Genomic DNA, 115,343 nt, shown 5'->3' on the forward strand with positions numbered 1-115,343 from the left:
TCGCCCTCAGCGGTGGGGAGCGTTAAGTTCGAGCTGAGCGGGGCCCAGAGCAAGACCTTCACCGACAGCAAGGCCCCCTACGCCCTGCACGGCGATAACGGCAGGGGCAACTACCACTACGGCAACTGGAACCCGCCGGCCACCGGCGCCTACACCCTCAAGGCCACCCCCTACACCGGCAGCAAGGCCACCGGAACGGCCGGAACGCCCCTGACCATCAACTTCACTTTCACTTCAACTTCATCAGGCTTAACTGCAGGATCTGTGCGCTCCTTACATGAACTTGAGTCTCGAGATAAGGAAGAGTTAGTGGTGTATCCTAACCCTTTCTCAGATAAAGCTACAATTAGCTTTATGCTGCTGGAGAATGGTGCTTATACAGTCAGCCTGTATGATGCGAAAGGAGCCATGGTGGAAGTTTTGAAGCAGGGAAAAGGTGTAGTAGGTGATCAAAACACAATACAAGTTGATGGTACAAAACTTTCGAAAGGGCTATACTTGGTTAGGCTACAAACGAATGGAAAAGTCTCCTCTACCAAGCTTATAGTTGACAGATGATACAGCATCCGGGCTGGTATGAAACCACATCTGACCGGGTGATTAAATCACTCGATATTATTTAAATGACATTGAAATCAAATGAATAAAAATATGAAACTACTCCTGATAATTATGTTCGTCGCCCTCCCTTACATTTCTTTTTCGCAAGCGTTTGTTATAAAGGCCCCAAGTCCCGTCTCTTCAAATGGTAAAGTTCCAGAACACGTCACTTTCAGAGTTGAACAACCCATTAGTCCAACAGACAGAGTCCCTGTACATGTAAACATGCCGGTTAAAGTCACAAAGCTAACCATCCGGAAAGAAAGGAAAGATTCCGTTCCTATGACCTATACATTGCAGGTAGGAGAGGAGGAACAAAGTTTTTTAGGAGATGGGGCAGACCATGAGGTAGAGTTTTCTCACGATATAAGAGGTTTGGTCGTCTCCATACTGGACGAAAAGCGAGCGGTACAAGTAAAGTCCTTCATATTGAAAAAGAGTAAATAACTGTTGCGTTTACATGCATTCACACCTAGTCTCCGCAAAGAGCAAGGGCAGAACAAATAAATGTACTGCTCTTGCTGCTGATTCTGAATTAGAGAATCAAATGTTAGATATTGAATCTAGTTTGTTGATGTACTTAAGCTTAACTGAGTTGAACAAAATGAATGGAAAAGTATTATAATCTCGCAAGCCCGAAACTGGTTGGGAAACCTTCTTTGGTTAATGTTACAACCGAACCTAGCGCTTCATGTTTGAATCGTTGCCGCTTATCCTGGTGGTGTTTAACACTCATACGCTCACTTCTATTCCTGTTCTGCTACATAAGTATATTGAGTGTGTCTGCACAGAATGCCATTGTGACGGAAAATGCTAAGACAGGTAATCCCTCTTCAGAATGGCAAATCAGTGGGGCTGGCGATTTGTCTATACAAGGTTTTGCAACGGACATAAGCTACAATAAAGGAGAGACAGCCCGATTCAAAATCAAGACCAGCGCAAGAGCCTTCATAATCAGGGTTTATCGCTTAGGGTTTTATCAAGGCAATGGCGCCAGGTTCCAGGGGGACGCCACGGTTACTGCTGCATTACCACAGAGTCAGCCAAACTGCCTCACCAACTCTTCAACAGGCCTTCTTGATTGCGGCAACTGGGCCGAATCTGCAAGTTGGCTAATCCCCAGTACTGCAGTGTCTGGTATATACATTGCAAAACTGACCCGCACTGATAATGGTGGCTCCAGCCACATCACATTCATTGTTCGCGATGATGCCAGTACTTCGGATTTGTTTTTCCAGACTTCAGATGCTACCTGGCAGGCATACAATGTGTATGGCGACAACAACAATGGCAAAAGCCTCTATACCGGCTCGGGCGGAAAAGCAGCGAAAGTCAGCTATAACAGACCCTTTATCACCCGCAATGGCGGAGGTGGCGGTGGAGCGGAAGAAGACTGGCTGTTCAATGCGGAATATCCCATGATTAGGTGGATTGAGGCCAACGGCTATGATGTGACCTACACAACGAACGTTGACGGTGACCGCCGAGGCAACCTCATCAAAAACCACAGAGTTTTCCTGTCAGTGGGACACGACGAGTACTGGTCAGGCACTCACCGCGCACATGTGACTGCTGCCCGTGACGCAGGTACGAGCCTGGCATTTTTCAGTGGCAATGAAGTATATTGGAAAACTCGCTGGGAGAACAGTATCGATGGTAGTGGCAAATCCCACCGAACCTTGGTATGCTATAAAGAAGGGGGAGATGGTGAAAACACCTGTAGTGGCAAATGCGACCCGAGTTCAGAATGGACAGGCCTGTGGCGCAGTGGTTGTGAATATACCACCGGAAATGTATTGGTTGACGGTTGTAATCCAGAGAACGAACTGACTGGGCAAATCAGTTGGGAACTTTCTGACGCATCCTTACAGGTGCCCAGCACTTACGGTAACCTTCGTTTTTGGCGTAACACGAGCGTATCCTCCCTTAGTAGTGGCCAGACCGCCTCGTTCACGTACGGTACTATTGGCTATGAATGGAACTCCGAACAGGAGCAATACAGGTCCACTTATCCTAATGGGAGAATCATACTCTCCAGTACTGTAATAAATGGAAAGACACACCATTTGTCTCTCTACAAGCATAGCAGTGGGGCACTTGTATTCGGCGCGGGTACGGTGCAGTATTCCTGGGGCTTGGATAGCAACCATGACCGGGGGAATGCTGCTCCAAGCTTGGCTATGCAACAAGCTACAGTCAATCTTTTCGCAGATATGGGGGTACAACCCGGAAGCTTACGCTCGGGGTTAGTGCCAGCCTCTGCATCCACAGACACACAAGCTCCTTCTACGACCATTGCTTCTCCTGCAGAAGGGGAAAGCCTACCACTAGGATCTGCCGTCACTATAAGCGGTACGGCCACAGATGCCAATGTCGTTGCCGGCGTGGAGGTGTCTACAGACGGTGGCAATACCTGGCGCCTGGCTAGCGGCACTACAAACTGGTCCTATACCTGGACACCCACAGCATCAGGAGCAGCTACCATCAGAAGCCGTGCCTTTGATGACTCGGGTAATATGAGTGTTCCAGTCATCAGGAATGTGACGGTAGGAGGTACAGTGAGTGTCAACTGCCCCTGCACAGTTTTCCATTCATCCTCGGCACCCACGGGCAGCCTGCAGAACGACGGGCAGGCCCTGCAGCTGGGCATGAAGTTCCGCTCATCGATCGACGGCTTCGTGACGGGGGTGCGCTTCTACAAGCAGAGCGGCAACACCGGCACCCACACCGGCCAGCTCTACAACAGCGCCGGCGTCCTGCTAGCCTCGGTGGCGTTTAGCAACGAGACAGCCACCGGCTGGCAGGAGGCGGCCTTCGCCTCGCCGGTGGCCGTCTCGGCCGGCACCACCTACGTCATCTCCTACCACTCCAGCGCCGGAAACTACTCCGTCAACGACAACGCCTTCAGCCAGGCCATCGTCAACGGGCCGCTGACTGGACTGCAGAACGGGGTGGACGGGGCTAATGGCGTCTACCGCTATACCTCCTCACCAGCCTTTCCGACCAGCAGCTACGCGGCGAGCAACTATTGGGTAGATGTGGTCTTCAACACATCGACTTCCCCAGGTAATCAGGCGCCTATAGTCTCGATAACCTCGCCAGCAAATAACGCTACTTTCACAGCCCCTGCTTCTATAGCCATTGCCGCCTCCGCTTCGGATGCAGACGGGACCATATCCAAGGTAGAGTTCTTCAACAGTGACACAAAGCTTGGGGAGGACACGGACGGCAGCGACGGCTGGGCCTTTGTTTGGAATAGCGTACCCGGGGGGACCTATGCACTGACAGCAAAAGCTACCGACAATGTGGGGGCTGCGGCTAGCTCGGCAGTCGTGAATATCACAGTGTCATCATCAACCAACCAGGTACCAACCGTGAGCATCACCTCGCCAGCGAACAATGCCACTTTCACGGCGCCTGCTTCTGTCTCTATTGCCGCCACGGCTTCAGATACAGATGGCACAGTGTCGAGAGTGGAATTCTTCAATGGAGACACAAAGCTAGGGGAAGACACATCCAGTCCTTATTCCTATACCTGGGGCAGCGTGGCAGCAGGCAGTTACCAGATAACTGCCAGAGCCACTGACAATGCCGGGGCAGTCGCCACCTCCGCCGTTGTGAACATAACGGTAAACCCTGCTCCGTCAGGTTGTCCCTGCACGGTGTTCCAGCCAAGTGCTGTGCCGGCAAGCGGTGTCAAAAACGACGGAATGGCACTGCAGATAGGAATGAAATTTCAATCAACGGAAAATGGTCTTGTAACGGGCATTCGTTTCTACAAGCACTCAGGTAACACGGGTACCCATACCGGCCAACTCTACAGCAGCAGCGGCATACTACTGGCTTCAGTCACTTTCACCAACGAGACGGCCTCGGGCTGGCAGGAGGCGGCCTTCGCCTCGCCGGTGGCTGTCACGGCCGGCACTACCTACGTGATTTCTTACCACAGCGGCGCCGGAAACTATACCTCAGACTATTCCTATTTTAACCAGGCTGTTTCGAATGGCCCGCTCAAGGCTTTGGCTAACGGAGAGAGTGGTGCGAACGGAGTATATAGGTATACCTCTACGCCAGCTTTCCCAACCAGCGATTATCAAGCCAGCAACTATTGGATAGACGTGGTCTTTAACATGGATGTACCTCCAGCTAACCAGCCCCCAACAGTCTCTTTGACCTCACCGGCTAATAATGCCACTTTCACGGCTCCAGCCTCCGTTGCTATTGCCGCCTCCGCCTCAGATGCAGATGGTACGGTGGCCAAGGTAGAGTTTTTCCAAGGGAACACGAAGTTGGGCGAGGATTTGAGCAGCCCCTATACCTTCGCCTGGAATGGGGTAGCAGCCGGAAGTTACCAACTGACAGCCAGAGCCACTGACAACGGTGGAGCGGCTTCCACGTCTACGGCGGTTGCCATAACAGTTGTTGAACCAGCCAACCTGCCACCTACAGTCTCACTTACGTCCCCAGCCAACAACGCTACTTTCACTGCTCCGGCCAACATTGAGCTAGCAGCCACGGCAGCTGATCAGGACGGGAGCATCACAAGGGTAGAGTTCTACAGTGGAGGAACAAAGATAGGAGAGGATCTGACCAGCCCATACACTTACTCTTGGGGCAATGTGGCAGCCGGCACCTACCAACTGACCGCCAGGGCATTTGACAACTTAGAGGTGGCAACCATATCTACTGTCGTAAACATAACAGTGAATTCTGCCTCTTTAGGCTGCCCCTGCACGGTGTTTCAGCCAAGTGCGGTGCCAGCAAGCGCAATGAAGAACGACCGCCGGGCGCTTCAAGTAGGAATGAAGTTCCAGGCATCGGTTAATGGCTACGTGACGGGCGTTCGTTTCTACAAGCACTCAGGCAACACGGGCACCCACACTGGCCAACTCTACAGCAGCAGTGGTACTTTGCTGGCTTCGGTGGTGTTCAGCAACGAGACAGCCACGGGCTGGCAGGAGCAGGCCTTCGCCTTGCCGGTGGCCGTCACGGCCGGCACCACCTACGTCATCTCCTACCACAGCAGCGCTGGAAACTATACCTCAGACTATCTTTACTTCTCGCAGGCTGTGAGCAACGGTCCTCTGCGGGCGCTGGCCAATGGAGAAAGTAGTGTCAACGGTGTGTACAGGTATACCAGCTCGCCTGCCTTCCCTAGCAATGGCTACCGATCCAGCAACTATTGGGTGGACGTGGTTTTTGATTCAAACTTGGCGGCTACCTCAGTTAGCTCGCTTGAGCAGGCAGATTTGGAAGAAGCCATTATCGTATACCCTAATCCGTTCTCTGGCAAGGCTACAGTAATCCTTTCTCTTCTAAAGACCGGTGAATACACAGTAGAACTGTATGATGTGAAGGGAGCAATGATTGAAACCCTTAAACAGGGAAAGGCAGTAGCAGGCAAGCTCGAGCACATAGAAATTGATGGAAACAAGTTTCCCAAAGGTTGGTATATACTCAAGCTTAAATCACAAGATTATAACCAAAGTACTAAACTTTTAAATATCAAATAATCCATATTTGCACAATCTTCATTTAAAAAGTCCGGTGAGCTACTATCTTAGCCCGCCGGACTTTTTTTATTTGTAAAAAAAGTACTGTAATAAGGCTAAACCCATCTTAAACTAATTAAGAATCAATATTAGTTAGCTACTGCCAAGGTGTTTTTAAGCCATTATCCTATCTTTGTATACATGAAGCTAGTAGCTATCTTCTTTTCCCTGTTCCTGTTCTGGACGGCCTGCCTGCCGTGCACGGATAAGATCATGGACAGCCACGAGCATCATCCGAACCTGACCGACGTCGCCGATACCACCGGCGAATCGCCCTTTCACGAAGACACCTGTCCTGTTTTTTGCAGTTGCGGCTGTTGCGCGACGTTTACTGTCACAGTTGACCCAGAGCACATTATCTTTCGTGTGCCTGTTATCCCTCAATCCAAACCACTTATATACCCGGAGCTGCGCGAAATAAAGATCGCCTCTACCTGGTGGCACCCTCCTCGGCTGGTAGCCTGATTCCATTATCAAAATAAAATGCAGCTTAAAGTAAAACCACAGGCTCTAAAGAGTGCTTGTGGCATTGCTGCATACCTATTCCATTGATTCAAAATCAAGCTTACCATGTTTAATAAAATCATCGATTTTTCGATACATAATAAACTGGTGATCGGGCTGATGGTGCTGGCGTTGATCGTATGGGGGACTTATTCCCTGACGCAACTGCCTGTAGACGCCGTACCCGACATCACTAACAACCAAGTGCAGGTGGTCACCTCTTCACCAACACTGGCCGCGCAAGAAGTAGAGCGCTTTATTACCACACCCATTGAAATGGCACTCGCCAACGTGCCCGACGTAATAGAAATGCGCTCCGTGTCGCGTTTCGGGCTCTCCGTGATCACAGTTGTGTTCAAGGACGAAGTTGATCAGTACCTGGCCAGGCAAATGATCACGGAACGGCTGGGCGATGCGGCCCGACAGATACCCCAGGAGATGGGAACCCCCGAACTGGCACCCGTAACAACCGGCTTGGGCGAGATCTACCAGTATGTGCTGGTGACAGATCCGGAAAGTGATAGTAGATACAACCCTACTGAGTTGCGAACTATTCAGGACTGGATCGTACGGCGTCAGTTGCTGGGCACACCCGGCGTGGCAGATGTGAGCAGCTACGGGGGCTTTCTGAAGGAATATGAAGTGGCTGTGAATCCGGCAAGCCTGCGCAGCATGAACCTGTCTGTGACAGACGTGATTGCGGCGCTGGAGCAAAACAACGAAAATACCGGAGCCGCTTACATCGAGAAAAACCAAAACGCTTTCTTTATCCGTGGTCTCGGGCTGGTTAGCTCGCTGGAGGATATCGAGCAGATCGTCATATCCAACCGAAACGGGATGCCCGTGCTGGTGCGCGATGTGGCCAAGGTACAATATGGCCATCCGGTACGCTACGGCGCCCTCACGCGCAATACAGAGGGTGAGGTAGTGGGCGGCATCGTGCTGATGCTGAAAGGGGCCAACTCTTCTGAAGTGATTAAGAATGTACAGGACAAAGTGGCCAGTATTCAGTCTTCTTTGCCGGAAGGTGTGGTAATCGAGGCGTACCTTGACCGGAGTGACCTGGTGAGTAAAGCGATCAACACGGTGGCTACCAACCTGATCGAGGGTGGCCTGATCGTAATTTTCGTGCTGGTGCTCTTGCTGGGCAATCTGCGGGCAGGACTCGTAGTGGCCTCTGTTATACCTTTGTCTATGCTCTTTGCGCTCGGCATGATGAATGTATTTGGCGTATCAGGTAACCTAATGAGCCTTGGCGCCATTGACTTCGGGCTGATCGTAGACGGAGCCGTGATCATCGTGGAAGGCGTGCTGCACTTTATTGTGGTCAAGAACAAGGACCTGCCACTGCGCCGTTTGACGCAGCACGAAATGGACCTGGAAGTGAAAGACGCGGCCTCCAACATCATGAACTCCGCCGCGTTTGGTATGCTCATCATCCTGATCGTATACCTGCCGATCATGGCCCTGGTAGGTATAGAAGGTAAAATGTTTAAGCCGATGGCACAAACCGTGAGTTTTGCCATTTTGGGTGCTTTTATCCTTTCCCTGACTTATGTGCCGATGGTGTCTACGCTCTTGCTGAGCAAGACCACCAAACACAAACCAAATATTTCGGATAGACTGATGGGCTTCTTAGAGCGGGTATACAGACCAGTTATTACCTTCGCCCTGCGCAGCAAAGCACTCGTCATCGGTGCTGCCCTGATCCTGTTTGCCTTTAGTTTGTTTGTATTCAGCCGCATGGGAGGCGAGTTTTTACCTGATCTGGAGGAAGGTGACTTTGCCATGGACCTGCGACTGGTACCGGGCGCCTCACTCAGCCAGACAATCGAGACTACGACCAAAGCGAGTGAAATTCTGCTGACCCAGTTTCCGGAGGTGACCGAAGTGATCGGCAAGATAGGAACAGCAGAGATTCCAACAGACCCGATGCCAATTGAGGCAGCTGACGTGATGATTCTGCTCAAAGACAAAGACGAATGGACCAGCGCCAACACCCGCCAGGAACTTGCTGCCAAAATGGACGAAGCATTGAAAGTACTGCCTGGGGTGAATTATGGCTTCCAGCAGCCGATCCAACTCCGTTTTAACGAGTTGATGACAGGCGCGCGACAGGATGTGGCGATCAAAATATTCGGGGAGGATCTTGACCAACTTTCCGAGCTGGCGGGTCAGGTTGACAAACTGATTGCTCCGGTGGAAGGGGTGCAGGATATCTATGTAGAGGAAGTGACGGGTCTGCCACAGATTGTGGTCAGTTATAACCGCGCCCGTATGTCGCAGTACGGCCTGCAGGTGGCTGATGTGAATGCGGTGCTGCGCACAGCCTTTGCCGGACAAACAGCGGGAGCCATCTACGAAGGTGACCGTCGTTTTGACCTGGTCGTGCGCATGGAGGGAGGCTCCCGTAACGACCTGAATGATATTGAAGACCTGTTTGTGTCGCTGCCGCAGGGCGGACAAGTCCCCCTACAACAAGTGGCTGACATCAGATTTGAAGAAGGCCCAATGCAGATTTCCCGTGAGGAAGGCAAGCGCCGCATTGTGGTAGGCTTTAACGTGCGCGAGCGCGATGTGGAGTCGATCGTGTCGGAAATCCAGGAGAAACTGAACCGCGAACTGCCGCTTCCGGCTGGATACTTTATTACGTATGGCGGACAGTTTGAGAACCTGGTGCATGCTAAAGAGCGTCTGTCGGTTGCTGTTCCGGCTGCCCTGCTGTTGATCCTGTTGCTCTTATACTTTGCCTTTAAGTCTGTGAAGCAAAGTCTGCTCATTTTCACCGCTATACCTTTGTCAGCCATTGGGGGAATCTTTGCGCTCTGGTTGCGTGATATGCCTTTCAGTATCTCAGCTGGCGTAGGCTTCATTGCCCTGTTTGGTGTTGCGGTGCTGAACGGTATCGTGCTGATCGGCTATTTCAACCAGCTCAAGCGGGAAGGAATGACGGACGTATACGAAAGGGTGTTACTAGGCACCAGTGTACGTCTTCGCCCAGTATTGATGACGGCTTCTGTAGCCGCCCTAGGCTTCCTGCCGATGGCCCTTTCCGGTTCTGCCGGAGCCGAGGTGCAGCGTCCGCTGGCCACGGTAGTAATCGGGGGTTTGTTTACTTCTACCTTGCTAACATTGGTGGTACTACCAGTTCTCTACTATATTTTCTCTTCCAATGAAAAGCCTTCTGAAGAAGGGGTGCACCGCAAGGCAGTACCAGCACACTTAATCACGCTCCTGCTGATCGCATGCGGTGTGTTGTACGCCGGACAAGGTATAGCGCAGTCGGTACAGGGCCCGTTAAATCTGGAGCAGAGCATCAACTATGCCCGGGAGCACAACTTGGGACTGAAGAGCGCTACCTACAGCGTTGAGCGAGAGCAAGCATTGCGCGGCGCAGCGACTGACCTGCCAAAAACAAACCTTTCCTACAGTCGTGGGCAGATCAGTACCATAAACAGGGATGAGTACATCTCTGCCTCCCAACAGTTCGCCTTCCCGACAGTATACCGCGATCAGGCCAAACTGGCAGACGCTACCATCCAACAAGCGGAGGCACAAAAGCAGATAGTAGAGCGGGAACTGGTCCGGGATGTAAAGCAAGCCTGGTACGTGCTACAATACCAAAACGAACGGTTACGCCTGCTCCAGCAGCAGGACAGTCTGTACGGCCGTTTCACAAGGGCCGCAACCATACGCTTCAGGACAGGGGAAACGGGTTACCTGGAACAGGCCACTGCCGAAACCCGAAGTTTGGGTATAAAAACTGAACTACAGCAGGCGATGGCCGATAAGCAAATTGCTGAGCGCCGTTTGCAACAACTGCTACAGGCGCAGGAGCCACTGCAGTTTGCCTATGAACGCCTGAGCAAGCGGGAGTTACTTTTACAGTCCGACAGCACAGCCTTAGCGGCAAATCCCTACCTGGCCTTTTTGAAGAGTACAACTCAGGTAGCCGAGCGGCAAAAGCACCTGGAGCAATCACGTATGTTGCCGGACTTTACAGTAGGATACTTTAACCAAACATTTGTGGGAGAGGCGCCTCGTGACAATCCGAACAGAGTGTATACCTCCGGGGACCGCTTCACGGGATATGAAGTAGGTATAGCTGTACCGCTTTGGTTCGGGGCGCAGCGTTCACGCATTAAGGCGGCCAAAATGAACGAGGAGGCCGTGAAAAGTCAGGCACACTACCAACAGCAACTGCTCTTGACCGAACTTCAGAATTTAATGCAGGAGTTGCAAAAGCATACTAACACCTTGGCTTTCTTTGAGCAAGGCGCACTCAGGCAGGCCGATCAAATGAACAAAGCAGCCGAACTCAGCTTCCAGACCGGAGACATTGACTACGTAGAGTATGTGCAGGCGCTCGATCAGGCCTACCAGCTGCGCAGCAACTACCTCAATGCCCTCCGGGACTACAACCAAACCATTATCAGCTTAGAATTCACCGCAGGAATCGAATAACATGACAGCATATACAATCAGAATCATCACCCTTTGCAGCCTCATCAGTTTAGCGGCGTGCTCCGAAAAGACACCTGCCGAAGAGCCAGAAGCCTTGGCCATAGAAGCATCCGCCAGCGCATCACCCTTTGTTGTAACCTTTTCAGAGGCACAACAAAAAGTAGGTAATATTGAATTAGGCACGATTGAAAATAAGCCGCTTTCGGCACGCATTACAGCTAACGGACAACTTCAGCTGCCCCCGCAGAACAAAGCCAGTATCAATCCCTTAATGGGTGGTGTGGTGCGGAGTATACCTGTAAAAGAAGGCGAGTATGTTAAAAATGGAAAGGTACTGGCCACCATACAGAACCCGGAGCTGATCAAGCTGCAGGAAGAGTACCTGACTACCCGCAACCAACTGCGCTTTGCCGAACAGGACTACGAGCGCCAGCGTACCCTCAACGAAGAGCAAGTGGGTTCCCGCAAACGATTTGAACAGGCTGAGTCGGACGTAAAGGTGCAGCGTGCACGACTCAAGGCACTGGCTACGCACCTTGCAGCCATGGGCATTTCGCCTAAAAACGTAGAAGCAGGGCAAATTACCTCGACTATGGCAATTACAGCGCCTATTAGTGGCTATGTACGCGTGATTGATGTCAACATGGGCTCCTATGCCCAGCCAGGGCAACAGATGTTTGAGATCGTAGACAACCATCACCTGCATTTAGAACTCAGCGTGTTCGAGCGTGATTTCAGCAGGATGAAAGAGGGGCAGAAAGTGCTGTTTACTTTACCGAACGTGGCCGGAGAACCACTGGAAGCAGAGATCTTCGCTTTGGGCAGGGCTTTTGAAGGCGATTCCCGCATGGTGACGGTGCATGCTGAGCTCGAAAATAACAAAAACACCAACCTGCTGCCCGGCATGTACGTGAACGCGCAGATCCTGGCCGGAAAACAGGAGCTGCCGTCGCTGCCCGAAGAGTCGGTGGTACGTTACAAGGGCAAGCACTATGTTTTTGTGAAAGAAGGTCCAACCATATTCCGCATGCAGGAAGTGGAGACAGGTATAGCAGAGGGTGGTTACACAGAGGTGAGTTTAACTAAGGAGCTACCAGCTTCTACACAAATTGTCACTAAAGGGGCTTATTATGTACTGGCCGAAAAAATGAAATCAGAAGTGGCTGAGGACTAACAGGTATAGAAACAGCCTAAACAAATACAGCGCCGGCTCCAATGAAGGGACCGGCGCTGTTATTTTGTGAAAGGATTAATTATTAATTAAACTTTCAACTTTTAGCCATGCTTTTATACGTGCAGGGGTGCATCAATGGTTACATATCATTAAAAATAATTCAAATTATTATTAAAAAGTGCCTTAGGAGGCTCTATTGGCCAACAAAATTGGCTCCAACACAGACCACACATTGTCCGCCAAGATCCGCTGCCCATCTATCGTAGGGTGTATACCATCTCCCTGATTCAATGCCCGGTCACCTGCCACGCCCTCTAGCAGGAAGGGGATAAGTGCTACTTCTTTGTCTTCAGCCAGACGCGTGAACACTTGCTCAAACTCCTGGGTATAGCGCTGGCCCATGCTTGGTGGCATTTGCATACCAGCCAGAATGATCTCCGCATCCGGATTCTGTTCACGCACTTTATCGATGATCGTGCCTAAATTATCATAAGTCGAAGCCGGATCTATACCTCTCAAACCGTCATTGGCACCCAGTTCCAGCACAAACACATCGATCGGCTGTTTCAGCAACCAGTCAATGCGGCTTCTACCACCGGCGGAGGTTTCGCCACTCAAGCCTGCATTCACGGCTTTGTAAGGCAGGCCCAGCGAGTCAATTCGCTCTTGGATGAGGGCAGGAAAGGCTTGGTCAGGTTCCAGTCCGTAACCGGCTGTAAGGCTGTTTCCGAAGAACACGATGGTTTTGATGCGCTCGTTCTTAGGTTTGTCGGTTGTGGCTGTCGTGTCAGTTTGGGCTTGTTGTTCTGTCGCCACCTGCTCCGTAGTGCTTGCCTGTTCACAGCCCGCCAAGGTGAGGAGGAGGGCTAGAAAAAGCGGGATATACTTGCTCTTATTGTTCATGTACCTTATTTTTTCCTAAATTTAGTTTTATCAATCTTAAAACCTATAACGGTCGGTATAAGTTATTAGGTTCGGGAATAGCACCGCGCAAACCTATACCGGTGGCGCTATACCTGCCGTTACATTACATAAAAACACTACCTACGTGTCTACTATACTAGAAATCAACAACCTGAGAAAAACCTACGATAGCGGCGACCGTCATCTGACCGTGCTCGAGGGCATCAACTTTACACTGCAGGCTGGAGATACCTGCGCGATCGTAGGTCCATCCGGAAGCGGCAAAACTACCTTGCTGGGCCTGTGTGCCGGACTTGACCGGGCCAGTAGTGGCTCCGTGATCTTAAACGGTGTGCGACTCGACAACCTGAGCGAAGATGCCCGGGCGCAGGTACGCAACCAGTACGTGGGCTTCATCTTTCAGAACTTTCAGCTTATACCTACGCTCACAGCGCTCGAAAACGTAATGGTGCCACTCGAGCTACGTGGCGAACGCAATGTGCAGCGCGAGGCCATGGATTTGCTGGCCCGTGTAGGACTGGCCGAGCGCCACGACCATTACCCGACCCAGCTGTCAGGAGGGGAGCAACAGCGCGTATCGCTGGCAAGGGCTTTCTCGAACCGGCCTACCATCCTCTTTGCCGATGAACCAACCGGTAATCTGGACGAGGAAACAGGGGATAAGGTGGAAAGACTCCTGTTTGAGCTCAACCGTGAAGCGGGAACTACACTCGTACTCGTAACCCATGACCTGGAACTGGCCGAAAAAACGCAACGCATTATTCGCATTAAGGGCGGGCATGTGGTGTCGGATACAGGGGCTTCTGAAAGAGTTCACCAGTCGGAGGGTTCCAACCTTTCCTGAGGTATAAATACCAATATCATAAAGAGTTACAACACTAAACATCAAGTATATCTTGTCTGACAACAAGCCTAATCCGGATAAACCTAAGCTGAACATACCTTGGCTGCTCAAGATGGCATGGCGCGACACACGTCGCAGCCGGGGCAGGCTGGTTTTGTTCCTTTCGTCCATTGTGCTAGGTATAGCTGCCTTGGTGGCCATTAACTCTTTCCGCGACAGTCTGCAACTAGCCATCGACGAAAAAGCCAGAACCCTGATCGGGGCTGATCTGGTAATGGGCATGAACAAAGAGCCCGATTCGCTTTCCATGGCCATTATCGACTCTGTGAGCACGCTGGGTAAACGATCCAACGAGAATCGCATGATGTCGATGGTATACTTTGTGAAAAGCAACGAAACGCGATTAGTACAGGTACGGGCGCTGGAGGGCGAATTCCCCTATTTTGGGGCCATCGAAACAAAACCAGAAGAGGCGAGTCGAAGTTTTCGGGAGGACAGGCGCGCGCTCGTAGACCATAACCTGATGTTGCAGTACGAAGCCCAGGTCGGTGACTCGATTAGGGTTGGCGCTGTGACATTTGCCATCGAAGGGGCCCTGCACCGCATACCTGGTCAAACAGCCATGACCGCTGCCGTAGCGCCTGTGGTTTATATCCCCAGACAGTATCTCCCTGAAACCGGATTAATCCAGCGTGGCAGCCGGGTCTCTTATTACTATTATTACGACCTCAATGAAGCCGTGCAGCCAGACACGCTGGGCAAAAGACTTGATCCGCGGTTCGAGGAGTATGGCATGTTCTACGACACAGTGGAAACCCGAAAGGCGAGTATGGGCCGTTCTTACGATGAACTAGCCCGATTTCTGGCACTCGTAGGCTTTGTTGCTTTGCTGTTAGGCTGTGTGGGCGTGGCCAGTGCCGTGCACGTGTACATGCGCGACAAGCTAGCGACAATTGGTATCCTGCGCTGTCTGGGCATGAGCGGCAAGCAAGCTTTCCTGGTATACCTGTTTCAGGTGATGGGTATGGGCTTACTGGGAGGCTTGGGCGGCGCTGCTTTGGGCAGTGTTGTGCAATTGGTACTGCCGGAGCTGTTCAAAACTTTCCTACCAGTTACGGTGGACGCATATTTCTCACCAGCCGCCGCTACACAGGGTATACTATTAGGCGTGGTGGTATCGGTGCTTTTTGCACTGTTGCCGCTTCTAAGTATCCGTCAGGTATCGCCGCTTATCACCTTGCGGGCTACTGTCGAGCACCTCACCAATCAGAAAGACCCGCTCCGGTGGGCGGTATACGGCTTGTTGCTTGGCTTTATTGTGGTGTTCTCGCGCTGGCAACTGGGCACCTGGTGGCAGGCGCTGTACTTCACAGGTGGCGTCATCGCGGCTTTCCTGGTACTCGCTTTGCTCGCTAAAAGCCTTTCGTGGACCGTCAAACGCTTCTTCCCGACGCACTGGGGCTATGTCTGGCGGCAGGGCCTGGCCAACCTGTACCGACCCAACAACCAGACCTTGTTGCTGATGGTATCCATCGGTTTGGGCACGGCGCTGATCGGCACGCTCTTCATGGTGCAGCGTACCTTGCTAAGTGAAGTATCGCTGTCCGGCACCGAAAACCAACCTAATCTGGTACTCTTCGACATCCAAAACAGCCAGCGGGATCAAGTTGCTGATTTAACCAAAGAGGAGGGACTGCCAATCCTGTATTTCGACCCAATCGTGACAGTCAGGCTGGAACAGATCAATAACCTCACTTTGGCAGATGTGCGCAAGGACACGACCTTAGAGATCAGACCTAGGAACTTTACTCGGGAATACCGTGTGACCTACCGCGATTATTTAAGTGATTCTGAGAAGACAGAAGCTGGTGAATGGGTCGAAGGGCAGTATAAAACGGGCAAAAGAGTACCTGTGTCGCTGGAAGAAGGGTATGCCGAACGAATCAAGGTAAAAGTAGGTGACTCCCTGGTCTACAATGTACAGGGGGCGACTATACCTGCCCGCGTAGTTCACCTGCGTCGCGTCGACTGGAACCGGGTGCAGACCAACTTCCAAGTGCTGTTCCCAAAAGGAGTATTGGAAGAAGCACCGCAATTCCATGTGCTGATGACCCGCAGCGATAATGAGCAACAGGCCGCACAGTTTCAGCGCCGGGTCGTGGAGGCCTTCCCGAACGTATCGGCCATCGGACTCGACCTGATCCTGCGCACTTTAGAGGAAGTGGTCAGCCAGATCTCTTTTGTGATTCAGTTTATGGCGCTCTTCAGCATTTTCACGGGTTTGCTTGTGCTAGTGGGATCCGTGAATGTGAGTAAATTTCAGCGGGTGCAGGAGAGTGTGCTTTTGCGGACATTGGGCGCTAACAAAAAACAGATTCTAGGTATAACACTGATGGAGTACGCCATGCTCGGTATACTGGCTGCTGCAGTAGGCTGCGTAATTGCCTTCGGAGCCGCATGGGCATTGGCGGTATTCAGCTTTGAAATGGAATTCGTGCCGGTGCTTTGGCCGTTGCTGGTGATTTTCGTGGTTGTTACCCTATTAACTGTAGCCGTGGGCTTACTAAATAGCCGTGGCGTGCTAAATAGGCCTCCTTTGGAGGTACTGAGAAGAGAAGCGTAGGAGTTTAAAAGTTGGGGAGTTTTGAAATTGGAAAGGAGGGGATTTAAAAATCAGGTTAATTGATTCTAAATTCTCGATCCAAGTTGCCAGAAAACAAAAAAGGGATCTCTTGAAAGATCCCTTTTTCTAAAGGTTGCATAGACAACAAATGCCATCTGCAAACTTTGATTATATTGGTTTATACGCCCGACTTTTGGGGAGGTTACAGCACCGGAAAAAATTCTTGAAAAAAATTTAGTAAGTGCTCGAAGCCAGCATAACCAGCGTGCAATGGTGCATGGTTTCTATACCTGCATCTTCAGCCATCTGCTCCAATTCACGGTTTTCTGTGCCCGGATTGAAGATGATGCGCTTCGGCTGCAGCGAAATAATGTAGTCATACCAGGTCGGCTGGTTCTGCGGTCCCACGTAAAGCGTCACCGTATCGATTCCTTCTACCTTTTGTGATTTATCTGTAATGATGGGTTGTCCGCCGACCTCTCCTTTGCGAATGCCCACAGGCACTACTTCATGTCCGTGCTGTTGCAGGCGGTGAATGGCCTTGTAGGCAAAGCGGGACGGATTATCGGTTGCACCCAGTACAAGTGTCTTTTTCATAGTTCAGTTAGTTTGATCCCTTTATTTAACCGCTATACGCACCGAAACGTTACAGCGCAATCAGGTATAAACCGAATACAACACCATCTGCTATACCTGAATCAGCACTTTGGCCGCGATCTTTTCGGCGCAGCGCTCCCCATCCATGGCCGCCGAAACGATACCGCCTGCATAACCAGCACCCTCCGCGCAAGGGTATAGGTTTTTGATCTGCACGTGCTCCAGTGTCTCGCGGTCACGAGGTATACGCACAGGAGAAGAGGTGCGGCTTTCCACCCCGATGATCTGGGCGTCGTTGCTTAAATAGCCGCGCATTTTGTTGCCAAACGCCTTGAAACCCTCCCGCAGACGATAGGCCATGGCAGGTGAGAACAGTTTGTTCATGTCCACAGGCGTCAGGCCCGGCTGGTAGGAAGTTTCGAGCAAGGCGCCACCAGTCTTATGACGGGTGAAGTCAAGGAGGAGCTGGGCAGGGGCTTTCTGGGTACCGCCCGCCATCTCGCAGGCCTTACGCTCCAGTTCTTCCTGCATACGCAATCCGGCCAACGGACCATACTTGTCAAGCTCCATGTCCTCCAGCTCAATTGCCACGACTATACCTGAGTTGGCAAACTTAGAGTCACGACGACTCGGTGACATACCATTCACTACTACCTCACCGGGAGCCGTAGCCGATGGCACAATAAAGCCGCCCGGACACATACAGAACGAAAAAATACCCCGCTGTTTGTTGTCGTATACCGTCTGGTGCACTAGTGCATAAGAAGAAGCCGGTAGCCAGCACCCACGGTCTTCGCACTTATACTGAATGCTGTCGATCAGTCTTTGCTGGTGCTCCACACGTACTCCCATCGCAAAGGGCTTTGCCTCGATGGTAATGCCTTTGCTATGCAGTAATTCAAAAATATCTCGGGCACTGTGGCCAGTCGCCAGAATTACGGCTTCGCCTATGTATTCCTGACCGTCCTGGGTCACGACACCTTTCATCTCGTCTCCCTCCACGATAAAGTCTGTCACTCGCTTGTCAAACAGGACTTCACCACCGGCGGCCTCAATGCTCTCGCGGATGGCGGAGATGATGCGGGGTAGTTTGTTGGTGCCAATATGCGGATGGGCGTCGAACAGTATATCGCGGGTAGCGCCGTGCTGTACGAAGATTTCTAAAATACGCTGCAAATCGCCACGCTTCTTGGAGCGGGTATACAGTTTGCCATCTGAATAAGTACCAGCGCCACCCTCTCCGAAACAATAGTTCGAGTCCGGGTTCACGATATGCTCTTTGTTGATAGCTGCCAGATCACGGCGGCGTGCACGGACATCTTTGCCACGCTCCAGCACGATTGGCTTCAGCCCCAGTTCAATGCAGCGCAAGGCCGCAAACAGACCGGCTGGACCGGCACCTACTATAATGACTTTTTTAGCTTGGTTTACATCCGGATAGCTATACCTGGCCGACAGGATATCGGTTGGAGGGGTGTCCAGGTATAAATCGGCTCGCACACGGAGCAAAACCTGACGACCGCGTGCGTCAATTGAACGCTTTATACGGTGTATGTGCTTGACATTTTCCGGTTTTAGCCCGGCACTTAAAATAAGCTCACGCTCCAACAGTTCGTCGTTGTACGCCACCTCCGGCGACAACACGACTTCAACTTCTTTCTTATTCATTTACAGGCAGTAAGGTAGTTATCCTTAAATTTTTAATTCAATTGCTAAATTGGTGATGGTTAAATTGTTTCTGCTTGAATCAGAGATAAAGCTGGTTGGTATCAACCAACTACTACAGCAAAATTGTCTATACCATCAACGAATTATAGCTTGCTATACCTTAAGCAACAGCAAGTCTAAACAACCCAAACCAACAATTTAACCACCAACAATTCAACAATTTAACAGTTTATAAATCCCCATTCAGCACTTTTTCCACCCAGCCTTTGCCCCAGTTCTCCAGTTCTTCTTCATTCCAGAGTTCTGGGTAGAAGATACGTTTCTGGAACTTGGGAGGCAGGTATTTCTGCCAGTTAGTTCCGCCGGTTGCTGCGATCACTTCCGGGTCGCGTTGCAGGTAGCGTACGGCTGACTTGTAATGCATGAGCGGCCAGTTCACGTTCACGTTGCTGTCGAGCTCGCGCATTTGGCGGATCAAGCGTGGGTTTTGCTGTTCTTCTTCAGACAAACGTTTGTAGGCCGACCAAACGTTCATATGCTCATACTGCCTGGCGAACTGAATCAGTTGCTGGGTATACTTTTCCTCAAAGCGAAGCAGGGTCAGCGTTTTAGATCCTGAAGAAACCTCGGTAGCGCCTTCTTTCCAGTAAATGCAGCCTATTAGCTCTTCGTGTGTGCTCTGCAAGCCCAGTGCTTTGCGTTTCTCTTTGTCTGTGAGGTTGCGAAGCTCTGTAGAGGCAATCTCGATCATGCGGTACTGCACCGACTGAAAACCACTCGCCGGCATCAGTGCCATGCGGAACTGCAGGAACTGTTTCGGATCCATACCATCTACCATCACATCAAACGAGTCGATCAGATTCTCGAAGTAGCGGTTAATGCGCTTCAACCGTTTAAAGAGCACTTCACCCGTAAGCGACTTATCCTCACCTATCTGTCGGTATTCTTCCAGACAGAGTTTAAAGTAAAGCTCTGTGATCTGGTGGTACATAATAAAGATCTTTTCGTCCGGGATGCTTGTGCGCGGATTCTGTAGACTCAACAGGGTGTCGAGGTGAATATAATCCCAGTAATTGAGATAATCCGTGTAGTACAGCCCTTCCAGATAAGCAGCCAGATCCTGCCCAAGCGGCACGTACTTGGCTTCCAGTCTGCGAAGTTGCTCCAGCACTTCCGGCTTAAAAGGTTGTTGCTCCATGGTTTTCAGATGGGGGTTGGTGAAACGCCATTTACATGCAAATAAAGTAAAACAATCGCATAGATTCTGGCAACAGGCCAATAATTATCACACCCTTTCTTCTAAACATTAAACAGCCGAAATTAATCCACAACGTGCAGGCAACCTTTTTACAGTGTCCATCATCCTAGGTACAGTCAGTGGCAAATGTGACAAGAAGTTAGTGGGGCTGGTGGTAACATTGATAGAGCAAAAGCGACAGTTGGTAGAAATCAGCAGAATATAACGACGAAAAAATGTTATAATAGGCCTTAATTATTAAATTTGGGTTTTACGATATTTGCATCATGGCAGAAAAAAGCAGTGTCTTTGATATGATAGGCCCCATCATGATTGGCCCCTCCAGCTCCCATACCGCTGGCGTTGTGCGCATTGCGCGAGCTGCCATCCGTGTATTAGGTACCGCACCGGAGGAGGCGATCATTACTTTCTACAATTCTTTCGCCCAGACTTATGAAGGCCATGGCTCAGACCGTGCCATTGTGGCGGGCTTGCTTGATTTCAAAACAGATGACAAACGCATTAAGGAAGCTTTTGACCATGCCAAAGAGCGCGGACTCAAATATACTTTCCGCTCTGTCGGCAATGCCTCCACCATGCACCCCAACACCATCAAGTTGAACCTGAAGGCCGGAGACCGGCAGGTGGAAGTGATCGGTCAAAGCCGGGGAGGTGGCGTCATTAACATTGTAGAAGTGGACGGGTTCAGCGCTAATTTTTCGGCCAACCTGCACACGCTTATCATAGACGCGGACGATGTGAAAGGCAGTATCGCATTCATCGCTACCGTGATCGCGCACGATGACTGCAACATTGCTACCATGAACGTGTCGCGTAAAGGCAGAAATGAGATGGCGCGTCAGTTCATCGAAATGGATTCCGGCATCAAGCCGATCACGCTGGAGTACTTGAAGCAGCTCAGCTGGGTGAAGCACGTGATCTATATCCCCAATATCGACCTTTAAGAAAAAACCACACTATGAAAAAAATGTCGAACAAAGTGCTGCTACTGGCTCTTGGCTTAACGCTGGGCGGTTTAAACTCCGCAATGGCGCAACAGCAACAAGGAGCAGGCAGCGATGGAATCTGGTCACTGCAGGAGGCAGTAGAGTACGCGAAGGCAAATAACCTGAATGTGCGCCAAAGCAGCCTTAACAGGGAGTTAAGCAGAGCTGATCTTGTCCAATCCAGGAACAACCGCTTGCCAAGTTTAAATGCGAATGGAAGCTATGGGTTTAACACAGGTTCATTCCAGGATCCGGTAAACTTTACGTTGACGACGGATAATGCATGGTCAGCTAATGGTGGGATCAACGCAAGCCTTCCTCTTTTTGCCGGGTTCCAGCAGGTAAATCAAATAAAGCAGCAGGAGCTGAGCTTAGAAGCAAGCGAGCAGGAGTTCCTATCCGCTCAGAATGATATCACCATACAGATCGTAACCGCATACCTGAACATCTTGTTTGCTAATGAGCAAATGGCTGTTTCAGATCTGCAGCGCAATCTAACCAACCAGCAGCTGAGCCGCACTCGTGTGCTTTTTAAAGCAGGCAGTTTAGCCGAAAATTCTGTATTGGACCTGGAGTCACAACTTGCAACTGACGAGCTTAACTATATCACAGCACAGAATCAGCGCGATATTTCCAGGCTGACCCTGATGCAGCTGCTCAATATTCCTACCACAGAGGAGTTCCAGGTAGAGATACCTAACATTCCGGAACCAGATGCAAATCCGGTGATTGTGAACGGAAGTCAGGTATACGACATAGCCTTGCAAACATTGCCGGCAATCAAAGCAGCCGATCTTCGGTTACGCAGCACTGAAAAAGGTGTTGAGGTAGCGCAGGGTGCCTATTATCCCCGCTTAAGTTTATTTGCAGGGGCATCCAGCCGATACCTTAGCACCAGCAGGTTCTTCACAGGTACAGAAACGGTTGACCTGGGGAGTAACCGCCCTCAAATAGTTTACTACGATAATAACCGTACGCGTTCTGAAACGTTATACTTTCCGAATATAGTAACCCAGCGTCTTGATGAGGATTACCCGCTATTCAGGCAGTTCGAAGGCAATTTAGCAACACGGGTTGGTCTGTCACTAGACATTCCTATTTTCAATGGATTCCAGGTACGCACTAACGTGCAGCGGGCCAAGCTGCAACAACAAAACGCCCAGCTCAATGCCGATATCGCCCGCAATAACCTGCGGCAGACGATTGAGCAGGCGCATGTGGATGCCCTTGCGGCCCAGCGTCGCTATGCGGCGGCCCGGCAGCAGGTAAACGCCTCCGAGAAGAACTTTCGCAATGCTGAACTCAGACTGCAGAGTGGTGTTATCAATACCGTAGATTTCAATGTCGTGGCGAACACTTATCGCTCCGCCCAATCCAATCTGGTGCAGGCGAAATACGACTATACCTTTAAACTCAAAGTCTTGGACTTCTACCAAGGAAAAGACCTCTCTTTCTAATTTAAAATCATGGCTGCAAAAAAATCGAATAAGCTTATTTACACCCTGATAGGCGTACTGGTGCTGTTTCTTGTACTGGCTCTTGTTGCTAAAAAAGCAGGTTGGATCGGCAAAGAAGAAGGAACGGAGGTTGTGCTGGCCGATGTAAAGCGCACCGAGATCGTTGAAAAAGTAAGCGCATCGGGTAAAGTACAACCTGAGACGGAAGTTAAAATCAGCCCGGACGTATCCGGTGAAATTATCGAACTGACCGTGCAGGAAGGCGACTCAGTTATAAAAGGACAACTGTTGGTGCGTATTCGCCCTGATAACTACAAGTCGCTGGTAGACATGCAGACGGCAGGCGTTAACCAGGCGCGTGCTAACCTGGCCCAGTCAAAAGCCCGTCTGGCACAATCGCGTGCTAATTTTGTCCAGGTGGAGCAGAATTTCCGGCGTAACAAGGGCCTTTTTGACCAGAAAGTGATCTCTGAAGCGGAATACCAGCAGATAAAGGCCCAGTACGAGGCTGGAAAGCAGGAAATTGAGTCACTGGCGCAGAGTGTTCGTGCTGCGGAGTACGGTATACAAAATGCACAAGCCTCTTTAAACGATGCCCGCGAGAACCTGAATAAGACCACCATCTATGCACCTGTGAGTGGCACGGTGTCAAAACTCAATGTGGAGAGAGGGGAACGCGTGGTTGGTACTTCCCAGATGGCTGGTACGGAGATCATGCGCATTGCCAACCTCAATAACATGGAGGTGCGTGTGAACGTGAACGAAAACGATATCATCCGGGTGGGTATGGGCGACTCTGTAATAGTGGAAGTTGACTCGTATACAAGCCGCGACGAGAAGTTCAAAGGCATAGTAACCTCCATTGCCAACACGGCGAAGGACGCCGCTTCGCTAGAAGCAGTGACTGAGTTTGAGGTGCGCATACGTTTGCTGAACGAATCTTACAGCCACCTGGCAGACAAGAATGCCCGTCCTTTCCGCCCGGGTATGACAGCATCCGTTGACATTATCACAGCGCGCAAAGGCAATGTTTTATCTGTACCTTTGTCGGCAGTGACGACTCGTTCGAACACACCAGCCAAGGCAACAGATGAAAACGGTGAGGAAAAAGACGCTGAAAACAACGAAGCTCCAGCTGCACCTGCAGGTCCGATCGATGAAGTGGTTTTTGTGCTCGGAGCTGACAATACAGTTAAAACCGTAAAGGTAAAAACAGGCATCAGCGATTTCGATAACATCGAAATTCTGAGCGGTCTGGAAGAAGGCCAAAAAATAGTTTCTGGACCTTTCAGAGCGGTGTCCAAAACGCTGAAAGACGGTGCTAAGGTGGCTGTAAAAGACGAGAAGTCACTAAACAAATCAGCTTTGGCTGAAGCGAATGGTGAATAACAAATAGACATCCGGTTTGGAAAAAATTGCAGTTATAGGAGGAGGAAGCTGGGCTTCGGCGCTGGTGAAAATCCTCTCAGAAAATAAATCACAGGTACACTGGTGGATGCGCAACGAAAACGATGTGCAGCACCTGATCAATTACCGGCACAATCCCCGTTACCTGAGTGGCGTAACCTACGACCTGAACTACGTGAAGCCTTCAACGGACCTGCGCAATGTCGTAGCTGTGGCAGACTGGGTGATCCTGGCTGTACCCGCTGCATTTATACAGGAGGCTTTGGGCGGTCTGGAGCAGGATGCCTTGAAAGACAAGGTGCTGATATCCGCCATTAAGGGTATGATCCCAAAGCAGAATATCCTGATCACCGATTACCTGGGTCAGCAATACGGTGTGCCAAACAGCCATCAACTAGTAGTAGCCGGTCCATGCCATGCTGAGGAAGTGGCCATGGAAAAACAATCGTACCTGACCATCGGTTCGTATGATTTGCCTACGGCAGAGCGCTTCTGTGAATTGCTGCGCAACCGTTACGTCAAAGCAAATCCGCTCGAAGACCTGGATGGCGTCGAGTATTGTGCTGTGATCAAGAACATCATTGCGCTGGCCTGTGGTATAGCCCGCGGCCTGAACTATGGTGACAATTTTCAGGCAGTGCTCGTGTCGAATGCCATGCAGGAGATCGAGCGCTTTCTGCATGCCGTCATGCCGATCCACCGCGACCTGAATGGCTCAGCTTACCTGGGTGACTTACTGGTGACAGCTTACTCGCAGTTCAGCCGCAACCGTACGTTTGGTAACATGATCGGACATGGTTATACCGTTAAGTCTGCCCAAATTGAGATGAACATGGTGGCGGAGGGGTACTATGCCGTGCAAAGCATTTACGAACTCAACAAAAAACTAAAGGTAGAAATGCCGATCACAAAGGCGGTATACCTGATTTTATACGAGCGTATCGCACCAGCCGTAGAGTTTGAGATATTAAAGGAAAAGCTTTCCTAATTAGCCATTCCAAAAATTGCGAAAGGCATACCCTGTGGTGTGCCTTTCGCGTTTAAAGCCCTATCCGTTTGACGGGCCTGATCCATGAAACAGCATTTCCAGCAAATTGATATTCTGAAGGGACTGGCCATCATTGCCGTACTTCTGTTGCACTCGCTCTCGCGGGAGCAATTGATTGCAAGTTATGCTGTATTTCATATCTGGCAAGCCGTCCCGATTTTTATGGTGTTGATGGGCTTGAACCTGGGCATGTCCTATAGTAGCAAAACACTGCATTTTGATCAGCTCTATACCCCACATTATTTCCAGAAAAAAGCCCTGCGCATTATTTTCCCGCTCTTGCTTATGTATGTCATCTCCTTGGTGGCGGGCTTTGTTTGGGAACAGGTATACGCACGCGAGGTCTATACCTTAGGCTGGAAAAATCTGATCGGCGTGCTGCCGGTTTCGGGCAAGGGCAATTACTTTATAACCCTTTTGCTGCAGTCCCTGATTGTGCTGCCGCTGATCGGCTATACCTTCAATCGCTGGCCTGTACGCACAAGTCTGGTGTTGGTGTTTGTTGAGATCGTCTTTCAACTCATAGCTTATCAGATTCCATATTTCGAGGAGGACCGCTATCTCTACGATGCCGCGCTGTTCCGTTACTTCTCAGCGATTGCCTTAGGCCTATGGCTTTCCCGTCTGATCACTACATCAGACAAGAGGTATAGCTGGCTATTGCTTATAGCCGGGATTGGCAGTGGGCTATACCTGTACTTTCATCAATCTCAAGGCATTAGTTTGCCCTACATCAGACCCGAATGGCAGGCGCAGTTGTTTCTTACTTTCCCTTATGCTGCTTTGTTGATTTTTGCAGGTATACTGGCTTTCCCACAACAATCAGGATTTGCTGTCCTTCAAACGATAGCTACCATTGGCAAAGCGTCATACCACATCTTTCTGGCACAAGTCCTCTATTTCGGTCTGGTACAGGATGATATGGACATAGCGCTTAATTTAGCGGTGTGCCTCATTGCCGGAGGGGTATTTTACTGGCTTGAATCTTATTTAAGCAAAAAACTATCGTAATAGGGGTATACCTTACGCACCACCTTACTAACTTCAGCTATGATAACTAAAGTCACCTGCGCCCTGATCGAACAATATGGTCGTGTGCTGATCACACAGCGCAGCGAAACCATGCCACAAGCCATGCTCTGGGAATTTCCGGGCGGAAAAGTAGAGGACGGTGAAACAGAAGAAGCCTGCCTAATACGTGAAATAAAAGAAGAACTAAATCTTAGCATAACCCCGAAAAAGCGCCTTACGCCGGTAGTGCAGCGTTATGGTGACAAAACCATCGAACTCATACCTTACCTCTGCCAATACAACGGAGGCACGATCAAACTTGCAGAACACCGTTCTTACCATTGGGTCGTGCCACAGGATTTGGCCAATTACGATTGGTGTCCGGCCGACGTCCCGATCATGCAGGAGTTTGTGGCGCTGGCAGGAGAGCAATTTTCTTCGTAACAAGTAAAGCCAACCTTTTCACGAAAAGGTCAAATTGCCGTACCTTTGGGGATGGAATTACCACAATCATTTGCGCAACGCATGAAGGGGCAGCTTGGTCCTGACTATACCCGATTTGAGGAGGCCTTGCAACGTCCCGCGCCTACCAGTATCCGGTTGAACAGGAAAAAGCTGCCGGGGCAGCCGAACATGCCGCGTATACCCTGGACGGAAACAGGCTATTATTTACCAGAGCGTCCGCAGTTTACGCTGGATCCACGTCTGCATGCCGGGGGCTATTACGTGCAGGAGGCCAGTTCCATGTTTTTAGAACAAGCGCTTCGCCAGCACGCTGATCTTGGTCAGCCGCTCCATGTGTTGGACCTTTGTGGAGCTCCCGGTGGCAAAACCACCCACATCGCCAGTTTGATCTCACCAGACAGTTTGCTGGTAGCCAATGAAGTGATTCGTAGCCGCGCTAGCATCCTGGCCGAGAACGTGACCAAATGGGGAAGCGGCAACGTGGTGGTCACCAACAACGACCCGCGCGACTTTGGCCGCCTGCCGGAGTTTTTTGACGTGATGGTGGTAGACGCTCCCTGCAGCGGGGAAGGTATGTTCCGCAAAGATCCGCAGGCCATGAATGAATGGTCGGATGAAAATGTGAACCTCTGCGCTCAACGCCAGCAGCGCATTTTAATGGATGTCTGGGAAGCCCTGCGGCCGGGTGGCCTCCTGATTTACAGCACCTGCACCTGGAACCTGGCGGAGAACGAACAGAACATCGCCTGGCTGGCCGATCAGGAAAACGCGCAGCCGCTCTCGCTTACACTGGATCCGGCATGGGGCGTGGAAGCAACTTCGCTCAATGGCGTTTCCGGCTACCGTTTCTACCCGCATCAGGTGCAGGGCGAAGGCTTCTTTTTGTCAGTTATCCGCAAGGCGGGAGAGTACGAAGATCCTCAGCAATCATCTAAAAAGAAAAAATATAAGCTGACACTGGCCGGCAAAAAAGAACAAGCCATGGTGAACAACTGGTTAGTGGAACCGGATCGCTTTGCCTGGGTGCAGTACGGGGAAGTGATCTCGGCTATACCTGAGAATCTATTCGAAGAGGTAGACCAGCTCTACCAGAACTTGTATGTAATCTACGCTGGCACCGAAATAGCCGAAGCGAAAGGCAAAAAACTGAAACCGCTACAGGCACTTGCCCTGTCACAGTATATCAACAAGGCAGTTTTCCGTACCGAAGAACTCAATCTGGAATCAGCCCTGCGCTATCTCCGCAAAGAAGACATTGGCATTGGCGGTAACAGCAACAACTGGATCTTGCTTCAGTTCGGAGGCCTGCCCCTTGGCTGGGCCAAGCAAGTTGGCAACCGCCTTAACAACTACTATCCAAAAGAGTGGCGCATCCGAATGGAACTTCCCCAGGTTTTAGAGTTAAAGGGATGGGGAATAAAGAAGTTAGAAAGATAGATAGCTGTAAGGTATAACTGTAGGGACAGGTCGCGACCTGTCCCTACAGTTACTTATTCCACAAACAGCACCAATCCCTTCAGATACTCCCCTTCGGGGTGGAAGATGGAGATTGGGTGGTCGGCAGGCTGAGAGACGTGGTGCATGATCTTGATGTTGCGACCGGCCTCAATGGCGGCTGCCATTACCGTGTTGTTAAACAGGTATTTGTCTACTACCTGTGAGCACGAGAAGGTGAACAGGATACCACCTGGCTTGATGCGCTTCATGGCCTCGGCGTTCAGTCGCTTATAGCCCATCACGGCATTGTGGCGCACTTTCTGGCTCTTGGCGAAGGCAGGTGGATCCAGAATAATCACATCGTAGCGGTCTTCCTTGCCTTTCAAAAACTCGAACGTGTCGACTGCATAAGCTTCGTGCCGGTCTGGTGCCTGACTCAGTTCGCCGTTTTTGATGGTCAGTTCGATTGCTTTCTTAGATACATCCACTGAGTGTACTTCGCTAGCACCTGCGTTAAGGGCGTATACTGAGAAGCCGCCTGTATAGCAAAAGGTGTTCAGCACCGACTTATCTTTCACATAGCGGGCCAGCAATTCCCGGTTTTCGCGCTGGTCAATAAAGAAGCCTGTCTTCTGACCGCTTTCCCAGTCTACAAAAAACTGGTTCTCGTTCTCAGTCACCACCACGCCGCCGCTCGATTCGCCGAAAAGATAGCCATTCTCAGCTTGCACCGGTGACTTGGCAGGCAGTGATTCGGCACTCTTGTCATATACCGCTTTTAAGTGTGTCCCGTAGATTTCCTGAAGGGCTTTGGCTATATGCTCTCGCACTGAGTACATACCCACAGAGTGCGTCTGGATAACGGCTGTGTCCTTGTACATGTCCACGATCAGGCCAGGTACGCCATCACCTTCAGCATAAACTAAACGATACACATCGGTGTGTGGATTGTCAATCAGGCCAAGGCGTTTGCGGTAATCGTAAGCTTGCTGCACCTTGCTTTTCCAGAAAGTATAGTCTGGCTCAACTTGTACAAAGGAAAAAACGCGCACCGCAATAGAGCCCGGTGCCCAATGGCCCATACCGAGAAACTCGCGCTGGTTAGAGTATACCTCCACCGTGTCGCCTTCTTCCGGCTCCGATCCTTCAATTTTTTTAATAGCGCCAGAGAAAACCCATGGGTGAAAACGCTTCAGGGAGTGTTCTTTTCCTTTGGCTAAGTATAATTTAGTAAGTAACATCTAGGTTAATGTGGTAATTAATAATATGCTGAGTTGCGATTGGGGAAATGTGCTAATGGACTTATGATACAGAGTAAGCTGTAAATGAATGATATTGTTCCGTAGCGATTAAATATTTTAAACGTTGCTTTACCTTATCCGTGATAAGATCAGGTAAAGTATCAATCTATAATACGATCACTTTCAGATCTTTTAAGTAGGTATAGAGCTTCTGAACAGGCAGACCCACTACATTAAAATAAGAGCCCTCAATCTTCTCGATCCCGATCTTACCAATCCATTCCTGTATACCGTAAGCACCTGCTTTATCAAAGGGTTGGAAGTGCTCGATATAGTAAAGAATTTCCTCGTTGCTCAACTCCTTAAAATATACTTTGGTTACATCGTGGAAGATGGTCTTGGAGTTCTTTGTCAGGATGCAGACCCCCGTGATCACTTCATGATGTGTTCCTGACAAGGCTCTCAGCATGTCGAAGGCTTCCGAATCATTGCCGGGTTTGTTCAAAATGCGATCACCCAGACAAACTATTGTATCAGCCGTGATCAGAACTTCGTCTTGCAGGTCGGAGGTATAGGCTTCAGCTTTGTGAGAGGCCAGATACTCGGCCACTTGCTCGCGCTTTAGGTGCTCCGGAAAATCTTCGTGCACTTCCTTTACGCGCACCTCGAACTGAAGTCCGAGTCCGGTTAAGAGTTCTTTGCGGCGAGGGGAGTTAGAGGCAAGCAGTATCGGACGAGATAAATTCATTTTCTTTGATTGAGCTGAATAAAAATCCGCAGATCGTTTTCGGGTAGAAGAAGGTAGACTTCTGAGGCATAATGGCGCCACTGTGACATACGCGCTTCACCTGATCCATCGACACGTCGTTGGTGATCAGTGCCAGTCGCGATTTGCCGGAGTCCACCTGACTCACACAGGCGGTAAAGTTGCGGACATAGCTTAGGCCCGGATAATCACGCTGCGCTTCGCGGTCAATTCCTAGCACCTTTTCAAATACAAAATAATGCATTACGGTCAGGTCGAGGTCTTTCACTTCCTGCGGCACGGGCCAGTCGATCAGATGGTGCACTTCCGGTTTGAGGCGCAGCTTATAGGCGTTGCCGGACAAGTATAGCCCGAAGGCCCAGTTCTTGCCTACGATCACTTCGTTGAGTTCGTAAGCGTCCTCCTTAGGCGTCACGACAAAGTAGGAACGCAGGCGCTCCAGAAACTCTTCGTCGGTGAGGTCTATTTTCTCCAGCACACGGTGCGTCGGCAGAATGCGCAGGTCATCGGCTTCGGTATTGGTCAGATACATCAGGTGGTAGTTGTAGGCCTCCGTGCCGGTATGGTTCGGATTAGCAACCATGCGCTTCTTGCGGTACTCCAGAGAGCCCTCGTAGCGGTGGTGCCCGTCAGCCAACAGTACCTGACGTGATTCCAATACTTCTAAAAAATGCTTGATCACCTCACGGTCGTGGATCACGGCCAACACGTCGCGCACGCCCTGGTAGTCTTCCGTCACGTAAAGCGGTGACTGGATGCTCTCGTCCATATAGCGCTCCAATATAAAATTAGGGTCGGTATAAAGCCCATGGGTAGCGCTGGTGTTCATCAGGGTCTTGTCCAACAGATCAATGCGATCGTTCACGGCACTCGGGATCGTGTTTTCGTGACGGAGGAGTACGCCCTCGTTCCAATCGTAGGCTTTGATGTGGCAAATGAATCCTTTGCGGCAATACTCCCGGTCGTTGCCCGGAAGCCTGAAGTACTGGTAGTACACGTAAATGCCAGGCAGCGGATCCTGTATGATGGTACCGGCAGATTTCCATTCCTGCAGCAAGTCCGCCGCTGTGTCAGCGGGTTTGTCTCCTCTGGGCACCGAGAGGTGTATACTGTTGATCGGGTTCTGGTACAGCGCTTCCCGCTGTTTTGCCGACACGACATCGAAAAGGGGAGAGGTCAGTTCTTCAATTGACTGGCTTAGCTCTTCTTTGTAGCGCCATGCTTTAATGGGTAGTATTTCTGCCATCAGGTTTGTTTACAGGTATAGGTATAGAATCAGGGGGCAAGTCTCTTGCGGGACCACTGGTCATCGGCTCGCTCAAACACAATGCGGTCGTGCAAACGGTTCGGTCGGCCCTGCCAGAACTCAATGTACTCGGGTTTCAGCACATAGCCGCCCCAGTGTTGCGGACGGGGAACCATATCCAGACTCGCAAAGTCCTTTTCGTATTTTGCTTCGGCCCGTTCAAGCTCTTCGCGACTGTTTATCTCGCGGCTTTGCGGAGAGGCCCAGGCCCCAATCTGGCTGCCACGCGGGCGGCTGTGAAAATACGTGTCCGATACATCCGCTGCAACCTTCTCAATCGTGCCCTCTATGCGCACCTGCCGCTCCAGTTCCGCCCAAAAAAAAGTGATTGATCCAAGGGGGCGCTCTGCCAGGTCCTGCCCTTTGCGGCTATCATAGTTCGTAAAAAAGACGAAGCCATCCGAAGATACCTCCTTTAAGAGGACTACTCGTGCCGAAGGGCGGCAATCGGCGGAGACAGTAGACAGCACCAGTGCCGTTGGCTCCAGTACTTCTGATAAGATGGCCTCATTCAGCCATCCTTTAAACTGGTCGAGCGGGTTGTTGGAAACGGATTCTTCTGTAAGTGCCTGCCGGGAGTAGTTCTTCCGGATAGAGGCAATGTCATGTTGGAGCGACATAGCGAAAACGATGATTTGCCCAAAATTATAAAATAATCGGCTGAGGCTTAAATTTTAATTTATATTGCAATAATTTAAAAATATTTTATAAAATTAGAAGACTTATTTCCAGTATTAAAGGCTTTGTATAGCCGGGCAATGATTTCAAGCGATGCATCCGATTTACCGGAATTGTACCCTAATGTGTTGTTTGCGTAAGAAGGTATAAATAGCGATTGCCAGGCCTACCAGGCCAGAAGTTTTTGTTAGGTAAAGCAATTAAATCCTGGAAAACAATGGAGGAAGAAAGCGAAATAAAGCCGCAAAACGGCAGCATACTGATATCAGAGCCATACCTGGGCGATCCCAATTTTGAGCGTACCGTGGTTTTGATCTGCAGCCACGTTGAAGGTGAGGGAACATTTGGACTGGTATTGAACCGTTTGTCAAACCTTAAGCTGTCAGACGTGGTTGATGTATATAATGATACCTTTGAAGCTGAATTAGGTATAGGTGGGCCGGTGCAGTATAATACGCTGCACTATGTGCATCAGATAGCAAACCTGCCTCAGGCAGTACAGCTGAACGATAATCTATACTGGGGTGGCGACTTCGAATCGCTGCGCACGCTGATTGGAACAGGCGAGGTAACACCAGCAGATATCAAGTTTTTTCTAGGCTACTCCGGGTGGACACCTGGCCAGCTGCAGGAGGAGATCGACAAAAATGTTTGGATTGTGAATAACAATGCAGCAAATAAATTATTTAATTTGGAAGCAGATACGCTTTGGCGAAACATACTGCGCCAAATGGGCGGAAAATACAAGGTACTTTCAAACTACCCGGTAGACCCCCGCCTGAACTGACAAAACGTGGACTAAAACCTCAAGTCATGACAACTGATAAACAGCACACCGACGCAAACGGAGCTGAGGCCAACAGGCCCCGGCCAGAAGACGAAGCACAAGCCAACGGGCAGCAGGCCTCGTCTCCGATGGACATTGTAGAACAGCGCCTTGCGGAAATCAACGCACAAAAAGAGAGCGCACAAAACAAGCCATCAGAAGCAGGTGTGCCCAAAGAAGACCAGCCCGAAATAAAACCGGAACTGGCTTCTGAAGCAGAGACGACAGAAACAGAAAAAAGAACAGAGGCTTTTGCAGATGCAAACCTACCTGAGGCCGAGGCGGAGCCTAAAGAGGATTCACCAGGTATTGAAGCAACCACAGCAGAAGCATCAATAACAGAGACCACTGCTGATGCTCCTACATCAGCTGACAAGGCCACAAGCAAGGTGCACGAGACTTCTGCTCCAGAACACCACGATGAAGAGGAAGTGGATGAAGAGGACCACACAGACTATAGCGAAATGCCGCTGGAGGAAGTGCGCAATCATCTGACACAACTCCTTAAAGCGCCTGATGCGAAGCGCAAATACAAGAAGATACAGGAAATCCATCGTCAGTACGAGGACAAGTTTCAGGTTGAAAGGGGCCAGGCGCTCGATCGTTTCCGTCAGGAGGGAGGCACCGAAGAAGATTTTGAATATCATGCTCCCGTAGCACACACCGAACTGGAGCAACTCTATGCCGCTTACCGTGAGGCCCGCTATCAGGAACGACAGCACAGCGAAGAACAGCGTGGTCGTAACCTGGAACGCAAACGCGAGCTGCTACAGCAATTGCGTACTTTGGTAGAGTCCGCAGAAACTAAAAACAGCAGCGACGAGCTAAAAAAACTCCAAAATGAGTGGAAGAGCATAGGACCAGTGCCTCCAGGAGAGGCGCAGGAGCTGTGGGACTCTTATCACGCCCTGCTCGACATCTTCTACAACAACCGCAGCATGTTCTTCGAAATGAAGGAGCTGGACAGGCGCCGAAACCTGGATGCCAAAGTGCAGTTAATTGAACGTGCAGAAGCCCTTCAAAATGAGCCTACCATCAACAAGGCCCTCCAGGAGCTGCGCCATTTGCATGAGGAATGGAAGAATATAGGACCGGTGCCGAACGAGCAGCGTGATGCCATATGGGAGCGCTTTATTCAGGCTTCTGAAAAAGTACACGAGCAGCGTCGCTCATACATGGAGGAACGCAAAACGGTCGAGATGGCGAACCTGGAAAAGAAGCGGGGCCTGTTGGCGCGTTTGCAGGAGTTCCAGAACTTCAATACCGATCGCATCAACGAATGGCGTGACAAGACAGATGAGATTCAGAAACTCAAAGAAGAGTGGGACAATGCTGGTCTTGTACCGAAAGAGTATGCTGAAGAAGTAAACAAGAACTTCTGGGGTAATTATAAAGCTTTTTTCCAGCATAAAAACCAGTTCTTTAAAGGCTTGGACGAGCAGAAGATGCAGAACCTACGCCAGAAGACAGAACTGTGTGAGCAGGCTGAAAGTCTGAAAGAAAGCACAGATTGGAATACGACCAAAGAAAAAATGATTCAGCTTCAAAAGAAGTGGAAAACCATTGGCCGTGTTCCGGACAAGCATTCCGACAAGATCTGGCAGCGGTTCAGAGCGGCCTGCAACGAGTTCTTTGACCGTAAGCAGGTGCAGGAACAGCAGAAGGGTGCCGAAATGGAAAAGCTCTCTTCTGAAAAACTGGCTCTCTGCGATCGCCTGACAGACGAACTCGCACAGCCAAACACGACGACATCACTTGATGACTTCAACAGAATCGTAGCGGAGTGGGACACCCTGGATGCCGGTAATAAGCGAGTGAATACGCGGGTAGAGGAGAAGTTCCTTTCCCTGATGGAGCGATACCTGGAGCGTGTGCCAGACCTGCATTACGATGACCGTGCTACCATGCTGGCACAGTTGCAGGTGGACCGCCTGAAAAACAGTCCGGATGCCTCGCAGAAACTGTATCAGAAAGAGCAGACGCTTCGCCGGGAGATCGCACAATTGCAGAACGATATACAAACCCTTCGCACCAACCTTGACTTCTTTGCACGTTCTAAGAATGCCGATAAGCTGCGCGAGGAGTACGAAGGCCGTATAGAAGACACGCAACGACGCATCGATATACTGCAACGGCAGCTGGCTGCTTTCAGAAGATAAAAATTTCTGTTTGATACTCAAAAGCTTATCGAGAAAGGACAAAAAATCCTGTAACGGGTATTTGTATATTAAAAACCTTATTATACCTTTGCAACGCTTTAGAACGATAGGGCAACACAAATAAAGTATCGCCTCCTTAGCTCAGCTGGTAGAGCAACTGACTTGTAATCAGTAGGTCGCTGGTTCGATCCCGGCAGGGGGCTCAACTTTATTTGTTCTTTTACCGCCTCCTTAGCTCAGCTGGTAGAGCAACTGACTTGTAATCAGTAGGTCGCTGGTTCGATCCCGGCAGGGGGCTCTTAAAAGCCTTCAGAGAAATCTGAAGGCTTTTTTGTTTTTATACCTCTCTGCTCAACACTCTTTCTTTCTATCCTACAGCCAGTTACACTTTCATCCCGGAAAGGTATATATGGTTTTTCAAGTTTTATGCCTTATTTTGGGGATTCACCCAAGCACCGAACGAGATCCATGCAACTGATAGAAGTGAACACCCCGGAACTGGCCGCAGAGTTTATAAAAATGCAGGTTAAGCTGTACCGCAAAGACCCTAAATACATTCGGCCCCTTGACAAGGACATCCACCAGGTGTTTGACCCGAAGAAAAACAAATTGCTGCGCGATGGTGAGGCCATCCGTTGGATTTTGCGTGACGGTGAGGGGGAGACCATTGGCCGTGTAGCCGCCTTTATCAACAAAAAGACAGCAAAGTCATTTGAGCAGCCAACCGGTGGCATGGGCTTCTTTGACTGCATTAACGATCAGGAAGCTGCCAACGTGCTGTTTGACGCCTGCCGCAACTGGCTGCAGGAGCGGGGCATGGAGGCGATGGACGGTCCGATCAATTTTGGGGAGCGTGACAAGTGGTGGGGCTTACTGGTAGACGGGTTTCATGAACCTACCTATTGCATGAACTACAATCATGGCTACTACAAAAGGCTGTTCGAAAACTACGGCTTTCAGCTATACTTTAACCAGTATGTGTACTACCGCACTGTTGAAGATCCGCTGATTCCAGAGTACCATGAAAAAGCAAAGCGAGTGCTAAGTGACCCGGATTATTCCTTCCGGCACATCGATAAAAACAACCTAGATAAGTATGCGGAAGATTTCCGGATTATCTACAACAAGGGATGGGTGAAACACGAAGGCGTGCAGGCAATGGGAGAGGCGCAGGCCAAGTCTATCATGAAATCGCTCAAGCCGATACTGGATGAAAAAATCATTTGGTTCGCCTATTACAAAGATCAGCCAGCTGGTTTCTTTATTGCTATACCTGAGTTGAATCAACTGTTCAAGCACGTGAACGGCAAGCTGGATTACTGGGGCAAAATTAAATTCATCTACCACCGCTGGAGAGGCGCCTGCAAGACCATGTATGGCATTGTGTTCGGCATCATACCAGAATGCCAGGGCAAGGGCGTAGAGGCGGCCATGGTGGTTTCTGCAGCCAAACTGGTGCAGGGTAACCCTAATATCCCCTACTATGACCTACAAATGAACTGGATCGGAGACTTCAATCCCAAAATGATCAAGTTGGTGGAGCAGTTGGGTAGCCGGGTATACAAGACCTACACGACCTACCGTTTCCTCTTCGATCGCGAAAAGGAGTTTAAACGCGCTCCGATCATCAAATAGGTATGGATTCACTGACGCAGATCGTATTGGGAGCTGCCGTGGGCGAAGCGGTGGCTGGGCGAAAACTGGGCAACAAGGCACTGCTCTGGGGCGCAATTGCCGGCACTATACCTGATCTAGATGTGCTGGCCAATCCGCTGTTGGACATGGTGGGTCAACTGAGCTTTCACCGCTCCATGACACATTCATTCTTTTTTGCCATAGTCGCCTCCCCACTGCTTGGCTGGGTGCTTTGGCGACTCCACAAAAATGAGCATGCCACCTTCCGGGACTGGACCATGCTGTTCTTCCTGGGCTTCACAACTCACGCCATACTGGACAGTTTCACAACATGGGGCACCCAACTCTTTTGGCCTTTCACCAATTACGGTGTTGCCTTTTACAACATCTTCGTCATCGATCCGTTGTACACGATTCCATTCCTGATTTGTGTGATTGCCGTGCTGTTTTATGATAGGCGCAACCCCAAAAGACGGCTCTGGAATAATGCCGGGCTCATCATCAGTTCGCTTTACATTGCGTTCTCTTTTGGTGCACAGGCCCATGCAAAAAGTGTTTTTAAGGAAAGCCTGAATGCACAAGGTATACCCTACGAATCAGAGATTGTAAAAGCCACCCCGATGAACACCCTGCTCTGGTCTGTAACAGCAGCGTCCGAGGACGGCTTCTATAACGGTTTCTACTCCCTGCTGGATCAGGACCAGAACATCAGATATAGCTTTGAGCCACGCCAGGAAAACCTGCTGGATGAATACCGCGGGCATCCGAAAACGGAGCGTCTGCTTCAGATTACCAAAGGATACCATGCGGTAGAAGAAGTAAAGGAGGGCATACACATCAAAGACCTGCGATTCGGGCAATTCGACGGCTGGCAGGAAGGCAAGGGGCAGTATGTGTTCGTATACCATGTATGGCGTGCAGAAGATGGTTCTCTCCGGTTCGAGGAAATCAACAATCGCCCCGAGATTGACGGCGATTACCTGAAAGCTTATTTGCACCGTATTCTCGGAAATAAAGACTAGACCCATGCGTATGACATCAGCAAGATGGTTGCTTAGCGGCAAAAAGGCCGTTGTAACGGGCGGATCCAAAGGGATAGGCGCCGCGATTGTAGAAGAGTTTATCGGGTTGGGCGCCGAGGTGCTGGCTGTGGCGCGCAAAGAAGACGACCTGCAGCAGTTGCAGGCTAAGTTTCCGGAAGGATTAGAAGTTTTGGTAGCCGATGTAAGCACAACAGAAGGACGACAGGCCTTGCTCGATAAAGTCCATACCTATTGGGGCAAGCTTGACATCCTGGTGAACAACGTAGGAACCAACATCCGCAAACCGGTAACAGATTATACACCGGAAGAATACGATTTTGTAATGAGTACGAACCTGCGTTCCGCTTTTGAGTTGAGTCGTAGCTTGTACCCCCTGCTGAAGGCCTCAGAACAAGGCAATATCATACAGGTGACTTCCGTAGCGGGCCTTACGCACGTGAAAACCGGTGCTATTTACGGCATGACCAAAGCGGCCCTTGTGCAACTTACCAAAAACCTGGCAGGGGAGTGGGCCGCCGATGGAATTCGTGTTAATGCAGTGGCCCCCTGGTACATCAGCACACCACTTGCCCAGACGGTGCTGCAGAACGAACAATACCTGCATGAAGTACTGGTCAGGACACCCATGCGTGTGATTGGAAAGTCAGAGGATGTGGCAGGTGCGGTAGCCTTTCTATGCATGCCGGCAGCAGCCTATATCACCGGTCAGACGCTGGCCGTAGACGGTGGTTTTACAATCAATGGATTTCACCCTGCCTGAGCCACAAAACAGGTATAATTCCGGTATTTCAGGTAGCTAAACTATACCCTGAAACGCTGGTTTATTAATCCAAATTTTACTACTTTTGTATGATTAGGATGCAGGAGCAAAACACCAATTTCGAGCGCTCTTCTTAACCCGATATGCATGGCAAAAATCCGATTGCTTTTACTCTTCAGCACTTCTCTGCTGCTTCTAACTGTTTCATCCTGTAAACCCATGTGTCCGATCACTTCTTGTCAGGTTCGCATGGAACACTTGCATGGCGAACAGGAGTATCGCGGCCAACCCATTTACAAAAAGCAGAACCCTAAAATCGGCGAAAAACTGCCGAATCACAAAGGGGAGGTTCGCAAGCGTACCAACGACAAGAGCCAGCGCAAGAATTAATGAATATTACAGGCTTTTGCCTGATCAGTATATTATCCAACAAAAAACTATTATTTAGACCTTGAACATGAACGAAGGCGAACGAATAATACCGATCAACATTGAAGACGAGATGCGTGGTGCATACATCGATTACTCAATGTCTGTTATCATTTCCAGAGCCTTACCCGATGTGAGAGACGGCCTGAAGCCAGTGCACCGCCGTGTGCTGTACGGTATGTCCGAACTGGGGGTATCTTATAACAAATCCTATAAGAAGTCAGCCCGTATCGTAGGAGAGGTGCTGGGTAAGTACCACCCGCACGGTGATTCCTCGGTATACGAGACCATGGTGCGTATGGCACAGGAGTGGTCGCTGCGCTACCCACTGGTAGACGGCCAGGGTAACTACGGCTCCATAGACGGCGACTCGCCGGCTGCGATGCGTTACACGGAGGCCCGCCTCAAGCGCATTGCTGACGAGATTCTGGCCGACCTGGAGAAAAACACGGTGGACTTTGTGCCTAACTTCGATGACTCCCTGAAAGAGCCGTCTGTGATGCCTGCCAAGTTCCCGAACCTGCTCGTAAACGGCACGTCCGGTATCGCGGTAGGAATGGCGACTAACATGGCGCCGCACAACTTAACGGAAGTGATCAACGGAACGATCGCTTACATCGATAACAAAGAGATCACGGTAGCTGAACTGATGCACTATGTGACGGCCCCTGACTTCCCGACAGGTGGTATCATCCATGGTTATGATGGTGTAAAGGCTGCTTTCGAGACGGGTCGTGGTCGCGTACTGATGCGCGCGCGCGCCAATTTTGAGACAAATTCCGCTGGTAAGGAGCAGATCATCGTAACGGAAATTCCTTACATGGTGAACAAGGCTTCCCTGATCGAGAAGACCGCCGCCCTGATCAACGATAAGAAAATAGAAGGCATATCGGATCTGCGGGACGAGTCGGATCGTGACGGCATGCGCATCGTGTATGACTTGAAGCGCGATGCTATACCTAACGTAGTACTCAACAACTTATACAAGTATACTGCTTTACAATCATCGTTTGGTGTCAACAACGTGGCCCTGGTAAAAGGCCGTCCGATGACGCTGAACCTGAAAGAGCTGATTCATTACTTCGTAGAGCACAGACACGAAGTAGTGATCCGCAGAACACAGTTCGAACTGGACGAAGCGAAGAAGCGCGCCCACATATTAGAAGGTTTGCTGATCGCCCTCGACAATCTGGACGAAGTGATCAACCTGATCCGTTCGTCGCGTGACCCGGAGATAGCCCGCAACGGCTTGATGGAGCGCTTTGCGCTATCAGAGATCCAGGCTCGTGCCATTCTTGATATGCGTCTGCAGCGCCTGACCGGTCTGGAGCGTGACAAGATTCAGGCAGAGTATGCTGAGATCATGAAACTGATCGACTACCTGACTTCTGTATTAAACGACGAAGGCCTGCGCATGCAGATCATCAAAGATGAGTTGAACGAAATAAAAGAGCGCTACGGTGACGGGCGCCGCACCAGCATCGAAGCCTCTACTGGCGATATCTCTTACGAGGACATGATTCCGGAAGAGAGTATGGTGATCACCATTTCGCATGAAGGCTATATCAAGCGCACGTCACTCAGCGAGTACCGTAGTCAGAGCCGTGGTGGCGTTGGGTCGAGAGGTGTAGCCGCATCTAAAGAGAGCGATTTCACAGAGCACCTTTTCGTGGCCAGCACGCACCATCACATGCTGTTCTTCACGGAGTTTGGTCGTGTGTTCTGGATGAAGGTATACGAGATTCCGGAAGGAGGGAAGACCACCAAGGGACGCGCCATTCAGAACCTGATGAACATTGAGAAGGAAGATAAGATTCGTGCCGTAATCAATGTGCGTGACCTCAAGAACCAGGATTTCGTACTGAACCACAACCTGGTATTCTGTACAGAAAAGGGCACGATCAAGAAGACCGTGCTGGAGGCTTATTCAAGACCACGTACCAACGGCATCAACGCGATTACGATTAACGAAGGCGACCGTTTGCTGGATGTTCAGCTTACAACCGGCAATAGCGAGATCATCATCGCACTGGGCTCTGGGCGTGCCATCCGTTTCAACGAGCATCAGGTTAGACCAATGGGTCGTAACGCTGCGGGCGTACGCGCCGTAACGCTGGCCGGACCGGACGACAAGGTTGTTGGTATGGTTTGTGTAGAGAACGAGAGCACGGAACTGCTGGTAGTTTCCGAAAACGGATTCGGTAAGCGTTCATTGCTGGAAGAATACCGTATAACGAACCGCGGCGGAAAAGGTGTGAAAACCCTGAACGTGACGGATAAGACCGGTAAACTGGTGGCTATAAAAGGCGTGGTTGATACTGATGACCTGATGATCATCAACCGTTCAGGAATTACGATTCGTCTTCGCGTAGCTGATATCCGTGTGATTGGCCGTGCCACACAAGGTGTACGACTGATCAAACTGACAGAAGGCGACCAGATTTCGTCTGTAGCGAAAGTAGAGATGGAGAACGAAGAAGAAGTTGCTGAAGCTCTGATGGAGCAGTCAGAATTGAAGCCTGAGGACTCTCTACAGCCTGATACTCAGATAGATCCTGAAGTAGCTGAGGATGAAGTTTAATCCGTAAATGGAATTATATTTTATTTATTAATCGTTTAACAAACAAACAAAAACCAATCTCTGAATAGTATGAAAAAAATACTGATGACAGCCATGGCAGCCGTAAGCGTTCAGGTTGCTGTCGCTCAGAATTCGGCCGTGAACAGCGCCGTGCTCAACCATAAGAACGGCACGCTGGACAAAGCGCTGGCTGACATTAACAAAGCAACTGAGCATAAAAAGACGCAGGATAAAGCGAAGACCTGGTTCTATCACGGTGTAATCAACCAGGACCTGATCGGTCACCCGATCTATGGCAAACTGGCTACTGAGGAAACACCAGAAGTGGCGCTCGCCTCATTCAACAAAACGCTTGAAATTGACGGTGAAAACGGTCAGTTCGGTAAAATGGTGCCTGAGCGTATGGAGTTGCTTTATGGTCAGATCCTGAACCAGGCCGTGGAATTCCACAATAGCCAGGACTGGGACAATGCCATTGCCAAGTATGACATGGCTTCCAAGATTAATCCGAAAGATACAACCGCTGTATTGTATGCAGCTTACGCTTCAACAGCGAAGCAAGACTACGCCTCAGCAGTAAAGTATTATGATCAGTTGATCGGTATTGGTCACACAACAGAGGATGTTTACAAAAACAAAATTCAGCTGCAGCAGGCCATCGAAGCAAGCGACGATGAGGTAATGGCTTCTATCGCTGCTGGCTTGGAGAAGCACCCGAACAGTGTATACCTGATGCAGGAAGAACTGCGTTACTACCTGAAAAACGACCGTGCTGACGAGGCCATGGCGAAGCTGGACAAAGCGATCGAAGCAGATCCTAAGAACGCCAGCCTGTATGCGGTGCGCGGCAACCTGGAAGAGCGTAAAGGAAACATCGACGCTGCTTACACTAACTACAAGAAAGCAGTAGAAGTAGATCCAAATAACTTCGACGGATTCTTCAACCTGGGTGTACTCGAGTACAACAAGGGTAGTGAATTCAACAACAAGGCTGCTAAGATGGACTACGCTACTTACAAGAAGAAAGGTCCGGCTCTGGAGAAGCAGGCTATCAAGCACTACGAAGCTTCGCTGCCTTACTTCGAAAAAGCCCTTGAGATTCAGCCAGAAGATCAGGCAACACTTGCCAACCTGCAGCGTGTTTATACGCGTCTGAAGCGTACTGCTGATGCAGAGAGAATCGGTAAGAAATTGAAGAACTAATCTTCATAGATACTAAATTAAAAAGGGAGTCCAATACGGGCTCCCTTTTTTTGTTGCTTTCTTATTTACAAGCTCTTTGTGAACCGTGTAAATTCCTTCAAGCCTTTCTTCTTCATACCCTCCGGATCGAACAAGTAATCTAAAAAGGATTGATAGGTATAGCTAGTTGCCTTCGACCATTGAACCGAATTGAGCCTTAGCACACTTAAATCTTTGTCTTTGAGTAAGATGGACTTCTGTAAACTTTGCTGGTAGGCCTTCACGTTGAACGATTTTGATTCGTCCGGTAAAGTGACAAGCCAGGCTGCATTGAGTTTGTTTCTGTCTGTCGTAAACCAGTTCAGCGTATAGTTGGTCGGTTTATCCTGTCCAGTAGTGATCTGTAGAATTTCAGGATTGGTAGTCCCAACCGTAAAGTCAGGTTCTTTCAGGAAGGAAAGATCTGTCGGAATTTCCTCCGTCAACTTATAGTAATTGAGTTCATTGTTTACTGAATTCCTAAAAGTGAGGCTGAGTTCAAAACTCTCAAACAGAGCAGGAGGGACCATCAAGTCATGTTTAATAGGGTTGATCAGATTATGACTCGTTTTAGCTTTTACTGAATTGTATACTTGGAGTGGATTGACGTAATTACCTGTATTATGGTAGCCGTTTAGATTGGCATAATGCAGCAAAAGTCCGTTTGGCTTTACAAAATCATGCATTTCGAGCGTGCCTGCTGTTGAATAATCTACGGTTACATCAAAGTCATTGGCTGCGCTATAAATGTATTTTCCTAAGTCTGGCAGTAACAAATAGGTATAGTTATTAGGGAATATTCTTGTATAAGAACCGATTTGAATGTCACGGGACTGGCTGGATGTACCTGCCGTATAGCTGCCTAACAGAGTTGAGTGGAATGAAAAACCACCATAATTATAAGGTAGATTAGTATAGCGAACTTTACTGTTCAGCGTGGTTTCTTCATTATAGGTATTCACTGAGTAGTTCAGATTCTCGTTAAGCATCCATTTATCGGGGTTAACTCCTGTATACGTCCTGATCAAATGGTAGTCAGGTCCCTGAATGCTTTCGTTACTTGTAATGGTTGTTACATCAAAGGTTTGGTCATCAGTCTTCAGTTTGATCCAATGTGTTTCAGATGCTGTTAGCAAGGTGTCGAGGAGAACAGAACCATTTTCTTGCGCTACAATCAGCTCAAATTCTGCTGTGTTGATGTAGGCGGGCTTAAAAGACAAGGTGAATTCAAATGTGGCAAGCTCTGGAGAAGTTTCGGGTTTCGGTTCAACTTCAGTTTTAGAGCAACCGAAGGTTAAAAGAGACGCAATCCAGATAGCGCTTAATCTAGTTTTCATGTGATGGGTGAATGGTATAGAGTTATACTGATAAGGTGAATTTACGGAAATACAGGGCTAGCCATATTTACTACTTAACATAATATAAATTATAAGACTGATTATATACGAGCATTTATACTCTATAATAAGTGTCACTGATAATATACTTTATGTTAAGTAGCTGTATTTTCATGACTAGCTTAGATTGCTTACAACTTCCTTGATCTGATTCTGATTAAGGCTTCCTGTAGCCAATCTTTCGGTGTGTTATTTTGTTTAGCCAGTTTGATAGCGTTCTGTATGTTTGCTTCAGCTTCTTTAAAATCCTCCAATCGGTAAAGCAAAAGCGCATAGGTATGGTAATAGGCAACTGTCGGATCTAAGTCCACTGTGCGCTTACTCCAATCTGCCGCATTGGTCAAGGCTGTTTTATTTTTGGTGCCGGTCTGGTACATGTAGTATGCAGCATTGTTCAACTCCATGGTATAGGAACTTGGCGCCGCTTCAATTCGTGTTACCACTTTGGTCTCTGTGGTCTGGCCGGCTTCTCTCATATTTTCGGCCATGGCTGCTCCAGGCGCTATGCGTGCTTGTTGCCGCTGCTTTTCAGAGGTTACAATTTTGGCAGCAGAGTCCTGTGGTATAGCCATAAAGTAACGGTTATAGTAAACGATAGCATTCGGAATGTAATTTGCTGTATCCTTGGTGCTTCTATAGAAACTAAGCATGTTACTCAGATACGTTCGCTGTCCACGGGCTGTATCATTGTTCCAGGTGCTTCTTGCAAAGCTAGCGCCGCGCTCTGCCATACTTCTATCTTTCGTTTCAATGGCATTCCGCATAGTATTGACAATGATCTTGTTATTAATCTCCACCCGCTTTGCATAAGGCAATGAGCTATACAGGCTGTCTACAAGTTTCTGGTTTTGGCGGGCATACCGGTGCGCCTGACTACCCACCAGCGGACCAAATTCGAAAATAAAGATGACTTCTGAGAAAGATGCTATACCTGACTCTGATAAACTACCAGCATAAGCGTCCAGTAATTTTGCATCGGGCTCCACTCCCATTTCCTTATGCAAAATCAGATATTGCCTTAAAAAATCGGTATCCCTCCGTCCCTTCTCAAATTCCTGCTGAAAATGACTTAAGTTGTGTGTACTGTTTTGCTTGTCCTGAAATGCTTTAATGTCGTCGAGGTAGCGTTGAGGCGAGGAATAATTTCCGTGGTTACGGTGTATCAGAATGCCATCTGAGTTCAGGTATAGGAATGTCGGAAATGCCCGAATGCTGTACTTAGTGGCCAGAAGATTGCCTGCCGTAGATCTGTAGCGAGCTTTGAAATTGACGAACTGGGTGTTGTAGGCCTCTGTAACCTGCGGATGTTCAAGCCCCGATCCTATCATTTGTTCACGCATTTGCCTGGGAACATCTTTGGATATTTCGGGACCGGAAACGAGTATAAAAACTGGTTTTTGTAGTTGCTGTGCCTTAACTAAGACCGCATCCAATGAATCTAGCTCAAAATTGATTTGCTGAGAGTAGGCACTCTGATAGCTAAGGACAAATAAAAAGAAGAGAACAAAGTATGTTTTCATGCTATAATTAAGATCGTGTGTTTATTCTCTTAAATATAGCTAAAACAATATAATGAAGGGTTATTTGAATTCAATATATCTCTGATTATAAAAAAAAGTAGCCAGAGATGGTGTCTGGCTACTTTCCATACCTATTGAATATCGTTAAACGAGTCGGATTGTATTTTCTCCTATGTTCTCTGACTGAGCTAAATACTGCTCCAGCTTTGGCTTATTATCGAGCTTCGCATATTCCTCGTCTCCACCCCTTGCCCAGCCAAGCAGCGCCAGGGCTATGGCTGTTGCGATGGCAATAACAAAGGCTGGCCACCAACCATCTACTTTAAAATTGCCCACCAGCTTATCAACCAGCTTGATCATCAAAGCCGTAACGATCAATCCTATAATGGCTTCGAGCAGAAAAAATGAAACCAGATTAAGTATACCACGCAGCAGCCAACCGACAGTCGCATTGAACAGACCAATCAGGAAAGCCACCCATAGAGCCGTCAGAAAGCTCTTCACGTGCACTTGTGGCAGTGCATAGGCAAGCAACAGAATAACACCAGCGCTTACCAGTAAATTGAGTATAAAGTCCATAATTTGTAGTGATTTAGTGACATTTTTTTGTCCTAATACGGATACAAACTTTTATGGATATTTTCTGTTAAAAAATCTTATTGAATTGGCTTGTTACTGCTGCTTCAAGTAACTGTCCTTCAGCTTACTACGGAAAGCATCTTCAAACTTCACAACCTTCGGATAGGCAATAGATCTGACGTAGGGGTCGTCAGGATTATTACGGTAATAATCCTGATGATAGTCTTCCGCAATCCAAAATTTGCCAGCTGGTTTGAGTTCCGTAACGATCCTGTTCCGGAATGTGCCGGCATCCTCCAGAGCGCGCATGTAGGTGCGGGCCTGGTTTCGCTGCTGGTCATCATGAAAGTAAATGGCTGATCGGTACTGCTTGCCTACGTCGGGTCCCTGCCGATTTAAAGTGGTCGGGTCGTGTGTGGCAAAAAACACCTCCAGCAGTTCCCGGTACGTGATGACATCGGGCCTGTACCAAATGCGTACTGCCTCGGCATGGCTCGTTCTTCCATTGCTAACCTGTTCGTAGGTAGGTTGTGCTTCACCCCCACCTGTATAACCCGATTCTACACGGTCCACGCCCTTGAGTCTCTCAAAATAGGCTTCCGTACACCAGAAACAGCCACCGGCAAAAGTTGCTTTAGTAAGCCCGAGGGTATCCGGGCTATCGCCGTAGCTGTAAGCACTTTGCTGCAAAAAAGTACGTTGCTCCCCTCCGGATTCGGTGCATCTCCAGAGCAACAGTAAAAATGGGATTAAAAGATATGTATATTTTCGAACCATACGCCACAAGCCTTATTATTGGCTACGCAAAATTAACCGCTCGGTATAGGTTTTTGTTAAAAATTTCCACGTCCCCAGTTAACGCGAGCGCTTATGGTTTATCTGGAGGCTAAATGCCATGTTTTTTGTCGGCAATCACTTTGTCCAAATCCCACTCCACCCTTTTTCTGGGAGGTGCCCGCCGGACCTTACAATCTGCTTTGGTGCAAATAGGACAAGATACTTCTATACAAGGATCAGTATGAATGAAAAGCTCAATATCCGGGTCGATCTGTTCCCGCACAAGCGCTCCGACAGCCTCCACTTCTTCATGCGCCTCTAATACGGTGAGGTACCATGGCACTGTCAGGTGGCAGTCTATGTGCAGCGTATTGCCATATTTGATCACACGCAGGTTATGAATATCGATCCAGTTTTCGCGCCGGTTATCGTTCAGCACCCGCACGATACGTTGCAATAATTCGTAGTCAGCCTCGTCCATAATACCCGCCAGCGAAGCCCGCAGGATACGGTAGCCTGTGTAACAGATGAAGGCACCAAACAAGATGGCCACCACGCTGTCCAGCCATACCTGGCCGGTAAGGTATAGTAGCAGCAGACCAATGAGTATACCCGCTGTAGAGTAAGCATCGGTTTTGAGGTGCTTGCCTCCAGCCACCAGTACCATGGAATTGGCGCTGTTGCCCCGCCGCTCCGTTATATACCCAACAATAAAGTTGATGACACCTGATACTGCAATGAGGTACATACCGGCATCGAGTCGGGAAATGACTTGAGGCTCAAACAGATTATAGAAGGACTTGAGAATGATCGCCCCTCCTGCCACCAGGATTAGGGAACCCTCCAGCGTAGCGGCCACAAACTCGATCTTGCCGTGCCCGTAAGGGTGATTCAGGTCTTTTGGCCGCGCAGATAGCACCAGACTATAGAGCGAAAAACCACCGGCCACCACATTGATGATTGATTCCAGAGCATCTGTGAGAATAGCGTTGGAGTTTGTGAGGTAATAGGCCAGAAACTTGGCAAACAGCAGCAGCAAGCCCACTACCAACACCAGTAGTTGCATGCGTATATTCTCATTTGGCTGCTGCAGCTTTTTTTTCATTGCGATGGCTAGATTCCGGCAAATGCATGGCACGCTAAACTATACCTGACCAGGTATAAGGTAAAGCGTTCTGTGACAAACATAATGGAAAATAGTGAGAGAATGGGTCTTGAATAAATTAGCTCAGCGTATCTGTCAGATCAAGCCAATTGGGATTCATGGATTCTACAAGGCGAAAATGATCTTCAGGTGCTGCTGATTTGATGCGATACTCCCGAACCCGGGCTACTTCCTCCAGGTCGTAGTGCTCGTAATACACCAGTTTGAATTGTCCGGATTGGCTACCATTGCCAGCCATCTGCTGCAGTAGGTTTTCAGAAATGCCAATGCTCAGCTGTGGCTGGGACTGATCGCCCAGTATGTATACATAGAAGTGATTTGCGTGCTGGTTTGGCTGCATAGCTTAGGTGAGTTTGTAACAAGGTATACGAAAGAAGTACTACCTGGTTAAAAAACCTGCAGCCACTGACGGGCATCGTCGGGAAGAAAGAAAGTACGCATGGCAATGCCTGTGCTTCTGTCTACCGTATTGTCAATTTCGAGTTGCGTGAAGAATTCATAGGAATACACCCAGGCGAAGTATTTTACACCTGCATCGCGTAAGCCGGGTATCCAGACTCTGTTCATCCATTCGGTATCACCCGAGTGGCCTGTCACCTTCGAGTTGTCGTTCAGGATTTTAGTAATCCTATACTCTTTCACAAAATCAAGTATTTTCAAACAGCCCGTATGACCTTTTTCAGAGTTCAGCCAACCTTGCCAGTTTGATAGCAACATTTCATTTTCCGGATTCACGCTGATTTCCAGAAAGTCAGATGTATGCACTAACTGCTCTTTATTTTCATGTACATATAGCATAGTAAAAGTATACCTTAACTTCTTCTTGTATTTTTTACCTATGCAATAGGCTTAAAGTTACCAGCTTTAACTCATTCATTGAACTATCCAAATAATAACCCTTTAAAGCTAAGGAATATTGAACTATAGTTCCACTTAATAGTATTGTATTAATACTGCCCATTGACTTAAAAACTTACATGAAGCAATATAAGGACAATTACTGTCAGATCAGTTACAATTCCAACATCAACCAGGTATACTTGAAATGGTTGCTGCCACCAGACGAAGACGCGCTCCTGAGCGGTTACGACAAGGGGTTGGATATGGCCATCACAAATCAGGCGGCGAGTTGGGTGACTGATAACAGCATCGGATTTCAGCCAGATATTTCGATGCAACGCGCCTTGGCACAGCTGGCAGCTAGCCGTTTAGAGCAAACTTCACTAAAGCGTTTTGCGCGCGTAACACCTATCGATGTGTTCCAGGAGTTGATTACGCACAAAATATTCAACCAGATCAACGACCTGACGGTGAATAGCATCGAATTTGAGGTTTTCCATAACCCAAAGGATGCCCAGGCCTGGTGCCGGCAGTTAAGCCTTTTATTAGTTAATTGAAATTTAGAACGGAAACAGACCAAAGCTAAACGCATGGCACTTGGACCGAAACTAATCGAGAAGTTGGACAAACTGTATGCACCCGACAGTAAATTGGACCAGCATTACAATGGTAAGGACCTGACCTTTATCACCAACGAAAATGGTGAGGCAGTTACTCTGTTTATTGGCAAGCGGCTGGAAGATGGGGCGATCTCAGGAGAGCGCTATGTCCGCAAAATTATACGCGATAACAAAACCGGTAAAGTGGTGCGCAGCCATTGGGACCTGAAAGGGAAAGTTACCAGGAGCACCTGACTCTACAGTTCCTGCATGTCGAAGTCTTTGCCACGCCCATAGCGGATCAGGTCGTTCAGCATGAACACGTCCAGCGTATGCAGGTCTTTTACCAGGTAGTTTCCTTCCTCGGGCATGTCCAGCACCTGAAACTCAAAGCGCTCACCGTAATTCTCCATCACATACTTTTTCCCTTTCCGAAGGTTGTCAAACGATATGGCCATGCTGTGTATTCTACTTGTAAATTTTCGGCAAGTATAGGCAGCTTTCAGTTCAGTTCTAACTATATGGCTATCTTTGCCAAAAAATAAGTTCAGGTGCTAGAGATTATATACGAGGACGAAAGCTATGTAGCGGTGAATAAACCCAATGGTTTACTGGTACACAGAACCCGCATTGCGGAGGAGAAAAAAGAATTTGCCCTCCAGATGCTGCGCGATCAGTTGGGGCATCCTGTGTACGCCGCACACCGGCTCGATCGCGGCACTTCCGGCGTTTTACTCTTTGCTAAAAACTCGGAAGCCGTTACACCGCTTGTAAAAGCATTTGAAGACAAACAGGTAGATAAAGTGTACTACGCCATTGTGCGTGGCTATACCCCGGAACAAGATACGATCGACAGTCCCATCCGTCCTGACAAAGACCACAAGCACAAAGCGCCGCAAGATGCAGTGACGCACTACGAACGCTTAGCCACTGTTGAACTGCCTATACCTGTCGGACGCTACAGCACGGCCCGCTACTCGCTGGTAAAAATACAACCAGAAACAGGGCGCATGCACCAGATTCGGAAACATTTTGCGCACATCAGACACTACATTGTAGGTGATAAGCGGCACGGGGACTGGCGCCATAACCAGATGTTCCGCGAGCTACTGGAATCTCCAATCATGCACCTGCACTCAGCATTGCTGGCATTTACCCATCCATTACAAGGAAGTATAATTGAGATAAAAGCACCTATGCCACAGCACTTTGAGCGCCTATGCTTGCAGTTTGGCTGGAGGGAGGTCCTGCAGAAAGAAAGTCTGTTGCAAGAGTCTCTGCAGTGATCAGGTATGGCGTAGCATCTGGTGCACCATTTCGAGTTGCAGTTGCGCCACAAAGGCATTGCGCGAATCGGCGTTGAGAGCGGTAAGCAAATAGGCCATGCGTGACAACCGCCAATCCTGCACCACCTCCCCGTTTCGTGAACGGTATACTACTTTAAAGTTTTCCTGAAGCGGCACATGCATGCAATTACACACCTCAGTGGCCCGCTTCACTGCTTCGCTCAGTTCCTGCAGGTTTTGACAGCCTTGTTTCTCCAACAGGTCGGTGGCATAGCAGGTCAGGTTACGATCAGCCAGGCTGTCAACAAAGCTATCAATTGGGCTATGGATGCTGATGTGGTCGAGGGTCATTAACATGGCATTCGGCTTAAAAATCTACTTTATTTATACGCTGGCGGTCTTCCGTTGATGCAACTCCCTGAGCCGCTCCATCAGGCCACGCTCCTCTTCTGAGAGGTGAACAGGCAGCTGCACATCTATCTTTACGTACAAATCGCCGTACTGGTCTGCTTTACCGTACACGGGCATTCCCTTTCCGCGGAGGCGCAGCGTCTTCGCATTCTGTGTACCGGCTGGTATTTTAAGCTTAAGCTTGCCGGTTAGTGTGCTTACCTGCACCTCCCCTCCTAGAATGGCGCTATACATATCAAGGTTCAGTTTCGTGTGAAGGTCATCTCCCTGCCGTTCAAATCCGGGGAGCGGCTGCACCTGCACTCGTATGTACAGATCTCCGGCAGTTCCACCCGCCGCAGGACCGCCTTTTCCCTTAATCCGGAGCACCTGTCCATCAGATACGCCTGGCTTGGTGGTAATCCGCAATTGCTGGCCATTGACGGTTAGTAAACGGGAGGTGCCGCTGTATGCTTCCTGCATCGTGATGAGCATCTCGGCTTCATAGTCCTGCCCTTTGGGCGCTCGCCTGCCGGAGCGGAAGCCTCCCCCCTGCTGTGAGAACCCTCCACCGAAGAACTGTTCGAAGAAATCAGAAAAGCCACTGCCTCCTCCAAACATATCGCCCATGTCGCCTTCGTAGTAAGTGCCGCCACCACCAGGTCTTCCCTGGTATGGCCCGCCCTGCTGCTGAAAGTGCCGCCAGTTAGAACCCAATTCGTCGTATTGTTTGCGCTTCAGCTCATCGCCCAGTACTTCGTAGGCCTCACTAATGTCCTTAAACTTCTCTTCGGCTGCTTTGTCGCCTTTCGTTTTATCAGGGTGATACTTCTTGGCTAAAGCACGGTAGGCCTTTTTGACTTCGGCCTGGGAGGCAGACTTCTCTACGCCAAGTATCTTATAATAGTCCTTGTATTCCATGCTTGTAAAGGTATAAAGGTCAGTTTAAGGTATAAAACGCAAACGTGCTCACGGGGTTAAGTAGGCATAAAACAAAAAGCACCGCCCCGGAAGGCAGTGCTTTTAATGGATAACTAACGCCTGGGCTTTAGATAGTGTCTGTCACAACGAGTAGTGCGTAGATCACACCCGGAATCCAGAAGAGTAGCGTTAGGATAAGGCTGATCCAGAATTGCGTGCCGATACCCACATGCAGGAATACGGCCAGCGGAGGAAGAAGTACGGCCAGGATAATCTTGATGATGCTCAGTTCACCACTACGCCGGTCTTGCTTCAGGGCTTCACGAACCTCTTTCTTAAATTCCTTTTTCTCAGCCTTCGTCATATTGGCAATGCGCTCTTTCGCCATGGCCATGGCTTCGGCTTCAGTAATAGTCACTTCTTCGGCAGCAGGTGCTATTGGGGCCACTTTGGGAGCTGATGCCACAGGGGCAGCAGGTACGGCAACGCTAGCCTCCAATACAGGTTCTGCAACTGCTTTTTCGGTGGCTTTCTCCTCAGCCGCAGCCATAGCTACTTCGCTCAGTGATATCTCAGGGGCTACCTCCTGCTGTGGAGCAGGCTTTTTCATGTCATGATAAGGTGCCTGCTTGTGGCCGGCAAACTCGTAGTACTTGGCTGAGCTACAGGCAAACATCAGTTGCGCGGCTACCAGAACAAATACCAGGTTAAGTAAACTTCTGATCTTCATAGTTTTAGAATTTTAGTTATTAAAATTAAAAAGATTGATCCCTTGCTAAGGGTGTATACTGCATGAAGAGATAGCGCTATGGTTATATGCAAAACTCTTCATATATAACATACAGTACTGTATTACAGCATATTTTGTTCTCTAAATACCATGCTCGGACAACAAAGCCCTGTTACGCAGCACAACTTCCTGCAGCGTACGTGCCAGCAGCGCTTGTATTTCCTGCCAGCGGGCACCACCCTGCTGCGGGAATTTCTGATTTACCTCCAGCTCAATGCCCACATACTCATCTGCCGAGAATTTGCGGCGCAGGTACGTAGGAAAGCCATCGGCTATACCCAGATAGGGGTAATTAAAGCGGACAAGCAGATCTTTATCTGCTTTGTTCAGGGCAGCCTTCCACTCTTTGCTGTAGGCCTGTTCGTGTTTGCGCTTCGGGTCGTAAAGCAGACCGATATCAGCCTGGCGCTCCTCTCCATCCAGCATCGGTGTGAAGGTATGCACGGCCACATGCAGCAGGCGCCTTCCTGCCGAAACAAAGTCCGATACCATTTGCTCTACCTGCTCCCGGTAAGGTTTGTAATGTTTTTCGAGCAGACGTTCCTTTTCCGTGGGTGGCAGTACTTGGGTATAGGCTGAGAAAAGTTTAGCGTGATGCAGGGAGCGGTTTAACTCCACCAGCAGCCTGCTGGTTTCAGCATAAAAACCTACGTCCGCAATTGGCTTCAGGGTATTATACAGCTCCAGAGCGCCAATGTCGTAACCCTGGTGCGTTTTCAAAACCTCCTCATGCCCTTGGAAGAGCGGAGCATAAGCTGGGGGTATCAGGTTTCCTCCGTGTTCGCAAGTCAGTAATAATCTCAGCATGGTTTTTCAGGTATAAATACACTGCCTTGCTGCAGGCAACGCGCCAGGCTAAGGTATACGCGTCGAATATCCTGCTCACCTGGGTTGTCGCCCAGTGCCTCTACAATGCGTTTGGATAGGCAACCGCGAGAAAGTATCACGTTAAGGGCATGGACTACATGGGGCTGTTCTTCGAGGTTCAATGTTTCAGCTACAATGTGCTTCCACAGTTCGCCTACCGTACAGTTATCTTCGCAGTCAAAACCAAAACAATCGATAAACGCCCGGTCGTTGATCACCACTTCCTGCCCGTTGTGCACCACCTGCAAGAAAAGATCTGACAAACGGCTTTCGTCCCATTGCTTCAGTTTGTCTATACCTACCCAGCGCTCAGCTACCAAAGCCTGTATAGCGGCAACGAAAGCCTGTAGCACGGCCAGATCGGCTACCGGACTTTCCTGAATATCGATGATGCGGATCTCGATGGCATTGCGGTCGAAGCGGGCGATGGCGCCGCGTGAGTTTAGAAACTCTTCCTGCAACACACCCTCCGGATCGTGTGGGGCTACCGCTTGATACATGCGATTCAGGATCTGCTCCTGGTAATCTGTTTGCGTAAACACGGATTCAGGCACAACTTTGCCGGCAATTGCGGGAATCTTGCTCTGGTTGTGGCGATATACCTCCAGGCGGGTGTCCAACAAACCGGATACTTTACCGTCCAGCACAGGTGAAGACGCAGCCAGGGCAGGTATAAGCGGCAACACCATGCGGATGGCAGCGTGCAGCTTTCCGAACTCCTCATCACTGCCAAACGGCAGGTTCAGGTGCGTACTCTGCAGATTGGCCCAGCCATGTCCACGACAGTCAAAAATGCGGTTGTAGGCTTCGTATACCGCGTTGTGCTCGTGTGGCCACAGTTTCGTTTCCTTGAAAGGGTCCATCAGCGGGTGTGCGCCCGTCGGAAGCAGCATGGCATTGTGCTTTTCGAGCAGCTGGTTGATCTTCCTGACATGCTCCTGAAAGTCATTTTCCAGCCCGATCAGGGTGTGGGCAGGCGCTTGAGTTTTCAGTTCTACCACGTGCAGCACCAATTCGTTGGACCAGGCCATCTTGCCAAATTCTACGTCCGACACGTAGGCGCCCACTTCGTCATAGATCAGCTGATCTGTAATTGGACGAACCTGCAGGGTGTCCGTGTCCACGATCATATATTCCATTTCCACACCATAGCCTTCAAACAGGTGCAGTGTCGCGGGTTTAGTACTCATCTGTTCTAACGTTCTTGTTGTCATCTATGCGTTTCTTTATGGATTTAAGGATAGCGGTATAAAGCTCTTTTTTGAGTATCTGGTCCTCGCATCCGGCGTCGATGCTCGGGTTGTCGTTCACTTCAATTACATAGGCCTTCCCATCAATCTCCTTTATATCCACGCCATATAGCCCGTTTCCGATCAGGTTCGCCGCCTTTATAGCCGTGTGCAGCACAACGAATGGTACTTCCTCAAATGGTACCGTTTCGTGGTCTCCTTCCGTGTCGTTCTTCTTGCCACTCCAGTTATAGATCTGCCAGTGTCCCTTGGCCATGAAGTACTTGCAGGCATAGAGCGGCTGCTTGTCCATGATGCCGATACGCCAGTCAAAATCAGTCGGGGTGAACTCTTGCCCGATGATCAGTTCGGAGTCAACCAGCATCTCGTCTAACTCCCGCTGCAATCCTTCGCTGTCTTTGGCCTTTACCACACCCTGCGAGAAAGAACTATCCGGTTTCTTGAGCACACAAGGTATACCGAGCTCCTGCTCTACAAGTTCGCGGTTGTCTTTGTGGATGATCATTGTCTTAGGTATAGGCACTTTTGCCTTGGTGAGCAGCTCCGCCAGGTATACCTTGTTGGTGCAACGCAGGATCGAGATCGGATCGTCAATTACCACCAGTCCATCGGCATACGCTTTGCGGGCGAATTTGTAGGTATGGTGGTTGACCGAAGTGGTCTCGCGTATAAAGAGCGCATCAAATTCAGGCAGCCGACGGTAGTCGTCCTTGGTGATCATCTCTACATAGAAGCCCATGCTCTCACCGGCCTCTACAAAGTGCTGCAGCGCCTTTTTGTTGGATGGCGGCTCACTCTCGTCCGGATCGACCAGGATGGCCAGGTCGTATATTTTATTGCGTCCGATCTTGGCGCCCGAAAAGCGGTGTCTGGCAAAGTAGGACTTTGCAAAACGCAGCAGGTAGCGCCAGTGGTGCTCCGGTACGTCGTTGATCGGTATAGCCGAAATACTTTGCAGCACCCATTCATCTTTGTAGACAAACTGCGCCCGCAGCAGCGGCGCCTGGAACAGGTCGTGCAGTTGCTTGCAAAGCTTCTCGTACTTCTGCGCCACATTCTGCCCGAAATAAATACTCAGGGTAAAGGACTTGGAGCGCAGGGTTCCCAGGGTTTTCTGGATCAGGTCGTTGAGTTCCACTGTAATGGCCCGCACAATGGTCGGGCTTTTGAGGTCCTGCATGGTGGCCACGCTCGGTATGGGTTTATGCCCCCGCGCCTCGGCCAGCAATGACACATAGTAACCGGCGCTCTGGTATTTGTAAGAGCGGCACAGGTTAAAGATCCGGGCATTTTTTATATCAGTATAGGCGGTGTCTGTCAGGTATGTTTGCACATCCACCACTTCCACGTCTTCAATCGCCACATCCCAGTCTTTGGGATAATCCACTACAACTATTTTTCGCATGGTTTATTCGTCGATGGGTTCAGAGTCCACTGGCTTGATGGCCAGCAGGTTGGCATCAAAAGTAGCCATTCCCAACATAATGGAGTTGAGCAGGTGCGATGCCTTCACCTCATAGTAATTGTTTTGAAAAAAAGGATTCTCCTGGTACGGATCAGCCACCACAATCTGTTTCTGGTCATCAGCAAAGCCGCACAGCACCACAAAGTGCCCCATCGGGTAGCCACGCACATCGTCATAAATTGAGTTGCCCTCCTCGTCGCTAAACTCCCGGGAGCTTTGGTACAGGTAGGTGGCACTAAGGCCGGTGAGCAACGGAATGCCCTTCTCAAAGTACTCCCTTAGCAACCCTTTGGTCAGGTCCGTACAACGCAACTCGCCACCCCTCTGCAGAAAATCAATGTATGCCAGGGTGGCCCGCTTGAATTTTGTGCCTTTCTTAAAAGCCAGCTGCTCTTCCAGTTTCACGATGATTTCCTCATTGCTGAGTTGAAACCAGGTAGGATCAAAAATGTGCAGGTTGTAGGTATAGATGCGGGCCTTGTAGCCTCTTTTAAGCGCATGGCAGGCCAGCAGTACTTCCAGTGTACCGCCTTCGTCCAGATACGGCACTTCTTTGATCACCTCGCTCAACGAGATAGTATCTTTGAAATAGCGATAAACCGCATGCAAACTGGTAGGCCCGCAGGTGGAATCGTCAGGTTGCGTATGGATCTTGATCGGAATCACAGGCAGCTTTTTTGTGTTGCACTTAATAACAGTGTGCCTCTTATACGCGGACTATGAAAGAAGTTATCTGTATTTTAGAAAGAAGAAGTAACAATATGCCGCAAGTTCAGCACAATTATTGCACTTCATAATGCTGGTTTGTATTGGGTTTTATAAGCCTTAAAACGTATCTTGTCTTTTACTTAAATCTTGTTGCGTATGAACTGGGCCTATCGAATAACAAAACGTGATAAAGTGGCATTTGCGCTGGGTTCAGTGTTTGCTATCATTATTCTGGCTAACTGGTTTGCCAGCTACAGCATCGGACGGGTAAGTAATCAGTTTAGCGAGGTATACCACGACCGTTTGGTCCCCTCGCTGGTTATTTCGGATGTGATGGAACGCTACTATCAAAACCGCCTGACATTGGAAGACCACATTCTTTCAGCATCCGCATCGGAGCAAGACAGCCTGCACCAGCTGGTTGTGGCGAATACAGAAGAGATAGAAACATTGATAGATCAGTTTGAGAAAACGTACCTGATCGAGCGTGAAAGTGCCGGGCTGGCTACTTATAACAAAGAGTTTGGAAAACTGGTGGCCGTACAGGACCGGATACTGAAGCTAAGCAGCGAGGGAGAAAAAGAAGAAGCTGAAAATCTGTATCGCACGGAGGGACACCAGGCATTCCTGCACTTGCTAGAGCCGTTGCACGAACTGATTAAGCTGCAGGGGGAAGTGGGAAAAGAATTGTACCAGTCGGCTGACAGGCAAGTGAAAACACTGAAAGTGCTCTCCTACCTGGTTATCGGGATGTCGGTATTTATAGCCCTGCTTGTTGCCACGCTCCTGCAGGCTACCCGAAAACTAAATAACATCAAGCCTCAGAACTTCCGGCTAAACTGATTTCACTCGCGCGCTTGCGTGGTTGGGCATAAAAAGGGAAGGCATGTTAAGGATCCGTTTCGGACTGACACGCCTTCCCTTTTTAGTAGAATCTGCCTGGATTAATTAAGATGACCTGACTTATACCTGATCGATTCTCTAAGCAGGTATAGCCAGCATTAAGAAACGAGGCAGTTATAAGTCCTCGCTACTGATCTTATTTTACAAGTTCTTGAAGTGCCTTCTCGGCTCTTTCAAAGTGGAAGCCTTCGATAGCCTGGTCCATCCGAGAAGCAATTTCCTTATTGCAAAGGTTTCCGATACTGCCTTCGTGGGTATGGGTGACGGTTTCCGGAACCGTAAACGTACCCGCTTCGATTCTTTCGCCTACCACTTTATAAGCATCTCGAAAAGGCATTCCGACCAGCACTTCGGCATTAACGGCATCTACGCTGAAAGCATACTTGTACTTGTCCTCCTCCATGATCTGATCACGCACCTGCAGTTGTGGCAGCATAAAAGTCATCATATGCAGGCATTCTTTTAATTCAGTGATAGCCGGAAAGAGCGATTCTTTGAGTAGCTGCAATTCCCGGTGATAACCGGACGGCAGGTTGACGAGCAGCATCGAGATTTCGGTTGGCAGGGCCTGCATTTTGTTGCACTTACCGCGCATGATCTCAAATACATCCGGATTCTTCTTGTGCGGCATGATGCTCGAGCCGGTCGTCAGGTTATCGGGCAGGCTCACAAAGGCAAAGTTCTGGCTCATATACAGGCACAGGTCCATGGACATACGCGCCAGCGTTGCTGCCACTGATGCCATGGCGGTGCTTACCACCCGTTCTGTTTTACCACGCCCCATCTGCGCGTACACCACATTGTAATTCAGGGTACCAAAGCCGAGCAGATCTGTCGTCAGCTGCCGATTGAGCGGAAACGATGAGCCGTAACCAGCCGCAGATCCCAGTGGGTTTTTGTCCGTAATCTTGTAAGCCGCTTGCAGGAGTAGCACATCATCCACCAGGCTCTCAGCATAGGCGCCAAACCAAAGACCGAAGGACGAAGGCATGGCCACCTGCAGGTGGGTGTAGCCGGGCAGTAACCTGTCTTTGTGGCGCTCACTCTGCTCCTGCAGCACATCAAATAGGGCTTTCACCTCCTGCACCACTTGCTGCAGTTCGTGTCGCAGGTATAACTTCAGGTCAACGAGCACCTGGTCGTTGCGGGAGCGACCGCTGTGAATTTTCTTGCCAGCCTCTCCCAGTTTGCGGGTCAACTCCAACTCTACCTGCGAGTGCACGTCTTCCACGCCTGATTCAATCTCAAAATCACCAGCCACGATGCGGTGATAGATGGCTTTCATCTCCTGCTGCAGCGCATCCAGATCTTCTTTCTCCAGCAAACCCACCTGCTCCAGCATACGCGTGTGCGCCAGAGAGCCTAGTACATCGAAAGCAGCCAACTGCATGTCAAATTCAGGATCGCGGCCAACTGTAAATTGCTCGATCTCTTTTTTAACGTTGCTGTTCTTTTGCCAGAGTTTCATATTTTGATTGAGTGATTGAGTGATTTTTCTTTCTGTCATTTCGAGCAGGTTCGATTCCCGCTCCTGGTACTATTTTACTACCCTTTCAAGTATATCAATGTAAAGGCTTATACCTTCTTCTAGCTCGTTTAGGTAGATGAACTCGTCAGCCATGTGTGAGCGGGCGGAGTCACCGGGTCCGAGTTTGAGGGAAGGTATGGACAGCAAAGCCTGGTCAGATGTTGTTGGTGAACCATAAGTACTGCGACCCAACGCTATACCTGCCTGCACCAGCGGGTGGTCCAACGATATAGAAGAGGGCTTGAGTCGCATGGAACGTGGCGTCACGTCTGCTTTTACATGCTGACCTATTACCTCCAACACCTCCTCCATGGTATACGCATCCGTCAGGCGCACATCTACCGTGAACTTGCACTGATCGGGTACCACATTGTGCTGCGTTCCTGCCTGTATCATGGTCACGGACATTTTCACCGGGCCGAGGTGCTCTGATACTTTCGGAAAACGGAAGTTCTGAAACCAGGTAATATCCGGCAGTGCTTCGTAGATCGCATTCAATCCTTCTTCGCGCGCGGCATGACCCGAGCGGCCTTTTGCAACACAATCCAGTACCAGCAAACCTTTCTCAGCTACCGCCAATTGCATGAGCGTTGGCTCGCCTACTATGGCAGCTTCCAGTTCGCCCAGTTCGGGCAGGATCAGTTCCAGGCCATTCCTGCCAGAAATCTCTTCTTCGGCCGTTGCTGCAAATACCAGGTTATACCTTAGTCCGGTCTCTTCATAAAAGTAGAGGAAAGTCATGAGCAAAGACACCAGGCAACCACCTGCATCGTTGCTGCCCAGACCATAGAGTTTTCCATCTTCCACGGTAGCTGTAAAAGGGTTGCGGGTATAGCCGGTATTAGGCTTTACGGTGTCGTGGTGCGAGTTGAGCAATAAGGTCGGCAGTGCTGCATTGTACTGCTTATTAAAGGCCCATACATTGTTTTGCTTACGGTGTATTTCTACCCCTTTGCTTTTCAAAAAACCTGCAAGCAGGTCGGCCGTTTTGTCTTCTCCCTTGCTGAAAGAAGGTATAGCGATGAGTTGCTGCAGGAGAGCCAGGGCCTCCGGGTATAGGCTTTCTTTATGCATGACGGAGCGTGATGGTAGTGCCTGAGAAAGCTTCTGAATCGGCCAAAGAAGGAAGTCCCTCTGCTTCCCCGATCAGCACGGCACTCACACCCTGGCGGAGCGCTGCAAAGGCGTTGTCCAGCTTCGGGATCATGCCATCTGTCACAATGCCTTTCTCTTTCAGTTCCTGATACCTGTTCTGGTCGATTGCTGAGATTACAGAATCATCATCCTGCGCATCGGACAATACACCCTTCTTCTCAAAGCAGTATACCAGTTGCACCTTATAATACGGAGCTAATGCCGTGGCCAGCACGGAGGCAATGGTATCGGCGTTGGTGTTGAGCAAACTACCCTGCCCGTCGTGGGTGAGCGGTGCAAAAACAGGAGTAAGTCCGGCATCCAGCAGTGCCCGGATAGCGGTGGCATTGATGGTTTCGGGACCAGCTATATCGCCTGCAAAACCGTAATCCACCGTTTTCACAGGGCGTTTGGTGGCAGGTATAGCATTGGCGTCGGCACCAGTCATCCCGATGGCATTGCAACCCAATGCCTGTAGTTGTGCCACCACGTTTTTGTTGATGAGCCCGGCGTATACCATGGTTACCAACTTGAGTGTCTCGGCGTCAGTCAGGCGGCGGCCCTCTACATAAGCTGGCTGTATGCCCAGTTGCAGCCCGATGGTAGAAGCAATTTTGCCGCCGCCGTGCACCAGTAGTTTAGGCCCGGGCAGTTGCGCGAAATCAATCAAAAAACGCTGCAACCGCTCCGGGTTATCTAAAACATTTCCGCCTATTTTTATGATGTACATGTTTTAATGAGTGAGCTTGTGACTGAGTGATTTGAATAGTGGGCTAGTGAGTGGTTTAGTTAATGGATTGGTTAAGCGATATGGATGATTTTGTGCGGACAGGTCGCGACCTGTCCGCACGTATGTTAATCGTCGACTACGAACAAAATATAACTGTTGGGTTTATCCCTTAATGTACAAGATATACCTGCAATATGTACTTTGTGCACGATTCGGACAGGTCACGACCTGTCCCTACAAGTATACCTGGAACATCTCCAAATCTCCAAATTCACTAACTCACTTACCCACTAAATCCCTAAAGCGATTCCAACATCCGCTTCAACACGGCTTGCGCGGCGTACAGACGGTTATTCGCTTGTTCGATTACCAGCGAGTTCGGTCCGTCCAGTACTTCGTGGCTCAGTTCCAGACCACGACGCACCGGCAGGCAGTGCATCACTTTGGCGTTGTTGGTCAGTGCCAACTTTTCGTTTGTGATCATCCAGCCCTCACCGTCTGTGAGCACCTGTCCGTACTGCTCGTAGCTCGACCAGTTCTTTACGTACACAAAGTCCGCATCTTGTAAGGCCTCGTCCTGGTTGTGCAGCACTTGTGCGCCTTTCGTAAACTCTTCTGCCAGATCGTAGCCTTCCGGGTTTGTGATGACTAGCTCCACATCCGCCTGCTGCATCCATTCTGCGAATGAATTGGCCACACAATGCGGAATAGGCTTGATATGCGGTGCCCAGCTTAATACAACTTTTGGTCGCTTGCCCGCAGCGGCCTGTTCTTTGATTGTCACCAGGTCGGCCAGACTTTGCAGCGGATGGCGCGTAGCTGACTCCAAGCTTACAATCGGAACTCCTGTCAACTCGATGAATTTGTTCAAAAGGTCTTCGCTGTAATCTTCGTTTCTGTCCTGCAATTTTGGGAAAGAGCGAATGCCGATGATATCACAGTACTGTCCCATTACCGCAGCGGCTTCACGGATATGTTCCACCGTTGTGCCATCCATAATTACGCCATCACGGGTTTCGAGTGCCCAACCTTCTTTGTCAAGGTTCATCACCATCACGTTCATACCCAGGTTCATTCCGGCCTTTTGTGTGCTCAGGCGGGTGCGCAAACTGGGGTTCATGAAAATCAGACCAAGCGTTTTGTTCTGGCCAAGTGATTTGTGTGCGTAAGGCGACTGCTTTAGTTCGAGTGCTTCGTTCACTAGGGCGGCTACGTCCTGCACATCGTGTACGGAAGTGAATTGCTTCATTAGGCGGTTACTTTCTGGGTAAGGATTGATGAAAATGCTTTCAAAAACTTATCGGCTTCTGCTTTGCTGATGGTCATGGCAGGAAGCAAACGTAGCGTGTTCTTGTTGGAAGAACTGCCCGTGAAAATGCCATATTGGTTCAGCAGTTCTTTGCGGATAGCTGAACAGGCTTCATTTAGTTCTATACCGATCATCAGGCCCTGTCCGCGCACTTCCTTCACGCCCGGCATACCTTCTAACTTCTCTTTCAGGTAGTGGCCCATGATGGTGGCATTTTCCAACAGGTTTTCATTCTCCATTACTTCCAGCACTGCCAGCGACGCAGCGCAGGCCAGATAGTTACCTCCGAACGTAGTGCCCAACATGCCATGCCGCGCCTCTATTTTCGGACCAATCAGCACGCCGCCCACCGGAAAACCATTGCCCATACCCTTGGCAACCGTGATCAGATCCGGAGTAATGTCGGCATGCTGGTGCGCAAAGAATTTACCAGAGCGACCATAACCTGATTGCACCTCATCCAGAATCAGATGTGCCCCAACTTTTTTACAGCCAGCTTCCAATACTTTTAGGAAATTAACTGTCGGAATGTTTACCCCTCCTACACCCTGTATACCTTCCACGATCACAGCAGCCAGTTCCTGTCCATGCTCCAATAGCGCCTGCTCAAAAGCAGCTACATCGTTAAACGGCAGGAAGATGATGTTGTCTGTCTGGTTGATCGGGGCCACAATGGTCGGATCGTCGGTTGCGGCCACAGCGGCAGATGTACGTCCGTGGAAAGATTTTGTGAAGGAGATCACTCTTTTACGACCTGTCTGGAAGGATGCCAGTTTCAGGGCGTTCTCGTTGGCCTCAGCCCCGGAGTTGCACAGGAAAAAGCTATAGTCTTCGTAACCGCTGAGTTTGCCCAGCTTTTCGGCCAGTTCCTGCTGCATCGGCATTTGCACCGCGTTAGAGTAGAAACCGATGTCGTACAGCTGGCGCGCGATGCGCTTGAGGTAGTGTGGGTGAGAGTGACCTATAGAAATAACGGCGTGGCCACCGTATAGGTCGAGGTATTTGCGGCCTTCTTTGTCCCAAACAGACAGACCGGCTGCTCTTACAGGTTCGATATTGAAGAGCGGGTAAACATCAAAGAGGTTCATGGCTTTGGAATTAGATGTAAGAGGTTAGAAAATAGATGTAGAACAGTGTTCTTGGGTATGTGAGCATGGTTAAATTGCTTAATTGTTAAATGGTTAAATTATTGACTGCTGATTGTTTTGTCCTCAGCGTAATTTATCCCCTCCCCCCTTTAAAGAGGTATTCCATTCGGAAGAATCCTTTTAAAACGCCGCGGCTTTTAGCTTTAAGCCTGTAGTCTCATCCAACCCAAAAAACAGGTTCATGTTCTGCACGGCCTGTCCAGCGGCCCCTTTCAGCAGGTTGTCGATCAGGCTGGTGATCACGAGCATGTTACCATGCTTCTGCAGGTATAGCACGCACTTGTTTGTGTTCACCACCTGCTTCAGGTCCGGGTTCTGGTCTGTGACGATGGTAAAAGGATGTCCTTGGTAGTAGTCCTTGTACATAGCTTGGGTCTCTTCCAACGAAAGATCCGACTGCAGGTAGGCCGTTATGAAAATGCCCCGTGCAAAAGGTCCCCGGTAAGGTATAAAGTGGATGTCCGGCTGGCCTTCTGCCTGCAGGTACAGCAGACTGCGCTTGATCTCACGCAGGTGCTGGTGCTCCATTACTTTGTAGGTAGAAATATTCTCGGTACGCCAGCTGAAATGCGAAGTAGCGCTCAGGCTCTGACCGGCTCCGGTTGATCCTGTGATGCCACTCACATGCACATCGGCGTTCAACAGACCCTGCTTGGCAAGCGGCAGCAAAGCCAACTGTATACCTGTGGCAAAGCATCCCGGGTTAGCAATGTGCTGCGCCTGCTGTATCTGCTCACGCTGCAACTCCGGCAAGCCGTACACAAAGTTTCTTTCGCCTGCTTCCACCGCATCTCTTGCGGTATTTTCGTTCCAGCGGAAATCCTGGCTCAGGTCAATGATCTTTGTTTCAGCCGGCACTTCGTTCTCTGCCAGAAATTTGGCCGCCTCCCCATGGCCGGCGCATAGAAAAAGGACATCCACAGGTATAGCTGCATCAGCTGAAAACAACATGTCGGTTTCGCCCAGCAGATCAGGGTGCGTGGCGTATACCGGTTTGCCTGCCTGACTGCGGCTCTGCACGAATGCCAGCTCTACGTTGGGGTGCAGCAAAAGCAGACGCAACAGCTCGCCGCCGGCGTAGCCCGCCCCGCCTACTATACCTGCTTTTATCGTTACTTCCATTATAATTCGGTATTGTTGATCTTGTGGTACATCACGGCCTGGTTGCCGAAAATCTTTGAGAAGCCTTTCACATCCTCCCCTGACCAGGCATTGTTCATTTCGCCGTAGCTACCAAACTTCGACGACATCAGGTCGTGCTCTGATTCGATGCCTTCTACCTGGAAACGGTAAGGCGCCAGCAGAACGTGTACTTTGCCGGTCACATTCTCCTGTGTCTCCTGTAGGAAGGTCTCGATGTTACGCATCGTCGGGTCGATGAACTGCCCTTCGTGCAGCCAGTTGCCGTACCAGGTCGCCAATTGGTCTTTCCAGTAAAGCTGCCATTTGGTTAGCACGTGCTTCTCCAGGGTATGGTGTGCCTTGATGATCACCATCGGGGCGGCTGCCTCAAAACCAACGCGGCCCTTGATACCGATAATGGTATCGCCCACGTGGATGTCGCGGCCAATGGCAAATGGACCTGCTATACCCTGCAAGGCCTGAATGGCTTGCACCGGGCTGTCGTACACCTGGTCGTTTATACCTGTCAGTTCGCCTTTCACGAAATGCAGCGTCACACGTTCTGGTTGCTCTTTGGTGAGTTGGGTTGGGTAGGCCGATTCAGGCAGTGGCTGGTGCGATGTCAACGTTTCTTTGCCGCCTACGGAAGTACCCCATATGCCTTTGTTGATGGAGTACTGCGCTTTCACGAAGTCGTATTCCACGCCGTGCTGCTTCAGGTATTCAATCTCCTCTTCACGGGAAAGCTTCATGTCGCGGATTGGCGTGATGATCTCAATCTCCGGGATCATCACGTGAAAGATCATGTCGAAGCGTACCTGGTCGTTACCAGCGCCTGTGCTGCCATGGGCCACATAGTCGGCACCCAGGGCTTTGGCATGGCGGGCGATAGCCATGGCCTGTGTCACACGCTCGGCACTAACCGACAGCGGATAGGTGTTGTTCTTCAGCACATTACCAAAGATCAGGTACTTGATGCAGCTCTGGTAGTAGTACTCCGTTTCATCCAGATTCGTATGCTGCGTCACACCCAGATCGTAGGCACGCTGCTCCGTCTGCTGCAGTTCCTCTGCTGAGAAACCACCGGTATTTACCAAAACAGAGTGCACTTCCAGTCCCTTTTCTTCTTTTAGGTACTTTACACAGTAAGAGGTATCCAGGCCGCCGCTGAAGGCTAAAACAACTTTCTTCTTCATGATATTCTTAAATGCTTGTCGGGTTCGTGTTTTGGTTTCCGTGAGTTTGTGCAAAGGTGCCATAGCCAACAGGTATAGACGGCTCTTCAATCGGAATTAGAATCTGAAGCTGCTCCCGGGCGATTGGCTTCTGCTCGCGTGCAGGATCATAGAGCATGGCGGTGCAGAGGCAGTTGCTTCGGTTCTTCATCAACAGAATCTCGTAATTGATGCAGCTTTTGCATCCATCCCAGAAAGCGTCATCGTCGGTCAGTTCAGAGTAGGTAACCGGACGGTAACCCAAGTCAGAGTTGATCTTCATCACAGCCAGACCGGTAGTCAGACCAAAGATCTTTGACTCCGGATATTTGGTGCGTGACAGCTCAAAAATTTTGTTTTTGATCAGTTTGGCCAGGCCGCTTTTGCGGAGCTCCGGTGATACGATCAATCCTGAGTTGGCCACATACTTGCCATGGCTCCAAGTCTCGATGTAACAGAAGCCAGCCCAAACGCCGTTCACGTCCAAGGCGATCACGGCCTTGCCTTCCAGCATTTTCTGGGCAATGTACTCCGGGGTACGCTTGGCTATACCTGTACCTCTGGCCTTAGCCGAGGACTCCATTTCATCGCAGATTTGCTGCGCATAGCTGGTGTGTTGCACAGTGGCAACGGTAATGATAAAAGGAGATGGATTCATTATATAAATTATATACCGGGGCTATGCCTATGCATAACCAAACTGATACAGAATTAGAAATAATTGAAACAATGCTGTGAAATGGATATGCAGCTTCGCATACCTGCATCAGGCAACTTTCACTCACATAAAAAATTTGGAAGTTTGACTACTGCGTGGGTAGTCGGGAGGCATGTCGGCCTAGGGCCTGTAGCGGACCACGGCATTAATGGCCCTCAAAACTATCCTGGCAGACAGGATAGAAAAAGACGCACCCTTCAGAGAAAGGTGATTTACCATCGCAGATGATAAAAACGGCTTTTTTTTCATTTCAATTTGTTGGTTCAAATTTTATTAAAACAGGTCTTTGCCTGTAATACAAAGCAAAGATTTGCAATTAATATCGGCATCTACAACAATTGGTTGTAAATTATGATAAAATTTACACCTTACTACAAAAAGTTACAACATTTAGTTTAAATGATCTCCGTTTATTTGACTTCAACTCGAAATACGGAGCCTAAAACGAATTCGAGCTCTTAACCTTTTAGCACCTTTGCGTATCTTGCGGCGCAATGAAGAATATATCCCTTAGCGTTATCATTGGCCTTTTATTTTCAGCCATCGGCACGGCCTCCCTGTTCCTGACCCGTGACCCGCTCATGGCTGCCATCTGGCTTAGCTTTGGAAACGGTCTCATCTTATCCAATCTGCGCTTTAACAAACCCGATGCGGTTGGCAACATGGTAGCTTCCCCCATCCCTAAAATTAGGTTCTATGTCGGCATTGCCTTGGTCGTGATGGCAGTGGTGTTATTGGGCGTGCAGGTATACATGGATATGCAGCAGGCCTAGGCTAGATCCTGCTCTGCAAAACCATCTCTACGTTTACCAGTTTAGAGTCCCGCTTCAGCTTCAGTCTTACCTTGCGGCCCGGCTTGCTGTCGAAGAGTTCGAGCAATTCGTCCAGGGCAAGTTCTGTACAGTCCCTCCCGTTGATGTTGATGAGCTGATCGCCGGGCAGTAGTCCGCTCGCTTTGGCAGGTGAGTCGTCTATTACATGCGACACGATGTAGAAGTTGGCGCCGGGCAGCGGCGTACTGATTTCAAAGCCGGTCATGTTGTAGTAAAACGGATCGCTGTATTTGCGATTGGGCATCAGCACCATGCGTTGGTGCGGGTAATCGAATATCACGGTAAAACGCTTCAGAATATCGGAGCCCAGGTTACCGTTGCGGTTCGCCAGGTTGAGCGCCGCCTTGATCGACGCTTCGTCCGGATAGGAAGCCGGCAGGTTGTGCAGCTCGTACCTGCCCAGCGAAAAACTATTGATACGGCCTATCTTGCCACTGATGTCCCCACTCAATCCCCGACCCAGGTAGGCTTCCATTACTTTCGGCGGTAGCTGCAAACGCTCGTCTGTGGGCAGGTAGAGCGAAATCGAATGGCTCGCTCCCGTATCGATCACGAGCTTCACTTTGATGGAATCCCCGTTGTGCTGCCGAACCCCCGCCTCTACATAGGCCTTGGTGTTCTCAATGTGGAGCGGGTATACCTCTGCTTTTTTGTGGATCTTAAGATCCAGGTCAGGTCGGTAGAGTGTCAGCGTTTTGCTGCTGTAATTTATCTTGACAATGAAATTGCGGAAAATGTCGTAACCGATGATGCCGTGAACGGCCATACCCATGCGGGTAGACAGATTGAAAACATCCTCCATCAGTACGTATACCTGGTGGTTTACCCCCACGATGCCGGGCATGCGCATAAAGTTTCCCTTGGAGTAAATGGCCTCCAGTTCGTGCCCCGTGCCAAGCCCCTGCAAAGTAATGCGACCGGCTTCGTTTAAACTGAGCGAATCTGAATATTGCAGGCGGGTGATCAGCGTATTTTTCACACCTGAATCGAGTATGAAATTCAGAGGTTTCGAGTCGTTGATCTGTACCGGAATGATAATCAGGTTATGCACCAGTTTAAAGGGAATAGTGATGCTTTTGCGTTTAGAGGTGAAGTAGGCTGTGTCGCTGGCAAATGCCTGACCTATCGCTTCGGAAAATGACAAACAGAAGCAAAGACAAAGCAGGATGAAGGGAGAAAACCTTGTCATGGGAAAAGCTACATAAGACACAGATAATCAGTCTTATTAGTATACGTAGATTTCAAGACAAGATAGTATCGATACTGAATATTGTTGGTTTAGTTCAATATAAGAAATAGCACAAAAAAACAGCTGCTATACCTTTAGACTGACCTTAGGTAAAACAGCTGTTATGAAAGTCCAGAATAGAAGGTCTTATTATGCCTCCGGCAGGTATAGCGTCAGGGTGCCGGATTTAAAAGTTACATCATCCAGGTGTCCCATTTGGGCACGGTCTTTTGTGATCAGATGCAGGTGCATGAAAGTGTCGTGGTGGGTGAAAACGGCTTTGTGCTCAGTTGAAAAGAAGCCTACAATGTCTACATCCGACTGCGCCAATTCGTAATTAACCTGTCCCTGGTGGGCTTCGGCGGGCGAACTCACAGTAGAACCTGCCGGCAGATTGACGATGTGGATGGTAGCCCGTTCTACTTGGCCACTTACCCGGAAAGCAAAAGGCCGTTTGCTGTTCTGCGTTTCATGATCCAGGTATAGCTCCAGCTGCTGCATGGTTCGGATAGAGTCTGGCAAGCTTAGCTCATGCCAATCGGGCACCTGCGCGTATACAAAAAATGGTGCTTTTACCGCAAAAGTTTCTTCAACCCGCATGGTCGTGTCGCTGGTCACCACCGATTTATAGGACTTGCCATCCAAGATCAACAATTCGCCAGCCAGGTACTCTACCGGTCCGAGTCCGTAGAGGTGCTGCTTATTCGTAAGGGTATCCAGATCGACTTTGCCGGCTAGTTCGCCCTTCCACATCACATGCCGCATCGCACCCACTACCTGCACATCGCTGGAAACAGGATTGGCATTATGCATGGCATCTGTGGTGCAACTGCCCAGCACCAGGGCAGCCAAAAGGCTGATGGAGGCAAGTGATAGGTGATTCATATTCTTATTTCGTTAAAGCTATCCCGCTGTAGGTAGCAGAAAGGTATAGCTTTAATTTAAAACTTTAGCTTCGGATTCTATCTTCTTAAGGTAAGCAATGGCTTCGTCGGAGAACACAAAGGGCTTCGATTTATCCTTCTTTGCGGCTTTGTTGTAGAGGTGGATGATCTGGAAGGGATTGTCCATGTTCGACACCAATCTCTTTTTAAGCCCATTCCGCTCAATCACGTCGGCCATGTAAAAGCCGGGTACGTGACCACTCATACCGATCACTTGGTTTCTGATCTCTTTGCTGGAGTACTCCTTCTGGCCGGAGGCTATTTCTTTGATAGCAGCATCTACTTTCGGAAGGTTTTGTTTGCCCAGGTCCAGCAAATAGGTGCCCCACTGCATATCCTCCGGCATGTTGGGGGCAACCGCATATTTCTTGTCGATCAGATCAGGAACTCCCTCGTTCATCAGCAACTGCAGCATCAGCAGAAGGCTTTTATCTTTTTCAGCCACATCATAGCGCTTTGGTTTGTTGAGCAAATGGTGTAGCTCATGACCTCCCACAGCACCCGGCTTCACCTGATTGAACTTGTATTCGAGCCACAGGTTCAGCACCATGTTTCCTTTATGAGCCACCGCATCGTTGTCCAAAGCGATCAGGTAGACACCTGTACTGGCGTTTTTGCCGTGCATGCGTTTTGGAAGCATACTGTAGCAGGTTTGGTACATGGTGTTTACATAGCCTTCTTTATCCGCTTTTAGCTGCGCCAGGTACTGGCGCAGTTCCGCTTCATGCGCTTTGTACACATGAATGCTGTAGGTCATGTAGTTCGCCTGCCAGTCCTGTAACCGGACTTGCAAGAGACTGTCATGCTCGGGCATGTAGACCACTTCCATCGTTTTGCGATAGTTATTGAGGTAAGATTCCTTGTAATTCTGGTTTTCGATGTACTGTTGGTTGCCTTTCATTGCCAGAAACTGGTGCCAGGTATCATCGTGTAGCTGCTTGCCCGATTTCAGGGTATCCACCAGTTCAAAATAGCGTTCGGCCGCCGATACATCCACCACCTGCGCCTGGGCAGCGTATCCGGAAGCTACTAATAACAAAAGGGTAAAAAGTTTTTTCATGTAGGTATAAGTTTGTTTAGCGTAATCAATTTGAACTGGTGTAGGCTAGTGCAAGGTATAGCTTAGCTTGTTAAGAAATTCAGACCCTCAAGGCACCACGAAAAGCCCGAGCGGAATAGTAAGATTGCGCTCCGTTGTGGTACACAAATACATACCCGTAGCGAAAATCGGCAAACAACGCACCACCTAGCTTTCTAATATCATCCGGTGTTTGAATCCAGCTCGAAGTCTTTAGATCAAATTCACCAAACTTTTGCAGCTCCCGATACTGCCCCTCTGTCAGTAGTTCGATACCCATAGCAGTTGCCATATCAATCGCATTGTTTTCTGGCCTGTGCTCTTTCCTGGACTCGAGTCCCGCGCGGTCGTAGCATACGCTTCGGCGCCCCTTGGGACTTTCTGCTGTGCAATCCATGAAGATAACTTCGCCTGTTTTCGCATCCTGCCCTACCACGTCCGGCTCCCCTCCCGTGCGCTCCATTTCGTGCAGCGACCACAGTTTCGCAGGGTTTGCCTTCAGTCTGGCCTGTACATCCGCCCACACGATACCTGCATGGCGGTGCGTGTTTTTTTCGAAGCGGGTTTTTAGGGTGTTGAGAAGTTCTTTCGCTTCTGCTGAAGAAAGTATGTTCGTATTTCCCATGGAAATTCCTATGTTTTAAATATAGCTACTCAACACTAACACTGAACTTGTTTTGCGTGCCATACTTCTCTGGTTTTCCTAAAGAGACCATCCACCTGTCGTACGTTGCCCTGGCTAGCCATTGCACCACATAGTTATCCTTTAGTTCACTTACAGCAGCAGCTTCGCCAGCCAGTTTCTGAGCTATCTCAAAGAGTTCGCTCTTCTTGCTATGATGGAACACAAAAGCGGCATAAAACTTATCTATCGGCAAGCTTATCTGCTCTTCCTGATAGAGTTGACGGACTTGTGCGAGCCTGATGCTGTCTCGATTCGCCATGCTGTCATCGAACAGACTAAAATAAGTTTTAAGGGTCATGCGGTCTGCCTGGTCCGTTTCATAAGCGTAGGCAAGCTTATGACTCGCATCACCAGCGTCTACCACAGCAGGATCTAATGGGCGCAAAAGGTCAACAAGCACACCTGTAGCGCAGATAGCTGTTATCATTAAAGGCAGTCTCAGCCACTTTTTATGAATGTTAGGGCGAAAAACCTTTACTATAAAGACTACCAATAGAGCCGCCAGACAAAAGGCAATGATTGCAAGCAACAGAAAACTCGTCAGGTTGTAGACATAAGAAAGTATGCCTACCGGTAAAAGTAATAGTAGCGGGATTAAGTATTTTTTCATTCATGTGTGATGATGTTCCTCGACAACAGCTTAGCATATGAGGAAAGTGAAGAGTTAGCTGAAGCTTTAATCATCTATTTCGTTAATTTCTGTATTTTTCCAAATAGCCACTCTTTTGCAGAAAACTTTCCGCATCCGACATCAATATTATGTCCTCAATGGCCTGTTTCTTATCGGAGACGTTGTTGTAGTATGCCTCGCAAATTTTAAACCCTATGAAATAGGCTAGGTCAGCTGGCCGTTTTGAACGGTAGTTGTACATCCAATCCGTGTCTTCAATGGATTTCCCATTCTTGACATCTGCATAAAACTCCCGCCATAGCTTCTCTTCGTAGTCCATGCCGTAGTCATAGATGGCTTTACTCAACGTGACTCTTTCCAACATCAAAGAGGCTATAAAATCGGCTGCTCCCTCTACTATGGTTTGCTTAAGCAGTGATTCATCTCCATTGTCTCCACCTGGTTGCTGTGTATGAACGGCTTCGTGGGCCACTACACCAATGATATCACCCGTTCTGTTTTCCAGGACAAGCCTCATAAAATTATTCTTGTCAAACTCATGGAGCGCAACAGTTTTGTTTACTGCCACAATTTCAGTTCCAATCAGAATTAATCCCTCTGAGGTTGTGCCTCCAGTCCTTAAAGTACCGATCGCAAAACAAACGTCTGGCTGCCTAAAAGCTGGATAAAGTGCCTTAAGTTTGTCAAAAGCAGGCTGTATCTCTAATTTCCTGTTTTGCACATTTACTGTCAAAGGCCTGATTGCTTTCCAGAATTCAGGCATCGTCCTCACCAACTGGACGTACTCTTCGGCCTTGAAATTTCGCAACTGCAAAAATTCCTTGAAGTATGGACTGGCTTTATCCAGGTATAATTCCTGAAATGTCAATGCACTGTCTGCAGAACTTTCCAAATGGTCATATGCCGTCCAAAAATTTTCTATGTCCTGCGTTACAACCTGGTAACCGACTTCGGTTGATTTTCCTGTTTCAATAGGAACTTCTGAATGTTTGCAGCTCAGGATGAATAAACTACCAAATAAAACCCAGTATAAGTTTCTCTTCATCCTTACTCTTCTATTGTCGCTAACTATACTTTAGCTTGAGCATCTACTCACATTATTTGAACTGTAATTATATCAATTTCTCCTGACTCTCCTGACCAACAACCATCGTCTATATAGGAATCACCTAATTTAAGCATTTCTCTAATTTTTCATTCTAATATTTACAATAAATTAATTCAAACTCCTACTTTCTCAATCCGAATTCTTTGTCTCAACAACCTATCTCGGTATGTCTTTCTAAATATTATTATCCTAACACAATTGCCCTTTCTGATCCGTTCTGAAACAGCGGCAAGTCTTGACATGTTTTTATGCGATTTGCATAAAAACAACATACCAATTAAGCTACTCTCCGCCTATTAGATCAATTTCACAACTTCTACGGGCTTTTCAGCAGAATTTTGAGTATATTCAAATTAAGCGATACAAAAACAACGAACCCATACTTATACTATTCTAATACATGCACATCATTGACCTTACCATCTTCGTGCTCTATATGCTGGCCATGCTGGGCGTTGGTTTTTACTTTCTCAAAAAGAACCAGGGCGCAGACGATTACTATGTGGGTGGCCGGAACATGGGAAGCGGACACATTGGTCTGTCGGTGGTGGCAACGGATGTGGGCGGCGGCTTCTCCATTGGCTTGGGCGGACTAGGTTTTGTGATGGGTCTCTCGGGTGCCTGGATGCTGTTTACCGGACTGCTTGGGGCCTGGCTGGCAGCGGTCTTTCTTATACCTAAGGTCAAGCGTAACCCGGCTTTCGACAAGTTCCTCACCTTCCCACAAATCTTCGGCCATTATTTCAATGCACGGGTGGCGTTGCTGGCGGGCATCATTTCGGCCATCGGCTATACCGGCTTTACCAGTTCCCAAATTTTGGCGGGTGCCAAACTGGCCAGCGGCACCTTTATCAATCTCGACCTCAACACCGCCCTCCTGATCATGGGCATCATTGCAGTGGTCTATACCGTGATGGGCGGCATGAAAGCCGTCATCTACACTGATACTGTGCAATGGGCCATCCTGATGGGCGGACTCATCTTCATAGGTATACCTGTTTCTTTTCTGGCAATCGGTGGCGGCGTGGAGCAGATCGGCTTCGGTCAGCTTACCGATCTTGCCTGGCTTTCTTCGCAGTCCGGTCGTAGCATGGACGCGATCCGAAGCACGCTGCCTGCTGAGTTTCTCACGCTCACCAACATCACCTGGCAGCAAATCGTGAACTGGGCCATCACCATCATCCCGATCTGGTTTGTGGGCATGACGCTCTACCAGCGCATCTATGCCTGCCGCGACGAGAAAACCGCCAAACGAGCCTGGTACCTGGCTGGCTTGTTCGAATGGCCGATCATGGCATTTATGGGTGTGAGCCTGGGTATACTAGCCCGGGTGGCTGCTGAGCAAGGTATGTTTGAGGCGCTGGGCGTTGGAGCCGCTGCTGTAGACCCTGAGTCGGGACTACCGATGCTGCTGCGCTCGGTGCTGCCTGTTGGCTTAATGGGCCTGATGCTTTCGGCTTATTTCTCCGCCATACTATCCACCGCTGACAGCTGTTTGATGGCTTCATCTGGCAATATCGTGACGGATGTGATCGGGCACTTTACTAAAACTGATCCGGATTCGCCTAAGATGCTGCGCCTGTCGCAACTTGTCACGTTCCTCGTCGGGGCCTTTGCGCTTTGGCTGGCCACTACCATGACCAACGTGCTCGACCTGATGCTCTACTCTTATGCTTTTATGGTGTCCGGGCTGTTTGTGCCCATCATCGGGGCGCTGTTCTGGAAACGCCGCAGCAGCGTGGGGGCTTTCTGGGCCATGCTCGTGGGTGGTGCCACTACGATTCTGTTGCAGATAACCATGAACACCGAAGGCCTCGTAAACATGCCGTGGCTCGATCTGAGTTTTAGGCTACCCTATGACCTAGACCCCAATTTATTTGGTCTCACGGCTGCCCTAGTACTTTACATTACGTTAACTATACTATACCCAAATAAAACTAAAAAAGAGAAATGGCAGAAAACGATTCCGTCCAATACGAGATTCATACGCCAAGCAACCACCAGCAACTAAACCGCGACAAGGTGCTTGACTTCCTGTTCCAGCACCTGGATCAGTACGGCGACGCCCGCGAGGACATTGCCAAGTGCATGGATTACGCACTGTCTGATGCAGAGGGTAAAGGGGGTTCGGTGATTGTAGCCCGTGAGGCGGGTAAAGTGGTGGGAGCCCTCATTCTGAACAATACAGGTATGAGCGGGTATATACCGGAAAACATTCTCGTATACGTAGCCGTGCATGGCAGCCAGCGCGGCAAGGGCGTTGGCAAAAAACTGGTGCAACTGGCCACAGAGACAAGCGATGGCAGCATTGCCCTGCACGTGGAGCCCGACAATCCAGCCCGACACCTCTATGAAAAAATGGGCTTCACGAACAAATATTTAGAATACAGACTTATCCGATAATAGCATGGCCGTCTTAAAACTGTGCCGCACGAAACTCAGACACAACTATAACCACCTCGACCGGATATTCCGCGAAAAGGGCATTGACTGGGGGATTGTCACCAAACTGCTTTGCGGCGAAGAAACGTTCCTGAAGGAAGTGCTCGACCTTGGCGTAAAGGAGGTACATGACTCACGGGTGTCGAATCTGATCGCCATCAAGAAAATGGCACCCGATGTGCAAACCGTCTACATAAAACCCGCCCCGAAACAAAGCATACCCGACATCATCCGCTACGCTGATGTGAGCTTTGAAACGGAACTTGACATCATCCGGCTTTTGTCAGAAGAGGCCGTCAGGCAAAAAGTAACGCATAAAATCATCATCATGATCGAGATGGGCGACCTGCGGGAGGGTGTGATGGGCGACGATCTGGTGAACTTCTATGCTCAGATCTTCAAGCTGCCCGGCATCTCTGTGATCGGGCTCGGTGCCAACTTCAACTGCCTGCATGGCGTGATGCCCACGCAGGACAAACTGATCCAGCTCAGCCTCTACAAGCAAATCATCGACGCCAAGTTCAACCTCGAAATCCCCTGGGTGTCAGGGGGCACATCGGTGACGATACCGCTGCTCTTCAACCACCAGATGCCGAAGGGTGTCAACCATTTCAGGATTGGGGAGGCGCTGTTTTTCGGACTCAACCTGTTCACCGGTGAGACCTTTGAAGGCATGCACGACGACGTGTTCGAGTTCTGTGCCGAAATCATCGAGCTGAACCAAAAGCCCATGATCCCGATCGGGACGCTGGCCGAAAACCCCAGCGGCGAGAGCTTCGAGATTGACGAGCGCCTCTACGGCAAAACATCGCACCGTGCTATCCTCGACGTGGGCCTGCTCGACATCAACCCCAAATACCTGCTCCCCAAAGACAAAGCCCTGAGTGTAGTGGGTGCAAGTTCTGATATGCTCGTGGTGGAGTTGGGAGAGAACGAGCAAAACTACAAAGTGGGCGACGTGCTCAGCTTTAACCTCCGGTATATGGGTGCGCTCAGCATCATGAACTCCCGCTATATTGCCAAAGAGGTGGTTGAATAGATGGTTGAATTGTTTGGTGCACGATTAAACTGTTCCACTCAGTAGGAAAATTCAGGAATGATTCGGGACAACTGTGACTTTTACTACAAGTGATCATGTATGGCAGGAAGCTTTGATCATAGACTTTTATACACATCAGGGCTCTCATGGCTCTTCGGGATTTCTCAATCCCGAAGCAAACTGTCGGGGATTTCCTAAACCCCGTGTGCCGGTTTCGAAGGTATAGGGAGATAGAAATTACACTTCCGGAAACGACTCCTTATAGATGTGTTCGGAAAGGTCGGACAGCTAGCCTATACCTGCAGCTAAACTTTTCGCCCTCACTTCATCGCATGCTGGGGTGAGGGCTTTATTGCTTTCAGCTATTTTTTTGTCAGCAAGGTATAACGGAGTCAAAACTTTTCAGAACCTCCTACGTCTCTAAGGTGAATCTGAATATGGCTATACTCTTATACCTTGGCAGCTAAACCAACCTTGATCAACCGCATTGTCTACTCCTTCGAACGTTTCGAGCAGGTGCTGTTGCGTGGAGGTACGCTTACTATAATTACAGCTTTGCTGGCCCTTTCCTGGCATAATTCGCCCTGGGGCGCCTCATGGCTATACCTGGTAGAAAATCCGCTGACCGTTGCGTTTGGCAAGTACAGTATCACCAAACCGATTGGCTTCTGGGTGCAGCAGGTGCTACTGGCCTTGTTCTACCTGGCATTGGGCCTGGAACTGAAACGGGTGCTACGTATAGGAGAACTTCAGGAAAAACCCGTCATGCTGTTTGCTGTAGCTGCCGCTTTAGGGAGCATGGCTATACCTGCAGCACTATACCTATACTTGGCTCCCGCTGCCGCACAAGCAGGCTGGAGTGTGGTGGCCACTGCCGATGTTGCGGCAATACTGGCGCTGCTGGCACTGGCCAGCAATTCACTACCACTTTCCCTGCGTGTGTTTTTGTCTTCTACTGCTATCATGCAAGGTATAGCCAGTTTGCTTCTCAGCGTGATGCTTTATACCGTTATTCAAAACCTGCTGGCGCTTTCGGTTGCTACGGGTGTGTTTGGCTTGCTGGTGGTGTTGCGGGCGCTGCGTAACCGTACGATGTGGCTTTACCTGTTGCTGGGTCTGGTAATGCTGGTAAGCTTCTTGTTAGCAGGTGTGCAGGGTGCGGTGGCGGGTGTGTTGCTGGCTCTCGTAATACCGATTCACTCCAGGGTGATAGAAGAAGATTTCGTGACGACCACCGATACAGTGATGGGGCAATTGCATGCCCTGCGCATGATGAAACGACCCGAACCAGGCGAAGAGATGGAAGAAGATTTCCAGGCAGCCGTCCATACTCTTCGGATGAATTGCACAAAGGCTTTGTCACCGCTACGGCGTTTGCAGCAAAGGATTCTGCCTTGGGCGGCCTATCTGGCCTGGCCCCTTTTTGCGCTTGCTTTCGTGCCTTTTGCCTACAACAGCTTTGTATGGCGCGATTTGCTTGGTCCCGTACCGCTGGGTGTATTCATGGCGCTGGTTCTCGGCAAACCCATGGGCATGTTGCTGTTTGCCTGGCTGGCTTCATTGACAGGTATAGCGCGTGTACCAGCCACCGTGCACTGGGGGCAACTGGCGGGAGGCACGCTGCTGCTGGGCGCCGGCTTTATGCTATCACTCTTTCAGGCACAGCAGGTATTTCCTGCCACAGAGCAGCTCACGCTCGTGAAGATCAGCATTTACGCCGCTTCCGCCTTGTCGGGTCTGCTTGGCTTGTTCGTGTTGGCGGTGGCTGGCAAAACAAAAGACCTGCCACACGCGCAGGTATAGCAGGTCTTTTTTGTATTGCTTTATTGTCCCTTTAAGGACAAAAAGGAATCCTAGTCGTTGCCCAGGAGAGCGTCCAGGAAACCGATCTCCTCATTCTCTTTCTTGTACACGATCATCGGAACGTCATCGTTGTAGCGCAGAATTTTCTCGGTTACACTACCCAGCACAAACAACGCGGCGGCCGATTTGCCTTTTGCTCCGATTACAAGCATATCTGCCTTCAGTCGCTTGGCCTCTACCATTACCAACTCTCCGATATCATCTTCGTTTTCCTGCTTCACCAGATGCAGGGTAGCACGGTCATTCAACTCTGGGAAACGCTCCAGCACCTGGGCAAATTTGTTTCGTGCAAAGCCCTTCATGCGCTCATCAAAGTCTTCGTAACTTATGCCCAGTGTAATGTAACCGGTAGGTACCTCGTAGGCGTGCATGCAGGTGATGCGCACTTCCGGTCTGGTCAGGGCCGAGTCGAGTATGCGATCCAGTGCCATCAGCGAATATTCAGAGAAATCCACGCTCACAACAATGTGGTTTAGTCTTGGCTCGATGTTCTCCGGCACAAACAGCACACTTACACGGCCTGTTCGCAAGAGTTTCTGGGCCAGCACGCCACTGCCGCGCATGTGAAACTTGCGCCCGGCCAGTATCAGGTCGATCTGCTTGACCTTTGACCAGTGCAGGAGTTCTTTCAAAGGTGATCCTTCTACCACCTGCACATCCACCTGCACCCGGCTATCAGGCCCAAAGTAACTTTCGACTTTCTCTATCAGGGAAGCGCGCAGTTTTTCGTCGGCTGGCATTCCGTTAGGCATGCTTTCAAGCACTTCGTCCGGTATGTCCAGACTCTTTTCAGCATGGATGAAGTACACTCTCTCTATTTCAGAAATGGAGCAAAGAAAAGCGGTGTAGCGAATCAGGGTTTCGTCCATCTCCGACAGGTCGAGCCCCACCATAATACGTTTCAGCGAGTTCATGATAATGTTTTGGTTTATGGGTTATGGTTTGCTGCGCTTGTCTTTTTCGTGCTCACCCCCTCATTTTCGCCCCTGACGTAACATAAAATGCGCAGATTGGTACTAAGTGTTAAATCAGCTACGAAATTAACAAGGATACATTTACAAACTAAGCATTTTTGATGTTTTTAGCTATACTCGCAGGTTTCCTGTTGGCATTTGCCGCGCCTTTGCTCTACCGCTGGCTCGGCAAATGGGTATACGTGCCTATGGCGCTACTGCCTTTTTCCATCTTCATATACCTGCTCACGCTTGCCCCTGCCGTGCTGGCCGGCAACAATTTAGGCGAACTGCACGCATGGGCTCCCTCCCTTAACATCAACCTGCATTTTTTTCTTGACGGACTCAGCCTGCTCTTCGCTTTGCTGATCACGGGCTTTGGTACGCTCATTATGCTATACGCGGGCGGCTACCTGAAAGGTCACCCTTTGCTTGGTCGTTTCTACCTATACCTGGCGCTGTTCATGACAGCAATGCTGGGGCTTGTGCTGGCAGGCAACATCATCTCCATCTTTATATTCTGGGAGCTTACAAGCATCAGCTCATACCTGCTCATCGGTTTCGGCCACGACAAAGAGTCTTCGCGCAACTCGGCGCTACAGGCACTGCTCGTGACTGGTCTTGGCGGCCTGGCCCTGATGGGTGGTTTGATCCTGGTAGGTATGGCGGGCGAAACCTATACCTTGAGCGAGCTGCTGGATCGGGGCGATATGGTTACCAACCATGCGCTATACCTTCCGGCACTGGTCCTGGTTCTGCTGGGCGCTTTTACCAAATCGGCGCAATTCCCCTTTCACTTCTGGCTCCCTAATGCCATGGCTGCACCCACGCCGGTCAGCGCCTACCTGCACTCGGCTACTATGGTGAAGGCCGGCGTATACCTGCTGGCCCGGCTCACACCCGTGATGGGCGGCACCAACGAATGGCAGTATACCCTGATGGTGGTGGGCGGCATTACTACGGTGCTGGGCGCGCTGCTTGCTACACAACATACCGACCTTAAAGCCATCCTGGCCTATACCACCATCAGCGCGCTGGGCCTGCTGGTGACCATGACAGGTATCGGAACCGCGCCGGCGCTGGAGGCGATGGTGGTGTTTTTGCTGGCGCACGCCCTCTACAAAGGCACGCTGTTTTTGGTGGCCGGCAACGTGGATCACGCCACTGGCACCCGCGAACTGACGCAACTCGAGGGCCTGTCCGGCTCCATGCGCTACACCGCCATTGCAGCGTTGCTGGCAGGGATGTCCATGGCGGGCCTGCTACCTTTTTTCGGCTTTATTGGCAAAGAGCTTCTCTATGAAGCCACACTCCAGGAAAGTCCTTTCCGGTGGATGCTCTTTGCGGTGAGTTTCTTTTCCGGGATGGTGTTTGTGGCCGTGGCGATCGCATTGGGGTATGGTATTTTCTGGCGGCGCAGTGCAAGCCCTACGCCCCTGCAGCATGCTGACAAAGCGCTGCTATACCTGCCTCCGGTTTTACTTGCCTGCACTGGGTTGGTGTTTGGTTTGCTGCCGGGCTTTTTTGTGACGCCACTCCTGCAACGGGCTGCAGAGGGCATGCTGGGTGTGGAGCAAGTATTTGAGCTGGCGCTTTGGCACGGTTTTAACCTAGTGTTGGGACTCAGTCTGCTTACTGTTTTGCTGGGCTACGTGGTGTACCACTTCTCCAACCGACTGCTGAGTTACGCCAATCGCTTCAACAGGCTATACCTGTTCGGGCCAGCAAACCTGTACCAAATGGGGCTCAAGGGTTTTCTAAAGGGAGCTACCAAAATCACAGCCTTTATTCAAAACGGGTACCTGCGCAGCTACATTGCGGCCATCATCACGGCGCATATAGCGCTGGTTGTGCTCTCGCTCTGGAGAAACGGTCCGCGGCTTGAACTGGTGAACCGTCTACCGGAACTCGGACAGCTGCGCATGTATGAGGTGGTACTGTTGCTCATGATTGTGCCAGCACTGATCTTTCTGTTCAAGTCACGTTCACGCTTAACCTCCATTGCTATTATGGGTATCATTGGTTACTCGGTGGCACTGTTCTACATCCTCTTTGGGGCACCCGATGTGGCTGCCACCCAGCTGCTTATCGAAACACTTACAGTCGTGATCTTTGTCCTCATTCTACACAAACTTCCGGCCTTTACCTATCTGTCGCACGCCTCCGAGCGCTACAAATATGTACTGCTCTCGCTGGCTTTCGGGGCCATGATGACGTACGTTATCCTGATCGTGAAGCAGTATCCGCTCGACTCGCAGCTAAAAGCTTATTATGGGGAAAGTAGCTACCTCCTTGGGCAGGGGCGCAATATCGTCAATGTGATTTTGGTAGATTTCAGGGCACTCGATACGCTCGGCGAAATAGTGGTGCTGGCCGTAGCCGCTATCGGTATTTTAGCCATGCTGAAACTACGTATGCAGAAAGGAGACAAATCATGAAAACCATCATACTTGCGACCGCCATTCGCATTCTTATCCCGATCTTCATCATCTTCTCGGTTTATACCTTGTTCCGGGGCCACAACCACCCGGGTGGGGGCTTTATTGGGGGGCTGATCGGGGCCATTGCGTTCGTGTTCCACACCATGACGCACGGCCCGCAGCAAACCGTGGATACCTTTCTAAAGCTGAACTTCTACGGTTATCCGCGACAGCCTAACCAAAGTCGTTCGCTCTACCTGATGCGGATGATGCGCGTGAATGTATGGCGCCGCAGGAAAATGGCCCGGCACCCCGAGATAAAACACCGCATGATTCGCATCGAATCTGTTTACATCATTGCTACGGGCTTACTGCTAGCCGCCACCAGCGGAGTGGTTGGGTTGCTTTCCGGTCAGCCTTTTATGCACGCCTACTGGGCCGACTTTTACATTCCGGTGCTTGGAAAACCAGGTACACCCATTTTGTTTGATCTGGGAGTGTACCTGCTTGTAATTGGGGTGGTGCTCAAAATAACCTTTGTGATGTCAGAAGAATAAGAACATGGAACTCATACTGCCCTTTTTGATCGGAATACTTTTTTCAGCGAGTCTATACCTGATTCTGCACCGGCATTTTTTTAAACTCATACTCGGGCTTATTCTATTTGGACTTGCTACCAACCTGTTTCTGTTCGTGATCGGCCGCCTGACCCGCGGAGGGTCCGCTATCATCGGGCAGGGCGAAAATGTAGCCACCGAACCCTTTGCCGACCCGGTGCCGCAGGCGCTGCTCCTGACCGCTATCGTGATCGGTTTCGGCATCCAGGCATTCGCCATTGTGCTCATCAAGCGGGTGTACCAGTCGTTCGGCACCACCGACCTCGACGATATGAGTACCACCGATCAGATAGAGGAGAACCACTAAGCGCACCCTATGAACCACCTGCTCATCATGTTGCCGATGCTCATTCCGCTTTATGGGGCTATCCTGAGCCTCTTCAGTTGGCGGTATGTGCGCGCGCAGCAGTTTATCGGCATCCTGACACAAGTCTGTCTGCTGATTGCTACTTTCCTGCTGCTCTTCGATGTGAATGAAAACGGCATCCGGACAACCCAGATCGGTAGCTGGCCCGCCCCCTTTGGCATTACGCTGGTGGCAGATTTGTTCAGCTCGATGATGGTGATCACCAGTGCTATCACCGGCATGGCCATTTACCTTTTTTCCATCAAAGGGCTCGACAAGGCGCGGCAGACTTTTGGCTATTACCCGGTACTCCTTATCCTGCAGTTAGGTGTGTCCGGCGCCTGCCTGACGGGCGACCTCTTTAACATGTTTGTGTGGTTCGAGGTGCTGCTGATCTGCTGCTTTGTCCTGATTGCGCTGGGCGGCACCAAGCCACAACTGGAAGGGGCCATCAAGTATGTGACCATCAACTTTCTGGCGACCGGCTTTCTGCTTACAGGTATAGGGGTGGTGTACGGTATAATGGGTTCACTTAACCTGGCTGAGTTGGCCGTGCTGGTGCGCACGCCGGTTTCGCACCCGGCCCTTATTACCATGGCAGGCATGTTTTTCCTGATTGCATTCGGTATCAAGGCAGCCATCTTTCCACTCTTTTTCTGGCTTCCGGCTTCCTACCACACTCCGCCCATCGCCATCTCTGCCTTTATTGCCGGTATACTCACCAAGGTAGGTATGTACGCGCTTATCCGACTTTTCACACTGATCTTCGTCACGGACCAGGAGTTGACCATCCCGCTTTTCACGGTGCTGGCAGGTTTTACGATGGTGATCGGGGTATTCGGGGCTGCTTCACAAAACGATTTCCGCAAGATCCTGTCCTTCCACATTGTCAGCCAGATCGGGTACATGTTGATGGGTTTGGCGCTGTTTACGCCCCTGGCCATAGCGGGGAGCATTTACTTTATCATTCACAACATCCTGGTCAAAACCAATCTCTTTTTGATCAGTGGCGTAGTGGCGCACCGCCATGGCTCCTTCGCGCTAAAAAAGCTGGGCGGTGTATACCTGCAGCAGCCTCTCCTGTCGGTGTTGTTTTTTATCTCGGCTTTCTCGCTGGCCGGCATACCGCCTTTCTCAGGTTTCTGGGGCAAGTTCATGCTGGCCAAGGCCGGTTTTGAGATCGATAGCTTTGTCATCGTGTTTGTTTCGCTGGCCGTTAGCCTGATCACCATTTTCTCGATGACCAAGATCTGGAACGAAGTGTTCTGGAAAAAGAAACCAGTATCGGACCCGCTGCTGGAGGTAATGACGGAGCGGGAGAAGCACGACAACCGACTGCTGCACTTACCGGTCGTTATGCTGGTTGGGTTCATTCTCTTTATCGGGCTTTATGCTGAGCCGGTGGTGGCGATGGCGCAATTGGCAGCCGAGCAACTGCTGAATAGCGAATTATACATAAACGCCGTATTAAAAAAATAACATGAAGACTTTCATCGTCCATTTCCTGATCGCTTTCCTTGGCAGCTACGTGTACTTCAAGTATGGTGATCCCCTATTGCCCTACAATGCGGTTTGGGCTGTCATGGTCTCGGTTTTCATCATGTTTCTGCTGTGGCTGACTTCACCGTTCTACCACCGTTCTTATTTTCATAAACTGCCGAGGGCTTTAAGTTTTGTCATGTTTTTTCTCAAAGAGCTGGTGGTAGCCAATCTTCGGGTTGCCTACGACATCCTGACACCCAATTACCACATGAAACCCGCTGTAGTAGCTATTCCGCTTTCTGTTACGACAGACCTGGAGATCACACTGCTGGCTAACATCATCACCCTGACTCCGGGCTCGCTTATGATAGATATAAGTGCAGATCGCAAATTTCTTTACATGCATACGCTCTATGTAAAGGATGACGATCTTGAATTGGTGAAACAGCACGTTAAAAACGGTTTCGAGCGCCGATTAATACAACTGACCAGATGAGCTTATTTTCTTTCACTCTCATATTTGCCATGGCAGCACTTAGCCTCTGCCTCGTTATGACAGGTATACGGTTTGCGATAGGGCCTACACTACCTGATCGCATCACAGCCTTTGACCTTTTCGTAGCCAACATCATTGGTATAGTGGCCATCTACACGGAGCTCACAGGCAACCAGGACTTCATTGACGTGGCCATCATTCTATCTCTGTTTGGTTTTCTTGGCTCTATCTCTTTTGCTTATTATCTCATGAAATCAGCCCGTTGACTTATGCTAGAAGACATTAATTTTCTACTCATCCGCGAAATCATCAGTTCGGTATTAATCATCGTTGGGGTGATGTTCATGCTTATCTCCACCATCGGCCTTTTGCGCTTCCCGGACTTTTATATCCGTATGTCAGCCATCACCAAGGGGGCAACACTGGGGCTGGGGTTCATCCTGTCAGGTATGGGAATTTACTTTAACGAGCCGGATATGCTGTTGAAAGTAATGCTCATTATTGGCTTTACTTTCCTGACCTCACCGGTGGCGGCACACGTAATCGGCCGAACTGCTGTACGCAACAAGATCCCTTTTTGGCAACCAACTAACCTGGAAGAGTTTAAAGAATACCTGCGTAAAGAGCACAGCACCCACCGCGACCACCAGCGGGACAACAAGCATTTATAGCAGGCTTAGTGCGTGGGGTGATGCAAAAAAGGCCGGATGGACTCGGCATACGTGTCGAAGGCATCGACAGTGGTCAGGATGTGGTCCGGGTAGGTAAGCGCCGTTAGTTTGCCTCCAAACACGCAGCCCGTGTCGATGTTGATGGTGTTGTTCTTCCAGCGTGGCTCCCGTACCGGGGTATGCCCGTATACCACTACCGCCACCCCGGAGTAATCTGCCGCCCAGTCGAGGCGGACCGGCAGGCCGTATGCATCAACTTCCCCGGTGGTTGGCCCATACAGGCACAGATCACGCACCGATTTGCTATGTCGCCCGTGCAGGCGTTCTTCCAGACCGGCATGTGCTACCACTAACCTACCTTCGTCTAGTATAATATGGTGTGGCAGATTTCCTAAAAACTCCCGCACCCTGGAAATGAAAGCCTGGTTATAGTTTTCTAATTGTGCCATCGTGAGTTCCAGGCCATGACGAACCTGGACGTTGCGTCCCATCAGCTTCCGGAATAGTTTATCGTCGTGGTTGCCGCTCACACAAAGGGCCAACTCCTGCTCCACCATGTCCATAACCAGGCGCAGCACTTCGGGTGAGTTAGGTCCACGGTCCACCAGATCGCCTACAAACACGGCCATGCACCCCTCTGGTGCCGCCACGCGGTACTTGCCAGTTGCTTTATCATCCTCAATCTTGTATCCCAGCTTTTTGAGCAGAGTCAATAGTTCATCAAAGCAGCCGTGCACATCCCCAATAACATGGAAATGGCCGTGCAGGTCTTTCAGTATCAGGTTTCCACTTTTGTCTGCCTCGTAGCGCATAGGCTCTAATTGTATCGTTTTTGGTTAGGTCTTAACCACTATAATAACTAAAAAACAGCCCTTCAGGTTAGATGTCGTATGTTATTTTTTTCTAAGCGACTGGAATATATACTTTTAAATTCCAGATGTTTCTGGCTTGGTTCTTATTAGTTTTTAACTGGGAGCCAGACTGCACTCTGCTTTATCTATTGGGATCCCGAAGATCAGCCCCTATACCTTCTACCCCAGCAGCAGTCCGAAATCCGCTAACCAGGCAATCTTTCCAGTAATTGAATACTGATCGTTTTTTGGCGCGCACCACTGCAATATCTCCAGCCCGAAGCTGCTCTCCCTCTTCCGGGTTATCAGACTTGATCACTACTTTGTTAGCTACCTTCGAGAGTATCTTTTTGCCAAGCGACTGACGTTTGTCTTCATCTTTCGTCAGCACATCTACTTTGAAATTCTGATAGCGCACATTCAAATTGCCACTTGCCTTGTTGCGGTAGAGGTCTATCTTAAAATCACTTTTCTGCAGACTGCCCTCTTTCAGACTGATAAAAGCGGTCGGCTCCAAAATCGGATTGAGAACTGCCAGGTCGGCGGGCCCGGCTGTGCCCTGTAAGGTATGGAAGCCATCGGGGTCCAGCAGGTTTAACCTGATGGTGAGAGCTACCGGGGCCTTACCGTATACCGAAGCCTTTGCATCCACCACAGCCGGGCTTTTAGCGGACATGCGGTTTTTATCGTTGGTAACATTGCTGATCGTTGCAGACAGGTTTTCAAAAGTAATGATGCCTTTCTCGGTAGCCTCCTCTGCCAGTTCTTCGTAGCGGATGTGCATGCCCTGTACCTCCACTTTCTGAAGGGTAAGGCCGGTCTTTAACTGTTGGATAATGTCGTGTGGGAGCGGCTTATCTCCTTTTGGGCTAAAGTTCTTCCGATCCATATACGCACTTAGGGACGGGTTCCTGAGCACCACTTTGTCGGCCACCAGGTTATTATATTGGGAATGCACCTTGTAGTCAACACCACTCACGTTAATTTCCGGCACCTCCAATCGCATCGTCGAAACCGCTCTGCCCTTTAAGCGAGCAAGGGCTGCGTTATCCAGAAGCGGAATCAGTTTTAAATTGCCGATGTTGAGCGTTCCATCTTCGGTGTTGGCTTTAAGAGCAGTTGCCTCTAACTTGTAAGTGCCATCTGGCAGCGCAAACGCTGCTTGGCCAGATTCCAACGTGATTTGCCGAGCATAATAAGCGCGCTCCTTATCCTGAAAGGCTGTACTGTCCAACCTGAAATCCTTTATGGATATCGTCAGCTTCTCAAGTGATATCCGGTCTGTCTCCGCGTCCTGCCTTTCACGAATCCGTAAGGTAGCTTCCTCAACTTCCATGGCTCCGATCCGGAGTTGTTTCATGATCCCATCTACTGCATCATGCAAGGGTTCATGGCTTTCGGTCGTATCCTGGCGCATTTCAGTGATCAGGATAGTAGGCTGAATTACCTGCAGCTTACTCAAATCAAGAGGATTACCACGGAGTACCCCGATAAAATTAATGCCAGCTAATACCAGTTTATTTGTTTTAAGATCGATCAGGGTACGGGGTGCTTTTGTTGCTGAGGTGTCTTGCTGGCTTATATCCTGCCGTTTGTCCCACGCCTCGAAGTTAGGTACCAGCTGTACAGAGTCTGCCGAGATGCGCCCGCTTAGCAAAGACGAGTCAAGTCCGTGCAGTTTTAAAGTATACAGTCCGTTTGACTCGTCTTTTACCCGCGACTCCAGTTCATGCTGTAGCCAGGGGGTAAAATACTGGGATGTGAGGATGCCGATGATGATAAAAAGTACTGTAAGAATGACGAGCAGCCATAGCCACCATTTATGGAAGAGCGTTTTATTGTTCACGTATGATTCAGTTTCAGTTGAATACGAGCAGTAGTCCGATGTGTTTACAACCTCACATACTGAAATTGTTTCTGAAATTAAACTCCAGACCGCTGCGCCAGTTAATTGGAGGTCATGTATACGAGGGCAAAAGATCTGTCGTTAATGAGCATATCCACACAAAAAATACGGAAACTTTTATTATGAACGGACGTTCAATCATTGTAGATTTGCACAAATGTACATTTTGCTATGCCCCGTTTTCAGGAAAAAAGAGAACTCAGTATCAACAAGTTAGTAGAAGTGGCCTTGAGGTTGTTTGCATCAAAAGGCTATGAAGCTACCTCCATACGTAACATTGCCGGTGAAGCGGGCATGTCGCTCGGGCTGCTTTATAATTATTTCAAAAGCAAAGACGAGTTGTTGGAGGAAATCTTCCGGCGTAGTGTGGAAGACATTCACGCCTCCTTCGTGCAATCCCCTGAAGTAGGAGGTTCAGGTATAGAGCAGCATATCCGGCAGACCGTGAAATTGCTTAAAGAGAAGAAAGATTTCTGGAAATTACTGCATGGCATCCGAATACAGTCAGAGGTAGTGAGGCAGTTGATGGCTGAAATGCAGGAACAAACAGCCTATATCGAAGACCGTATCCGACAGAACCTGATAGTGGCGGGCATCCCCTTCCCTGACCTCGAAGCAAAACTCCTCTTCGCCTCCATTGACGGAATGGCAAGCCATTTTTTGCTCTACGACAATTATCCCATCGATGACGTGGCTTCGCTCCTGATCATGAAGTATAAGAAGTGATTGTTAATTGTTTTGATAAATATGATGAAATCACCTAACTGGCTTGACCGCATTTTATACCCCTTTGCACACCATACGGTGCAGTTGCAAACCGGGCAAATGCATTTTGTAGATGAAGGAAAGGGCGAGCCCATCGTGTTTGTGCACGGTACGCCTACCTGGTCTTTCGTCTGGCGGCAGCAAATTAAGGCGCTCAGCCGTACCCACCGCTGCATTGCACCCGACCACCTGGGCTTTGGCCTTTCAGACAAGCCGGTTGATTTTGCCTATACCCCCGAAGCACACGCGCATAACCTGGAGCAGCTGATCGACCAGTTACAGCTTAAAAACATCACGTTGGTTGTACACGATTTTGGAGGCCCCATTGGCTTAAGTTATGCCCTGAAGCATCCTGAAAATGTGAAGCGGCTGGTCATTTTGAATACCTGGATGTGGTCGCTCGAAAACGAAGCGCAGATAATGAAGATAAGTAGTTTTCTGAATGGAAGTATCGGCCAGTTCCTATACCTGAATCTGGGCTTTTCAACCCGGATGCTCCTGCCCAAAGGCTACCACCAAAAACGCCATCTCAGCAAAGACGTGCACCAGCATTATTTAAAGCCACTTAATAATAGTCGCAACCGGATCGGTACCTGGCAATTTGCAGTGGCCCTAAAAGAAGCAGGCCCATGGTTTGAAAGTCTTTGGGAGCAACGGGCAAAGCTTCGTGCCATACCTATGCTGATCCTTTGGGGAGAAAAAGACAAACTGCTTCCGCTTCATTTGCTTGACCAATGGCAGCAGGCATTTCCGGAAGCAGAAGTGAAACGTCTTGATGCCGGGCATTTTGTGCAGGAAGAAAAAGGAGGAGAAATCGCTGATATGATTAAACATTTTATATAAAGAATATATAATATTTATTGCAGATAAAGTAATCTTTTTCATACCTTTATAGTCAAATTAAAACTATGAAAAAGATCATACTTTCCACATGGCTTTTAGTCATTGCATTTTTCTCTGTTTCATGCGACAAGCAGGACGACGAGAGCACCACGATCGTACCGAAAGTGGAGGCTAGCATGGAAAGGTCTTTTCATTATTTGGAATCTGAGGAGGAGGAAAAAGCAGTCTATAGTCTCACCCTCAAAGAAATGCAGCTCTTATCCGATGAGCATAAACTGCAGATTGACTTTGCGCCTTCACGTCCTGCCGGGAATGATGCGGTGGTATTCAGCATCAAACAAGCCGATCTTTTAAACGGGTATATCGGCACCTATCCGATCCGGTCACTCTCTAACAACAAGAAGGGACGCGCCGATATCACATACTACCACTACTACAACAAGACCAGCAAAAGCGCTTTGTTCAGCAGTGGCAATCGTATGGATGGCCAAATTGAGATAAAGGCTTACAATGCCACAACAGGCCTTGCAAGTGGCAATTTTGAAGTGACAATTAGTAATGTTACAGATCCTACTTCTTACGAAGACAATCCCATCAAACCCCGCAAGTGTAATATCACGCTGAAAGGTAGTTTTAAGAATCTAAAACTGGTTGACGCTCACTAAGTACATCTTTTTAGCAATAAAGTAAGGACCGGTCGCACGTGCAACTGGTCTTTACTTTTTATGACGCTCCTGCAACACAGCCACGACATCTGCTAACTCCAGCCCAGTCGCCGCTAACAGAACCAGCAGGTGGTAAAGCAGATCAGCGGCTTCACCCTTCATAGTATCGAGTTTACCGGCAACGGCATCGATTACCGTTTCTACGGCCTCTTCCCCCACTTTCTGGGCGATCTTGTTTACGCCTTTGTCGAACAGAAAATTGGTATAGGACGCTTCCGCCGGGTTTGCCTTGCGTTGCTGTATTACTTCCTCCAGTCTGGCGATAAACTGAATCGCAGCCATACGCTTTGCAGTTGGATCTTCCCCAAAGCAGCTCGTGTCACCGGTATGGCAGGTAGGGCCATTGGGTTTCACCTTGATCAGGAGCGAATCGTTGTCACAGTCTTCGGCAACACTAACCACTTGCAGGGTATGGCCGGAGGTTTCGCCTTTTGTCCAAAGACGGTTCTTAGAGCGGGAGAAAAATGTCACCAGTCCCTCTTTTTGCGTTTTGTCAAAAGCCTCTTTGTTCATATAGCCCAGCATTAGCACTTGGCTTGTAGCATCATCCTGTATCACAGCAGGCACCAGCCCACCCATTTTATCAAAATCTAGCATAGGAAATTTTAGGACTGTTAAATTGTTGAATGGTTAAATTGTTAAGAATTACAAAGGTTCTATTAGGGATAGATCGCGACCTGCCCGAATTTTGCACCTTTCATCCGCTCAATCAGTTGGTAAAATAATTACGCAACTTAACAATTCACTCATTCGCTCAAACATTCATTCACTCAATTGCTAACACCTCACCGCTATACCTTCTGCCTTTAGAAACCGCTTCAGATCCGGTATATCCAGTTCGCGGAAGTGAAAGAGGCTAGCGGCAAGTGCAGCGTCGGCATGTGCTGATTCGAAAGCTTCAGCGAAATGCTGCATGGTACCTGCCCCACCAGAAGCAATGACCGGCACGGAAACGGCTTCTGAAACAGCCTTGGTGATATCAAGCGCAAATCCGGCTTTGGTACCGTCATTATTCATGCTGGTTAACAGGATCTCCCCTGCGCCCAACTCTACGACTTTCTTGGCCCAATCCACCGTGGCATGTTCTGTCTCCACGGTTCCGGCGCGGGCGTATACCTTCCAGCCAGTAGCTTCAGTATACTTGGTGTCGATGGCCACGGTCACACACTGACTGCCAAATCGCTTCGCCAGATCCTCTACTAACTGCGGGTTCCGGATAGCGGCTGAGTTGATCGATACTTTATCAGCACCAGCCATCAAGAGAACCTCCACATCAGCCACGGCACTGATGCCACCTCCCACTGTGAAAGGTATATCGATGTGGCGGGCAATGTCGCGCACGAGTTCGGCAAAAGTCTTGCGCTCTTCGTTGGTAGCGGTGATATCCAGGAACACTAACTCGTCGGCGCCTTGTTCGGCATACCACTTAGCCAACTCCACCGGGTCGCCGGCATCCCGGATATTCTCAAAACGAACGCCTTTTACAGTGCGGCCGTTCTTGATATCCAGACAAGGTATAATGCGTTTAGTTAACATAAAAATCGCGCTAAGTCCTTTAATGTAATCGTTCCTTCGTAGATCGCCTTCCCGATGATGGCGCCCTTTACACCGATCTCCTGCAACTCCTCCAGATCCTGCACGGTCGTTACGCCGCCGCTAGCGATCACTTGGGCTTCGGGCAAAGTAAGTTTCAAGTAGCGGTAGGTGTTGATGGAAGGCCCCTGCAGCTTGCCGTCTTTGCTAACATCGGTACAGATGAAAAGTTTTGCACCTGTCTTGAGGTAGCCCGACATAAAATCCTGCAGCGGATATTTGCTCTCTTCCGTCCATGCACTGATGGCGATGTTCGTTCCCTTGAAATCGGCCCCGATGATGATCTTGTCAGCTCCGTACTGCAACAGCCAGTTCTTCACCTTCTCCGGCTCACGCACCGCTATACTGCCAGCTGTGATCTGCGCTGCACCCGCATCAAAAGCCTGTTTCACGGCTTCGTCGGACTGCAGTCCGCCGCCAAAGTCGATAGTAAGGCTGGTATTGGAGGCAATACTTTCGAGAACATTCAGGTTCACCGGCTTACGTGAGCGCGCGCCGTCCAGGTCCACCAAGTGCAGGCGCTTTATGCCGTTTGCTTCGAAGCGTTTGGCCACTTCAAGCGGATTGCTGTCGTAGGTGGTTTGCTGGGCGAAGTCACCCTCGGTGAGGCGCACGCATTGGCCGCCGATCAGGTCTATGGCTGGGATTATTTCCATCATAAGGTAAGGAAGTTTTTAAGAATTTGAGAACCGGCAGGACCGCTTTTTTCGGGGTGAAACTGCGCAGCGTAGAAGTTTTTATACTGTAGGGCGGCTGAGAAAGGATCCGGATATGAAGTCTGGGCAATGGTATAGTCACTCAGCGGTACATAATAGCTGTGCACGTAGTAGGCGTGCTCGCCTTCGGCTATACCTGCAAACAAAGGCGATTGCAGCTTCTCCAACTGGTTCCAGCCCATGTGTGGTACTTTCAGGTCTGTCTCAAAACGCTTCACCGGCAAAGGGATTATGCTTAGCAAATCGGTGTCGCCCTCTTCGGAATGCTCACAGAGCAACTGCATACCTAAGCATACTCCAAAGAATGGCTGCTCGAGTGTAGGCAGTAACTTATCCAAATTGCGGGCCCGCAGCTGCGCCATGGCCGACGAGGCCTCTCCTACGCCCGGGAAAATCACCTTATCCGCCGCCTTGATCGTTTCAAAATCGCAGCTCAGCGTAGCCTGCACCCCCAGTCGCTCCAGCGCAAACAGCACCGACTGCACATTACCAGCTTTGTAATCAACTATAACGAGGTCCATTTATATAATGAGTAATGGATAGTGACGAATGATTAATGAATCAACAACTCAAAAAAGCTATCAGAATCAGGTTAACCAGCAAATATTGTTAAGGTTTCGAAGAGAAATTTACAAGTATCGTTTTCCCGAACTTGGAATCCCAAAGGAGTCTTAATTCTGATGCGAGGCAACATTTCAAAAACTCTAAATTCCTAAATCTTCAAATTTCCAAATGCCCCTAATCCTGCAAATCCTAAAATCCTATAAATCCTGATCACAAACAAAAAAAGCCTGACTCTGTTCGGAGTCAGGCTTTGGAAAGTATATTTTAGTAAACTAAATCAAATCCATAGGCAGACGGCTCCGAAACTAGTGCTTCGTGCATGATGATGGTGCAGATGTGCCATTGTGCCTTTCATTGCTGCAAATATAGGTTACGCTCAGCGTAATACCATGCGTATACCTGATTCTTTTCACAAGGTATACGATTGTCGTTTCAGAATGTCAGGTTTTCGGTTATTTTTGGAGCATGAAAAAGATGATGATACTGGCTGCTGTGTTTGCCGTGACAATGGCGCAGGCACAACAGCGCATGACCCCGGAATTGCTTTGGAAGCTGGGCCGGGTTTCTGCAGAAACAATAACTCCCGACGGAAAATCCGTGATCTATGGCGTGAGCTATCCGAATGTTGAAGAGAACAACAGCGAGCGCAACCTCTACGCTATACCTGTTGCAGGTGGACAAGCAACGCAGCTGACCTCTACCAAAGGCGGCGAAAGCGTGGTGCACATCGACGAAGCGACAGGCAACATGGTATACCTGCACAAAGGGCAGTTGTGGCAACTGGCCAGTGGCAAAGGCGGGCCAAAGCAACTGACCAACGTGGAAGGTGGCCTGAGCAATGTGCGTTTCTCTCCGGACGGAAAACACCTGTTGTTCTCCCGTGAGGTAGAAGTTAAAAAAATGCACAGCACTGACCTCTACCCGGAGCTAAAGAAGTCCAACGCCTACGTGTACGACGACCTGAACTACCGCCACTGGGACACGTGGGAAGACGGCAAGTTTCAGCACATCTTCTTTGCCAGCTACAACAACGGTCAGCTGGGCACACCGGTCGACCTGATGAAGGGTGAGCCGTTTGATGCACCACAAAAGCCCTTCGGTGGCAAAGAAGACGTGATCTGGAGCCCGGATAGTAAGGCCATCATTTACGTGAGTAAGAAGAAATTTGGCAAGGACTACGCTGTGAGCACCAACACCGACATCTACCGCTACGATATTGCCAACGGAAAAACGATCAACCTCACTGAGGACAATATGGGTTACGACACCCACCCTACCTACAGCGCCGACGGTTCTAAACTGGCTTGGTTGGCGATGGACGAAGACGGCAACGAAGCCGACCAGAACGAACTGATCGTGCTGGATACCAAGTCTGGCAAAAAGCACAACCTGACCAAAGACTGGGACGAAACGATCAACGGGTTTGAGTGGAGCAACGACGGCAGTAAGATCTGGTTTGTAGCCCCTACCAAAGGCACGATTCAGGTATACGAGATCGCACTTTCAAAAAACCTCGATAAGTTCACGGCCAAAGGTATACGCCAAGTAACTAAAGGCCAGTTCGACGTGAACGGCATTGTGGGACAGGCAGGCAACAACCTGATCGTGTCGCGCAATGATATGAACCATGCGCCCGAGCTTTACCGTCTGGATACCAAGTCTGGTCAATTGACGCAGCTGACAAATATTAATGACGAGGTATACAGCAAACTGGCGAAGAGCAAAGTGGAGCCACGCACCACCAAAGCGAGTGATGGCAAAGACCTGTTCTCGTGGGTAGTCTATCCGCCGGATTTCGACCCTAACAAAAAATACCCGACTTTACTTTACTGCCAAGGTGGTCCACAATCGGCCCTGACACAGTTTTACTCGATGCGCTGGAACCTGCAGCTGATCGCAGCACAGGGTTACATAGTAGTGGCTCCGAATCGTAGAGGTATGCCGGGTCACGGTGAAGAATGGAACCGCCAGATCAGTGGTGACTGGGGTGGTCAGCCTATCCGTGACTACCTGTCTGCCATCGATGATGTGGCCAAGGAGTCTTATGTAGACAAGGAGCGATTGGGTGCGATTGGCGCGAGCTACGGCGGATACTCCGTGTTTATGCTGGCCGGTTTGCACGAAGGCCGTTTTAAAACCTTTATTGCCCACGATGGTCTGTTTGACATGCGCAGCTGGTATGGAACCACCGAAGAAATGTTCTTCGCCAATAACGAGCTGAAAGGACCTTACTGGGAAACCAAGTCGCCGCAAAGCTATAAGGAGTTCAACCCGATCGAGCATGCCAACAAATGGGACACGCCTATCCTGATCGTGCAGGGCGGACAGGACTTCCGGGTAGGTATAGAGCAAGGTCTGCAGGCTTTCCAACTGGCCCAGCTTAAAGGCATCAAGAGCCGCCTACTCTACCTACCAGACGAAAACCACTGGGTACTGCAGCCGCAGAACGCCATGGTATGGCAGCGCGAGTTCTTCAAGTGGTTAGATGAAACCCTGGATAAGAAAGCAAATTAAAAGTGAAAGCCCGGTGCTGTAAAGTACCGGGCTTTTTTGTGTTCATGGATGAAGGACTATCCTTAAGGACAGGGCTGTTTTATTCTTAATGATAAACTTAAAACATTCTGTCATTCTGTTAAGAAACTTGGTTGAAGGGAGGTTAAGCAGAAGCTACTTGCTACTAAGATCCTTACAGGATGACAAAAGAGGTAGAATAAAATGTAACGGCTTTACCCTTGAGGGGATCTCAGAAGTGTTGACGTTTTATAAAAGTTTCTCACAACTTGCTTTACACCCCTATAATCCCCCCAAGGGGATATTTCTCTAGTACTTAACAGCCCTACGACCTTATCTAAATTAAAAGCTTTCCCTTAACTCAAATGCCTGTCGCATTCTTCTGATCAAACGCTCCGACTCCTGAAAATTCACCGTTTGTTGTCCATCAGAAAAAGCTTCCTCCGGTTTTTGATGCGTTTCATAGATCACGCCGTCGGCACCAGCCATGACGGCCGCCAACGACATCGGCTCCACATAGTCGCGCAATCCGATGCCGTGCGAAGGGTCAACTATCACAGGCAGGTGGGTTTTGGCTTTGAGCACCGGCACAGCGTTTAGGTCGAGCACGTTGCGGTAGGCGTTTTCGTAAGAGCGTATACCACGCTCACAAAGCATGATCTTTTCATTGCCGTTCGAAAAGATGTACTCGGCAGCTTGCAACAGTTCTTCCAATGTACCGGAGATACCACGCTTCAGCAACACAGGCTTTTGCGCCTCACCCAGTGAGTCCAGTAAATTGAAGTTCTGGCTGTTGCGGGCACCTACCTGAAACACATCCACATAATCCACCATGTCTTCGATCTGTGAAACCTGCATGACTTCGGTGATGATCTTGATACCGTTTGCACTGCACAGTTGGTGGAACATGTGCAGGCCTTCCAGCCCCATCCCTCTGAAAGCATAAGGCGAACTGCGTGGCTTGAACACACCGCCCCGCATGATCTTCACATTGTTGGCTTTCAGGTGCTCCACTACCAGCTCGATCTGCCGCTCACTCTCGATGGAACACGGACCGGCCATGATGCTGAAGTTTCCCTCCCCGATTACCACACCATCGCCTAAGTCGATCAGCGTCGGATTCACGCGCCACTTGCGGGAGATTAGCTTGTACTCGTCCGATACGCGGTGGATGTCGGCCACGCCCGGCAACTGGCCCAGCGTACGAATATCGAAGTCCTTTTTGCCGATGCCGACGATGTAATGTGCTTCCTGTGTTTTTACCTCGTTAGCCTTGAAGCCAACCCGTTTCACTTCCTGCAAAATAACCTCCTTCTGTTCGGCAGGTATACCTTGCTGCAATTGTATGATCATGCGTTTTCTTTTAGTCTGATGCTCTGAATAAATGTTTTGATGTTTTCGGTTAGGCTGCCCTCTTTGGCTAATGCTTTGATGAATGCGCTACCGATGATTGCGCCGCTGGCGTGGTTACAGGCCTGTGTGAAGGTCTCGTGATTGTGAATGCCAAAACCGATGACACCGGGGTTGCGCAAGCCTAGGCCGTTGACCCGCTCAAAATAAGAAGTATTAACAACCGACTGCCCCGTGGTGCTACCCGTCACCGAAGCCGAGGACACCATATAGATAAAGCCATCGGTATGGGTATCGATTTCCCGGATGCGCTGTTCCGGCGTCTGGGGCGTGATCAGGAAAATGTTACTGAGACCGTTCTGCTCGAACAGGGCCTTGTACTCCCGCACATAATCGGACAAAGGCAGATCAGGCAAAATCAAACCGTCTATACCTAGTTCGCTGGCTTTCTGCAGAAAGCGCTCCACGCCGTACTGCATCACCGGGTTCAGATAGCCCATCAGCACCAGCGGAATCTGGGTATGCTGGCGAATATCTTTCAACTGCTCAAACAGCTTGGGTATGGTCATGCCATTGCGTATGGCGACTTCGGAGCTTTGCTGAATGGTCGGGCCGTCAGCCAGAGGATCCGAGAAAGGCATGCCGATTTCGATCAGGTCCACGCCGTTTTTCTCGAGTTCCAGTATAATGGGCACCGTGTCCTCTAAATTCGGGAAGCCGGCCGTAAAGTAGACTGAAAGTAAAGCCTGCGGCTTCTGCGCGAATAGTTTCTGAATTCTATTTTCCATCTAAATTGAATCTCTCTAAGTAAGTTGCCAAATCTTTATCACCGCGACCTGAAAGGTTAATCACCACTACCTCTTCCGGCTTCGCTCCTAGTCGTCCGATCGCAGCCAAGGCATGGGCTGTCTCCAGCGCAGGTATAATGCCTTCGAGTCGGGTCAGTTCAAGCACCGCCTTTAGGGCTTCCTCATCAGTAATGCTTTCAAAAATCGCTCGACCCGACTGGTGTAGGTGCGCATGCAGCGGTCCCACACCCGGGTAATCCAAGCCGGCTGAAATAGAGTAAGGCTCCGTTACCTGCCCGTCTTCTGTCTGCATCAGCAAGGTGCGGCTGCCGTGGATAATACCTTCTTTGCCTAGCACGGAAGTGGCGGCAGATTCACCTGAATCTATACCTAAACCTGCGGCCTCTACAGCGACCAGTTTCACTTCAGGCCTATCCAAATAGTGGTAAAAAGCACCGGCCGCGTTGCTGCCGCCGCCCACACAGGCCACCACATAATCCGGGTTCTCACTGCCGGTTTTCTCCAGCAACTGCGCCTTCATTTCCTCTGAGATTACCGCTTGAAAACGGGCCACCATATCCGGGTACGGATGCGGACCCACTACAGAGCCGATGATGTAATAGGTGTCTTCGGGGTTATTTATCCAGTCACGGATGGCTTCGTTGGTCGCGTCTTTAAGCGTGCGGCTGCCGCTGGTGGCGGGCACTACCGTAGCACCTAACATCTTCATACGGGCTACATTAGGGGCCTGCCGCTCAATGTCTACTTCACCCATGTACACGATGCACTCGAGGTTCATCAGCGCACAAACCGTTGCCGTGGCTACACCATGCTGACCGGCGCCTGTCTCCGCGATAATGCGGGTCTTGCCCAGTCGTTTGGCCAGCAGGATCTGCCCAATGGTGTTGTTGATCTTATGTGCCCCGGTATGGTTCAGGTCTTCTCGCTTGAGGTAGATATTGGTGTTATACTTTTCGGAAAGGCGCTTGGCAAAGTAGAGCGGCGTTGGTCTACCTACATAATCCCGGAGCAAACTCTGCATTTCCTCCTGAAAATCCGGCTCCGCCATGATCTTCAGATAATTCTGGCGCAGTTCTTCCACATTGGGGTACAGCATTTCGGGAACATACGCTCCGCCGAACTTGCCATAAAATCCATTTTCGTCTACTGAGTATTTCATGTGATATTTTTATTTTGTCATTTCGACCAGCGGGAGAAATCTGATAACTTTATATCCAGATCTCCCCTGTCGTCGAGATGACAGTTTATTTAGTCTCTTTCCTTTATCAATGTGACTAACTCATTCAGCTTCTCCACATCCTTCTGGCCCGGCTCCAGTTCAAAGCCGCTGTTCACATCAATGGCAAAGGGTTTCGGGCGAAGCTTTTGAAACTCCTTGCTCTGCAGATTGTCCAGATTCAAACCGCCGCTCAGGAAATAGGGTTTATCAGATAAATAGCCTTTCAATATTTCCCAATCGAAGACAGTGCCGTTGCCACCGTAGTTGTTGCCGCGGGTATCGAACAGGAAGTACTCGCAGTAACGTTCATAGAGCAAGGTGTTCTCAAATGAAAATTGGTCGTCTACCGAAAAGGCCTTGATCACGCGTATACCTGCCTCCTGCAGCTCCCGGCACTGCGCCGGCGTTTCGCGACCGTGCAATTGCACCAGATCCAATTTATATTTCTGAACAATCTCCTGAATAACTTCTATGGCTTCGTTCACGAAAACCCCCACTTTCTGTATACCGTCTGGCAGCTTAGTTAAAAGCTCCGGCGTAATGAAGTTTTCGCAGTATCGCTTGGAGCCTTCATAAAAAATGAAGCCCATATAATCTGGTTCCAGCGCGGCCACTTGCCGGATGTTTTCCGGGTCGCGCATACCGCAAACTTTAATTTTCAGGTCTTTCATTTTAGCAAAGCATTTAGGTATAGAGAGTATAAAAAGGCTTAGGCACGGGCCTGTACTAGCGAATCGTTCTGTTGCAGCTGGCGCAGTTCGCGAATAAACTCTGCGGCGGCACGCTCCGGACGACCGTCTGTCATAAAGGTCTCCCCGATCAGGAAGCCATTATACCCAGCCTCCTGAAGTTCTATCAACGTTTTCGGCGACTTCAATCCGCTTTCAGACACCTTGGTCATACCTGCCGGAATATGCTGCGCCAATTCCAAGGACAAGGCAACATCCGTTTGAAAGGTTTGGAGATTGCGGTTGTTCACTCCCACGATGGTCACGTCCTCACAAAGCGTCGCTTCCAGTTCTTGCTTATTGTGCACCTCTAACAATACTTCCAGCCCAAAGGAGCGGGCAAAAGCGGCCAGTTGCTTCAGCCGTTGCGGCTCCAGCGCGGCAGCGATCAGCAAAATGGCGTCGGCACCGATCGACTTGGCCTCCACGATCTGGTATTCGTCTACCGTAAAGTCTTTGCGCAGGATCGGGCAGTAGTTGTACTTGCGTGCGATCATCAAATCTTCGTTTTTGCCTCCGAAATAATTTGTATCTGTGAGGATTGACAAGGCTGAAGCTCCCGCCTGCATGTAGCCAATGGAGGTGCGCTCTACCGATACATAAGGGTTGATGTCGCCTTTGGAGGGTGATTTGCGCTTGATCTCGGCAATGATTCCGCTTTTATCCGGTCGCAACAGGTAGCGCTCCAGTGAAAGACAGGTTGTTTCGAAGTAGAGGCTTTTCTCCAGTAGTTTCACCGGGTATAGTGCCTTACGTTCTTCTACTTCTTTGTATTTATGGGCGATGATCTGGTCAAGTATGTTCATTGTTTCAGGTTTGAAGATTTGGAAATTTGAAGATGGTTAGGCTGTCACCAGCTTGTTGTCATTTATCAGCTTGTTAAACAAGGTATAAGCCTTACCTGATTGGAGCGTTTCTTTAGCCAAAGCAACGGCGTCAGGTATAGCGGTTTCGGGTCGTGCGCAGTGTATGGCCATGCCGGCATTGGCAGAGACTACGTCAGTTTGGGCGGCAGTGCCTTTCCCTTTCAGTACCTTCAGGAAGATCTCGGCAGACTCGGCTATACCTTCTCCACCTTTGATCTGGCTGTGCTCCAGACGGCCAAGGCCCAGATCACTGGCGTCGAGCAATTGCTCTTTGCTGTCGGCGATCACTTTGAAAGGACTCGTCAGGGAGATCTCGTCGTAGCCGTCTAAGGTATGGAGGATGCTATATCGGATATCGGGTTGCTGTTGGTAGAGGTAACCGTACATGCGGGCCAGCTCCAGACTGAACACGCCCACCAGCTGTTTCTTCGGGAAGGCCGGATTCACCATCGGTCCGAGCATGTTGAAGAAGGTCTTCACACCTAAGTCCTTGCGGATCGGTCCGACACTCTTCATTGCCGGGTGGAAAAGCGGGGCATGCAAAAAGCAAATGTTATATTCAGCGATGCTGCGCTCTAGCTTGTCTTTGTCGGTGGTGAATTGTATACCCAAAGCCTCCAACACATTGGAAGAGCCGCAGGAAGAAGACACGCCATAGTTACCATGCTTAGCCACGGCAATACCATTGGCCGCTACTACAAAAGAAGATAGCGTGGAAATGTTAAAGGTATCCTTGCCATCGCCGCCAGTACCACACAGGTCTATCGGATCGTAAGCGTCCAGTTCTACCCGGTGGCAGAGTTCGAGTAAGGCATTTCGAAATCCTTCCAGTTCCTCCACGGTAATGCTGCGCATCATGTAAACTGTCAAAAAGCTCGAGATCTGGCTTTGGTTATATCTACCAGCGGCAATGTTTTTCAACACCTCCCGCGCCTGCTCGCGGCTCAGCGTTTTATGTTCAAATAAGTGGTTCAGTATTTCTTTCATGGTTGATATTTTTTGTCTTTTCGAAGGCAGTGAGAAATCTGCTACCTTTATCATTCAGATCTCTCCTATTGTCGAGATGACATTTATTGTGTTAACCAGTTCTTGATCATCTCCCACCCATGCTCCGTCAGCACCGATTCCGGGTGGAACTGTACGCCGCGCACATCATGCTCCCGGTGGCGCAGCGCCATAATGTTGCCAGTGCTATCCACAGCTGTCGGCACCAGACAGTCGGGTAAGTTTTGCTCCACTAGCCAAGAGTGGTAGCGGCCCGTGTTGAACTGCTTTGGGAGATTACGAAAGAGGAATTCCTCCTCGCAAACTACTTCAATCGGCGTAGCAATGCCATGCCATACCTCGTTGCTGTTAAACAACTTGCCCCCGTATACCTCACCTATTGCCTGATGTCCGAGGCAGACGCCGAAAAGGCTTTTAGAAGGGCCAAACTCCCGGATGATCTCTTTCAGCATACCAGCCTCGTCGGGTATTCCGGGTCCCGGCGAAAGCATGATCTTGTCAAATTGCGCTACCTCTTCTAAGCTTGTCTTGTCGTTGCGACGCACGGTTACCTCAGCGCCCAGTTCCTGTAACAAATGCACGAGGTTATAGGTGAATGAATCGTAATTGTCGATTACCAGAACTTTCATGTTAGTTGATCTCCTGAGCTAAGGTGAGGGCTTTGCGCAAAGCCATTAATTTATTGTCCACTTCCTGCAATTCGCTGTTATCGTCAGAGGCGGCCACTATACCGGCACCGGCCTGGTAGAAGAGTTTGTAGTCTTTGCTCAGGAAAGAGCGGATCATGATGGCGCTGTTAAAATTGCCCTTGAAATCCATGAAGCCGATGCAGCCGCCGTAGAAAGAGCGGTTGGTGGTTTCGTACCGATCGATCAACTGCATGGCTTTATATTTGGGAGCCCCCGAAAGCGTGCCGGCCGGAAAAGTACTGGCCACCATCTGAAGCGCGTTCTCTTGGTCATGCAGTTGACCGGACACCTTGGATACCAAGTGAATAACGTGAGAGTAAAACTGTATCTCTCTAAAGGTCTCAACCTCCACACTGTGTCCGTTTCGGCTCAGGTCGTTGCGGGCCAAGTCCACCAGCATTACATGCTCGGCATTCTCTTTCGGGTCAGCCAGTAGTTTTTCAGCCAAAGCGGCATCGGCGGCATCATCGCCGGTTCGGCGGAAAGTGCCTGCAATCGGAAAAATACTCGCTTTACCGTCCTTGATCACCAGCTGCGCCTCCGGTGAGGAACCGAAGATCTTGAAGCTGCCATAGTCGAAGTAGAACAGGTATGGCGAAGGGTTCACAGAGCGAAGTGCACGGTATACGTTGAAGTCATCTCCCTGAAAGGCCTGCTCAAAGCGGCGGGAAAGCACCAACTGAAACACATCTCCCTGGAAACAATGCTCTTTTGCCCGTTTGATGTTCTGCAAAAATGCCTCCCTGCCAATGTTGCAAGCCTCCTCGCCTACCGATTTAAAGGTATAGCTCGGAATGTTGCGACTGTTAAGCAAAGCTTCAAGTTGTGCTATACCGTCGTTGTCTGCAGTTCCATAGCTATGCGAGAAAATATAGGCTTCGTTGGTGAAGTGGTTGATCGCAATGATGTAACGGTACACGGCATAGTACAGGTCCGGCATCTGCTGACGGTCAGTTCGCAGGATTAGGTCAATGTCTTCATAATAGCGCACGGCATCGTAGTTCATGTAGCCAAACAAACCATTGCAGATAAAGTTGAAGCTATTTTGCTCTGGCTCAAATCTACCAGCGAAAGATGATAGCCTGGCAGGCACATGTATGTCTTTGGTGATGGGCGTTTCTGAGGTGATACCATCTGGAAACACTTCAGTCAGGACTTCATTCTCAGCTTTTATGCTGGCCATAGGACTGCAGCAGATATAAGAGAAGCTGTTTTCGGCACCGTGGTAATCCGAGCTCTCCAGCAGGATGCTGTTTGGGAAGCGGTCACGCAGCTTCAGGTATACACTCACCGGCGTGAGCGTGTCGGCCAGTAGGCGCTTGTGTGTAGTCGTGATTTTATAATTCGTCATCTTTCGAATAGGGTTAAAAACAAAAAAAGCCTGCTGTTCAGGTGAACAGCAGGCTTTTATACCTTTGGCTATAGATTGTATTAGCTTCTTACATACAACATAGCGGGTCTGTTCACGAGACTTTGCGTAACGTGCCACCACCATGCAGAATGAAGAAGATTTTGGATCATGTTTTTTTTGAAAGGGGTCAAAATAGCTCAACCCTCTGCTGCAAAGGTAAAGGCTAAACTGAGGATTGCAAATTATTTAGAAATATATTTTTGATGTTACCACATGAACTGCATCTGTAACCCCAATAACAAATGCCATGTGTTGCCAGTATAATCGCAAAGTAGTAAGCTTTGGGAGAGCAACTTCCAACTTTGGGAATTTTTGAGGAAGCTACCAAAGTGCTCTCTTACGATTATGTCCTATTTGCAAGCTACTTAGGGCTGCTTACAAATTCTGAACAGGTTAGGTCTGATTTTTGAGAAGTGTTTAATCAACTAGTATGTTTTATGATGCTTCATTGGTTTGTAATATGAGCCATGGGAGCACATCGTGGTAAAGCTGAAAGTATTGGAGATGGTTTTATGAAATTGGTTAGAAACGAAATTTTACATAGGCAAAGCAATATTCTTGTTGAATTTAACCATGTTGAGGGCTGGCTTTATGTGAATTGGCGCGGCTACCAAAACTACGACACAGTGGTAGCTGGCTGTGAGAAAATACTGGAGCTTCTGCTGGAAACAAACTGTACAAAAGTTTTGAATGACAACACCAATGTGGAAGGGATCTGGTCAGGTGCCTCCAAATGGGTAGGCCAAGATTGGCTGCCGAGGATGCAAGCTGCAGGTCTGGAGTGCTTTGCCTGGGTGTATTCGCGTAGCGCCTTTAGCCGGCTGTCTGCCGATAAAACACTGAACTGCACCGGCGACCTAAGCTTTATCAAGACTTTTGATGATATGGAAGCGGCCAGCGACTGGTTGCGCGCCTGCTGAACAACAACCAACCGCTTAAACAACCAGATAAGAGGGCTGACTGTTAATCTACAGTCAGCCCCTTTTATTTCCAGGCAGTTTTTCTACAATGTGCCTTTGGTACTAGGAATAGAGTTATCTCCCGGATTACGTTTCACAGCTATTTGAATCGCTTTGGCAAAGGCCTTAAAGATCGCTTCGATTTTATGGTGCTCATTCTGTCCTTCAGCTTTCACATTGAGGTTACACTTAGCTGTATCACTAAACGACTTGAAGAAGTGAAAGAACATCTCTGTTGGCATGTCACCCACTTTCTCACGTTTAAATTCAGCTTCCCACACTGTCCAGGGCCTCCCGCTAAAGTCTATGGCCACCTGAGCCAACACATCATCCATCGGGAGCAGAAAACCGTAGCGGCTAATGCCTTTCTTGTCGCCCAAAGCCGCCAAAAAAGCCTCGCCCAAAGCTAGGCCCGTGTCTTCGATGGTATGGTGCTCGTCGATGTGCAGGTCGCCTTTTACCTGTATGCTTAAGTCTAGCTTGCCGTGCTTCGCGAGCTGCTCGAGCATATGGTCAAAAAAACCGAGACCAGTATGGATGTCCATTTTTCCGGTACCATCCAGGTTCAGGTCGATGGCAATATCGGTTTCGTTTGTCTGTCGCCTGATTGAGGCGCGGCGGGCCGGCAGCTTCAGGAAGGTATAAATTTCATCCCAATCGTTGGTGCTCAAGGCTACATCTTCTACCTTCTGCTCACCGATAAAGATGGCCTTAGCGCCCAGGTTTTTAGCCAACTGTACGTCCGTCAGTCTATCGCCTATTACAAAAGAATTTTCCAGGTCATACTCCCCGGCAAGGTACTTTTTCATCATGCCTATACCTGGTTTTCGGGTTTCCAGACCTTCATGTTCAAAGCTTCGGTCGATCAGGATATCAGCGAACTCTACCCCTTCCCCTTTCAGGATGTCGAGCATTTTATTCTGATAAGGCCAGAAGGTATCTTCCGGATATGAATCTGTACCTAGTCCGTCCTGGTTAGTCACCATCACCAGTTCGTAATCCAGCTCCGTGTAAATCTTATACAGGTTGCGAATAACTTTCGGCAAAAACTCAAATTTCTCAAATGAGTCCACTTGAAAATCCGTTTTCGGCTCAACTAGTATGGTGCCGTCACGGTCTATAAATAATGCTTTTTTCATTTTTAAAATGTATATCGTGGCACGGTTCAAGTAGCATGACAGCGTACGTTGTCATTGCGCTACTAAATGTGCTTATCTAAAATTTGAAATGGCTTGAAACAGCTGTTGATTTTCGTTTATGGTACCTATTGAAATGCGCAGACACCCCTCGCATCCAGACAAACTGGAACGGTTACGCACCACAATGCCCTGTTCCAGCAGATAGTTGTAAAGTCGGTTGGCCTCTTTTACCCTCACTAGCAGGAAGTTGGCATCCGATGGGTATACCTTTTCGACGGCCTCGAGGGTCGGAAGTGCGTCGGATAGCATTTCCCTTTCCTGCACAATCTCTTCGATCATGTAAGCGAGTTGCTCCGTCTGATCCAATGCCTTGAGTGCCAGCTCTTGGGTGGCTTCGTTGATGTTGTAAGGCGGCTTGATCTTGTCAAACAATGCGATGATCTCTTCTGATGCGAAAGCCATACCTAGCCTTAAACCAGCCATCCCCCAGGCTTTGGAGAAGGTCTGAAGCACGACCAGGTTCGGATATTCTGCTAGTCTGGTCGTCCAGCTTGGTGCATCGGCAAAGTCGATGTAAGCTTCGTCTACCACGACCAGTCCGTCAAAATTATCCAACAAAGTTTCGATGCTTTCCGGCTCGATCAGGTTACCGGTTGGGTTGTTGGGCGAGCAGACAAAGATCAGCTTGGTAGTGTCCTTCACGTTTCGCAGCACTTCCAATACAGGGATCTGAAAGTCAGGCGTCAGCTGCACAGCATCCAATTGCACCTCATTCAGGTTGGCGGATACCTCATACATGCCATAGGTAGGTGGCAGGTGCAGCATACTGTCTTGTCCTGGTCGGCATACCATCCGAAACAGCAAATCAATGGCTTCATCAGAGCCATTGCCTAAAAAAATCTGTTTGGGGGATATGCCTTTGATGACAGCAATCCGCTCCTTCAATTTTTTCTGGTGCGGGTCCGGATAGCGGTTATACCTTTCGCCAGCCAGACTGCCCAGGTTGTTCTCGTTGGCATCGACAAATACACTGGCTGTTCCTTTGAACTCATCACGTGCCGATGAGTAAGCTTTCATTTTCAGTACGTTCGGACGTACAATATTTTCCAGGCTAAACATTTTGCACCTCCTTTAATCTGATACTTACCGCATTCTTGTGCGCCTCCAGCCCCTCAGCGGCGGCCATTACTTCTATGGTTTTTCCGATGTTCTGCAATCCTACCGGCGTGATGTGCTGGAAGGTGATCTTCTTCACAAAGCTATCAAGCGACACGCCGCTGTAGGCACGGGCGTAGCCATTGGTAGGCAAGGTATGGTTCGTGCCAGAGGCATAGTCACCCGCCGACTCCGGACTGTAATTGCCCAGGAATACTGAACCTGCATTGGTGATATCGTCCAGCACCTGTTCGAAATTTCGGATAGAAAGGATTAAGTGTTCGGGGGCGTATAAATTCGAAAAGCGCAGCATTTCATCTACACTTCCGAGTAATATACCTAAGCTGTTATCCAGGGCTTTGGCAGCAAATTCTTTGCGGGGCAAGTTATCCAATTGTGTTTGCAGCTCCTGCTCTACCCTGCTTAGCATTTCGGCAGAAGTCGTCAACACCACCACCTGCGAGTCAGCGCCGTGCTCAGCCTGCGAAAGCAGGTCAGCCGCCACAAAAGCTGGATTGGCTGAATCATCCGCTATCACAAGCACCTCGGATGGTCCGGCCGGTAAGTCAATGGCAACGCCAGTTTTGCTGAGCATCTGCTTGGCTACCGTCACATACTGGTTTCCCGGCCCGAAGATCTTGTTTACGGCAGGTATAGACTCTGTACCAAATGCCATAGCTGCAATAGCCTGCGCACCACCCACCTTGACAATCTTATCAATACCTAGCAGCGATGCCGTGTAGCGTATAGCCGGGTGGATAGAGCCATCTTTGGCTGGTGGGGTGCATAAAATCACCTCCGGACAGCCTGCAAGCTTGGCTGGCACACCCAGCATCAGCAAAGTTGAGAACAAAGGTGCTGTTCCGCCCGGTATGTACAAACCAACGCGGTCGATGGGCACACTCTTGCGCCAGCACATAACCCCTGGCATAGTTTCTAATTGTTTTGGCTGCTCGGCCTGCTGTGCGTGAAAAAGCTGTATGTTGCTGTAGGCTTGCAAAATGGCTTCTTTCAGTTCAGCTGATAGTTCAGTTTCTGCCGCTGCGATCTCTTCCTGAGTAGTAAAGAGGCTCGTCAGTTTTACGCCGTCGTACTTTTGCGTCAGTTCCAACAAAGCACCATCGCCCTGCTCCTGTACCAACCGGAAAGTCTGGGCTATACCTGCTTCCAGGTCTTCATAGTTCTGCGTCGGCCTTTTCACCAGCCCTTGCCAATCTGCCCGATCTGGGAATTCTATTTTGCGCATCATACGATCATCTTTTCAATAGGTACTACCAATATACCTTGTGCTCCGGCAGCCTTCAGTTTTTCAATGATCTCCCAGAAATCGTCTTCATTTACAACCGAGTGCAACGAGCTCCAGCCCTCTTCAGCCAGTGGCAGAATGGAAGGTGACTTGGCTCCAGGCAACAGTTCGCTAATTTCGGCAATCTTTTCGTTCGGGGCGTTCAGGAGAATATACTTGGCTTTTTGGGCACGCTGTACGGCGTGGATACGGAAGAGTAATTTATTCAGAATTTCCTGCTTTTCAGCATTCAGGCCACCATTTGCAATCAGTACCGCCTGCGACTTGAATACTCGCTCTACCTCCCGCAGCCCATTGCTGATAAGAGTACTGCCTGAGCTGACAATATCACAGATCGCTTCTGCCAATCCGATGCTAGGTGCAATCTCTACAGAACCACTGATGGTATGGATGTTGGCCTGCACGCCTTTTTCGTCCAAGTATGCCTGCAGCAGTTTAGGATAGGAAGTTGCAATGTTCTTGCCCTGCAGGTCACTAATGTCTTCATATGGATCGCCCTTAGGCACCGCTAGTGACAAACGGCACTTCGAGAAACCAAGCTGCTCCACCGCCAGGTGCTGCATACCTTCCTCTACCAGCACGTTCTCTCCCACTATACCTATGTCAGCCACACCATCGGCCACGTAGCCAGGTATATCGTCGTCGCGCAGGTATAGTATCTCGAGCGGGAAATTGGTTGATTCAGTTTTGAGTTTTAGAGAGCTGGTGATAAACGAGATACCGCACTCACGGATCAGTTTAAGCGAGTCTTCACTCAGCCTACCGGATTTCTGTATTGCTAAACGTAGCATATAAATTGGTTTGATTAAATAGGTACAAATACAAATGACCTTGCTGGAGGCAAAGTATAGAAAGGGTGCAGTGACCCTACAGGGGGCTATATAGTGTTATGATTCCTCTTACGAGGAATGATGGAAATGATGGTGATGCGCAGCAGAACCACAGGCAACAGGCGTTGCCGTAGGAATGAAAGAAATGATATGTAGCGTGGTTTTGCTCATCTGCTGCTGCAAAGGTACAGTTGATTTTGGTTTATACAAATAAGAGTCAAATTTGTTTTGCCTATCGCATAATTTGGCCCTTAAATAAAAAGGCACCCGTCAGTTACGACAGGTGCCTTTTTATTTAAGGGCCATAAGACCCTGCAAGCGTCAGCTTACTTTTTGAGGATCATTTTAACGGTCTGTGCATTCGTACCAGTGATCAGACGGGCAAAGTAAACGCCTTCTGCCAGGTGACGGGCATCCAGTTCATACTCGTATACCTGTCCGGCATCCGCATTACCAGTTGCCACCTTCTTGATCAGCGAGCCTCTCACATCGTATACTTCCAGCGCAAACTGCTCTTCCTTATCGAAGGAGAAACGAATCGTCGTACGATCAGAGAAAGCATTCGGATAGTTGTCAAAGCGAGCAGAGGACAAACCTTCCAGTTGGTCAGCGGTTTCGAGCTTTTTGGTGTTGCCACTACCAGCAATCGATTTGTTCTCGTGGATTACGATGGATCCGCCGCCGAGGATAGTGTTGTCGCCGCTCGGGTCAACGTTTTCAGCAATACCTAATTGGTTGTCATACACTACATCTGAAGGATATCCTTTTCTCCAAATCTTAATTCTAAACTGATCTGGTTCGATGTTTCCTTTCAGATCACCATCAACAGCTATAACTCTGAATTCATAAGCACCACTGCCATTGATAGTACCTTCACCAGTATATGTTGCTTTATGCTTAGCAATAACCAGTGACATCTTCGTATGTGATGAACTCTTGAAGTTAAGGTTACCAGCATTCAGGTGGAAGGTAGTGTTACCGTCAACTTGATCTAACTCGTTTTTACCAGTTTTGTATTTAGCGTTGAATCCAAAATTTGCCTTACCTCCTACTTGCATATATTCTACAGTAGGCTCTAATGGTGAGTTGATCCAACCACCACCTGTTACAAATCCTCCATTTGGATCGTAAATAACAACATACTGGTACTCTATTGAGCTAGAAACTTCACCGCAAGCGTCTGTGATAGTTATTACTGGTGCGTAAATATTGGCTTTTGAGTATTTATGAGTTAAATCAACCGAAGTACCATTCACATCCACCATTTCAATTACACCATCACCCCAATTTACAGCCGCCTTGGTAACATTATTGTCTGCAAAGTTGACTGTTAATGTAACAGTACCAAACTCTATATTAATTGGCTTGTCTGTACTAGCAGTAATTGAACCAATAACAGGGCTAGAATTCGTTACCGTCACAGTCTGCTCTACCGCAGCGGCAGAGTTGCCATTTGCATCAGACACAGTCCAGGTGATGGTGGTAGTACCTACTGGGAAAACATCAGTTAAATACTTGCCGTCACTTCTAATGCCTACAGGTGTACGGACGCTGCAGTTATCAGATGCAATCGGCGCAGTAATAATCATCAAGGCACCACATAATTTATCATCATTAGAAATACTGATAGCATTTGGAACTATAATTGTAGGCTTAATCTTGTCTTCTACCGTTACCACGGCAGTGCCAGTGCTGCTGTTGCCGTTCACATCCGTTACGGTCAGCGTCACGGTGTTAGGCCCAACATTAGAGCAGTCGAAGCTGGTCACGTCCAGGGACAGGGAGGCAATCTCGCAGTTGTCAGAAGAACCGTTGTTGATCTGAGCAGCAGTGATCGTGGCTGCGCCGGAGGCGTCCAGCTGTACCGTCAGCGGCTGAGTCACTACTGTTGGAGCTACCTTGTCTTCTACCGTTACCACGGCAGTGCCAGTGCTGCTGTTGCCGTTCACATCCGTTACGGTCAGCGTCACGGTGTTAGGCCCAACATTAGAGCAGTCGAAGCTGGTCACGTCCAGGGACAGGGAGGCAATCTCGCAGTTGTCAGAAGAACCGTTGTTGATCTGAGCAGCAGTGATCGTGGCTGCGCCGGAGGCGTCCAGCTGTACCGTCAGCGGCTGAGTCACTACTGTTGGAGCTACCTTGTCTTCTACCGTTACCGTTATCTCGTTTGATACAACAGAAGAACAGCCATTATTTGTCACAATAACTGTATAGGAACCACTTTGAGTTGCAGTATAAGTTTGACCATTAGCCTCATCAATTGCTTCTCCACCTATGTACCATTGATTTCCGCTTGATGATGAAGATGACAATACAACTGAGTTACCAGGACAAACTGATGTGCTTGATGTAGCAATTATGGTTGGTGCATTTGAAGCTGTTCTAGGAGCCGCAGTGCCTGAGCCTGGAAGACTAGTACATCCATTTACAGTAGTTGTTACGGAGTAAGAACCAGCTGTGGAAACTGTTATTGAGGTAGTGGTTTCTCCTGTGCTCCATCTTAGAGTTCCAGAAGCATTAGTAGATAAGGTAGTAGTACCATCACAGTTTTCAAATACAGTAACTATAGGAGCAAGCGGAGCTGCACAATAATTTGCTACAATATCTACTCTGCTGCTATTTGTACTACCAACAGTTGCTGATCCCCCTGAAGCGGTCAAAACAGTACCATCCGGCCTTATTATATTTTCGAAAGAATAAGTTATTTGACTACCATTTTCAACCGCAATCGTTGAGGAGCCTGTTCCTCCAGGAGCAGTAAATTCAAATTGTTGTAGTTCACCGTTATTAATTCTATAATTAACAACTATATTATCTTTACCATTACCTGTTGTTACAAGTGGCCCAGTAGCAGAAAACCTTACATTGGCATCAGTAAAAAAGGTTATTGCCTCAGCTCCTGATTGTTTACCAACAACATTTACAGTGAATTTTACTCCCAAATGTCTCCATTCAATTGGATATCTTATTTCCCATGTTCCATCTGGGTTTACCTTAGTATCGTGGTATCCATGATGATGGTCATGGGCTGGATCTTCTTCAAGATGTATATCAACCAAACTATCCTGTGTCCAGCCATAGCCTGTGATGATAGCTACCTCTCCCGGAGCATAATCGTCCTTATCGGACATCACAGTTGGTGAGTAGTTATCAAAGGCATTCACCCCTGCAAAGGAAAGCGAAACCATTAACGTGACTACATATAGCATTCGCCACTTCGCCATGTGTTTTAGTAAAAGTTTACCATTCATAAATCAGTAGTAAAGGGTTATAATTAAGGGTTCACAATTAAAACACGCTTCAGGCACCTGCCTTAAGCGCAACAGAGGACTGAAAGAGAGTGAATGCACTAACCCGAAAACGAAAAAAGCATAACTTGCCTAACTACCTTTGTGGCAGGCGGGCAATGAAATGCTCTGGATAGGACATATCAACCAACTTACTATAATTTAAATTTATAGTATCTTTATACAATATTAATGTTAAAAGGTTATACTCATCAAATATTTTTTTAAGTTATTTTTATTGGATACAATAATTTATATATGTTACATCCTTTGTTAGGAGTGCTTTCATCCAATTATTTGCTTGAACTATATGTTTAGGCCATGTTATCAATAAAACTGTTTTAAAATCAGTGCTATTTTTAGCTAACTTTGTATCAAAATTTTAATATATAATTTTTTAAGTTCTGGCATAGTTTTTTCAGTATTTGCCTTTACTACTAAAGACGCATCTCTCGTATAATAATCATGAAGAAGTATCTGCTCAGTTTTTTGACTCTTGTTTTTTGCTTATCAATCAGTCAGCAAACAGCTGCTCAGATCAAATTGCCGCAGGCCAGCCCTGCCGCTATGGTGAAGCAGACCATAGGACTGACTGAGATAACAGTGCGCTACCATGCGCCGGGTGTTAAAGGGCGCCAGATCTTTGGATCGCTTGTGCCATACGGAAAGCTCTGGCGGGCTGGTGCCAATGAGGCAACTTTGATCACCTTCGAAGATGATCTTTTCCTGAACCACGAACGTGTTCCGGCTGGTACTTACTCCTTCTTTATTCTGCCTGAAAATGAAACGGAATGGAACATCGTGTTGAATAAAGACACGACGCTTTGGGGTTTGGAGGGTTACAGTGAACTGAATGACGTGGCATACCTTCGTGTGACACCGACTAATATTCCTTTTCAAGAAACATTGCAGTTTGCTTTTGGTGATATCAGTACCAATACGGGTACTTTGAACCTGACGTGGGAGAACTCAAAAGTGGCGATCCGCATTGAAACGGAAATTGAAAAAAAGGCCCTGGCCAATATCAACAAAGCCCTGAAAGAAGCTGCTCCGGATGACTGGTATACTTGGGCACAGGCAGCTGATTATTTAACCTCACGTAAGGACCAGCACGAGAAGGCCTTAGAGTATATTAATAAGTCGATCGCTATTAAAGAAAACTTTTTCAACAACTGGGTTAAAGCCAGGCTGTATGCACTGAACAGAGAGTACCAGGTAGCGGCAAATCTAAGCGCCAAGGCAATGCAGTTGGGACCTAAAGAGCCGGAAAGCTATCAGACGTATGCGCGGGAAATCGAATCGGCGTATAATGAATGGAAAAAACGCAGGTAATAGCGTTGCAATTAAGCTCAAAGCGGGGCCTCGATGATGATCGGAGCCCCGCTTTTTTGGTCAAAACCGGGCGATGAAGCGAAGATTGAGTCGTCGGCCGGTCAGGAAATTAGGTATGGCGTAGGTCAGGTTATTCACGTCGGTTACGTAGCTGTAGGAAATGCGGTTCTTTGCGTCGATGATGTTGAGCACCTCCATGCCTATCCAAAGACTCTCCAACGACACTTTCTTTCGCTCCGTCAGATCATCTCCTAAGGCAATCAGCTTCGAAAAACCAATGTCTACTCTTTTATAAGACTTCCCTGAAAAGGCATTGCGGAACTCGGGACGATTAGGTGGTCCAAAGGGCAGGCCACTGCCGTACACAGCATTCAGATACATCCGGACGGTGGGATTATCCGGCAGGTGGTCCTGGAAGAATACACCGATATTGACTAATTGGTCAGTTGGACGACGCAAATAGCCACGATCTTTACTTCCGACTATTTCGCCTGAACTGTTGTACACCAGGCTGGAATCGCCCTGCACGTTCTCTCGCGTCTGCATCACTCCCAAACTTAGCCACGACTCCGCTCCTTTTATAAATTCCCCGTTCACCCGCACATCAAACCCGGCAGCGTAGGCTTTCGCATTGTTTTGACCGTAATAGCGCAGTCGCACATTATCCAGATCATAGGGTATGACGTTAGTCATGTGTTTGTAGTAGGCCTCGGTCGTCAGCTTAAAGTCACGGTCCCAGGCCTTAAACAGGTAGTCACTACCTACAACCGCATGCAAAGAGCGCTGGGCTTTCAGATCGGGGTTGAGCTCACCCTGGAAATTGCGCAATTCCCGGTAAAAGGGAGGCTGGTAGTAAAGACCGATGGCTGCTTTAAACGAAAGGTCAGGATTATGGCGTGTTATAAAGGAATATTGGATTCGCGG

Annotated in this window: 103 protein-coding genes and 2 tRNA genes (1 of these 105 running past the window's edge); 47 read left to right on the forward strand and 58 right to left on the reverse strand. The window is 49.3% G+C overall.

What is annotated here, in order from left to right; genetic code table 11:
- The 6 genes from C8E01_RS10540 to C8E01_RS10565 form a co-directional block, all read left to right on the forward strand.
- The coding region (locus C8E01_RS10540; RefSeq protein WP_133242753.1) for a T9SS type A sorting domain-containing protein at positions 1 to 558 on the forward strand (558 nt) is incomplete at its 5' end.
- Positions 559 to 651: 93 nt separating this feature from the next.
- Entirely contained in the window at positions 652 to 1,047 is a 396-nt protein-coding gene (locus tag C8E01_RS10545) for a hypothetical protein (protein ID WP_133242754.1), read from the forward strand.
- Positions 1,048 to 1,208: 161 nt separating this feature from the next.
- Positions 1,209 to 6,113, forward strand: a complete 4,905-nt coding sequence (locus tag C8E01_RS10550) for a DUF4082 domain-containing protein (protein ID WP_116543350.1) — start codon at positions 1,209 to 1,211, stop codon at positions 6,111 to 6,113.
- 180 nt (positions 6,114 to 6,293) lie between these two features.
- Positions 6,294 to 6,617, forward strand: a complete 324-nt coding sequence (locus C8E01_RS21460) for a DUF6660 family protein (protein ID WP_133242755.1) — start codon at positions 6,294 to 6,296, stop codon at positions 6,615 to 6,617.
- Between the two features lie 105 nt (positions 6,618 to 6,722).
- A complete protein-coding gene (locus tag C8E01_RS10560) occupies positions 6,723 to 11,120 on the forward strand; it encodes a CusA/CzcA family heavy metal efflux RND transporter (protein ID WP_116543353.1) in 4,398 nt (1,465 codons plus the stop codon).
- A gap of 1 nt (position 11,121) precedes the next feature.
- Complete coding sequence (locus C8E01_RS10565; protein ID WP_116543355.1) at positions 11,122 to 12,294, forward strand: efflux RND transporter periplasmic adaptor subunit; 1,173 nt, start codon at positions 11,122 to 11,124, stop codon at positions 12,292 to 12,294.
- A gap of 183 nt (positions 12,295 to 12,477) precedes the next feature.
- Here the strand turns inward: C8E01_RS10565 and C8E01_RS10570 are convergent, their stop codons facing one another.
- Positions 12,478 to 13,197, reverse strand: coding sequence for an arylesterase (locus C8E01_RS10570; protein WP_116543357.1), 720 nt, complete (start codon positions 13,195 to 13,197; stop codon positions 12,478 to 12,480).
- Between the two features lie 145 nt (positions 13,198 to 13,342).
- Here C8E01_RS10570 and C8E01_RS10575 point away from each other — a divergent pair, with 145 nt between their 5' ends.
- Together C8E01_RS10575 and C8E01_RS10580 are read left to right on the forward strand one after the other, a co-directional pair.
- Positions 13,343 to 14,062, forward strand: coding sequence for an ABC transporter ATP-binding protein (locus tag C8E01_RS10575; protein ID WP_116543359.1), 720 nt, complete (start codon positions 13,343 to 13,345; stop codon positions 14,060 to 14,062).
- A gap of 112 nt (positions 14,063 to 14,174) precedes the next feature.
- Positions 14,175 to 16,685 (forward strand): ABC transporter permease, encoded by a 2,511-nt coding sequence (locus C8E01_RS10580; protein ID WP_243409540.1) that lies wholly within the window; start codon positions 14,175 to 14,177, stop codon positions 16,683 to 16,685.
- A 234-nt stretch (positions 16,686 to 16,919) separates the two neighbouring features.
- On the opposite strand, the gene C8E01_RS10585 is transcribed toward C8E01_RS10580, so the two are convergent.
- The 3 genes from C8E01_RS10585 to C8E01_RS10595 all read right to left on the reverse strand — a co-directional run bounded on the left by C8E01_RS10585 (position 16,920) and on the right by C8E01_RS10595 (position 20,148).
- Positions 16,920 to 17,282 (reverse strand): CoA-binding protein, encoded by a 363-nt coding sequence (locus tag C8E01_RS10585; RefSeq protein WP_116543364.1) that lies wholly within the window; start codon positions 17,280 to 17,282, stop codon positions 16,920 to 16,922.
- 90 nt (positions 17,283 to 17,372) lie between these two features.
- A complete protein-coding gene (locus tag C8E01_RS10590) occupies positions 17,373 to 18,950 on the reverse strand; it encodes an NAD(P)/FAD-dependent oxidoreductase (RefSeq protein ID WP_116543366.1) in 1,578 nt (525 codons plus the stop codon).
- A 229-nt stretch (positions 18,951 to 19,179) separates the two neighbouring features.
- Positions 19,180 to 20,148 carry a tryptophan 2,3-dioxygenase family protein gene (locus C8E01_RS10595; RefSeq protein WP_116543368.1) on the reverse strand — a complete coding sequence of 323 codons (969 nt, stop codon included), beginning with the start codon at positions 20,146 to 20,148 and terminating at the stop codon, positions 19,180 to 19,182.
- Positions 20,149 to 20,474: 326 nt separating this feature from the next.
- Here C8E01_RS10595 and sdaAB point away from each other — a divergent pair, with 326 nt between their 5' ends.
- The 7 genes from sdaAB to C8E01_RS10630 all read left to right on the forward strand — a co-directional run bounded on the left by sdaAB (position 20,475) and on the right by C8E01_RS10630 (position 28,019).
- Positions 20,475 to 21,152: an L-serine ammonia-lyase, iron-sulfur-dependent subunit beta gene (gene sdaAB, locus C8E01_RS10600; RefSeq protein ID WP_116543370.1), complete on the forward strand. Its 678-nt coding sequence runs from the start codon at positions 20,475 to 20,477 to the stop codon at positions 21,150 to 21,152.
- 14 nt (positions 21,153 to 21,166) lie between these two features.
- Positions 21,167 to 22,651 carry a TolC family protein gene (locus tag C8E01_RS10605; RefSeq protein WP_116543372.1) on the forward strand — a complete coding sequence of 495 codons (1,485 nt, stop codon included), beginning with the start codon at positions 21,167 to 21,169 and terminating at the stop codon, positions 22,649 to 22,651.
- A 9-nt stretch (positions 22,652 to 22,660) separates the two neighbouring features.
- A complete protein-coding gene (locus C8E01_RS10610) occupies positions 22,661 to 24,040 on the forward strand; it encodes an efflux RND transporter periplasmic adaptor subunit (RefSeq protein ID WP_116543374.1) in 1,380 nt (459 codons plus the stop codon).
- Positions 24,041 to 24,056: 16 nt separating this feature from the next.
- Positions 24,057 to 25,046, forward strand: coding sequence for an NAD(P)H-dependent glycerol-3-phosphate dehydrogenase (locus C8E01_RS10615; RefSeq protein ID WP_116543375.1), 990 nt, complete (start codon positions 24,057 to 24,059; stop codon positions 25,044 to 25,046).
- 84 nt (positions 25,047 to 25,130) lie between these two features.
- Positions 25,131 to 26,117, forward strand: a complete 987-nt coding sequence (locus C8E01_RS10620) for an acyltransferase family protein (RefSeq protein ID WP_116543377.1) — start codon at positions 25,131 to 25,133, stop codon at positions 26,115 to 26,117.
- A 39-nt stretch (positions 26,118 to 26,156) separates the two neighbouring features.
- Positions 26,157 to 26,561: a (deoxy)nucleoside triphosphate pyrophosphohydrolase gene (locus tag C8E01_RS10625; RefSeq protein ID WP_116543379.1), complete on the forward strand. Its 405-nt coding sequence runs from the start codon at positions 26,157 to 26,159 to the stop codon at positions 26,559 to 26,561.
- 51 nt (positions 26,562 to 26,612) lie between these two features.
- A complete protein-coding gene (locus tag C8E01_RS10630) occupies positions 26,613 to 28,019 on the forward strand; it encodes a methyltransferase RsmF C-terminal domain-like protein (RefSeq protein WP_116543381.1) in 1,407 nt (468 codons plus the stop codon).
- Between the two features lie 53 nt (positions 28,020 to 28,072).
- Here C8E01_RS10630 and C8E01_RS10635 read toward each other — a convergent pair whose 3' ends face one another.
- The 4 genes from C8E01_RS10635 to pdxH form a co-directional block, all read right to left on the reverse strand.
- Complete coding sequence (locus C8E01_RS10635; protein ID WP_116543383.1) at positions 28,073 to 29,260, reverse strand: class I SAM-dependent rRNA methyltransferase; 1,188 nt, start codon at positions 29,258 to 29,260, stop codon at positions 28,073 to 28,075.
- A 166-nt stretch (positions 29,261 to 29,426) separates the two neighbouring features.
- The gene (locus C8E01_RS10640; protein WP_116543385.1) at positions 29,427 to 30,008 is read right to left on the reverse strand and encodes a Maf family nucleotide pyrophosphatase; all 582 of its coding nucleotides are present in this window, start codon (positions 30,006 to 30,008) and stop codon (positions 29,427 to 29,429) included.
- A complete protein-coding gene (locus tag C8E01_RS10645) occupies positions 29,974 to 31,272 on the reverse strand; it encodes a DUF1015 domain-containing protein (protein ID WP_116543387.1) in 1,299 nt (432 codons plus the stop codon). Before C8E01_RS10645 ends, C8E01_RS10640 begins: the two co-directional genes overlap by 35 nt.
- Positions 31,273 to 31,301: 29 nt before the next feature.
- Positions 31,302 to 31,952, reverse strand: coding sequence for a pyridoxamine 5'-phosphate oxidase (gene pdxH, locus C8E01_RS10650; protein ID WP_116543389.1), 651 nt, complete (start codon positions 31,950 to 31,952; stop codon positions 31,302 to 31,304).
- A 275-nt stretch (positions 31,953 to 32,227) separates the two neighbouring features.
- Between pdxH and C8E01_RS10655 the strand changes: the two genes are divergently transcribed.
- The 10 genes from C8E01_RS10655 to C8E01_RS10695 all read left to right on the forward strand — a co-directional run bounded on the left by C8E01_RS10655 (position 32,228) and on the right by C8E01_RS10695 (position 42,646).
- Positions 32,228 to 32,797, forward strand: a complete 570-nt coding sequence (locus C8E01_RS10655) for a YqgE/AlgH family protein (RefSeq protein WP_116543391.1) — start codon at positions 32,228 to 32,230, stop codon at positions 32,795 to 32,797.
- Positions 32,798 to 32,823: 26 nt separating this feature from the next.
- The gene (locus C8E01_RS10660) at positions 32,824 to 34,995 is read left to right on the forward strand and encodes a DUF349 domain-containing protein (RefSeq protein ID WP_116543393.1); all 2,172 of its coding nucleotides are present in this window, start codon (positions 32,824 to 32,826) and stop codon (positions 34,993 to 34,995) included.
- Between the two features lie 130 nt (positions 34,996 to 35,125).
- Positions 35,126 to 35,198: transfer RNA gene (locus C8E01_RS10665), tRNA-Thr, on the forward strand.
- A 22-nt stretch (positions 35,199 to 35,220) separates the two neighbouring features.
- Positions 35,221 to 35,293: transfer RNA gene (locus C8E01_RS10670), tRNA-Thr, on the forward strand.
- Positions 35,294 to 35,463: 170 nt separating this feature from the next.
- Positions 35,464 to 36,630, forward strand: a complete 1,167-nt coding sequence (locus C8E01_RS10675; RefSeq protein ID WP_116543395.1) for a hypothetical protein — start codon at positions 35,464 to 35,466, stop codon at positions 36,628 to 36,630.
- A 2-nt stretch (positions 36,631 to 36,632) separates the two neighbouring features.
- The gene (locus C8E01_RS10680; protein ID WP_116543397.1) at positions 36,633 to 37,652 is read left to right on the forward strand and encodes a metal-dependent hydrolase; all 1,020 of its coding nucleotides are present in this window, start codon (positions 36,633 to 36,635) and stop codon (positions 37,650 to 37,652) included.
- Positions 37,653 to 37,662: 10 nt separating this feature from the next.
- Positions 37,663 to 38,433, forward strand: a complete 771-nt coding sequence (locus tag C8E01_RS10685; protein WP_116543677.1) for an SDR family oxidoreductase — start codon at positions 37,663 to 37,665, stop codon at positions 38,431 to 38,433.
- 147 nt (positions 38,434 to 38,580) lie between these two features.
- Positions 38,581 to 38,823, forward strand: coding sequence for a hypothetical protein (locus tag C8E01_RS21640; protein ID WP_165820616.1), 243 nt, complete (start codon positions 38,581 to 38,583; stop codon positions 38,821 to 38,823).
- A gap of 67 nt (positions 38,824 to 38,890) precedes the next feature.
- Positions 38,891 to 41,443 carry a DNA gyrase subunit A gene (gene gyrA, locus C8E01_RS10690; protein WP_116543399.1) on the forward strand — a complete coding sequence of 851 codons (2,553 nt, stop codon included), beginning with the start codon at positions 38,891 to 38,893 and terminating at the stop codon, positions 41,441 to 41,443.
- A 69-nt stretch (positions 41,444 to 41,512) separates the two neighbouring features.
- The gene (locus tag C8E01_RS10695; protein WP_116543401.1) at positions 41,513 to 42,646 is read left to right on the forward strand and encodes a tetratricopeptide repeat protein; all 1,134 of its coding nucleotides are present in this window, start codon (positions 41,513 to 41,515) and stop codon (positions 42,644 to 42,646) included.
- A gap of 65 nt (positions 42,647 to 42,711) precedes the next feature.
- Here C8E01_RS10695 and C8E01_RS10700 read toward each other — a convergent pair whose 3' ends face one another.
- The 7 genes from C8E01_RS10700 to C8E01_RS10730 all read right to left on the reverse strand — a co-directional run bounded on the left by C8E01_RS10700 (position 42,712) and on the right by C8E01_RS10730 (position 48,900).
- Entirely contained in the window at positions 42,712 to 44,001 is a 1,290-nt protein-coding gene (locus C8E01_RS10700; protein WP_116543403.1) for a hypothetical protein, read from the reverse strand.
- A 191-nt stretch (positions 44,002 to 44,192) separates the two neighbouring features.
- Positions 44,193 to 45,581 carry a hypothetical protein gene (locus tag C8E01_RS10705; protein ID WP_116543405.1) on the reverse strand — a complete coding sequence of 463 codons (1,389 nt, stop codon included), beginning with the start codon at positions 45,579 to 45,581 and terminating at the stop codon, positions 44,193 to 44,195.
- A gap of 144 nt (positions 45,582 to 45,725) precedes the next feature.
- Positions 45,726 to 46,160, reverse strand: a complete 435-nt coding sequence (locus tag C8E01_RS10710; protein ID WP_116543407.1) for a phage holin family protein — start codon at positions 46,158 to 46,160, stop codon at positions 45,726 to 45,728.
- Between the two features lie 93 nt (positions 46,161 to 46,253).
- Positions 46,254 to 46,895, reverse strand: coding sequence for a peptide-methionine (S)-S-oxide reductase MsrA (gene msrA / locus C8E01_RS10715; RefSeq protein ID WP_243409529.1), 642 nt, complete (start codon positions 46,893 to 46,895; stop codon positions 46,254 to 46,256).
- A gap of 151 nt (positions 46,896 to 47,046) precedes the next feature.
- Complete coding sequence (locus tag C8E01_RS10720; protein WP_116543409.1) at positions 47,047 to 48,042, reverse strand: cation diffusion facilitator family transporter; 996 nt, start codon at positions 48,040 to 48,042, stop codon at positions 47,047 to 47,049.
- Between the two features lie 118 nt (positions 48,043 to 48,160).
- Positions 48,161 to 48,442, reverse strand: coding sequence for a GIY-YIG nuclease family protein (locus C8E01_RS10725; protein ID WP_116543411.1), 282 nt, complete (start codon positions 48,440 to 48,442; stop codon positions 48,161 to 48,163).
- 47 nt (positions 48,443 to 48,489) lie between these two features.
- The gene (locus C8E01_RS10730) at positions 48,490 to 48,900 is read right to left on the reverse strand and encodes a hypothetical protein (protein ID WP_116543413.1); all 411 of its coding nucleotides are present in this window, start codon (positions 48,898 to 48,900) and stop codon (positions 48,490 to 48,492) included.
- Between the two features lie 179 nt (positions 48,901 to 49,079).
- Here C8E01_RS10730 and C8E01_RS10735 point away from each other — a divergent pair, with 179 nt between their 5' ends.
- Positions 49,080 to 49,499, forward strand: a complete 420-nt coding sequence (locus tag C8E01_RS10735; RefSeq protein WP_116543415.1) for a hypothetical protein — start codon at positions 49,080 to 49,082, stop codon at positions 49,497 to 49,499.
- A 33-nt stretch (positions 49,500 to 49,532) separates the two neighbouring features.
- Positions 49,533 to 49,796, forward strand: coding sequence for a hypothetical protein (locus C8E01_RS10740; RefSeq protein ID WP_116543417.1), 264 nt, complete (start codon positions 49,533 to 49,535; stop codon positions 49,794 to 49,796).
- A gap of 2 nt (positions 49,797 to 49,798) precedes the next feature.
- Here C8E01_RS10740 and C8E01_RS10745 read toward each other — a convergent pair whose 3' ends face one another.
- Positions 49,799 to 49,999, reverse strand: coding sequence for a hypothetical protein (locus C8E01_RS10745; protein ID WP_116543418.1), 201 nt, complete (start codon positions 49,997 to 49,999; stop codon positions 49,799 to 49,801).
- A 93-nt stretch (positions 50,000 to 50,092) separates the two neighbouring features.
- Between C8E01_RS10745 and C8E01_RS10750 the strand changes: the two genes are divergently transcribed.
- Entirely contained in the window at positions 50,093 to 50,827 is a 735-nt protein-coding gene (locus C8E01_RS10750; RefSeq protein WP_116543419.1) for a pseudouridine synthase, read from the forward strand.
- Here the strand turns inward: C8E01_RS10750 and C8E01_RS10755 are convergent, their stop codons facing one another.
- The 7 genes from C8E01_RS10755 to C8E01_RS10785 form a co-directional block, all read right to left on the reverse strand.
- Entirely contained in the window at positions 50,828 to 51,184 is a 357-nt protein-coding gene (locus C8E01_RS10755; protein ID WP_243409530.1) for a hypothetical protein, read from the reverse strand.
- A 27-nt stretch (positions 51,185 to 51,211) separates the two neighbouring features.
- Positions 51,212 to 52,138, reverse strand: coding sequence for a DnaJ C-terminal domain-containing protein (locus tag C8E01_RS10760; protein ID WP_116543422.1), 927 nt, complete (start codon positions 52,136 to 52,138; stop codon positions 51,212 to 51,214).
- A 127-nt stretch (positions 52,139 to 52,265) separates the two neighbouring features.
- Positions 52,266 to 52,868, reverse strand: coding sequence for a YqaE/Pmp3 family membrane protein (locus C8E01_RS21925; RefSeq protein ID WP_243409531.1), 603 nt, complete (start codon positions 52,866 to 52,868; stop codon positions 52,266 to 52,268).
- 141 nt (positions 52,869 to 53,009) lie between these two features.
- A complete protein-coding gene (locus tag C8E01_RS10770) occupies positions 53,010 to 53,735 on the reverse strand; it encodes an N-formylglutamate amidohydrolase (RefSeq protein WP_116543424.1) in 726 nt (241 codons plus the stop codon).
- A complete protein-coding gene (locus C8E01_RS10775) occupies positions 53,729 to 54,985 on the reverse strand; it encodes a carboxylate-amine ligase (RefSeq protein ID WP_116543426.1) in 1,257 nt (418 codons plus the stop codon). Before C8E01_RS10775 ends, C8E01_RS10770 begins: the two co-directional genes overlap by 7 nt.
- On the reverse strand, positions 54,975 to 56,450 hold the full coding sequence (locus C8E01_RS10780) for a RimK family protein (protein ID WP_116543428.1): 1,476 nt from the start codon (positions 56,448 to 56,450) through the stop codon (positions 54,975 to 54,977). The genes C8E01_RS10775 and C8E01_RS10780 overlap by 11 nt, the downstream gene beginning before the upstream one ends.
- A 3-nt stretch (positions 56,451 to 56,453) precedes the next feature.
- Positions 56,454 to 57,176 carry a peptidase-C39 like family protein gene (locus C8E01_RS10785; protein WP_116543430.1) on the reverse strand — a complete coding sequence of 241 codons (723 nt, stop codon included), beginning with the start codon at positions 57,174 to 57,176 and terminating at the stop codon, positions 56,454 to 56,456.
- Positions 57,177 to 57,410: 234 nt separating this feature from the next.
- Between C8E01_RS10785 and C8E01_RS10790 the strand changes: the two genes are divergently transcribed.
- On the forward strand, positions 57,411 to 58,061 hold the full coding sequence (locus C8E01_RS10790) for an MCP four helix bundle domain-containing protein (protein WP_243409532.1): 651 nt from the start codon (positions 57,411 to 57,413) through the stop codon (positions 58,059 to 58,061).
- A gap of 196 nt (positions 58,062 to 58,257) precedes the next feature.
- Here the strand turns inward: C8E01_RS10790 and argH are convergent, their stop codons facing one another.
- From argH to C8E01_RS10830, 8 genes are all read right to left on the reverse strand, one after another.
- Positions 58,258 to 59,589, reverse strand: coding sequence for an argininosuccinate lyase (gene argH / locus C8E01_RS10795; protein WP_116543433.1), 1,332 nt, complete (start codon positions 59,587 to 59,589; stop codon positions 58,258 to 58,260).
- 69 nt (positions 59,590 to 59,658) lie between these two features.
- The gene (locus C8E01_RS10800) at positions 59,659 to 60,723 is read right to left on the reverse strand and encodes a M20 family metallo-hydrolase (RefSeq protein ID WP_116543434.1); all 1,065 of its coding nucleotides are present in this window, start codon (positions 60,721 to 60,723) and stop codon (positions 59,659 to 59,661) included.
- Complete coding sequence (argB, locus tag C8E01_RS10805; RefSeq protein ID WP_116543436.1) at positions 60,716 to 61,513, reverse strand: acetylglutamate kinase; 798 nt, start codon at positions 61,511 to 61,513, stop codon at positions 60,716 to 60,718. The genes C8E01_RS10800 and argB overlap by 8 nt, the downstream gene beginning before the upstream one ends.
- Before the next feature lie 298 nt (positions 61,514 to 61,811).
- Positions 61,812 to 62,762: a Rossmann-fold NAD(P)-binding domain-containing protein gene (locus tag C8E01_RS10810; RefSeq protein WP_116543438.1), complete on the reverse strand. Its 951-nt coding sequence runs from the start codon at positions 62,760 to 62,762 to the stop codon at positions 61,812 to 61,814.
- Positions 62,762 to 63,910 carry an aspartate aminotransferase family protein gene (locus tag C8E01_RS10815; RefSeq protein ID WP_116543439.1) on the reverse strand — a complete coding sequence of 383 codons (1,149 nt, stop codon included), beginning with the start codon at positions 63,908 to 63,910 and terminating at the stop codon, positions 62,762 to 62,764. The genes C8E01_RS10810 and C8E01_RS10815 overlap by 1 nt, the downstream gene beginning before the upstream one ends.
- A gap of 180 nt (positions 63,911 to 64,090) precedes the next feature.
- Positions 64,091 to 65,092, reverse strand: a complete 1,002-nt coding sequence (gene argC, locus C8E01_RS10820; protein WP_116543441.1) for an N-acetyl-gamma-glutamyl-phosphate reductase — start codon at positions 65,090 to 65,092, stop codon at positions 64,091 to 64,093.
- Positions 65,092 to 66,288 carry an argininosuccinate synthase gene (locus C8E01_RS10825; RefSeq protein WP_116543443.1) on the reverse strand — a complete coding sequence of 399 codons (1,197 nt, stop codon included), beginning with the start codon at positions 66,286 to 66,288 and terminating at the stop codon, positions 65,092 to 65,094. Before C8E01_RS10825 ends, argC begins: the two co-directional genes overlap by 1 nt.
- Positions 66,289 to 66,295: 7 nt before the next feature.
- Positions 66,296 to 66,964 carry a GNAT family N-acetyltransferase gene (locus C8E01_RS10830; protein ID WP_116543447.1) on the reverse strand — a complete coding sequence of 223 codons (669 nt, stop codon included), beginning with the start codon at positions 66,962 to 66,964 and terminating at the stop codon, positions 66,296 to 66,298.
- Positions 66,965 to 67,518: 554 nt separating this feature from the next.
- Between C8E01_RS10830 and C8E01_RS10835 the strand changes: the two genes are divergently transcribed.
- The gene (locus C8E01_RS10835) at positions 67,519 to 67,797 is read left to right on the forward strand and encodes a hypothetical protein (protein ID WP_116543448.1); all 279 of its coding nucleotides are present in this window, start codon (positions 67,519 to 67,521) and stop codon (positions 67,795 to 67,797) included.
- Position 67,798: 1 nt separating this feature from the next.
- On the opposite strand, the gene C8E01_RS10840 is transcribed toward C8E01_RS10835, so the two are convergent.
- From C8E01_RS10840 to C8E01_RS10865, 6 genes are all read right to left on the reverse strand, one after another.
- On the reverse strand, positions 67,799 to 69,046 hold the full coding sequence (locus C8E01_RS10840) for an aspartyl protease family protein (RefSeq protein WP_116543449.1): 1,248 nt from the start codon (positions 69,044 to 69,046) through the stop codon (positions 67,799 to 67,801).
- A gap of 189 nt (positions 69,047 to 69,235) precedes the next feature.
- Complete coding sequence (locus tag C8E01_RS10845) at positions 69,236 to 69,970, reverse strand: acetolactate decarboxylase (protein WP_116543450.1); 735 nt, start codon at positions 69,968 to 69,970, stop codon at positions 69,236 to 69,238.
- Positions 69,971 to 70,021: 51 nt separating this feature from the next.
- Positions 70,022 to 71,089: a DUF5700 domain-containing putative Zn-dependent protease gene (locus tag C8E01_RS10850; protein WP_116543451.1), complete on the reverse strand. Its 1,068-nt coding sequence runs from the start codon at positions 71,087 to 71,089 to the stop codon at positions 70,022 to 70,024.
- 79 nt (positions 71,090 to 71,168) lie between these two features.
- Positions 71,169 to 71,732, reverse strand: coding sequence for a DUF4256 domain-containing protein (locus C8E01_RS10855; RefSeq protein ID WP_116543453.1), 564 nt, complete (start codon positions 71,730 to 71,732; stop codon positions 71,169 to 71,171).
- Between the two features lie 25 nt (positions 71,733 to 71,757).
- Positions 71,758 to 72,402 (reverse strand): hypothetical protein, encoded by a 645-nt coding sequence (locus C8E01_RS10860; RefSeq protein ID WP_116543455.1) that lies wholly within the window; start codon positions 72,400 to 72,402, stop codon positions 71,758 to 71,760.
- Positions 72,403 to 72,484: 82 nt separating this feature from the next.
- Positions 72,485 to 73,468 (reverse strand): gliding motility protein GldB-related protein, encoded by a 984-nt coding sequence (locus C8E01_RS10865; protein WP_116543457.1) that lies wholly within the window; start codon positions 73,466 to 73,468, stop codon positions 72,485 to 72,487.
- A gap of 463 nt (positions 73,469 to 73,931) precedes the next feature.
- Between C8E01_RS10865 and C8E01_RS10870 the strand changes: the two genes are divergently transcribed.
- From C8E01_RS10870 to C8E01_RS10885, 4 genes are all read left to right on the forward strand, one after another.
- Positions 73,932 to 75,542, forward strand: a complete 1,611-nt coding sequence (locus C8E01_RS10870) for a sodium:solute symporter family protein (protein ID WP_116543459.1) — start codon at positions 73,932 to 73,934, stop codon at positions 75,540 to 75,542.
- The gene (locus tag C8E01_RS10875) at positions 75,482 to 75,934 is read left to right on the forward strand and encodes a GNAT family N-acetyltransferase (RefSeq protein ID WP_116543461.1); all 453 of its coding nucleotides are present in this window, start codon (positions 75,482 to 75,484) and stop codon (positions 75,932 to 75,934) included. The genes C8E01_RS10870 and C8E01_RS10875 overlap by 61 nt, the downstream gene beginning before the upstream one ends.
- A 4-nt stretch (positions 75,935 to 75,938) precedes the next feature.
- Positions 75,939 to 77,012 (forward strand): alanine racemase, encoded by a 1,074-nt coding sequence (locus C8E01_RS10880; RefSeq protein WP_116543462.1) that lies wholly within the window; start codon positions 75,939 to 75,941, stop codon positions 77,010 to 77,012.
- Positions 77,013 to 77,468: 456 nt separating this feature from the next.
- Positions 77,469 to 78,815 carry a Na+/H+ antiporter NhaA gene (locus C8E01_RS10885; RefSeq protein ID WP_243409533.1) on the forward strand — a complete coding sequence of 449 codons (1,347 nt, stop codon included), beginning with the start codon at positions 77,469 to 77,471 and terminating at the stop codon, positions 78,813 to 78,815.
- A 50-nt stretch (positions 78,816 to 78,865) separates the two neighbouring features.
- Here C8E01_RS10885 and C8E01_RS10890 read toward each other — a convergent pair whose 3' ends face one another.
- The gene (locus C8E01_RS10890) at positions 78,866 to 79,789 is read right to left on the reverse strand and encodes a universal stress protein (RefSeq protein ID WP_116543466.1); all 924 of its coding nucleotides are present in this window, start codon (positions 79,787 to 79,789) and stop codon (positions 78,866 to 78,868) included.
- 161 nt (positions 79,790 to 79,950) lie between these two features.
- Between C8E01_RS10890 and C8E01_RS10895 the strand changes: the two genes are divergently transcribed.
- From C8E01_RS10895 to mnhG, 7 genes are read left to right on the forward strand one after another with little or no spacing between them, the layout of a single operon-like run.
- Positions 79,951 to 82,266, forward strand: coding sequence for a putative monovalent cation/H+ antiporter subunit A (locus C8E01_RS10895; RefSeq protein ID WP_116543468.1), 2,316 nt, complete (start codon positions 79,951 to 79,953; stop codon positions 82,264 to 82,266).
- Positions 82,263 to 82,805, forward strand: coding sequence for an MnhB domain-containing protein (locus C8E01_RS10900; RefSeq protein WP_116543470.1), 543 nt, complete (start codon positions 82,263 to 82,265; stop codon positions 82,803 to 82,805). The genes C8E01_RS10895 and C8E01_RS10900 overlap by 4 nt, the downstream gene beginning before the upstream one ends.
- A gap of 4 nt (positions 82,806 to 82,809) precedes the next feature.
- Complete coding sequence (locus C8E01_RS10905) at positions 82,810 to 83,172, forward strand: Na+/H+ antiporter subunit C (RefSeq protein WP_116543472.1); 363 nt, start codon at positions 82,810 to 82,812, stop codon at positions 83,170 to 83,172.
- A gap of 9 nt (positions 83,173 to 83,181) precedes the next feature.
- Positions 83,182 to 84,690 carry a proton-conducting transporter transmembrane domain-containing protein gene (locus C8E01_RS10910; RefSeq protein ID WP_116543474.1) on the forward strand — a complete coding sequence of 503 codons (1,509 nt, stop codon included), beginning with the start codon at positions 83,182 to 83,184 and terminating at the stop codon, positions 84,688 to 84,690.
- Between the two features lies 1 nt (position 84,691).
- Positions 84,692 to 85,189, forward strand: a complete 498-nt coding sequence (locus C8E01_RS10915; RefSeq protein WP_116543476.1) for a Na+/H+ antiporter subunit E — start codon at positions 84,692 to 84,694, stop codon at positions 85,187 to 85,189.
- Between the two features lie 29 nt (positions 85,190 to 85,218).
- On the forward strand, positions 85,219 to 85,455 hold the full coding sequence (locus C8E01_RS10920) for a monovalent cation/H+ antiporter complex subunit F (protein ID WP_243409534.1): 237 nt from the start codon (positions 85,219 to 85,221) through the stop codon (positions 85,453 to 85,455).
- Between the two features lie 3 nt (positions 85,456 to 85,458).
- Positions 85,459 to 85,860: a monovalent cation/H(+) antiporter subunit G gene (gene mnhG / locus C8E01_RS10925; RefSeq protein ID WP_116543480.1), complete on the forward strand. Its 402-nt coding sequence runs from the start codon at positions 85,459 to 85,461 to the stop codon at positions 85,858 to 85,860.
- Positions 85,861 to 85,865: 5 nt separating this feature from the next.
- Here mnhG and C8E01_RS10930 read toward each other — a convergent pair whose 3' ends face one another.
- Both C8E01_RS10930 and C8E01_RS10935 read right to left on the reverse strand, forming a co-directional pair.
- Positions 85,866 to 86,672, reverse strand: coding sequence for a metallophosphoesterase (locus C8E01_RS10930; protein WP_116543482.1), 807 nt, complete (start codon positions 86,670 to 86,672; stop codon positions 85,866 to 85,868).
- Positions 86,673 to 86,853: 181 nt separating this feature from the next.
- Positions 86,854 to 88,557, reverse strand: coding sequence for a DUF748 domain-containing protein (locus tag C8E01_RS10935; RefSeq protein WP_116543484.1), 1,704 nt, complete (start codon positions 88,555 to 88,557; stop codon positions 86,854 to 86,856).
- A 231-nt stretch (positions 88,558 to 88,788) separates the two neighbouring features.
- Between C8E01_RS10935 and C8E01_RS10940 the strand changes: the two genes are divergently transcribed.
- From C8E01_RS10940 to C8E01_RS10950, 3 genes are all read left to right on the forward strand, one after another.
- Positions 88,789 to 89,343: a TetR/AcrR family transcriptional regulator gene (locus C8E01_RS10940; protein ID WP_116543485.1), complete on the forward strand. Its 555-nt coding sequence runs from the start codon at positions 88,789 to 88,791 to the stop codon at positions 89,341 to 89,343.
- Positions 89,344 to 89,364: 21 nt separating this feature from the next.
- Positions 89,365 to 90,225 carry an alpha/beta fold hydrolase gene (locus C8E01_RS10945; protein WP_243409535.1) on the forward strand — a complete coding sequence of 287 codons (861 nt, stop codon included), beginning with the start codon at positions 89,365 to 89,367 and terminating at the stop codon, positions 90,223 to 90,225.
- Positions 90,226 to 90,290: 65 nt separating this feature from the next.
- The gene (locus C8E01_RS10950) at positions 90,291 to 90,890 is read left to right on the forward strand and encodes a hypothetical protein (RefSeq protein WP_116543486.1); all 600 of its coding nucleotides are present in this window, start codon (positions 90,291 to 90,293) and stop codon (positions 90,888 to 90,890) included.
- 51 nt (positions 90,891 to 90,941) lie between these two features.
- Here C8E01_RS10950 and hisIE read toward each other — a convergent pair whose 3' ends face one another.
- The 4 genes from hisIE to hisH form a co-directional block, all read right to left on the reverse strand.
- The gene (gene hisIE, locus C8E01_RS10955; RefSeq protein ID WP_116543487.1) at positions 90,942 to 91,547 is read right to left on the reverse strand and encodes a bifunctional phosphoribosyl-AMP cyclohydrolase/phosphoribosyl-ATP diphosphatase HisIE; all 606 of its coding nucleotides are present in this window, start codon (positions 91,545 to 91,547) and stop codon (positions 90,942 to 90,944) included.
- Between the two features lie 180 nt (positions 91,548 to 91,727).
- Entirely contained in the window at positions 91,728 to 92,486 is a 759-nt protein-coding gene (gene hisF, locus C8E01_RS10960; RefSeq protein ID WP_116543488.1) for an imidazole glycerol phosphate synthase subunit HisF, read from the reverse strand.
- A complete protein-coding gene (gene hisA, locus C8E01_RS10965) occupies positions 92,480 to 93,202 on the reverse strand; it encodes a 1-(5-phosphoribosyl)-5-[(5-phosphoribosylamino)methylideneamino]imidazole-4-carboxamide isomerase (RefSeq protein ID WP_116543489.1) in 723 nt (240 codons plus the stop codon). The genes hisF and hisA overlap by 7 nt, the downstream gene beginning before the upstream one ends.
- Positions 93,199 to 93,780 (reverse strand): imidazole glycerol phosphate synthase subunit HisH, encoded by a 582-nt coding sequence (gene hisH, locus C8E01_RS10970; protein WP_116543490.1) that lies wholly within the window; start codon positions 93,778 to 93,780, stop codon positions 93,199 to 93,201. The genes hisA and hisH overlap by 4 nt, the downstream gene beginning before the upstream one ends.
- Positions 93,781 to 94,288: 508 nt before the next feature.
- On the opposite strand from hisH, the gene C8E01_RS10975 reads away from it, so the two are divergent.
- Entirely contained in the window at positions 94,289 to 96,337 is a 2,049-nt protein-coding gene (locus C8E01_RS10975; protein WP_116543491.1) for a S9 family peptidase, read from the forward strand.
- Positions 96,338 to 96,676: 339 nt separating this feature from the next.
- Here C8E01_RS10975 and C8E01_RS10980 read toward each other — a convergent pair whose 3' ends face one another.
- The 8 genes from C8E01_RS10980 to C8E01_RS11015 form a co-directional block, all read right to left on the reverse strand.
- A complete protein-coding gene (locus C8E01_RS10980; RefSeq protein WP_116543492.1) occupies positions 96,677 to 97,687 on the reverse strand; it encodes a bifunctional 3-deoxy-7-phosphoheptulonate synthase/chorismate mutase in 1,011 nt (336 codons plus the stop codon).
- A complete protein-coding gene (gene trpA, locus C8E01_RS10985) occupies positions 97,684 to 98,472 on the reverse strand; it encodes a tryptophan synthase subunit alpha (protein WP_116543493.1) in 789 nt (262 codons plus the stop codon). Before trpA ends, C8E01_RS10980 begins: the two co-directional genes overlap by 4 nt.
- A complete protein-coding gene (gene trpB, locus C8E01_RS10990; RefSeq protein ID WP_116543494.1) occupies positions 98,462 to 99,652 on the reverse strand; it encodes a tryptophan synthase subunit beta in 1,191 nt (396 codons plus the stop codon). The genes trpA and trpB overlap by 11 nt, the downstream gene beginning before the upstream one ends.
- Before the next feature lie 89 nt (positions 99,653 to 99,741).
- Positions 99,742 to 100,383 (reverse strand): phosphoribosylanthranilate isomerase, encoded by a 642-nt coding sequence (locus tag C8E01_RS10995; RefSeq protein WP_207774891.1) that lies wholly within the window; start codon positions 100,381 to 100,383, stop codon positions 99,742 to 99,744.
- Between the two features lie 38 nt (positions 100,384 to 100,421).
- Positions 100,422 to 101,246: an indole-3-glycerol phosphate synthase TrpC gene (gene trpC / locus C8E01_RS11000; RefSeq protein WP_116543495.1), complete on the reverse strand. Its 825-nt coding sequence runs from the start codon at positions 101,244 to 101,246 to the stop codon at positions 100,422 to 100,424.
- A gap of 36 nt (positions 101,247 to 101,282) precedes the next feature.
- Entirely contained in the window at positions 101,283 to 102,293 is a 1,011-nt protein-coding gene (gene trpD, locus C8E01_RS11005) for an anthranilate phosphoribosyltransferase (RefSeq protein WP_116543681.1), read from the reverse strand.
- A gap of 83 nt (positions 102,294 to 102,376) precedes the next feature.
- Positions 102,377 to 102,940, reverse strand: coding sequence for an anthranilate synthase component II (locus C8E01_RS11010; protein WP_116543496.1), 564 nt, complete (start codon positions 102,938 to 102,940; stop codon positions 102,377 to 102,379).
- A 1-nt stretch (position 102,941) separates the two neighbouring features.
- Complete coding sequence (locus C8E01_RS11015) at positions 102,942 to 104,351, reverse strand: anthranilate synthase component I family protein (protein ID WP_116543497.1); 1,410 nt, start codon at positions 104,349 to 104,351, stop codon at positions 102,942 to 102,944.
- A 527-nt stretch (positions 104,352 to 104,878) separates the two neighbouring features.
- Here C8E01_RS11015 and C8E01_RS11020 point away from each other — a divergent pair.
- A complete protein-coding gene (locus tag C8E01_RS11020; RefSeq protein WP_243409536.1) occupies positions 104,879 to 105,331 on the forward strand; it encodes a hypothetical protein in 453 nt (150 codons plus the stop codon).
- Between the two features lie 83 nt (positions 105,332 to 105,414).
- On the opposite strand, the gene hisB is transcribed toward C8E01_RS11020, so the two are convergent.
- From hisB to C8E01_RS11045, 5 genes are all read right to left on the reverse strand, one after another.
- Positions 105,415 to 106,509, reverse strand: a complete 1,095-nt coding sequence (gene hisB / locus C8E01_RS11025; RefSeq protein WP_116543499.1) for a bifunctional histidinol-phosphatase/imidazoleglycerol-phosphate dehydratase HisB — start codon at positions 106,507 to 106,509, stop codon at positions 105,415 to 105,417.
- A 72-nt stretch (positions 106,510 to 106,581) separates the two neighbouring features.
- Positions 106,582 to 107,628, reverse strand: a complete 1,047-nt coding sequence (gene hisC / locus C8E01_RS11030; protein WP_116543500.1) for a histidinol-phosphate transaminase — start codon at positions 107,626 to 107,628, stop codon at positions 106,582 to 106,584.
- On the reverse strand, positions 107,621 to 108,910 hold the full coding sequence (gene hisD / locus C8E01_RS11035; RefSeq protein WP_116543682.1) for a histidinol dehydrogenase: 1,290 nt from the start codon (positions 108,908 to 108,910) through the stop codon (positions 107,621 to 107,623). The genes hisC and hisD overlap by 8 nt, the downstream gene beginning before the upstream one ends.
- Entirely contained in the window at positions 108,910 to 109,761 is an 852-nt protein-coding gene (gene hisG / locus C8E01_RS11040) for an ATP phosphoribosyltransferase (RefSeq protein ID WP_116543501.1), read from the reverse strand. Before hisG ends, hisD begins: the two co-directional genes overlap by 1 nt.
- 365 nt (positions 109,762 to 110,126) lie before the next feature.
- Positions 110,127 to 113,024, reverse strand: a complete 2,898-nt coding sequence (locus tag C8E01_RS11045; RefSeq protein WP_207774892.1) for a T9SS type A sorting domain-containing protein — start codon at positions 113,022 to 113,024, stop codon at positions 110,127 to 110,129.
- Positions 113,025 to 113,552: 528 nt separating this feature from the next.
- Between C8E01_RS11045 and C8E01_RS11050 the strand changes: the two genes are divergently transcribed.
- The gene (locus C8E01_RS11050) at positions 113,553 to 114,419 is read left to right on the forward strand and encodes a DUF2911 domain-containing protein (protein WP_116543503.1); all 867 of its coding nucleotides are present in this window, start codon (positions 113,553 to 113,555) and stop codon (positions 114,417 to 114,419) included.
- Between the two features lie 60 nt (positions 114,420 to 114,479).
- On the opposite strand, the gene C8E01_RS11055 is transcribed toward C8E01_RS11050, so the two are convergent.
- A protein-coding gene (locus C8E01_RS11055) for a TonB-dependent receptor (RefSeq protein ID WP_116543504.1) crosses the window boundary here: on the reverse strand, positions 114,480 to 115,343 show its end. The gene runs 1,566 nt beyond the window's last position; only the last 864 of its 2,430 coding nucleotides appear in the window; its start codon lies off the right edge, out of view; it ends in the stop codon at positions 114,480 to 114,482.

This window comes from Pontibacter virosus (genome assembly GCF_003096355.1).
Taxonomy (GTDB): domain Bacteria; phylum Bacteroidota; class Bacteroidia; order Cytophagales; family Hymenobacteraceae; genus Pontibacter; species Pontibacter virosus.

Bases quoted from the DNA above. Each gene is read 5' to 3' on its own strand.
- C8E01_RS10870 (WP_116543459.1), top strand. From the start codon at position 73,932: ATGCACATCATTGACCTTACCATCTTCGTGCTCTATATGCTGGCCATG.
- gyrA (WP_116543399.1), top strand. From the start codon at position 38,891: ATGAACGAAGGCGAACGAATAATACCGATCAACATTGAAGACGAGATG.
- C8E01_RS10930 (WP_116543482.1), bottom strand. From the start codon at position 86,672: ATGCGCTACGAGGCAGACAAAAGTGGAAACCTGATACTGAAAGACCTG.
- C8E01_RS21925 (WP_243409531.1), bottom strand. From the start codon at position 52,868: ATGAAGATCAGAAGTTTACTTAACCTGGTATTTGTTCTGGTAGCCGCG.
- hisG (WP_116543501.1), bottom strand. From the start codon at position 109,761: ATGCTACGTTTAGCAATACAGAAATCCGGTAGGCTGAGTGAAGACTCG.
- C8E01_RS10580 (WP_243409540.1), top strand. From the start codon at position 14,175: ATGGCATGGCGCGACACACGTCGCAGCCGGGGCAGGCTGGTTTTGTTC.
- C8E01_RS10915 (WP_116543476.1), top strand. From the start codon at position 84,692: ATGAAGACTTTCATCGTCCATTTCCTGATCGCTTTCCTTGGCAGCTAC.
- C8E01_RS11010 (WP_116543496.1), bottom strand. From the start codon at position 102,940: ATGAAAGTTCTGGTAATCGACAATTACGATTCATTCACCTATAACCTC.
- C8E01_RS10850 (WP_116543451.1), bottom strand. From the start codon at position 71,089: ATGAAAAAACTTTTTACCCTTTTGTTATTAGTAGCTTCCGGATACGCT.
- trpA (WP_116543493.1), bottom strand. From the start codon at position 98,472: ATGGAAAATAGAATTCAGAAACTATTCGCGCAGAAGCCGCAGGCTTTA.
- C8E01_RS21460 (WP_133242755.1), top strand. From the start codon at position 6,294: ATGAAGCTAGTAGCTATCTTCTTTTCCCTGTTCCTGTTCTGGACGGCC.
- trpC (WP_116543495.1), bottom strand. From the start codon at position 101,246: ATGAACATACTTGACCAGATCATCGCCCATAAATACAAAGAAGTAGAA.
- C8E01_RS10695 (WP_116543401.1), top strand. From the start codon at position 41,513: ATGAAAAAAATACTGATGACAGCCATGGCAGCCGTAAGCGTTCAGGTT.
- C8E01_RS10710 (WP_116543407.1), bottom strand. From the start codon at position 46,160: ATGGACTTTATACTCAATTTACTGGTAAGCGCTGGTGTTATTCTGTTG.
- mnhG (WP_116543480.1), top strand. From the start codon at position 85,459: ATGCTAGAAGACATTAATTTTCTACTCATCCGCGAAATCATCAGTTCG.
- C8E01_RS10800 (WP_116543434.1), bottom strand. From the start codon at position 60,723: ATGCATAAAGAAAGCCTATACCCGGAGGCCCTGGCTCTCCTGCAGCAA.
- C8E01_RS10975 (WP_116543491.1), top strand. From the start codon at position 94,289: ATGAAAAAGATGATGATACTGGCTGCTGTGTTTGCCGTGACAATGGCG.
- C8E01_RS10840 (WP_116543449.1), bottom strand. From the start codon at position 69,046: ATGACAAGGTTTTCTCCCTTCATCCTGCTTTGTCTTTGCTTCTGTTTG.
- C8E01_RS10950 (WP_116543486.1), top strand. From the start codon at position 90,291: ATGAAAAAGATCATACTTTCCACATGGCTTTTAGTCATTGCATTTTTC.
- C8E01_RS10570 (WP_116543357.1), bottom strand. From the start codon at position 13,197: ATGAACAATAAGAGCAAGTATATCCCGCTTTTTCTAGCCCTCCTCCTC.
- C8E01_RS10945 (WP_243409535.1), top strand. From the start codon at position 89,365: ATGATGAAATCACCTAACTGGCTTGACCGCATTTTATACCCCTTTGCA.
- C8E01_RS10735 (WP_116543415.1), top strand. From the start codon at position 49,080: ATGAAGCAATATAAGGACAATTACTGTCAGATCAGTTACAATTCCAAC.
- hisB (WP_116543499.1), bottom strand. From the start codon at position 106,509: ATGAAAAAAGCATTATTTATAGACCGTGACGGCACCATACTAGTTGAG.
- C8E01_RS21640 (WP_165820616.1), top strand. From the start codon at position 38,581: ATGGCAAAAATCCGATTGCTTTTACTCTTCAGCACTTCTCTGCTGCTT.
- C8E01_RS10720 (WP_116543409.1), bottom strand. From the start codon at position 48,042: ATGAAAAAAAAGCTGCAGCAGCCAAATGAGAATATACGCATGCAACTA.
- C8E01_RS11045 (WP_207774892.1), bottom strand. From the start codon at position 113,024: ATGGCGAAGTGGCGAATGCTATATGTAGTCACGTTAATGGTTTCGCTT.
- C8E01_RS10545 (WP_133242754.1), top strand. From the start codon at position 652: ATGAAACTACTCCTGATAATTATGTTCGTCGCCCTCCCTTACATTTCT.
- argC (WP_116543441.1), bottom strand. From the start codon at position 65,092: ATGGAAGTAACGATAAAAGCAGGTATAGTAGGCGGGGCGGGCTACGCC.
- hisH (WP_116543490.1), bottom strand. From the start codon at position 93,780: ATGGACCTCGTTATAGTTGATTACAAAGCTGGTAATGTGCAGTCGGTG.
- C8E01_RS10675 (WP_116543395.1), top strand. From the start codon at position 35,464: ATGCAACTGATAGAAGTGAACACCCCGGAACTGGCCGCAGAGTTTATA.
- C8E01_RS10725 (WP_116543411.1), bottom strand. From the start codon at position 48,442: ATGCAGCCAAACCAGCACGCAAATCACTTCTATGTATACATACTGGGC.
- argH (WP_116543433.1), bottom strand. From the start codon at position 59,589: ATGAAACTCTGGCAAAAGAACAGCAACGTTAAAAAAGAGATCGAGCAA.
- C8E01_RS10590 (WP_116543366.1), bottom strand. From the start codon at position 18,950: ATGAATAAGAAAGAAGTTGAAGTCGTGTTGTCGCCGGAGGTGGCGTAC.
- C8E01_RS11050 (WP_116543503.1), top strand. From the start codon at position 113,553: ATGAAGAAGTATCTGCTCAGTTTTTTGACTCTTGTTTTTTGCTTATCA.
- C8E01_RS10755 (WP_243409530.1), bottom strand. From the start codon at position 51,184: ATGTTAATGACCCTCGACCACATCAGCATCCATAGCCCAATTGATAGC.
- C8E01_RS10585 (WP_116543364.1), bottom strand. From the start codon at position 17,282: ATGAAAAAGACACTTGTACTGGGTGCAACCGATAATCCGTCCCGCTTT.
- C8E01_RS10900 (WP_116543470.1), top strand. From the start codon at position 82,263: ATGAAAACCATCATACTTGCGACCGCCATTCGCATTCTTATCCCGATC.
- sdaAB (WP_116543370.1), top strand. From the start codon at position 20,475: ATGGCAGAAAAAAGCAGTGTCTTTGATATGATAGGCCCCATCATGATT.
- C8E01_RS10630 (WP_116543381.1), top strand. From the start codon at position 26,613: ATGGAATTACCACAATCATTTGCGCAACGCATGAAGGGGCAGCTTGGT.
- hisA (WP_116543489.1), bottom strand. From the start codon at position 93,202: ATGATGGAAATAATCCCAGCCATAGACCTGATCGGCGGCCAATGCGTG.
- C8E01_RS10565 (WP_116543355.1), top strand. From the start codon at position 11,122: ATGACAGCATATACAATCAGAATCATCACCCTTTGCAGCCTCATCAGT.
- C8E01_RS10595 (WP_116543368.1), bottom strand. From the start codon at position 20,148: ATGGAGCAACAACCTTTTAAGCCGGAAGTGCTGGAGCAACTTCGCAGA.
- C8E01_RS10610 (WP_116543374.1), top strand. From the start codon at position 22,661: ATGGCTGCAAAAAAATCGAATAAGCTTATTTACACCCTGATAGGCGTA.
- C8E01_RS10685 (WP_116543677.1), top strand. From the start codon at position 37,663: ATGACATCAGCAAGATGGTTGCTTAGCGGCAAAAAGGCCGTTGTAACG.
- trpD (WP_116543681.1), bottom strand. From the start codon at position 102,293: ATGAAAGAAATACTGAACCACTTATTTGAACATAAAACGCTGAGCCGC.
- C8E01_RS10705 (WP_116543405.1), bottom strand. From the start codon at position 45,581: ATGAAAACATACTTTGTTCTCTTCTTTTTATTTGTCCTTAGCTATCAG.
- C8E01_RS10880 (WP_116543462.1), top strand. From the start codon at position 75,939: ATGGCCGTCTTAAAACTGTGCCGCACGAAACTCAGACACAACTATAAC.
- C8E01_RS10940 (WP_116543485.1), top strand. From the start codon at position 88,789: ATGCCCCGTTTTCAGGAAAAAAGAGAACTCAGTATCAACAAGTTAGTA.
- hisF (WP_116543488.1), bottom strand. From the start codon at position 92,486: ATGTTAACTAAACGCATTATACCTTGTCTGGATATCAAGAACGGCCGC.
- C8E01_RS10680 (WP_116543397.1), top strand. From the start codon at position 36,633: ATGGATTCACTGACGCAGATCGTATTGGGAGCTGCCGTGGGCGAAGCG.
- C8E01_RS10605 (WP_116543372.1), top strand. From the start codon at position 21,167: ATGAAAAAAATGTCGAACAAAGTGCTGCTACTGGCTCTTGGCTTAACG.
- C8E01_RS10890 (WP_116543466.1), bottom strand. From the start codon at position 79,789: ATGAACTCGCTGAAACGTATTATGGTGGGGCTCGACCTGTCGGAGATG.
- C8E01_RS10645 (WP_116543387.1), bottom strand. From the start codon at position 31,272: ATGGCAGAAATACTACCCATTAAAGCATGGCGCTACAAAGAAGAGCTA.
- C8E01_RS10635 (WP_116543383.1), bottom strand. From the start codon at position 29,260: ATGTTACTTACTAAATTATACTTAGCCAAAGGAAAAGAACACTCCCTG.
- trpB (WP_116543494.1), bottom strand. From the start codon at position 99,652: ATGAAATACTCAGTAGACGAAAATGGATTTTATGGCAAGTTCGGCGGA.
- C8E01_RS10830 (WP_116543447.1), bottom strand. From the start codon at position 66,964: ATGAATCCATCTCCTTTTATCATTACCGTTGCCACTGTGCAACACACC.
- hisIE (WP_116543487.1), bottom strand. From the start codon at position 91,547: ATGCTAGATTTTGATAAAATGGGTGGGCTGGTGCCTGCTGTGATACAG.
- C8E01_RS11015 (WP_116543497.1), bottom strand. From the start codon at position 104,351: ATGACGAATTATAAAATCACGACTACACACAAGCGCCTACTGGCCGAC.
- C8E01_RS10845 (WP_116543450.1), bottom strand. From the start codon at position 69,970: ATGAATCACCTATCACTTGCCTCCATCAGCCTTTTGGCTGCCCTGGTG.
- C8E01_RS10655 (WP_116543391.1), top strand. From the start codon at position 32,228: ATGGAGGAAGAAAGCGAAATAAAGCCGCAAAACGGCAGCATACTGATA.
- C8E01_RS10875 (WP_116543461.1), top strand. From the start codon at position 75,482: ATGGCAGAAAACGATTCCGTCCAATACGAGATTCATACGCCAAGCAAC.
- C8E01_RS10780 (WP_116543428.1), bottom strand. From the start codon at position 56,450: ATGCGAAAAATAGTTGTAGTGGATTATCCCAAAGACTGGGATGTGGCG.
- C8E01_RS11020 (WP_243409536.1), top strand. From the start codon at position 104,879: ATGGGAGCACATCGTGGTAAAGCTGAAAGTATTGGAGATGGTTTTATG.
- C8E01_RS10860 (WP_116543455.1), bottom strand. From the start codon at position 72,402: ATGAAAAAATACTTAATCCCGCTACTATTACTTTTACCGGTAGGCATA.
- C8E01_RS10855 (WP_116543453.1), bottom strand. From the start codon at position 71,732: ATGGGAAATACGAACATACTTTCTTCAGCAGAAGCGAAAGAACTTCTC.
- C8E01_RS10980 (WP_116543492.1), bottom strand. From the start codon at position 97,687: ATGATCATACAATTGCAGCAAGGTATACCTGCCGAACAGAAGGAGGTT.
- C8E01_RS10825 (WP_116543443.1), bottom strand. From the start codon at position 66,288: ATGAAGAAGAAAGTTGTTTTAGCCTTCAGCGGCGGCCTGGATACCTCT.
- pdxH (WP_116543389.1), bottom strand. From the start codon at position 31,952: ATGTCGCTCCAACATGACATTGCCTCTATCCGGAAGAACTACTCCCGG.
- hisC (WP_116543500.1), bottom strand. From the start codon at position 107,628: ATGTTTAGCCTGGAAAATATTGTACGTCCGAACGTACTGAAAATGAAA.
- C8E01_RS10625 (WP_116543379.1), top strand. From the start codon at position 26,157: ATGATAACTAAAGTCACCTGCGCCCTGATCGAACAATATGGTCGTGTG.
- C8E01_RS10905 (WP_116543472.1), top strand. From the start codon at position 82,810: ATGGAACTCATACTGCCCTTTTTGATCGGAATACTTTTTTCAGCGAGT.
- hisD (WP_116543682.1), bottom strand. From the start codon at position 108,910: ATGCGCAAAATAGAATTCCCAGATCGGGCAGATTGGCAAGGGCTGGTG.
- C8E01_RS10550 (WP_116543350.1), top strand. From the start codon at position 1,209: ATGGAAAAGTATTATAATCTCGCAAGCCCGAAACTGGTTGGGAAACCT.
- C8E01_RS10740 (WP_116543417.1), top strand. From the start codon at position 49,533: ATGGCACTTGGACCGAAACTAATCGAGAAGTTGGACAAACTGTATGCA.
- argB (WP_116543436.1), bottom strand. From the start codon at position 61,513: ATGTACATCATAAAAATAGGCGGAAATGTTTTAGATAACCCGGAGCGG.
- C8E01_RS10620 (WP_116543377.1), top strand. From the start codon at position 25,131: ATGAAACAGCATTTCCAGCAAATTGATATTCTGAAGGGACTGGCCATC.
- C8E01_RS10730 (WP_116543413.1), bottom strand. From the start codon at position 48,900: ATGCTATATGTACATGAAAATAAAGAGCAGTTAGTGCATACATCTGAC.
- C8E01_RS10995 (WP_207774891.1), bottom strand. From the start codon at position 100,383: ATGAAAGACCTGAAAATTAAAGTTTGCGGTATGCGCGACCCGGAAAAC.
- C8E01_RS10770 (WP_116543424.1), bottom strand. From the start codon at position 53,735: ATGCTGAGATTATTACTGACTTGCGAACACGGAGGAAACCTGATACCC.
- C8E01_RS10815 (WP_116543439.1), bottom strand. From the start codon at position 63,910: ATGAACCTCTTTGATGTTTACCCGCTCTTCAATATCGAACCTGTAAGA.
- C8E01_RS10910 (WP_116543474.1), top strand. From the start codon at position 83,182: ATGAACCACCTGCTCATCATGTTGCCGATGCTCATTCCGCTTTATGGG.
- C8E01_RS10775 (WP_116543426.1), bottom strand. From the start codon at position 54,985: ATGAGTACTAAACCCGCGACACTGCACCTGTTTGAAGGCTATGGTGTG.
- C8E01_RS10640 (WP_116543385.1), bottom strand. From the start codon at position 30,008: ATGAATTTATCTCGTCCGATACTGCTTGCCTCTAACTCCCCTCGCCGC.
- C8E01_RS10560 (WP_116543353.1), top strand. From the start codon at position 6,723: ATGTTTAATAAAATCATCGATTTTTCGATACATAATAAACTGGTGATC.
- C8E01_RS10835 (WP_116543448.1), top strand. From the start codon at position 67,519: ATGAAGAATATATCCCTTAGCGTTATCATTGGCCTTTTATTTTCAGCC.
- C8E01_RS10660 (WP_116543393.1), top strand. From the start codon at position 32,824: ATGACAACTGATAAACAGCACACCGACGCAAACGGAGCTGAGGCCAAC.
- C8E01_RS10700 (WP_116543403.1), bottom strand. From the start codon at position 44,001: ATGAAAACTAGATTAAGCGCTATCTGGATTGCGTCTCTTTTAACCTTC.
- C8E01_RS10895 (WP_116543468.1), top strand. From the start codon at position 79,951: ATGTTTTTAGCTATACTCGCAGGTTTCCTGTTGGCATTTGCCGCGCCT.
- C8E01_RS10760 (WP_116543422.1), bottom strand. From the start codon at position 52,138: ATGGAATACAAGGACTATTATAAGATACTTGGCGTAGAGAAGTCTGCC.
- C8E01_RS10920 (WP_243409534.1), top strand. From the start codon at position 85,219: ATGGCAGCACTTAGCCTCTGCCTCGTTATGACAGGTATACGGTTTGCG.
- C8E01_RS10745 (WP_116543418.1), bottom strand. From the start codon at position 49,999: ATGGCCATATCGTTTGACAACCTTCGGAAAGGGAAAAAGTATGTGATG.
- C8E01_RS10810 (WP_116543438.1), bottom strand. From the start codon at position 62,762: ATGAAGCAATTCACTTCCGTACACGATGTGCAGGACGTAGCCGCCCTA.
- C8E01_RS10865 (WP_116543457.1), bottom strand. From the start codon at position 73,468: ATGAAGAGAAACTTATACTGGGTTTTATTTGGTAGTTTATTCATCCTG.